Annotated in this window: 93 protein-coding genes and 2 pseudogenes (2 of these 95 cut by a window edge); 39 read left to right on the top strand and 56 right to left on the bottom strand. The window is 71.2% G+C overall.

The window, feature by feature from the left end; translation table 11 throughout:
* The 3 genes from IPJ17_10330 to IPJ17_10320 form a co-directional block, all read left to right on the top strand.
* A protein-coding gene (locus IPJ17_10330; protein ID QQR75937.1) for a CHASE domain-containing protein crosses the window boundary here: on the top strand, positions 1-362 show its 3' end. It extends 2203 nt beyond the left edge of the window; the window shows 362 of its 2565 coding nt (coding positions 2204-2565); its start codon lies beyond the left edge, outside the window; its stop codon occupies positions 360-362.
* A gap of 243 nt (positions 363-605) precedes the next feature.
* The gene (locus tag IPJ17_10325) at positions 606-2381 is read left to right on the top strand and encodes a DUF1800 domain-containing protein (protein ID QQR75936.1); all 1776 of its coding nucleotides are present in this window, start codon (positions 606-608) and stop codon (positions 2379-2381) included.
* A 13-nt stretch (positions 2382-2394) separates the two neighbouring features.
* Complete coding sequence (locus tag IPJ17_10320) at positions 2395-3759, top strand: DUF1501 domain-containing protein (GenBank protein QQR75935.1); 1365 nt, start codon at positions 2395-2397, stop codon at positions 3757-3759.
* A gap of 27 nt (positions 3760-3786) precedes the next feature.
* Here the strand turns inward: IPJ17_10320 and IPJ17_10315 are convergent, their stop codons facing one another.
* The 3 genes from IPJ17_10315 to IPJ17_10305 all read right to left on the bottom strand — a co-directional run bounded on the left by IPJ17_10315 (position 3787) and on the right by IPJ17_10305 (position 6193).
* Complete coding sequence (locus IPJ17_10315) at positions 3787-5253, bottom strand: CSLREA domain-containing protein (GenBank protein QQR75934.1); 1467 nt, start codon at positions 5251-5253, stop codon at positions 3787-3789.
* A 356-nt stretch (positions 5254-5609) separates the two neighbouring features.
* Complete coding sequence (locus IPJ17_10310; GenBank protein QQR75933.1) at positions 5610-6026, bottom strand: hypothetical protein; 417 nt, start codon at positions 6024-6026, stop codon at positions 5610-5612.
* Positions 6023-6193: a hypothetical protein gene (locus IPJ17_10305; protein ID QQR75932.1), complete on the bottom strand. Its 171-nt coding sequence runs from the start codon at positions 6191-6193 to the stop codon at positions 6023-6025. The genes IPJ17_10310 and IPJ17_10305 overlap by 4 nt, the downstream gene beginning before the upstream one ends.
* 200 nt (positions 6194-6393) lie before the next feature.
* Between IPJ17_10305 and IPJ17_10300 the strand changes: the two genes are divergently transcribed.
* Positions 6394-8757, top strand: a complete 2364-nt coding sequence (locus IPJ17_10300; GenBank protein QQR75931.1) for a hypothetical protein — start codon at positions 6394-6396, stop codon at positions 8755-8757.
* 90 nt (positions 8758-8847) lie between these two features.
* Here IPJ17_10300 and IPJ17_10295 read toward each other — a convergent pair whose 3' ends face one another.
* Genes IPJ17_10295 through IPJ17_10285 form a run of 3 tightly spaced genes read right to left on the bottom strand, consistent with a single transcriptional unit; the run spans position 8848 to position 10649 of the window.
* Positions 8848-9384 (bottom strand): hypothetical protein, encoded by a 537-nt coding sequence (locus tag IPJ17_10295; protein QQR75930.1) that lies wholly within the window; start codon positions 9382-9384, stop codon positions 8848-8850.
* Between the two features lie 25 nt (positions 9385-9409).
* A complete protein-coding gene (locus tag IPJ17_10290) occupies positions 9410-10183 on the bottom strand; it encodes a metallophosphoesterase family protein (protein QQR75929.1) in 774 nt (257 codons plus the stop codon).
* Positions 10184-10229: 46 nt separating this feature from the next.
* On the bottom strand, positions 10230-10649 hold the full coding sequence (locus IPJ17_10285) for a hemerythrin family protein (protein QQR75928.1): 420 nt from the start codon (positions 10647-10649) through the stop codon (positions 10230-10232).
* 183 nt (positions 10650-10832) lie between these two features.
* On the opposite strand from IPJ17_10285, the gene IPJ17_10280 reads away from it, so the two are divergent.
* Positions 10833-11372, top strand: a complete 540-nt coding sequence (locus IPJ17_10280) for a histidine phosphatase family protein (protein ID QQR75927.1) — start codon at positions 10833-10835, stop codon at positions 11370-11372.
* Positions 11373-11407: 35 nt separating this feature from the next.
* On the top strand, positions 11408-12277 hold the full coding sequence (locus IPJ17_10275; GenBank protein QQR75926.1) for a hypothetical protein: 870 nt from the start codon (positions 11408-11410) through the stop codon (positions 12275-12277).
* A gap of 27 nt (positions 12278-12304) precedes the next feature.
* On the opposite strand, the gene IPJ17_10270 is transcribed toward IPJ17_10275, so the two are convergent.
* Positions 12305-13609: an amino acid permease gene (locus tag IPJ17_10270; protein ID QQR75925.1), complete on the bottom strand. Its 1305-nt coding sequence runs from the start codon at positions 13607-13609 to the stop codon at positions 12305-12307.
* A 169-nt stretch (positions 13610-13778) separates the two neighbouring features.
* On the opposite strand from IPJ17_10270, the gene IPJ17_10265 reads away from it, so the two are divergent.
* Positions 13779-15533 (top strand): S8 family serine peptidase, encoded by a 1755-nt coding sequence (locus IPJ17_10265; GenBank protein QQR75924.1) that lies wholly within the window; start codon positions 13779-13781, stop codon positions 15531-15533.
* A gap of 26 nt (positions 15534-15559) precedes the next feature.
* Positions 15560-18445: a hypothetical protein gene (locus tag IPJ17_10260; GenBank protein ID QQR75923.1), complete on the top strand. Its 2886-nt coding sequence runs from the start codon at positions 15560-15562 to the stop codon at positions 18443-18445.
* Between the two features lie 102 nt (positions 18446-18547).
* Here IPJ17_10260 and IPJ17_10255 read toward each other — a convergent pair whose 3' ends face one another.
* Complete coding sequence (locus IPJ17_10255) at positions 18548-18808, bottom strand: hypothetical protein (GenBank protein ID QQR75922.1); 261 nt, start codon at positions 18806-18808, stop codon at positions 18548-18550.
* Between the two features lie 258 nt (positions 18809-19066).
* On the opposite strand from IPJ17_10255, the gene IPJ17_10250 reads away from it, so the two are divergent.
* The 3 genes from IPJ17_10250 to IPJ17_10240 all read left to right on the top strand — a co-directional run bounded on the left by IPJ17_10250 (position 19067) and on the right by IPJ17_10240 (position 23608).
* Positions 19067-19771, top strand: coding sequence for a carbohydrate binding domain-containing protein (locus IPJ17_10250; GenBank protein ID QQR75921.1), 705 nt, complete (start codon positions 19067-19069; stop codon positions 19769-19771).
* Positions 19772-19910: 139 nt separating this feature from the next.
* Complete coding sequence (locus IPJ17_10245; GenBank protein ID QQR75920.1) at positions 19911-22193, top strand: tetratricopeptide repeat protein; 2283 nt, start codon at positions 19911-19913, stop codon at positions 22191-22193.
* Positions 22190-23608: a sigma-54-dependent Fis family transcriptional regulator gene (locus tag IPJ17_10240; GenBank protein ID QQR75919.1), complete on the top strand. Its 1419-nt coding sequence runs from the start codon at positions 22190-22192 to the stop codon at positions 23606-23608. The genes IPJ17_10245 and IPJ17_10240 overlap by 4 nt, the downstream gene beginning before the upstream one ends.
* Before the next feature lie 3 nt (positions 23609-23611).
* Here the strand turns inward: IPJ17_10240 and IPJ17_10235 are convergent, their stop codons facing one another.
* A complete protein-coding gene (locus IPJ17_10235; GenBank protein QQR75918.1) occupies positions 23612-24142 on the bottom strand; it encodes a DUF2846 domain-containing protein in 531 nt (176 codons plus the stop codon).
* 28 nt (positions 24143-24170) lie between these two features.
* On the bottom strand, positions 24171-24575 hold the full coding sequence (locus tag IPJ17_10230; protein QQR75917.1) for a hypothetical protein: 405 nt from the start codon (positions 24573-24575) through the stop codon (positions 24171-24173).
* A gap of 311 nt (positions 24576-24886) precedes the next feature.
* Between IPJ17_10230 and IPJ17_10225 the strand changes: the two genes are divergently transcribed.
* Positions 24887-25057: a hypothetical protein gene (locus IPJ17_10225; protein ID QQR75916.1), complete on the top strand. Its 171-nt coding sequence runs from the start codon at positions 24887-24889 to the stop codon at positions 25055-25057.
* Between the two features lie 11 nt (positions 25058-25068).
* On the opposite strand, the gene IPJ17_10220 is transcribed toward IPJ17_10225, so the two are convergent.
* The 6 genes from IPJ17_10220 to IPJ17_10195 form a co-directional block, all read right to left on the bottom strand.
* A complete protein-coding gene (locus tag IPJ17_10220) occupies positions 25069-28083 on the bottom strand; it encodes a serine/threonine protein kinase (GenBank protein ID QQR75915.1) in 3015 nt (1004 codons plus the stop codon).
* A 229-nt stretch (positions 28084-28312) separates the two neighbouring features.
* Complete coding sequence (locus IPJ17_10215) at positions 28313-28912, bottom strand: sigma-70 family RNA polymerase sigma factor (GenBank protein ID QQR75914.1); 600 nt, start codon at positions 28910-28912, stop codon at positions 28313-28315.
* A gap of 41 nt (positions 28913-28953) precedes the next feature.
* Positions 28954-30792: an acyl-CoA dehydrogenase gene (locus tag IPJ17_10210; GenBank protein ID QQR75913.1), complete on the bottom strand. Its 1839-nt coding sequence runs from the start codon at positions 30790-30792 to the stop codon at positions 28954-28956.
* Between the two features lie 78 nt (positions 30793-30870).
* Complete coding sequence (locus tag IPJ17_10205) at positions 30871-32634, bottom strand: hypothetical protein (GenBank protein ID QQR75912.1); 1764 nt, start codon at positions 32632-32634, stop codon at positions 30871-30873.
* Between the two features lie 173 nt (positions 32635-32807).
* Positions 32808-35786, bottom strand: coding sequence for a TonB-dependent receptor (locus IPJ17_10200; protein ID QQR75911.1), 2979 nt, complete (start codon positions 35784-35786; stop codon positions 32808-32810).
* A gap of 140 nt (positions 35787-35926) precedes the next feature.
* Entirely contained in the window at positions 35927-36517 is a 591-nt protein-coding gene (locus IPJ17_10195) for a CoA pyrophosphatase (protein ID QQR75910.1), read from the bottom strand.
* 57 nt (positions 36518-36574) lie between these two features.
* Between IPJ17_10195 and IPJ17_10190 the strand changes: the two genes are divergently transcribed.
* Positions 36575-37156: a YhgN family NAAT transporter gene (locus tag IPJ17_10190; protein QQR75909.1), complete on the top strand. Its 582-nt coding sequence runs from the start codon at positions 36575-36577 to the stop codon at positions 37154-37156.
* 16 nt (positions 37157-37172) lie between these two features.
* On the opposite strand, the gene IPJ17_10185 is transcribed toward IPJ17_10190, so the two are convergent.
* The gene (locus IPJ17_10185; protein ID QQR75908.1) at positions 37173-38234 is read right to left on the bottom strand and encodes an NADH:flavin oxidoreductase/NADH oxidase; all 1062 of its coding nucleotides are present in this window, start codon (positions 38232-38234) and stop codon (positions 37173-37175) included.
* Positions 38235-38324: 90 nt separating this feature from the next.
* On the opposite strand from IPJ17_10185, the gene IPJ17_10180 reads away from it, so the two are divergent.
* A complete protein-coding gene (locus IPJ17_10180; protein ID QQR75907.1) occupies positions 38325-38867 on the top strand; it encodes a DUF2878 domain-containing protein in 543 nt (180 codons plus the stop codon).
* Here IPJ17_10180 and IPJ17_10175 read toward each other — a convergent pair.
* A complete protein-coding gene (locus IPJ17_10175) occupies positions 38858-39232 on the bottom strand; it encodes a DUF1475 family protein (protein ID QQR75906.1) in 375 nt (124 codons plus the stop codon). The two genes, IPJ17_10180 and IPJ17_10175, sit on opposite strands and share 10 nt — an antisense overlap.
* Before the next feature lie 64 nt (positions 39233-39296).
* On the bottom strand, positions 39297-40400 hold the full coding sequence (locus tag IPJ17_10170) for a DUF4388 domain-containing protein (protein QQR75905.1): 1104 nt from the start codon (positions 40398-40400) through the stop codon (positions 39297-39299).
* 83 nt (positions 40401-40483) lie between these two features.
* Here IPJ17_10170 and IPJ17_10165 point away from each other — a divergent pair, with 83 nt between their 5' ends.
* Positions 40484-41341 carry a methyltransferase domain-containing protein gene (locus IPJ17_10165; GenBank protein QQR75904.1) on the top strand — a complete coding sequence of 286 codons (858 nt, stop codon included), beginning with the start codon at positions 40484-40486 and terminating at the stop codon, positions 41339-41341.
* A gap of 4 nt (positions 41342-41345) precedes the next feature.
* Here IPJ17_10165 and IPJ17_10160 read toward each other — a convergent pair whose 3' ends face one another.
* The 6 genes from IPJ17_10160 to recQ all read right to left on the bottom strand — a co-directional run bounded on the left by IPJ17_10160 (position 41346) and on the right by recQ (position 46157).
* Positions 41346-41519, bottom strand: a complete 174-nt coding sequence (locus IPJ17_10160) for a hypothetical protein (GenBank protein ID QQR75903.1) — start codon at positions 41517-41519, stop codon at positions 41346-41348.
* A gap of 49 nt (positions 41520-41568) precedes the next feature.
* On the bottom strand, positions 41569-42162 hold the full coding sequence (locus tag IPJ17_10155) for a hypothetical protein (protein QQR75902.1): 594 nt from the start codon (positions 42160-42162) through the stop codon (positions 41569-41571).
* Positions 42163-42355: 193 nt separating this feature from the next.
* A complete protein-coding gene (locus IPJ17_10150) occupies positions 42356-42676 on the bottom strand; it encodes a PQQ-binding-like beta-propeller repeat protein (GenBank protein QQR75901.1) in 321 nt (106 codons plus the stop codon).
* 19 nt (positions 42677-42695) lie between these two features.
* Positions 42696-43634: a paraslipin gene (locus tag IPJ17_10145; GenBank protein QQR75900.1), complete on the bottom strand. Its 939-nt coding sequence runs from the start codon at positions 43632-43634 to the stop codon at positions 42696-42698.
* 24 nt (positions 43635-43658) lie between these two features.
* Positions 43659-44090 carry an NfeD family protein gene (locus tag IPJ17_10140; protein QQR75899.1) on the bottom strand — a complete coding sequence of 144 codons (432 nt, stop codon included), beginning with the start codon at positions 44088-44090 and terminating at the stop codon, positions 43659-43661.
* Between the two features lie 222 nt (positions 44091-44312).
* Positions 44313-46157, bottom strand: coding sequence for a DNA helicase RecQ (gene recQ, locus IPJ17_10135; protein QQR76143.1), 1845 nt, complete (start codon positions 46155-46157; stop codon positions 44313-44315).
* A gap of 106 nt (positions 46158-46263) precedes the next feature.
* Here recQ and IPJ17_10130 point away from each other — a divergent pair, with 106 nt between their 5' ends.
* Positions 46264-47208, top strand: a complete 945-nt coding sequence (locus IPJ17_10130; GenBank protein ID QQR75898.1) for a ParA family protein — start codon at positions 46264-46266, stop codon at positions 47206-47208.
* A 7-nt stretch (positions 47209-47215) separates the two neighbouring features.
* Here the strand turns inward: IPJ17_10130 and IPJ17_10125 are convergent.
* The 8 genes and pseudogenes from IPJ17_10125 to IPJ17_10090 all read right to left on the bottom strand — a co-directional run bounded on the left by IPJ17_10125 (position 47216) and on the right by IPJ17_10090 (position 54926).
* A pseudogene (locus IPJ17_10125) lies at positions 47216-47985 on the bottom strand (class I SAM-dependent methyltransferase).
* 28 nt (positions 47986-48013) lie between these two features.
* Positions 48014-48361, bottom strand: coding sequence for a hypothetical protein (locus IPJ17_10120; protein QQR75897.1), 348 nt, complete (start codon positions 48359-48361; stop codon positions 48014-48016).
* Between the two features lie 56 nt (positions 48362-48417).
* Positions 48418-49503, bottom strand: coding sequence for a zinc ribbon domain-containing protein (locus IPJ17_10115; GenBank protein QQR75896.1), 1086 nt, complete (start codon positions 49501-49503; stop codon positions 48418-48420).
* Between the two features lie 16 nt (positions 49504-49519).
* Positions 49520-50677 (bottom strand): SPFH domain-containing protein, encoded by a 1158-nt coding sequence (locus tag IPJ17_10110; GenBank protein QQR75895.1) that lies wholly within the window; start codon positions 50675-50677, stop codon positions 49520-49522.
* Between the two features lie 75 nt (positions 50678-50752).
* A complete protein-coding gene (locus IPJ17_10105) occupies positions 50753-51598 on the bottom strand; it encodes a GGDEF domain-containing protein (protein ID QQR75894.1) in 846 nt (281 codons plus the stop codon).
* On the bottom strand, positions 51595-51945 hold the full coding sequence (locus tag IPJ17_10100) for a stress response translation initiation inhibitor YciH (protein QQR75893.1): 351 nt from the start codon (positions 51943-51945) through the stop codon (positions 51595-51597). The genes IPJ17_10105 and IPJ17_10100 overlap by 4 nt, the downstream gene beginning before the upstream one ends.
* A 24-nt stretch (positions 51946-51969) precedes the next feature.
* Positions 51970-53667 (bottom strand): sulfatase-like hydrolase/transferase, encoded by a 1698-nt coding sequence (locus IPJ17_10095; GenBank protein ID QQR75892.1) that lies wholly within the window; start codon positions 53665-53667, stop codon positions 51970-51972.
* Entirely contained in the window at positions 53664-54926 is a 1263-nt protein-coding gene (locus IPJ17_10090) for an SPASM domain-containing protein (protein ID QQR75891.1), read from the bottom strand. The genes IPJ17_10095 and IPJ17_10090 overlap by 4 nt, the downstream gene beginning before the upstream one ends.
* Positions 54927-55110: 184 nt before the next feature.
* Between IPJ17_10090 and IPJ17_10085 the strand changes: the two genes are divergently transcribed.
* From IPJ17_10085 to IPJ17_10060, 6 genes are all read left to right on the top strand, one after another.
* A complete protein-coding gene (locus IPJ17_10085) occupies positions 55111-56187 on the top strand; it encodes a PD40 domain-containing protein (protein ID QQR75890.1) in 1077 nt (358 codons plus the stop codon).
* A complete protein-coding gene (locus IPJ17_10080; GenBank protein ID QQR75889.1) occupies positions 56184-57452 on the top strand; it encodes a hypothetical protein in 1269 nt (422 codons plus the stop codon). The genes IPJ17_10085 and IPJ17_10080 overlap by 4 nt, the downstream gene beginning before the upstream one ends.
* A 223-nt stretch (positions 57453-57675) precedes the next feature.
* Positions 57676-58917 (top strand): ATP-binding protein, encoded by a 1242-nt coding sequence (locus IPJ17_10075; protein ID QQR75888.1) that lies wholly within the window; start codon positions 57676-57678, stop codon positions 58915-58917.
* A 39-nt stretch (positions 58918-58956) separates the two neighbouring features.
* Positions 58957-60765 carry an ABC-F family ATP-binding cassette domain-containing protein gene (locus IPJ17_10070; GenBank protein QQR75887.1) on the top strand — a complete coding sequence of 603 codons (1809 nt, stop codon included), beginning with the start codon at positions 58957-58959 and terminating at the stop codon, positions 60763-60765.
* Between the two features lie 85 nt (positions 60766-60850).
* Complete coding sequence (locus IPJ17_10065; GenBank protein QQR75886.1) at positions 60851-62008, top strand: hypothetical protein; 1158 nt, start codon at positions 60851-60853, stop codon at positions 62006-62008.
* Between the two features lie 48 nt (positions 62009-62056).
* Positions 62057-62218: a hypothetical protein gene (locus tag IPJ17_10060; GenBank protein ID QQR75885.1), complete on the top strand. Its 162-nt coding sequence runs from the start codon at positions 62057-62059 to the stop codon at positions 62216-62218.
* A 366-nt stretch (positions 62219-62584) separates the two neighbouring features.
* Here the strand turns inward: IPJ17_10060 and IPJ17_10055 are convergent.
* A pseudogene (locus IPJ17_10055) lies at positions 62585-63645 on the bottom strand (IS110 family transposase).
* A gap of 474 nt (positions 63646-64119) precedes the next feature.
* Here IPJ17_10055 and IPJ17_10050 point away from each other — a divergent pair.
* The 6 genes from IPJ17_10050 (at position 64120) to IPJ17_10025 (ending at position 72489) form a co-directional block, all read left to right on the top strand.
* The gene (locus tag IPJ17_10050; protein ID QQR75884.1) at positions 64120-64761 is read left to right on the top strand and encodes a hypothetical protein; all 642 of its coding nucleotides are present in this window, start codon (positions 64120-64122) and stop codon (positions 64759-64761) included.
* Positions 64762-64852: 91 nt separating this feature from the next.
* The gene (locus IPJ17_10045) at positions 64853-65296 is read left to right on the top strand and encodes a hypothetical protein (protein QQR75883.1); all 444 of its coding nucleotides are present in this window, start codon (positions 64853-64855) and stop codon (positions 65294-65296) included.
* Complete coding sequence (locus IPJ17_10040) at positions 65289-66131, top strand: hypothetical protein (protein ID QQR75882.1); 843 nt, start codon at positions 65289-65291, stop codon at positions 66129-66131. Before IPJ17_10045 ends, IPJ17_10040 begins: the two co-directional genes overlap by 8 nt.
* Before the next feature lie 65 nt (positions 66132-66196).
* On the top strand, positions 66197-67015 hold the full coding sequence (locus tag IPJ17_10035) for a hypothetical protein (protein ID QQR75881.1): 819 nt from the start codon (positions 66197-66199) through the stop codon (positions 67013-67015).
* Between the two features lie 112 nt (positions 67016-67127).
* Positions 67128-71618 (top strand): alpha-hydroxy-acid oxidizing protein, encoded by a 4491-nt coding sequence (locus IPJ17_10030; GenBank protein QQR75880.1) that lies wholly within the window; start codon positions 67128-67130, stop codon positions 71616-71618.
* A 283-nt stretch (positions 71619-71901) separates the two neighbouring features.
* On the top strand, positions 71902-72489 hold the full coding sequence (locus IPJ17_10025; protein QQR76142.1) for a heme-binding protein: 588 nt from the start codon (positions 71902-71904) through the stop codon (positions 72487-72489).
* A 43-nt stretch (positions 72490-72532) separates the two neighbouring features.
* Here IPJ17_10025 and IPJ17_10020 read toward each other — a convergent pair whose 3' ends face one another.
* From IPJ17_10020 to IPJ17_09990, 7 genes are all read right to left on the bottom strand, one after another.
* The gene (locus tag IPJ17_10020; GenBank protein QQR75879.1) at positions 72533-73924 is read right to left on the bottom strand and encodes a hypothetical protein; all 1392 of its coding nucleotides are present in this window, start codon (positions 73922-73924) and stop codon (positions 72533-72535) included.
* 274 nt (positions 73925-74198) lie between these two features.
* On the bottom strand, positions 74199-74882 hold the full coding sequence (locus IPJ17_10015) for a hypothetical protein (protein ID QQR75878.1): 684 nt from the start codon (positions 74880-74882) through the stop codon (positions 74199-74201).
* Positions 74883-75337: 455 nt separating this feature from the next.
* Positions 75338-76213, bottom strand: coding sequence for a transposase (locus tag IPJ17_10010; GenBank protein ID QQR75877.1), 876 nt, complete (start codon positions 76211-76213; stop codon positions 75338-75340).
* A 281-nt stretch (positions 76214-76494) separates the two neighbouring features.
* A complete protein-coding gene (locus IPJ17_10005) occupies positions 76495-78795 on the bottom strand; it encodes an META domain-containing protein (protein ID QQR75876.1) in 2301 nt (766 codons plus the stop codon).
* A gap of 218 nt (positions 78796-79013) precedes the next feature.
* Positions 79014-80882, bottom strand: coding sequence for a diguanylate cyclase (locus tag IPJ17_10000; GenBank protein QQR75875.1), 1869 nt, complete (start codon positions 80880-80882; stop codon positions 79014-79016).
* Positions 80883-80952: 70 nt separating this feature from the next.
* The gene (locus IPJ17_09995) at positions 80953-84126 is read right to left on the bottom strand and encodes a glycosyl hydrolase (GenBank protein ID QQR75874.1); all 3174 of its coding nucleotides are present in this window, start codon (positions 84124-84126) and stop codon (positions 80953-80955) included.
* 93 nt (positions 84127-84219) lie between these two features.
* Positions 84220-86028 carry a VWA domain-containing protein gene (locus tag IPJ17_09990; protein ID QQR75873.1) on the bottom strand — a complete coding sequence of 603 codons (1809 nt, stop codon included), beginning with the start codon at positions 86026-86028 and terminating at the stop codon, positions 84220-84222.
* Between the two features lie 192 nt (positions 86029-86220).
* On the opposite strand from IPJ17_09990, the gene ispG reads away from it, so the two are divergent.
* Positions 86221-87459 (top strand): flavodoxin-dependent (E)-4-hydroxy-3-methylbut-2-enyl-diphosphate synthase, encoded by a 1239-nt coding sequence (gene ispG / locus IPJ17_09985; GenBank protein QQR75872.1) that lies wholly within the window; start codon positions 86221-86223, stop codon positions 87457-87459.
* A 336-nt stretch (positions 87460-87795) separates the two neighbouring features.
* On the opposite strand, the gene IPJ17_09980 is transcribed toward ispG, so the two are convergent.
* Complete coding sequence (locus tag IPJ17_09980) at positions 87796-89040, bottom strand: cysteine desulfurase-like protein (GenBank protein QQR75871.1); 1245 nt, start codon at positions 89038-89040, stop codon at positions 87796-87798.
* Positions 89041-89155: 115 nt separating this feature from the next.
* Between IPJ17_09980 and IPJ17_09975 the strand changes: the two genes are divergently transcribed.
* Positions 89156-89395, top strand: coding sequence for a CopG family transcriptional regulator (locus IPJ17_09975; GenBank protein ID QQR75870.1), 240 nt, complete (start codon positions 89156-89158; stop codon positions 89393-89395).
* Positions 89380-89718: a type II toxin-antitoxin system PemK/MazF family toxin gene (locus IPJ17_09970; GenBank protein ID QQR75869.1), complete on the top strand. Its 339-nt coding sequence runs from the start codon at positions 89380-89382 to the stop codon at positions 89716-89718. Before IPJ17_09975 ends, IPJ17_09970 begins: the two co-directional genes overlap by 16 nt.
* Positions 89719-89835: 117 nt before the next feature.
* On the opposite strand, the gene IPJ17_09965 is transcribed toward IPJ17_09970, so the two are convergent.
* From IPJ17_09965 to IPJ17_09945, 5 genes are all read right to left on the bottom strand, one after another.
* Positions 89836-90117 (bottom strand): type II toxin-antitoxin system Phd/YefM family antitoxin, encoded by a 282-nt coding sequence (locus IPJ17_09965; GenBank protein QQR75868.1) that lies wholly within the window; start codon positions 90115-90117, stop codon positions 89836-89838.
* Positions 90118-90202: 85 nt separating this feature from the next.
* Positions 90203-90784: a hypothetical protein gene (locus tag IPJ17_09960; GenBank protein ID QQR75867.1), complete on the bottom strand. Its 582-nt coding sequence runs from the start codon at positions 90782-90784 to the stop codon at positions 90203-90205.
* Positions 90785-90922: 138 nt separating this feature from the next.
* Positions 90923-91219, bottom strand: a complete 297-nt coding sequence (locus tag IPJ17_09955; protein ID QQR75866.1) for a type II toxin-antitoxin system RelE/ParE family toxin — start codon at positions 91217-91219, stop codon at positions 90923-90925.
* The gene (locus IPJ17_09950) at positions 91216-91497 is read right to left on the bottom strand and encodes a type II toxin-antitoxin system Phd/YefM family antitoxin (protein ID QQR75865.1); all 282 of its coding nucleotides are present in this window, start codon (positions 91495-91497) and stop codon (positions 91216-91218) included. The genes IPJ17_09955 and IPJ17_09950 overlap by 4 nt, the downstream gene beginning before the upstream one ends.
* Before the next feature lie 721 nt (positions 91498-92218).
* Positions 92219-92629, bottom strand: a complete 411-nt coding sequence (locus IPJ17_09945; GenBank protein ID QQR75864.1) for a hypothetical protein — start codon at positions 92627-92629, stop codon at positions 92219-92221.
* 180 nt (positions 92630-92809) lie between these two features.
* Between IPJ17_09945 and IPJ17_09940 the strand changes: the two genes are divergently transcribed.
* On the top strand, positions 92810-93898 hold the full coding sequence (locus tag IPJ17_09940) for a hypothetical protein (GenBank protein ID QQR75863.1): 1089 nt from the start codon (positions 92810-92812) through the stop codon (positions 93896-93898).
* Positions 93899-93944: 46 nt separating this feature from the next.
* Here the strand turns inward: IPJ17_09940 and IPJ17_09935 are convergent, their stop codons facing one another.
* Positions 93945-94568, bottom strand: a complete 624-nt coding sequence (locus IPJ17_09935; protein QQR75862.1) for a hypothetical protein — start codon at positions 94566-94568, stop codon at positions 93945-93947.
* Between the two features lie 410 nt (positions 94569-94978).
* On the opposite strand from IPJ17_09935, the gene IPJ17_09930 reads away from it, so the two are divergent.
* From IPJ17_09930 to IPJ17_09920, 3 genes are read left to right on the top strand one after another with little or no spacing between them, the layout of a single operon-like run.
* A complete protein-coding gene (locus IPJ17_09930; protein QQR75861.1) occupies positions 94979-96610 on the top strand; it encodes an FAD-binding oxidoreductase in 1632 nt (543 codons plus the stop codon).
* 2 nt (positions 96611-96612) lie between these two features.
* Positions 96613-98241, top strand: coding sequence for a glycerol-3-phosphate dehydrogenase/oxidase (locus IPJ17_09925; protein ID QQR75860.1), 1629 nt, complete (start codon positions 96613-96615; stop codon positions 98239-98241).
* Positions 98238-99125 (top strand): hypothetical protein, encoded by an 888-nt coding sequence (locus tag IPJ17_09920; protein QQR75859.1) that lies wholly within the window; start codon positions 98238-98240, stop codon positions 99123-99125. Before IPJ17_09925 ends, IPJ17_09920 begins: the two co-directional genes overlap by 4 nt.
* 785 nt (positions 99126-99910) lie before the next feature.
* Here IPJ17_09920 and apaG read toward each other — a convergent pair.
* The gene (apaG, locus tag IPJ17_09915) at positions 99911-100294 is read right to left on the bottom strand and encodes a Co2+/Mg2+ efflux protein ApaG (protein ID QQR75858.1); all 384 of its coding nucleotides are present in this window, start codon (positions 100292-100294) and stop codon (positions 99911-99913) included.
* 84 nt (positions 100295-100378) lie between these two features.
* On the opposite strand from apaG, the gene IPJ17_09910 reads away from it, so the two are divergent.
* Both IPJ17_09910 and IPJ17_09905 read left to right on the top strand, forming a co-directional pair.
* Positions 100379-100861 (top strand): flavin reductase family protein, encoded by a 483-nt coding sequence (locus IPJ17_09910; protein ID QQR75857.1) that lies wholly within the window; start codon positions 100379-100381, stop codon positions 100859-100861.
* A gap of 35 nt (positions 100862-100896) precedes the next feature.
* Positions 100897-102039 carry an RNA methyltransferase gene (locus tag IPJ17_09905; protein QQR75856.1) on the top strand — a complete coding sequence of 381 codons (1143 nt, stop codon included), beginning with the start codon at positions 100897-100899 and terminating at the stop codon, positions 102037-102039.
* A 322-nt stretch (positions 102040-102361) separates the two neighbouring features.
* Here IPJ17_09905 and IPJ17_09900 read toward each other — a convergent pair whose 3' ends face one another.
* The 3 genes from IPJ17_09900 to glgP form a co-directional block, all read right to left on the bottom strand.
* On the bottom strand, positions 102362-103756 hold the full coding sequence (locus IPJ17_09900) for a hypothetical protein (GenBank protein ID QQR75855.1): 1395 nt from the start codon (positions 103754-103756) through the stop codon (positions 102362-102364).
* A 62-nt stretch (positions 103757-103818) separates the two neighbouring features.
* The gene (locus IPJ17_09895) at positions 103819-104862 is read right to left on the bottom strand and encodes a peptidylprolyl isomerase (GenBank protein ID QQR75854.1); all 1044 of its coding nucleotides are present in this window, start codon (positions 104860-104862) and stop codon (positions 103819-103821) included.
* Positions 104863-104991: 129 nt separating this feature from the next.
* Positions 104992-107538 carry an alpha-glucan family phosphorylase gene (gene glgP / locus IPJ17_09890; protein QQR75853.1) on the bottom strand — a complete coding sequence of 849 codons (2547 nt, stop codon included), beginning with the start codon at positions 107536-107538 and terminating at the stop codon, positions 104992-104994.
* Positions 107539-107652: 114 nt separating this feature from the next.
* Here glgP and IPJ17_09885 point away from each other — a divergent pair, with 114 nt between their 5' ends.
* Positions 107653-107982 (top strand): hypothetical protein, encoded by a 330-nt coding sequence (locus tag IPJ17_09885; GenBank protein ID QQR75852.1) that lies wholly within the window; start codon positions 107653-107655, stop codon positions 107980-107982.
* A gap of 41 nt (positions 107983-108023) precedes the next feature.
* Here IPJ17_09885 and IPJ17_09880 read toward each other — a convergent pair whose 3' ends face one another.
* From IPJ17_09880 to IPJ17_09870, 3 genes are all read right to left on the bottom strand, one after another.
* A complete protein-coding gene (locus IPJ17_09880) occupies positions 108024-108317 on the bottom strand; it encodes a hypothetical protein (GenBank protein QQR75851.1) in 294 nt (97 codons plus the stop codon).
* 3 nt (positions 108318-108320) lie between these two features.
* Entirely contained in the window at positions 108321-108803 is a 483-nt protein-coding gene (locus IPJ17_09875; GenBank protein ID QQR75850.1) for a selenoprotein B glycine/betaine/sarcosine/D-proline reductase, read from the bottom strand.
* Between the two features lie 104 nt (positions 108804-108907).
* Entirely contained in the window at positions 108908-109522 is a 615-nt protein-coding gene (locus tag IPJ17_09870; GenBank protein ID QQR76141.1) for a PPC domain-containing protein, read from the bottom strand.
* A 2914-nt stretch (positions 109523-112436) separates the two neighbouring features.
* Between IPJ17_09870 and IPJ17_09865 the strand changes: the two genes are divergently transcribed.
* Entirely contained in the window at positions 112437-114515 is a 2079-nt protein-coding gene (locus IPJ17_09865; GenBank protein QQR75849.1) for a sulfatase-like hydrolase/transferase, read from the top strand.
* 37 nt (positions 114516-114552) lie between these two features.
* Here the strand turns inward: IPJ17_09865 and IPJ17_09860 are convergent, their stop codons facing one another.
* Positions 114553-114993 carry the 3' portion of a YfhO family protein gene (locus tag IPJ17_09860; GenBank protein QQR75848.1) on the bottom strand. Its footprint extends 1812 nt past the window's final position, so only the last 441 of its 2253 coding nucleotides appear in the window; the start codon falls outside the window, past its right edge; the stop codon is at positions 114553-114555.

The raw sequence follows: 114993 nt of genomic DNA, 5'->3' as shown, positions 1-114993 counted from the left end.
TCGCCGAGCTCCCGCCGGCGCAGGCTGACGCTCGACTGATCGAAGTCGTGTTGCGCAACCTGGTCGCCAACGCCTTCAAGTTCGCCTCGCCGCGCGAGCGTCCCGTCATCGAGATCGGCAGCCACGAGGCCGACGGCGTCGTCGAGTATTTCGTGCGCGACAACGGCGTCGGCTTCGACCCGCGCTACGCCCACAAGCTCTTCGGCGTCTTCCAGCGCCTGCACTCCGCCGAGGAGTTCGAAGGCACGGGGATCGGCCTCGCCCTCGTCGGCAAGATCGTCGGCCGCCACGGCGGCCGAGTGCGGGCCGAGGGCGAGCTCGACCGCGGCGCCACCTTCGCCTTCACCCTGCGCGAGAGCTGAAGCCGCCTGGTGGCCGAGGGGTGGGCGCCGGCCGCGAGTCGCCGGCAGCGGCGCCTCGTCGCCGCGCGCCGAGAGGGCGAGCGGCCCCGCCGGCATGGTTTCACCAGCCCGATCACCGCCGGGGGGACCCGGGCGGATCGCACGGGTCGCGCCCTCCGTGTGAACCCCTCCATTCGTGGATGCTCGCCATGCGGCTAGGTTCGCCCTCGAAATTCGAAGACCCGGGCCAGGAGGAGTTTCTGCATGGAGAGCGCCGCGACGACCCGTTCCGCTTCGACACCCAGTCGCCGGGAGCTGCTGGTGCCACCCGACCACAGCGGCGTCGTCGCACTGGAAACCCAGGCGGAGAGCCTGAACGAGCTGTCGTCGGGCCGAGAGCCGCTCACCGCTCCGACCCTCGCTGTCGTCGTGCTCAATCGGCTGGCGTTCGGACCGCGACCCGGAGAGATCGCCGCCTTCAACGCCCTCGGCGCCGACGACGACAGCCGCCTCGCCGCCTGGGTGGCGCAACAGACGACGCCGGACCCGGTGGCCGCCAACGACACCGAGTATTGGCAACGCCGCAACGGCCTCGCCGGCTTTCCCAGCGCCGGCCTGACGACGCTCGACAAGAGCCTCAACCAGCTCTGGCTGGACCACGAGGTCGGCAACGTCCAGCCGAGCCGGCCGGTCGAAGAGACGCGGCTCGACAGCCTGTCGCGCATGGTCTACAGCAAGTGGCAGCTGCGCGAGGTGCTGGTCGACTTCTGGATGAACCACTTCAACGTCTACGGTTACGAGAACATCGGGCAGGAGACCTACGTCCACTACGACCGCGAGGTCATCCGACCGCATGTGTTCGGGAACTTCCGCGAGCTGCTCGCTGCCGTGGCGCGCTCGACGTCGATGCTCTACTACCTCGACAACTACACCAACACCGCCGCCGGCCCCAACGAGAACTGGGCCCGCGAGCTCTTCGAGCTCCACACGCTGGGAGCGGAGAACTACGTGGGCGTCGGCCAGCAGGCGAGCGTGCCGACGTGGCCCGATCCGACCTTCGCAACCTGGCCGGCCGGCACGCCGTCGGCCGGCTCGCCCGTTCCCGCCGGATACGTGGACGCCGACGTCTACGAGGCGGCGCGCTGCTTCACCGGCTGGGGGGTGGCGAGCGCCAGCGGCCTGTTTTCCTACACCGCCGGCAACCACGATCGCTTCCAGAAGGCCATCCTCTCTCAGGGCTTCGTCAACCTCCCCGCCGACCAGGTCGCCGAGAAGGACGGCGAGGACGTGCTCGACCTGCTCGCCGCGCATCCGGGAACCGGCCGCTACGTGGCGCGCAAGCTCTGCCGCCGCCTGGTCGCCGACGATCCGCCGGAGTCTCTGGTGGACAGTGTCGCTTCGCTCTTCACCTCCACCTGGCAGGCCACCGACCAGCTCCGACAGGTGGTCACCGCGATCGTGCTGTCGAGCGAGTTCAAGTCGACGTGGGGCGCCAAGATCAAGCGGCCGGTCGAGTTCGCCGTCTCGGCGATGCGCGCCGCCTCCGCCAACTGGCAGTTCGGCTACACCAGCCAGAACCCGCTCACCGTCGAGCCGGACACCGCGAGCTTCCTCTCCCGTCTTTCGCGCACCGGGCAGACGCTGTTCGGGAGAGTCCCGCCGGACGGCTATCCCGACCGCGAAGAGGCGTGGGTCGGCACCAACACGCGACTCCAGTGCTGGCGCCTCGGCGCCTGGCTGATCGACCAGGACATCGACGGCTCGACAGCCACCGACGATTTCCGCCTCGACATCCTGGGTCAGGTCTACGCCGCGTTCCCCAGCCACCTGGCGAGCAGCAACCAGCTCGTCGACTTCTGGATTGACCGGATCTTCGGCCGCGCGCTCGACACTGCCGTCCGCGCCGAGCTCGTCGATTTCATGGCGCAGGGCAGCTCGCCCTCCCTGCAGTTGAACCTCGACACCTCGAGCACCGTCCGCTCGCGCGTGCGTTCGCTCGTCGCCCTGATGTTCATGACCCCCGACTTCTTCCTGAAATAGGCGCGAGGAGATCATGCGCGACACCACACGACGCGGTTTCCTGATGGGGTGCTCGACGGCGATCGCCGGGATCGCCAGCGCGCGCTTCACCAATCTCGTCTTCGCCGATCCGCTCGCCGTGCCGGAAAGCGACGTGCTGATCGTCCTCTTCCTGCGCGGCGGCATGGATGGCCTGAGCTTCGTGATGCCGACCGGCGGCAGCGACCGCACGCTCTACGAGACGGCACGCCCGGCGCTCAAGATCCCGACCAGCAGCACCGGCGCGGCACTCTCCCTCGGCAACCTCGACGGCACGCCGTTCGGGCTGCACCCGGCAGCCACCGGCTTGCACGAGCTCTATCAGGACGGGCATCTCGCCTTCGTCCATGCCGCGGGCCTCACCGTGCCGTCGCGCAGTCACTTCGACAACCAGGCGCAGATGGAGCTCGGCACGCCGGGCGTGGGCAGCACGACGAGCGGCTGGCTGACCCGCCACTTCCTGACCGCACCGGGCCTGCCAGCGGAGACTCCGATGCTGCAGCGAGTGGCGGTGTCCTCGACGCTGCAGACCTCCTGGCTCGCCGACACCAACGTCGTCGCCTTCGCCAATCGCGACGACTTCCTCTTCAATACCGGCCCGTCGGCGTGGCGCGACGCGCAGAAGACCAGCCTGCGCAACATCCTCGAGCTGCAGTCGGCGACCGATCCACGCTACGCCCAAGGGCTCGTCTCGCTCGATGCCTCGGCCTTCCTCGAGCAGAACGTGCCGCCGCTCACGAGCTACGTGCCGGCCAACGGCGCTGTCTACCCGACCGGCTCGTTCGGGGACACGATGAAGCTCACCGCGCAGTTGCTCAAGCTCGACATGGGACTGCGCGCCGCGACGATCGACCTCGGCGGCTGGGACACCCACAACGGCCAGGGGACAGCGGCGGACGGCCAGTACTTCTGGGAGAAGATCCAGGAAATGTCGGCGGCGCTCGCCGGCTTCTACCTCGACCTCGACGGCAGCGGTGCCACGGCGTTTGCAGGGCGGGTGACCGTCGTCGTCATGTCGGAGTTCGGGCGCCGGCTGCGCGAGAACAACGACGTCGGCACCGATCACGGACACGGCGGCGTCATCACCGTGCTCGGCGGGCAGGTCGCCGGCGGCCGGCTCTTCGGCACCTGGCCAGGGCTCGCCAGCGAGCAGCTCTACGACCACGCCGACCTCGCGATCACCACCGACTACCGGCGGGTGATCGCCGAGATCCTCGCCCGGCGCATGGGCAACCCGAACTGGTCCCAGATTTTCCCAGGCTACGCCGGCTATTCCCCGCTCGGATTGGTCGGCAGCACCGTTTTCGCCGATGGCTTCGAGGGCGGTCAGACCAGCGGCTGGTCGCACGGGTCTCCGTAGCGGCCGGCGCTGCGGCGGTACGCCCGCTTATCGGCTCTCGTCGGACCACAGCAGGGTGTGCCCGAGCTCGAAGCCGTCGCTGAAGAGCGCGTCGGCGGCGTCGGCGGATGCGTCGAGCTCGACCGCCCCGATGTCGCAGCCGTCGCTCCCGCTCCCATCCGGCACCGTGGCGACGTCGACGCGTCGTTGACGCAACAACGGGTCGCCGAAACCGCGCTGGTCGGTTGCCGCGCTCGAACAGCTCCCGCTGTCGATCAGCGGCGAAGGGCCCGACGGCAGGGGACGGTGCGTCGACGTCGGCCCCCCGTTGTCGCGCAGGATGCCGAGTTGCGGATCGAGCGGCGATGAGACCGTGCCGACGTAGTCCCCGCTGGCGTTGGGAGTGCCGGCAGCAAAGTAGCCGGTGGCCCCGGCCCGGCTGCCGACGAAGTCGAATCCGGTCGCCAGACTGGCGAGGATTCCGGAGGGGATCCACAGGTCGGGAAACAGGTCGGTCCCGCTGTCGAGGTTCGCTGCCACCACGCTGTTGCGCAGGTCGAGCGACAGGAGCCCTGCGGTCCCGGCGATGGCGAGCCCTCCGCCGTCTCCCGTCGTGTTCGCGTCGGCGTTGGCGAGGTTCAAGGTGATCGTCGAATCGACGATCGTCAGGCTCATCGGCGCGGGAGCGAAGTTCCCGGAGACGTAGATGCCTCCGCCGGAGTCGGCCTCGTTGGCCGAGAGCGTGCTCTGCTCGAGCGTGAGTCGACCCTGAAACTGTCGGATGGCGCCTCCGACTCCGCTGGCTGAGGTCGCCCGGTTGCCGGAGAAGGTGGTGCCATGCACGGTGACTTGCGAGTAGTACGAGTAGAGCCCGCCCCCGCCGAGGGCGCCCTCGGCCAAGTTGCCTTCGAATTCGCAATCCTCGAGCGTCACCGTCGCTCCGCCGGAACCCGAATCGCTCAGGCCGAGACCGCCCCCGCCGTTTGTCGAGCTGTTGGCGAGGAAGCGCACCCGCGAGAAGAGCGCCTTGTCCTGGGTGCCGACGAAGGCACCGCCGCCGGTGCCGTTGACCCCGCCCGGAGCGCGTCCGCGCGTCAGCGTCAGCCGCTCGACGTAGAACCACGGCAACCCGCCCGGCGAGTCGAGCACCAGGATGCGGTGCAGGTCCTGCCCGTCGAGGGCCAGTTGCGTGCGCCCCGGCCCCTGGATCTTCATCGAGGTCGTCGCCGCCGGCAGATCGGCGGCGAGCGCGATCGTCGCCGGAAAGGCGAGGTCGAAAACGATGCGGTCGGCTCCCGCTCCCGGCGGGCAGCCGTGATAGCCGGCATCGGTATTGGCCGCCACGATCGCTTCGCGCAACGAGCAGTCGACGTCGTCGAGGTCGACGTCGGTCGTGGTGGTGACGGGAATCGTCGCAGCGCGAGCCGGATCGACGACGGCCAGGCACGCCGCGTAGAGCAGCCACCCCACCCCGCGTCGCAGGCCATCCAACAACGATCGCACCGGGATCGCCATGTCCTTGCACCTCCGCCTACCGGGCCCACCATGCGATGGCCCCGAGTCGATCGAGCTCCAACGGCGAACAGGCGGCAGAGCTTACCGGAGACGCGCGCCGCAGGCGCACCGTTCGCTCCGGAAGCACGGACGAAGCGGCCGTCCGCGCGATTCGGCGACCGTTGAGGGGCGCGGAAAGCCGCGGACACGACTCGGCCTGGCCACGTCCTCGGAGTCGACCCCGGCCTCGGGTGGCCAGGGTACCGATCGCCGCCGCATCGTGGCGTCGCCCGCAGCGTGCGATCCCGGCGAATCGCCGGCGCCGGCCGTGCCGGCACGTCCGACGGCGGAGGCAGGGGGGCGGTTCCGGAATGGAACTACTCGACGCCGAACGACGTCAGCTCGACCGGCAGGGTCGTGACGACGAGCTCCCAACCGAGGTCGAACGACGGGGTTCCACCCGTGAACGTGATCCCGGATCCCGCCGAATTCGCCGTGGAGAAGAAAGAGCCGGCCGCCGCCGTCTGGAATCCGGTATTGGTGCTGGAGCCGAGATCGACCGGGCCCATCGCCAGGATCCCGAAGTTGTTGAGCTCGGTATCCGTGGCCCCGGTCGTCGTGCCGACATTGTCGAACGTCAAGCCGGCCCAGAGCGTGGTCGTCGTGCCGGTGGGCACCGCGAATCCGGTGCCGCGGTTCCCGGTGAGGATCGTGGCGCCCGGGGAGAAGGTGAAGGCGTTGATGCCACCGGTCGAGTTGCCGTTCAACACCGCGGTCAACTGATAGGTCGTCACTTTGAAAAGATCGCGAGGGGATCGACGGCGCGGATGAACGGCGTCGCGGCCAATTCCGACGGCCGGACGTGGCGCAGCACGGTGAGGGTGCCGACCTGATCTCCGGCCAAGACCGGGACGACCGTGAGGGCGAACAGGGCAACGAGACAGCGGGCGAAACGACGCATGGGGCTCCTTTCGATCGACGGGCGAGACGGTATCTCGCGATTTGTCTGATCCGATTTCCTCTGCGCCGGAGCCCTCCACCTGGCGCAAGCGATGTCCCCCCCGGCCGCCTCCACACGCATCTACCGTCACAGGCACAGAGCTTGTCGAGAGGGGCCGTTGCGGGAACGCTTCCCGCACCGCGCGCCAGAAGGGAGACACGATGCCGCGAGCCGCCTCCGCTCCACCTAGGAAACGGGACCGCCCGGTCCGCCTCGGTGCTCCGCTTCTCGTGCTCTTGACCGTGCTCGTCCCGAGCGCTGGCGCCCAACCTCGGGGAGACACCAACGAGGCACCGCTCGTCCGCCCGAATCCGGTCCTCTTCGTCACGCAGCCGCCGATCCCCGACGATGTCGCCACGGCCACCTCGTCGTTCGCCAATCACCTGGCCGACCCGGCTCACGCCGGACGCGGTGGCGACCTCTGGATCCTCTATCCCGACGGCACACTGAGGAACCTCACGCAAGAGGCTGGCTACGGGTTGCCCGACACCTCCGTCCCCGGCGCGCCTCCCGGTTTCCAGGGGGCGACCTCGATCGCCGTCCGCGACCCTTGCGTGCACTGGAGCGGCACGCGCGCACTCTTCGCCATGGTGGTCGGCGCACCGCGGTGGAACGAGCAGCACCTGCAGCAGACCTGGAACTGGCAGCTCTACGAGGTCACCGGCCTGGGCCAGGGGCAGACCGCGGCGATCAGCCGCGTGCCGCTGCAGCCGGCCGGCTACAACAACTTGAGCCCGTGCTACGGCTCGGACGGGCGGATCCTCTTCACCTCCGATCGGCCGCGCGACGGACAGGTGCATCTCTACCCGCAGTTCGACGAGTATCGCGGCGAGCAGACGGTCACCGGCCTCTGGAGCCTCGACCCGCTGAGCGGCGATCTCCGGCTGCTCGACCACTCGCCCTCGGGCGACTTCGGTCCGAAGGTCGACAGCTTCGGCCGCGTCGTCTTCGTGCGCTGGGACCACCTCCAACGCGACGGCCTCGCCAACGACGACGACCAGGGGGGCGCCTACGGCACCTTCGACTGGACCGACGAGAGCCCCGGAGCGACGGCTGTCGCGCGAGCACCGGAGATCTTCCCGGAGCCGTTTCCCAACCGCACCGATCTGCTCCGACCGTGGGAGGTCGGCTTCGAGTTCAACCACTTCTTCCCGTGGACGATCAACCAGGACGGCACGGCGATGGAGACGCTCAACCACATCGGCCGGCACGAGCTCGCCTTCGCGGTGAACCGGGCGCGCAACGACGATCCGCGGATCGTTCCCTTCCAGTCGACCAGCATGCCGCGCACCAACCCGAACTGGATCGCCAACTTCTTCCAGGTGCGGGAGCGGCCGGACCTCGCCGGCTCCTACCTCGGCGTCGACGCGCAGGAGAGCCAGACGCACGCCGCCGGACAGGTGATCGAAATCGCCCTGGCACCGAACGTTCCCGCCGACGCCGCGTCGGTCGTCTATCGCACCCATCGCCTGACCGCCTTTCCGTCGAGCTCCCCACCCGCTTGCCACTCCGGTCTCTATCGCGACCCGCTCCCGCTCTCCGACGGTTCGCTCGTCGCCGCCCACGCCGGCTATCGCGCCGACACGAGCGGCCCCGAGACCCGCGTCGACGTCAACGGCGGCACCGCCCAGAACCCCCTGTCGCGCTACCAGTTCCGCTTGCGCAACCTCGTCGCTGACTCCACGCCCGGCTGCACGGGCTCGCTGCGCGCCGGGACGACGCTCACCAACGGCATCGCCAAAACGGTCTCCTGGTGGGATCCGGATCAACTCGTGAGCTACTCGGCCTCGGTTCCGATGTGGGAGCTCGAGCCGGTCGAAGTGCGGTCACGCCCCGTGCCGCCGCAGCCGGGCTCGCCGCTGCCGTCCCCGGAAGCCCAGGTCTTCGCCGAAGAGCACGTCGACGAGCAGGCCTTCCGCCAGTCGCTCGCCGAGCTCGGCCTCGGCCTGATCGTCAGCCGCAACGTGACGACGCGCGACCGCGCCGATCGCCAGCAGCCGTTCAACCTGCACGTCGCCGGCGGCAGCGCGACGACGCTCGCCGACGACTACCTCGCCGGCGACACGATCTACGACATCGCTCAGTTGCAGATCTTCCAGGCCGACCTCGTCCGCGGCCGAGGGGGGGTCGCGACGCCGGTTCCGGGTCGCCGCGTGCTCCCCCGCCCGCTGCACGACCCGGCGGCGACCAATCCCCCCGCACCGGGGCTGCTCCCCGGGGCGGTGGCGCTCGGCGCGGACGGCTCGCTCGCCGCGCTGGTGCCGGCCCATCGGGCGATCACGTACCAGCTCAACGATGCGGCGGGCTTGCCGGTGATCCACGAGCGTTTCTGGATTACCCTCCAGCCTGGGGAGGTGCGGGTCTGCGCCTCCTGCCACGGCGTGAACTCACACGACCAGGCCGGCGCCAGCGGGGCGCCGCAGAACCCGCCCGAGGCGCTCCGCCACCTCCTTCAGGTCTTCCGACCGCTCCACCTCTTCGACGACAGCTTCGAGAACGGCCTGTCGCGCTGGACCCACCCCTGACCCCGCGAACAGGTGCCAGCCACTTTTCAAGTCACTGAAATCAAGGACTTTGTCGAAGTCCCTGGCACCTTGCGAGGGGGTGAAGGGCCGCTAGCTGCCGCTCGCGGCGAGCGGTTCGTGGCGGCACCCGCAGCTGAGGCAGTGGCGGTCGGGCACCCCCAGCAGCTGCCCGCCACATGCCGGACAGTCGCTCCCGGTGAAGGGCTGGATCCCGGCGAGTGCCTTCTGCCGGTCGGGGTCGGGCTGGTGACGCCAAGCGGCGCGTAGGGCGAGTGCCGCCGCGGCCGTCAGACCGATCCTCACCGACCAGACGAAGACAAGCGCCCCGCCGTGAACCTCTCCCGGGGCCTCCCACCACGCGGCGATGGCCAGGGCCACCAGCATCACGGCACCGGCGATCTTGAATCCGCGCCGCGTTCGGGTGTTGGCGTCCGGTGGGCGGCCGCAGCGGCTGCAATGCCAGGTGCGCCAGAAGCCCAGGGGCAGAACCGGCACCCAGTAGAGGTGCAGCACGCGGAAGGCGCGCACGCGGACCGCCAGGGTCGCCTGCCCGCAGCCGCGGCAGAAGTCGTGGCGAAACGCCACCCGCCGAACCGCCCACTGGTAGATCCCGTGCAGGATCAGCATCGTCTCCCCCTTCCCGGACGCCGCCTCAGCCGTGCGCTCTCTCCGGTCGCGGTCGCTCACCCGGCGCGACGTAACCGTGGAGCAGCGCATGCTCCCATTCCGGTCGCCCCCGCTCGGCGGCGAGGCGGGCCATGTCCCGCGAATCGTAGGGAACGGCCACGAGCTCGCACTGCCACCCCTCGCGCCGGCGCTCGAGAACCGCATACCGCGCATCGGGAGAGCCGGTCTCCATGGCATGGAGGTGCGGATAGTCGCCGACGTAGGCCTGCAGACCGACGCTCCCCGGGTTGACGAGCAGTCGGCCGTCCGCGCGACGGACACAGCGCGGGATGTGCGTGTGCCCGCAGGCGACGACTGCCGCCGAGGCGCCGCCGAGGCGCTCTTCGATCTCCTCCGGCAGGGCGAGCCGCGCATGATCGCGCTCGACTGTCTCCAGCAGGTAGACGAGATCGCTCGCCGGCGTGCCGTGGCAGAGGAACAGGTCGTCGCTCCAACAGAAGGAGGGCGGCAGGGTCGAGAGCCAGTCCAGCCACTCCGGACCGAGCTCGGCGCGAGCGTGGGCGTCCGAGGCACCGAGCGATTCCGGAGGACGGGTCAGGAGCTGCCGCTCGTGGTTGCCCGCGAGGTGGAGCCAGCCCGTCGCACGCAACCGCGCGGCCGTCTCGCGCGGGCAGAGCGGCCCGGAGACGAGGTCGCCGAGATCGACCACCGCGTCGACCGAGCGCCGCTCGAGGTCGGCGATCACCGCCTCGAGGGCGGCGAGATTGCCGTGAACGTCCGAGAGCAGGGCGATGCGCATCGTTCACCAGGGCGAACGCACGGACGGAACGTGCGCCCTCCCCTCCTCATGCCTCAGGGGTCGGGTGCCCCGCCGGCGATTGGCCGAGGAAGTCGCCGAGCGCCTGGTCCGAGGTCGCCATGTGCGCGAGAAGCCAGCGCTCGAGCCTATCGGCCTCGCCCCGGGCGTCGAGCGGCGAGGCGTCGGCAAGCGCGGTCCGCAACTCGCCGAGCTCGCCGATCAGGCGATCGTGCTCCTGCTGGTGCGCCTCGTAGCCTGGGTAGGCGTGCAGACGCATCAGGAGCTGTTCGGTGAGGAAGTGCGCATTGGTGAAATCGGCCAGCCGCTCGAGCAGCTCGGCGGCGAGCGCTCGTTCGCCGGCGAGCAGCGCCGCCTGCAGCTCCCGCACGACGCGCAATTCGAGCGCGTGCTCGCCGTCGATCTCGGCGATGCCGGTCCGCGGCATCTCGGGGTGGTCGTGGGACATCGAAGAGCTCTCCTCGCCGGTCGCACCGTACGGTCGGTTCGGCGCGCATCCTCTCACGGCCTTGCGACGCGGCCCAACGCGCCATAACGTGCGACTCGTGCTCCTCGCCGGTGCCGCCACCCTGCCCCGGAGGTCGCACGATCCACCACCGGCACCAGCCACCGCACCGCGACGGCCCGGTCGATGGCGAGCCCCCTGGCTCGCTCGCGAGAGACCGCACGGGTCCTCGCCGCCGATCTCCGGGGCGCGACGGTCGAGATCGAGCCCGATCTTGCCGAATGCTCGCCACCGGCGTGGCGCGCCGGGGCGAACACCGACCAGAAGCCGGAAGAGATGGCGGCATGCGCCGAGCGGCTCGACGCCCTCTTCGCACGCCGTTTCGTGCCGGCGACGGGAAACGAGCGACACGAGCTCTTCGTCGCCCATGGCAACGTGATCCGCTACCTGCTCACGCGGGCGATGCGGGTCGACGGCAAGGCCTGGCTCGAGATGTCGGTCGGCCACGCCAGCCTCTCGATCGTCCGCGTCGAGCCCGACGGCCGCTGCAAGGTGACCGCCGCCGGCGACGTCGGACACCTCCCGGCGAACCTCCAGACCGGGGCTGCCGGCGATCCGGAGCGCAAGCTCGAGCCACCGCCGGACGGACCGCGACGACCGGAAGCCGAGCACGGCCTCACCCGTGCGATCCTCTGTCCCCGCTCGCCGCGAAACGACGTAGGTTGATCTCAGAACCCGAAGCGAGTCGAAAGGAGCTTCCCTTGCACCGACCTGCCGTCCCCTCCCGTCTGCTCATTCCGCCTTCCCGGGTGCTCGCCCTGCTGCTCGCCGCGCTCGCGCCGTTCGCGGTCCGCGCGGAGACACCCGAGAAGCGGCAGGCACAGGGCTCGATCGAGAGCAAGACGATGAAGTTCGAGGCCCGGGGGGCCTATGCCTTCCCAGCCAAGGTCGGTCTCGACGACGAGCCGGGGATCAAGGTCGCGATCTCCAACGCCGGGTTCATCGAGGAAGCGCTCGACCACGACTACGACCGCGAGTACATGATCGACAACTACTTCCGCGACGACGAGACCCTCGTCGCCTACTTCCAGTTCTCGAAGACCGGCGCCTACAAGGGTGTCTCGTACGCCTTTGCCTCCGGCGACGGATGCGGCCTCTGTTACGACGGAAGCGCCCAGTCGACGATCAAGGTGGACGGCGGCCGCATCCACGGCAGCTTGAAGCTCGCCAAGCCCGACAGCCTCGCCTTCGACGTCAGCTTCGACGTTCCGGTGGCACCGAGCGACTACGGCGATCCCCTCCCGGCCGGCGGCGGCGAGCCGGGCAAGGCCTACACCGCGCTGCACGGCCCGATGGTGGCGTGGGACTACGCCGCTGCCAAGCCCTTCTTCACCGAAGAGACCCAGGCCGACTGGAAGGACCACTCGCAGGAGATCCTCGAGTCGTTCCGCAAGGACCACCCGACCGTGAGCTTCCGCGTCGTTCGCGGCTGGGTGCGCGGCGACCGCGCCCTGCTGCTCGTCGAAGGCGAGGCGACCTACGGCAAGGTCAAGTCCGAAGCACAGCTGGTCCGTCAGAAGGGGACCTGGCGGCTGAGCTCCGAGGTCATGCAGATGCGGATCGGCGAGTAGAGAGCCGGGCGGGCCGCGATCACCTGGTCATGCGGCCGTCGCCCCGCGACCGGCGAGCGCTCGCAACGGCAAGCCGACCAGAACCAGCAACGCGAGAATCCACGCCTGCTCGAAGGTGCGGGTGGCGAGGAGAACCAGGCAGAAGCCGACCGCCAGCGGGACGATCAGGCCGGCGAGCGGCAGGCGGAATCCCGGCGCCTCGCCGCCACGTCGCCGCAGGACGACGAGCGCGGCCGCCGTGAGGGCGTAGTAGACGAGTCGCACGATCGCCGCGAAGGTCGCGTTCGAAGCGAAGCTGCCGAACGCAGCGAAGCCGAACGCCGCGGCGGCGAAGAGCACGATGGCCACGTCGGGTGTGCGGAAGCGCGGGTGAACCCGCGCCAGCACGCCCGGCAGCTCGCCCCGCTCGGCCATGGCGAAGAGCACCCGCGGCGACTGCAGAAGGGTCCCCGTCGACCAGCCGTAGATCGACACCATCGCCGCCAGGCTGCCGAGCGTCGCACCGAACGGCCCGAGCAGGGCGCGCAAGACGGCGGCGATCGGCGCGCGCTCACCCGCCGCGTGCGGCACGACGCCGACCACGACGAGTTGCACCAGACAGTAGATCCCCGCCACCAGGGCCAGGGCGACGAACAGGGCGAAGGCCGTGTCGCGCTTCGGATCGCGGGCCTCGCCGGCCGGCAGCAGCGCGGTCTCGAAGCCACCGTAGGCGAAGACGAGCAGCAGGATCGCCTGCGTCCAGTCGGGCTGACCGACCGCTTGCGTGGCGAGCGTCGCCGTCGAGACCCTGCCGAGGCCGATCGCCACGACCAGCCCGAGCGGCAGGAGCTTGGCGACGGTGAACAGGTCCACCGCCCAGGTCGCCTGGCGCACCCCGACGACGTTGAGCGCCGCGACGGCCGACCAGAGCACCGCCATCGCCACGAGCCGCCCGGCACCCTCCCGCGCGGCCGGCAGCAGTTCCCCGAGGTAGAGCGCGAAGACGTTGAGGTTCGCCGCGGCCGACAGCACCCGCGTCCAGAAGATCAGCCAGCCGATCTCGAAGCCGACCCAGGGGCCGAACGCCTCGCGCGTGTAGAGGTAAGGGCCGCCCGCATCGCGGAAGCGACTTCCCACCTCGGCGAAGCAAAGGACGATCGCCAGGATGCCGAGCCCGGCGGCGAGCGCGGCGACCGGGCTCCAGGCTCCGGTGAGCGCGACGAGCGTCGCCGGAAGGCCGAAGATCGCGCTGCCGACGATGCCGTTGACCACCGCCGCCGTGAGATCCCAGCGACCGATAGCGCGCACCAGCGCCGGACGCCGCGGACCAGGCGCCTCCGCTCGTTCCGTCATGTCCGGCGGATCCTACAGGAGCGATCTCCGCCGATTCGGCAGCACGCCGCCCGAATCGCCGTCGCGCCGGACCGCCGCCGGCGGCACGCCGGCGCAGCGGTCCAACGCTGCTCCAACGCTCGCGGCGGAAGCTCCGGGCATGAACCGCTCGACCTGCCCGGAGGCCACCATGTCCGTCGCCCGCCTGCTCCCTGGCTCCGCCCTCGCCCTCCTGCTGTTCGCCGCCCTTCCCGCCTCCGGAGCCGAGCCGCCCGGGCCGCCTCCCGCGGCGGCACCGCGACTCTGGGTCGACACCGAACCGCACCCGCGGCTCGCGCCGGCGCTCAACCAGATTCTCGCGGCGGGCTCGGCCCACGAGGCAACGAACGCCGAGGCCCGGCAGGGGTTGGCGGCGCTGACCGCTCCCGACGGCACGGTCGAGGTCGTCGTCGAGACCCTCGGAGCCGCCGCTCCGGCGATCGCCTCACGCGCCCTCGAGCTCGGAGGCCGGATCACCGCGGTCGAGGGGAGCCTGGTCTTCGCCGCCCTCCCGGCGGCCAGCCTCCGGGCACTCGCGGACGCCCCGGGCGTGCTTCGCGTTCGGCGTCCCAACCATCGCGAGCCGGACGTGGTCAGCGAGGGGGTCACCCCGACCGGCGCGGCGACGCTCCACACCGCCGGCTACCTCGGGCAAGGGGTGAAGGTCGGCGTGCTCGACTGCGGCGGGTTCTCCGGCTATGCGAGCCTGCTCGGCAGCGAGTTGCCCGCCCAGGTGACGCTGTGGAACGGCGGCACCAGCGGCGATCCGGTCGGCAGCAGCCTGCACGGCACCGCCTGCGCCGAGATCGTCCACGACATGGCGCCCCAGGCCTCCCTCTACCTCGCCCACGACGGCAACGAGGCCGACTTCTACTCCGCCGTCGACTGGTTCACCGCCCAGGGCGTCGACGTGATCTCGTACTCGTGCGGCTCGTTCGGCGCCTATCCCTACGACGGCAGCGGGGCGCCGCACAACCTGACCAACGCCAAGGTCGAGGCGGCTCGCCAGGCGGGAATCCTCTGGGTCAACTCCGCCGGCAACTACGCCGACGGCGAGACCTACGAGGCGACCTACTCCGCCTACCCCGGCACCAACTGGCACTCGTTCGACGGCGGGTGGTCGAATCGCTGGGGCTACCTCACGACGGGGCACTCGTACTACCTCACCCTCTCCTGGAGCGACTGGCCGGCGAATCCCGCCACGCAAGGTGCCTCGCACGACTACAACCTCGAGCTCTGGCGATGGGACGGCACACAGTGGCTCTCCGTCGCCGCCTCGAGCAACTCGCAGAACGGCACCGCCGGCCAGTTGCCCTTCGAGGAGATCGACTTCACTCCTTCAGTGAGCGACTGGTACTACCTCGCGATCACCCGCGTCTCCGGACCGGGGACCGACTACCTCAACCTGCGCACCGTCGGCGCCAACTTCGAGCACTTCAACGCGGCGCGGAGCGTCAGCTCGCCGGCCGACTCGCCGCAGGCGTTCACCGTCGGCGCCCTCGCCTGGAACGGCCTCGCCCTCGAGGTCTACTCGAGCCGCGGCCCGACGCTCGGCCCCGGTGGCACCGCCGCCGGCGGCTACCTCAAGCCCGATCTCGTCACCCCCGACGGCGTCAGCACCGCCACCTACGGGGTCAGCAACGGCCAGCCGTGGCCGGGCGGCAGCGGCTTCTTCGGCACCTCGGCGTCGTGCCCGCACGTGGCCGGCGGCGCCGCACTGCTGCTCGACGAATACCCCAACCTCACTGCCGACGCCCTCGCCACCCTGCTGCGCAGCGAAGCGCTCGACGTCGGCGTCGCCGGAGCCGACAACGACACCGGCTACGGCCTGCTCTCGCTCGGCTTCAACGTCGTCTGGGCCGACGGATTCGACGCCGGCGCGCTCTGGCCGGTGCACCGTCCGTGATCGCGACCGCGAGGAGCGCGACGACCATGCGCCCTGTCCCGAACCGTCCCGTCGCCCTCGCGCTGGCGGTCTTCCTGGTGAGCACCGCCGCGCTGGCAGCCGAGGGCGGCGACGCCGCCGGCGCGCTGCGCGCGGTGCCGCACGACGAGCTCCGCTCCGTTGCTCTCTTCCGCGGCGGCGCAGGGAACCACGACTGGCACGATCCACGCAACTGGTCGACCGGTCGGGTCCCCGGGGCGCGCGACGTGGCGCGCTTCGACGCCGCCTCGCCCGACGCCGTGGTCGCCGAGGAGGCCGTCGTCGAGCTCGCCGGGCTCGAGCTGGCGAGCGACACCCCGGCGACGGTGCAGCTCGCCGGCGCGGTGACCGTCTACGGTCTCGTTCGAGTCGATGCCGGCGAGCTCGCCCAGGGTGACGCCGAGCTGCGCGCCGTCGCGCTCGAGCAGGGCGGCGGGCGCTTCGCCGGCGGCACCGCTCGCCTCCGGATCGAAGGCGAAGCGCGGGTGCGCGGCGGGCTCTTCGCCGCGCCGGCGGCCACCACCGCCCTCGGCGCGCTGCGCCTCGAGGCGCCGGCGATCTTCGAGCTCTCCGCCGGGACCGCTCTGCAACTGACCGGCGCCGGCGAGCCGCTGACCGGCAACGGCACGCTCGACACCGTCACCCATCGCCCGAACAGCATCTCTCTGACCGGCACGCGCGACTTCGATCTCGCCACCGCCGAGCCGCTGCGCGGCCGACTCGCCCCACCGGCGCTCGCGACGCGCGAGAGCGGCGCACGCCCGGATCTCTTCGCCGAGGTGGGACCGACCCTGACGCTCAAGAACGAGGAGCAGAGCAGCGGCTGCGCGGTGATCGACAGCACGCACGGCTACGCCTACTTCGGCACCGACACCTCGCCGGGGATCGTGGTGCGCATCGACCTCGCCACCTCGCGGCGCGTCGGCGTCGTGCTGCTCGAGCCCGGCGAGGAGTACCTGCGCTCGGCGGTGCTCGACGCCGCCGCCGGCTACGCCTACTTCGGCACCAACACCGGGCCGGGCAAGGTGGTGAAGATCGACGTCGATCCGGCGCGCCGCTTCGTGCGCGCCGACGCGCTGACGCTGCCCCCCTCCGAGCAGGGACTCCTCGCGGCCGGCATCGACACGACCGCCAGGCTCGCCTACTTCGCCGCCGTCGGCAACTCCGGCCCGCCGCACATCGTGCGCGTCGACGTCGACCCGGGCCACCCGCTCGCCCGGCTCTCGTCGCTCACGCTCGACGCCAGCGACGACTTCGTGCGCTCGGCGGTGATCGATGCCACGGCCGGCTTCGCCTACTTCGGCACCGTCAACCAGCCGGGGAAGGTGGTCAAGGTCGATGTCGCTCCGACGCACGCCATGACCCGCCTCGGCGCGGTCAGCGGACTCTCCGGCGAGAGCAGCTTCGTCTCGGCCGTCCTCGACGAGGCGAACGGCTACGCCTACTTCGGGACGCTGTCGATGCGCGTGGTCAAGGTCGACGTCTCGCCGACCCGCGCGTTCGCTCGCCTCGGCGCGGTGACGCTGGCGAGCGGCGAAGTCGAGCTCACCTCGGCAGCGATCGACGCGACGAACGGTTACGCCTACTTCGGCGTGAGCGGCACGGGCGCCGGCAAGATCCTCCAGCTCGACGTCGGCCCGGCGCGCCCCTTCGCCCGAGTGGCCGCGCTCACCCTCGCGGGGAACGAGACGAATCCCACGGCGGCGCTGCTGGACGCAGCGCGCGGTGTCGCCCTCTTCGGCACCTGGAACTTCACCATCCCGGGGCGGATCGCCCGGGTCGACGTCGACCCCGCCCACGCCTTCGCCCGCCTCGAGCCGATCCTCCTCGGCGCCTCCGAGACGCCCGCGGCCTCGGTGGTCGTGGACCCCGTCCACGGCTTCGGCTACGTCGGCACCGGCTCGCCGCCGGCCGCGGTGGTCCGGTTCGACCTCGCCACCATGCGTCGTTTGGCGATGCTGACCCTCGACAGCGCCGAATACAACCTGAACGCGGCCGCGTTCGATGCGGCTCACGGGCTCGCCTACTTCGGCACCTCCACGTCGCCCGGACGGCTGCTGCGGATCGATGTCGACCCCACTCATGCCTTCGCCCAGCTCGGCAGGGTCGTCTTCGAGAGCGGCGAGGACAGCGTGCGGACGATCGCTCTCGACGGTGCGCACGGCTACGCCTACGCCGCCACCGGGACCTATCCGGCGAGAATCGTCCAGGTCGATGTCGATCCGGCGCGGAGCTTCGTCCGCCTCGGCGCGCTGACCCTGCCGAGCGGCGAGAACAACCTGCTCTCCTCGCTGCTCGACAGCACGCACGGCTACGCCTACTTCTCGACCAACGGCTCGCCCGGCCGCATCGTCAAGGTGGACATCGACCCGGCGCGGAGCTTCGTGCGGGTCGCCGGCGCCGATCTCGCCGCGACCGAAGACCAGCCACGCGGCGGCCTCTTCGACGCCGCGCACGGGCTCGCCTACTTCGCGACGATCGGGACGCCGCCGGCGCTGGTGCGAGTCGACGTCGATCCGAGCCACGCCTTCGCGCGGCTCGACGCGGCGACGCTCGACGCTGCCGAGGGTCTCCCCTGGACGGCCGTTCTCGATGGCGGATCGGCCTTCGCCTATCTCGGCACGCTGGCTGACCCGGGGAGGGTGGTGCGCGTCGATGTCGATCCCGGGCGCACGTTCACACGGCTCGATGCGGTGACGCTCGCCGCGGGTGAGGGCGACCTCGTCGCCTCGGCGATCGACTCGGCAGCCGGACTGGCCTGGTTCGGCACTCAGGGCGATCCGGGAAAGATCGTCCGGCTGCACCTTGCCGCGGGTGCCGGCACGGTGCTCCCCTTCGCCGACGGGTTCGAATCGGGCGATGCCCAGCGCTGGTCGGAGCTCCTCACCGAATGACCCTCGATCCGTCTCGCCGGCGCAGCCCGAGGAGGCTGCGCCGGCTTTGCCCGGACGGATCGGCGGAGGGCGGGGCGAGGCCCGACCTGAAGGACCGGCAGGTCAGCCCGCGGCCGAGACGGCGCCGAAGAACGACAGCGCCGCACCGATCGCCCAGACGGGCAGGCACATCGCCCAGCGCATGAACGGCGTCTTGCACGCCTCCCAGTTCTGCGCCACGAAGAAGAAGATGACGAACGGGATCAGCAGGCTGGCCAGCCCCCAGCCGATGCTCTTCTTGAAGGCAAGGATGAGGATCTGGATTCCGAAGATCAGCATGCCAATTCCGCCGACGATCGACAACAGCATTCCGAGGGTGCCCATGGTGGTCTCTCTCCCTGGAGCGAACGACCGAGGTCCCGCACCACGAGGCGCCGGATCGCACGTCCGGCCCGCCTCGGGGGTTGCCGCCTCCTGCCGTTGCTCGTCCCTGCCTTCAGACTCGTCAAACCCGGCCTGCGGAGGACATCACCGCCCTGACCGTCGTCGCCTGTCCCCGTCGCGCGTCGGGCTGCGCATCACGATGAAGGACCGTCGGCGACCGCACCCGCTCGGTCGCCGCACGCTCGACAGGAGTCCGTCATGCCCACGTCCCACCGCCCGCCGCTCTTCTCGGCTCGTACCTGCCTTCTGGCCGGGTTGCTGGGGACCGTCCTCGCCGGCCCCGGAACCGCTGCGCAGCGCACCTGGTGGGTGGAACCGTCGCTGCCCGAGAGCGGCCGACTGGTCAACGGAGGCTTCGACACGGACGTCTCGGGTTGGGTCGTCACCGACCCGGTCAACGTGCCGATGAGCTGGGACGCCACCGACGCCACGGGCAGCCCGAGCTCGGGCTCGGCGCTCCTCGTCACCTCGGCCGTTCCGAGCAACAACGGTGGCGTTTTCCAGTGCATCTGGCCAGTCGTGCCCGGAGCCAACTACACCCTGCATGGACGCATCCGTATCGCCTCGGGCCAACCCGCGCTCGGCGGCGCAGCGGGGATCTTCCTCCGCGCCTGGTCGTCGTTCTCGTGCACCGGCTCGGCCGTCGGCGACCCCGCCGCCACCGCCTACATCGGCACCAACGCCGATCCGTCGAGCCTCGACGTCTGGGTGCCGGTCACCGCGACCCTCACCATGCCCGAAGGTGCGCAGTCGCTCTGGGTCTACTTGAACGTGCAGCGCTGGAGCTCGCCGACCGGGTTTGCCGCCCGCTTCGACGCGATCACCCTCGACCTCCCACTCCACGCCGACGGCTTCGAACGCGGCGACCTTCTGGCCTGGGACGGCGAACAGAGCGCCCTCTGAAGTCGCACCGAATCTGACGTTCGGGGCCCTTCCCGGCTCCCCTCCCGCAGGGTCCCATCGGAGAGACCGCGGTCGACCGCCGTCTCTTCGATTGAGAAAACCGTCCGAATGCGCTACAACTTCGACGGTCAGCGAGGACATGGTGAGGGGACGCTCGGCGGGACTCGGATTCGCGGTAGCGCTCGCACTGTCCACCGCCGTCGGGTTCGCCGAGAACCCGCCCGCCGAAACCCTCCCTCAACTCGAAAAGCGCCTGGAGAGCGCTACCGACTCCGACCGGATCGCCCTGCTCAACCGGATCGCCGGGATGGTCGTCCGTCAGGACGGCCCCCGAGCGAAGGCGCTGGCGACCGAGGCGCTGGCTCTCGCCGAGCATCTCGGCGACCGGCCGGGCGAGGCGCTGGCACAGAAGAACCTCGCCCTCTCCTTCCTCGTGCTCGAAAGCGCCGCCGAGGGTCTGCCGCACATCCAGCGCGCCCACGAGCTGTACGTCGCCCTCGGAGACCGCCAGGCCGAGGCGGCGACGCTCGGCTACACGGGGATGCTGCTTTCCGCGACCGGAAAGACCTGGTCGGCCATCTCGACGATCCGCCAGGCGCTCTCGCTCTACACCGAGCTCGGCGATACCAAGGGGATGGCGGCGGCGACGAACAACCTCGCCGCCGAGCTGACCCAGGTCGGGGAGCTCGACGAGGCCCTCCGCTTCGCGCTCGAGTCGCTGCGTCTCGAGGAATCGCTGGGCCGCAAGATCGGCATCGCCAACGACCTGAATTCGATCGGCAACATCTACTTCGAGCTCGGCGACTACCTGAAGGCACGCGACTTCTACGAACGCGCCCTCCCCCGCTTCGCCGAGCTCGGCGAGAAGCCGGGCGAGGCCCGGGTGATCAACAACCTCGGCAACATCGACGAGAAGCTGGGCCGCGACGATCGCGCCCGCCACGCCTACGAGCGCGCGCTCGCCATGGGGCTGGCGCTCGCCTCGCGCTCGATCGAGACCGACGCGCGCAACAACCTCGGCATCGTCTTCAAGAAACAGCAACGCTACGCCGACGCCATCGCCCAGTACCGCGCCGTCCTGCGACTCCGTCAGGCCAACGGCGACCTCGCCGGCCTGCCCTCGACCTACCACAACCTCGCCGAGGCCTGCCTGCTGCAGGGTCGCCCTCGCGAGGCGCTTGCTCACCTCGAGGAGGGGAAGAAGGCCGCCGCCGAGCTCAAGTCGAACGAGCCGCTCGAGAGCATCCACCGTCTCTCCGCCGAGGCCTACGCGGCGCTGGGCGACTGGAAGAACGCCTACGAGAGCGAAGTCCGCTACGGCGAAGTTCGCTCGGCGCTGCTCGACGCACAACGCAGCCGGAAGATCGCCGAGCTGCAGGAGAAGTACGACGCCGAGGGGCGGGCGAAGCAGATCGCGCTGCTCGCCAAGGACAACGAGCTGCTCAAGAAGGACGGGGAGATCCGGCGTCTCGCGCTGGCGCGCTCGCGGCTGGTCACCGGAATCCTGGTGACCTTGTCGGCTCTCGTCGTCGTCGCCACGCTGCTGCTCTTCCGGCGCTACCTCTACCTGCTCGCCTTCTGGAAGAAGCGGAGCTTCGTCGGCCAGTACCGCATCGACGCGGAGATCACCAGCGGCGGCATGGGCGTCGTCTACCGGGCAACCAGCCTGCTCGAGCCCGACCGACCGGTGGCGCTCAAGGTCATCCGCGAGGAGCTCGCCGCCGACGAGCGGCAGCGGCAGCGCTTCATCAACGAGGGCCGGATCATCGACGCGCTCGACCACCCGGGCATCGTCAAGGTCCTCGACCGCGGCGAGCATGCCGGACGCCTCTACCTGGCGATGGAGCTGCTCACCGGCAAGACGCTCGCCGCGTGGATCGCCGAGGCGGCGGCCGCCGGCCGGCCGATCGAGCTCCGGCGCGGGCTCGCCCTGCTGCGACAGCTCGTCGAGGCGGTGGCGGCGATCCACGCGCGAGGCGTCATCCACCGCGACATCTCGCCGGCGAACGTCCTGGTCGTCGAGTGCGACGGCGCGGAGCAGGCCAAGCTGCTCGACTTCGGCCTCGCCAAGGCCGACACGGGGCGAACGCTGACCGAAGCAGGCGAGCTGCTCGGGACGCTCACCGGGCTCGCTCCGGAGCGCATTCAACTGCGCGACCTCACCCCCGCGAGCGACACCTTCTCGCTCGGCGTGCTCGCCTACGAGCTGCTCACCCTGAAACGCCCGTTCTCCGCCGAGGAGCCGGCCGAGCTGCTGCGCCAGCTGCTCTCCCTCGACCCGGTGCCGCCGCAGCGCCTGCGTCCGGAGATCGGCGCCGAGCTGTCGGCGCTGGTCATGGCGATGCTCGCCAAGGAGCCGCGCGATCGCCCGGACGACGAACAGCTGCTCCACCGCTTCGCCCGGGCCGGGGAGAGCGCGTGATCGAGAGCCTCAAGTCGCGGCTGGCGGAGAAGATCGCCCAGAAGCGGATCGGCCTCATCATGCTCGTCGACCGCGCCGGACGCATTCGCTGGCGCGCCGGCCGGGAGATCGCCGGGCGGACCGTCGAGTCCGGCACCGGATTCTCCCGCAGCCACCTGCTTCAGGTGCTCGTCGGCCACGACAGCGTGAGCCTCTCGGACGTCGTGATCAGCGCCTCGGAGCCGGCGTTCCCGGCCTCGGCGCGCTGCCTGTTCGTGCGCAGCCTCTTCGTCCACCCGGTCAACGACGACCTCGTGCTCTACGTCGATTCCGGCAGCGACCGGCTCGACCCGGACGACATCGCGTTCTTCCGCGACAGCGGCGAGTCGCTGCGCGAGCTGCTCGACGAGCTGCGCAACGTGGAGGAGGAGGCGGGCGGCATCACCGGACCGAGCGCGGACGCGGCGCGCATCCGCCGGCTCGCTCTCGCTTACGCCCTGGAAGACGATCCGGTCCTGGTGCTCGGCGAGACCGGCGTCGGCAAGAGCCACGTCGCCCAGCTCATCCATCGCTTCTCGGGACGGCGCGGTCAGCTCATCGTCGTCGACACGCCGGCGATCCCCGAGAGCCTCTTCGAAAGCGAGCTCTTCGGCCACGCGCGCGGCGCCTACACCGGCGCCGATCGCGACCGACCCGGTCTGGTCGACGCGGCGGCGGGCGGCACGCTCTTCCTCGACGAGGTGGCCGAGGTGCCGCTGGCCGTGCAAGCGAAGCTCCTGCGCTTCGTCGACACGCAGCGATTCCGGCGGGTCGGCGACTCGGTCGAACGCAGCGCCAGCGTCCGGCTGATCGCCGCGACCAACCGCGACCTGACCGAGGAGATCGCGCGCCAGCGCTTCCGCGAGGACCTCTACTACCGCCTCGACGTGCTGACGATCGCCATCCCGCCGCTGCGCGAGCGGCGCGAGGATCTCCGCGCGCTGATCCTCGAACACCAGCGCTTCCTGCGCGGCCGTCGTCTCGGTGCCGGCTTCTGGCACGCCATGCTCGCGCACGACTGGCCGGGGAACGTGCGCGAGCTCGTCAACGTGCTCAAGCGGGCCGGCGTCGAGTCGGCCGCGGGCGAGCTCGGCAGCGAGGTGGCCCGACTGCTCGGACGCCGCGCCGAACGCGAATCGGCCGGCGAGCCGCTGGCGCGTGTCCGCGCCGCGCTCGAGGCCGGGCAGGGCTTCTGGGAGACGGCGTGGGAGGCGTTTCTCGAGCGCGACCTCAACCGCGTCGAGCTGCGCTCGCTGCTCGTCGAGCGCTTCGCCGATTGCGACCACAATCTCAAAGAGCTGGCCCGTCGCCTCGCCGTGCCGGACGCCGACTATGCCCGCTTCGTCTCGGCGCTGCACAAGTACCGCGTCCACCCCGCACGCGCGGACGCCGGCTGAGCGCTACCGCACGACCAGCGCCGGCACCTTGATCTCCTCGGCGGGCTTGCACTGGAAGTCGGCGAGCTCCTTCCTGCCGCTGCCCTCGTCGACCGCCGCCAGCTTGCCGTTGCCCTTCCAGAGGCCGGGGACCAGGTCCATGCGGAAGTAGTAGGACCTGCCGCTTTCGACGGCGAGCGTGATCGCGTCACGCGCTTCGTCGGCCCAGACCCGATGCGAGCCGGGGGTGAGCTTGATCTTCACGAACGTGCCCGGGTCGAGCTCCGCGACCTCGACGCCGTCGAGGTAGACGGAGGTGTTGAGCGCCATGCCGACGATGCGCTTCTGGCGGTAGACGACCATCAGCGACTCCTCGCCCGCGGCGGCCGGCGCCACGGCGGGAGGCGGCGGAACCGGCTCGCGCGGTGCCGAGGGCGACTCTGCCGGGGGAGCCGCCTTCGCCGCTGCCGGTGGCGACCCGGTCGAGCTGCAGCCGGCAAGCAGGCCGGCGATGCCGAGGGAAACAGAAAGAAGGAAGACGTCTCGTCGAATCATGGTCTCTCTCCTGTTGCGTGGATGCCGTTCACAGCAGCGGGCGGCCGACCGCGCGGAGCGCGGCGAGGCCGGTCCAGTAACAGATCGGCACGAGGCCGACCAGAGTCATGGCGACACCGAGGAAGGCCAGGAACTTCAGCGCATGTCCGTAGCTGCCGAAGCGATACTGCGAGAGGAAGCTCCAGCCGTCGAGCGTCAGCGCCGTGGCGCCGATCGCCGGCAGGCAGAGCAGGATCGCCGTGAGACCGCCGGGCTGGCGCGGGCCGAGAAGGATGACGCCACCCGCGACCGCCCAGATGGCGGCGCCGAGCCCCGTTGCCAGCAGGCGCACGAGCCAGCGGGTCCGCTGCGTTTCAGCGGCGTGCCAAGGTCGAGCGGAGGCGGCACCTCCGGGGGACGAGCGGGGGCCCTCGAGCGCTTCGGGTCGTTCCATGATCTCCCTCCTCGCCGATCCCCAGAGCAGGTCGCGTGCCATCGACGGCGAGCGAGCGAAGCGATGGATTTCAATGGATTTCCGCCGGAACGGTGCGGCGCCTCGGCGGGCAACATGGCGCGCTGGGTAGGGGCGCTACCGTCGCGGGTATCGCCCCCCGCCGGCCGCTCCCCTCGCGAGGCATGCCACGATCTCCGCTCTCCCTCGAAAGAAACCGAGCTTTTCCCGCACCTCTGGATGCGTGGCCTCCTCTGCCGGAATGTCCCCGCCCTCCGGCGTCTCGCGCTCCCCCAGGCAAGGAGAGACCTCTCATGCGCTCGCGGACGTTCCCAACCCTCGTCCTCGGCCTCGCCACGCTCGTCGCCGGCGTGTCGATGCCCTCACCCGCCGGCGAGGCGCTCGCGGCCGGCGACGTCGTCCGCGACGAACGCGCCGATCTCGCGGCCGGCAGCTTCTTCGGTGGGAGCGCCGCGCTTCCCTGACGGGGAGCGGCTCAGCGCGGCGGACCGCCGGCGCGGCGCAGGAGGCGCTCGGCCTCGCGGGTCGAGGCGTGGCGAGCCCCGCGCTTCTCCGCGAGCAGCGGCACGGCGGCGGCGAGATCGGACCGCGCGCGCGGCCGGTCGCCGTCGGCGAGGGCCATCCGGCCGCTCTCGAGCAGCGCGTCGGCACGCAGCACGTCGTGCGGCCGCACGCGCGCGAAGATGTCGAGCGCGGCGTCGAGGCAGCGACGCGCCGCGGCGCGATCGCCGGGACCGGCGCGGGCGAGCAAGGCGCGCGCCAGCAGAAGCTCCGAGCCCGCCACCTCGCGGTGATCGCGCGTGCCGAAGAGCTTCACCTCGAGGGCGCGCACCCGCTCGAGCGTCGCCACCGCCGCGGCGGCACGACCGGCGGTGGTCTGCACCTCGCCCAACTGCTTGAGAGGCAGGCGGACTTCGTAGCTCTCGCCGCCAGCGGCGCGTTCGATGGCAGCCACCGCACCCGCGAGCTCGGCAAGCCCCTCCCCGACCTTGCCCATGCGCGCATGCGCCCATCCCAGGTTGGCGAGCGCACGCTGCTGCTGCACATTGCCCGGACCGAGCGTCCGCGAGTAGATCTCCGCCGCACGCGCGTAGAGATCGGCGGCCTCGGCGTAGCGCTCCTGGCCGGCGGCCGAGAGCCCGAGATAGCGCAGGCAATGGGCCGAGTCGAAGCGGTCGGGGCCGAAGATGTCGAGCGCTTCGCGCAGCGCCGCCTCGGCCGCGGCGTGCTCCTGGCCGCCGAGCAGCAGCACACCGTAGGAGAAGAGCGTCTCGGCGAGCCGCTCGTGCCGCGGGCCGAGCCGCGCACGCTGGGTGGCGATGGCGGCGGCGAAGAGCGGGCGCGCCTCCTGCGGCCGCGACAGCCGGTCGAGCAGTCCGGCGAGATTGGCCTGCGCCTCGGCCACGCGTGGATGCCCGGCGCCGGAGATCCGCTCGAAGGCGGAGAGCGAGGCGCGGTAGGCCGTCTCGGACTCCGGGTAGCGACCCACCATCTCGTAGGCGATGCCGAGCTCCTGGCGCGCCGCGGCCACCGCCAGGGAATCGGCTCCCTGGAGAGACTCCAGCGTCGCCAGCGCCTGCTCGAGCAGGGTGACCGCGCGGATCGTGTCCTCGGGATTGGTCAGCGAGGCGCCGAGACGCCCCCGCGTCTCGGCCACCGCTTCGCTCTGCTCGCCGTACGCGGCGATCAGCCGCGGCAGCGCCGCCTCGAAGGCCTTCTGCGCCTCGAGACGGTCACCGTGCGACATCAGCGCCTCTCCCAGCACCACTTCACCGCGGGCGAGCTGGGCATCGTCGCGCACCGGCAACGCGGCACGCAGCTCGAGGGCCCGCCGCGCGTGCACCAGCGCCGGATCGAGCGCCCCGAGGCTGGTCTCGATCTTGGCGATCGCCTCGAGCAGGTCGGCGTGGGTTTCCGGATCGGCCACGAGCTCGACGTCGAGGCGCTCGGCACCGCGCGCCAGGACCTCGCGTGCGGTCGGCTCGGTGCCCGACGACCCCTGCGGATCGGATTCGCGGAAGATCGACACCAGGAACGACTTGACGCGCTCGGCGCGCGCCGAGGCGAGATCGGCGCGCTGCGCCTGGGCGCGCGCCGCGCGCGCCTGCCAGATCGCCACGCCGAGCCCGGCGAAGAGCGCCACCCCGGCGACGGCCGAGGCCACCACCGCCCAGCGATGACGGTCGACGAAGCGCCGCACGCGGTAGGCGAGCTCGTCGGGGCGCGCCGCCACCGGACGCTTCTGCAGGAAGCGGGCGAGATCGTCGGCGAGCGCCGCCGCCGAGCGGTAGCGCCGCCCCGGCTCGCGGTGCAGCGCCTTGAGCACGATCAGGTCGAGATCGCCCACCACCCGCCGCACGGCGATGGGGGGCAATGGGCGCTCCGTCGCCGCCGCGCTCTCGCCGTCGGCCCGCCGCCGGAGGGCCAGGCTGGGGCGCTCGACCGTCTCCTGGCCGAGCGCGCCGGCGAGCACGTCGAGCGAGCGCGACTCGCGACGGTGCGGCAGCGTCCCGGTGACCAGCTCGTAGAGGATCACGCCGAGGGCGTAGATGTCGCTCGCCACGGTGACCGGCTGGCCGAGGATCTGTTCCGGCGCGGCGTACGCCGGAGTGAGCGCGCGACCTTCGAGCCGCGTCAGCGTCGCGCTCTCTCCCGGCTCGTCCTCGAGCAGCTTGGCGATGCCGAAGTCGAGGAGCTTCGCGGTGCCGTCGTCGGTGACGAGGATGTTGGCCGGTTTCAGATCGCGGTGGACGACGAGCCGCCGATGAGCGCTCGCCACCGCATCGCAGACCGTGGCGAGGAGGCGAAGCCTCCCTTCGAGCGGCAGATGGCGAGCTGCGCAGTAGTCGGTGATCGGCTCGCCGTCGACCCATTCGAGGACGAAGAACGGCCGGCCGTCCTCCGCCGTGCCGCCGTCGAGCAGCCGGGCGATGTTGGGGTGGTCGAGGTTGGCGAGGATCTGCCGCTCGCGCAGGAAGCGCCGGACGATCCCGTGCGCACTCCCGCCGTGACGCACCACCTTGATCGCCACGCGCTGCGAGAAGGCACCGTCGTCACGCTCGGCGAGGTAGACCTCGCCCATGCCGCCCCGTCCGATCGGCTTGACGACGCGCCAGGGACCGAGGCGCGTCCCGGGCCCGAGCGAGAGTTGCTCGTCGATCGGTGACGCCTCTTCCCCCGGGGTCGTCGCGGACGTCGCGGTGTCGGCAGCCGTGAAGCGCGACGACGGGGCTACGGCGATCTCGCCCTCGCTCTCCTCGCGAGCCGGATCTTCGACGGCTTCGACGAGCGAATCGGAGAGCGGCTGATCGAGGAACTCGCCGGCCTGGGCCTCGGCGGCGAGCAGTCGCGCCAGCCTCGCGCCGAGCGCCGGATCGCGCGCCGCGATCTCGGCGAGGCGGGCTTGGCGCTCCGCGTCGGGGCGCTCGACGAGGTCGTCGAAGAGCTCCTCCCAGGCGGCCGAACGAGGCTCTCCGGCGGACGGGTTCATGGACGGGCGAATTCTGCCACGTCACGCCGCGGGCGAGCGCGCCGACCGCCCTCCTGCCGTGCCACCCGCCCGCGCAGGTCCCTCGCTCTCGCTCGGGACGACGAGGGCGCGGGTGCGCCGGCACATCGCCTCACCTCCCGGCGATGGGAGCGATCTGCTCGACGAGGGCGCGGGTGATCGGGCACCTCCTTCGGCCATGCCGACAGAGGGCGCAGGGGCGGGGAGCGGCTCAGTCGGCCGGCGGCGGCGTGGCGTCGCCGCGTAGCTCGGCCCAGAGAAACGCCCGCGCCCGGCGCCAGTCGCGTTTCAGCGTGCGATCGCTCACCCCGAGCAGCACGGCGATCTCCTCGAGCTTGAGCCCGGCGAAGAACCGCAGGTCGACGAGGCGGGCGAGCCGCGGGCTCTCCGCTTCGAGCCGTGCCATCGCCGTGTCGAGCGCCATCAGGTCGGCGGGTCCCAGCGCGTCTTCCGCCGCCGGGTCGAAACCCTCGGGCCACGAGACGCGCAGACCGCCTCCACGCTTCTCGGCGCCGCGCCGGCGGGCAAAGTCGATCACCACGTGCCGCATCACGCGCGCCGCGAGGTTGAGGAAGTGCGACCGGTCCTCGGCCGCGAGCTCGGCGGGCGGCACGAGACGGAGGTAGGCCTCGTGCACCAGCACGGTGGTGTCCAGGGTGTCGCCGCTGCGGCGACCGCTCCGCCCGAGCTGGGCTCGAGCGAGCCGCTTGAGATCGTCGTAGAGACGGCGGAACAGCTCGTCGGCGGCGCTGCGGTCGCCACGGCGGGCGGCCTCGAGCAGCGTGGTCAGTGCGGTCGTCGTGTCAGGCATCGTTCGCTCGACGTTCGTCTCCCGGCGCGGCAGCCGCCGCGCTAGAAGATGGCCTCCATCGCCGCCCGGTCGCCGCTCTCGACCGCAACGGCCTGAGCGACGGCGGTCGGCACGGTGCGCAGCCCGAAGTGGACCGCGGCCTGGATCTTGTTGTGCAGGAACGACGCCTGGGCGTTCTCGGCGATCGCGGTGCGGCGCGCCGCGGCGGGGGCGTCTCCGGCGACCCCGCGCGTGGCGAGCAGGTCGGCGAGCTGGGTGCGGGCGATCGCCGCCTGCTGCAACAGGAAGCCGCCGCCGCAGAGCGCGCCGAAGAGGTCGAGCAACGGCACAGCGTTGAGCGTCACGAGCAGCGCGCCGTCGGGGCGGCGCGGCACCTCGGCGACGAGCCGGCGGAAGGTGGCGAGCCCCGTCGCCACTTCGCGACCGGCCGCCGCGAGCTCCGGCATCGCGGCCACCGCCGCGGCCGCCTGCTCGAGCTCGTCGAGCAGCGCGGCGAGCGGCTTGCCGCCGTCCATGGCGAGCTTGCGGCCGACGAAGTCGAGCGCCTGGATGCCGTTCGTCCCCTCGTAGATCGAGGTGATCTTGGCGTCGCGCAGGTACTGCTCGACGGGGTAGTCGCGCGTGTAGCCGTAACCGCCGAACACCTGCACCGACCACTCGGCGACGCGGAACCCCCAGTCCGAAGCCCAGGCCTTGCACACCGGCGTCAGCAGCGCCACCGCCGACTGGTGGGCGCGCCGCTCGTCACCCTCGCTGGCATGCGAGCGATCGAGGTGCCAGGAGGTGCGCAGCAGCAGCGCGCGCATCGCTTGCACCGTCGCCGCGCTGCCGAGCAGCATCCGGCGCACGTCCGGATGCTCGACGATCGCCACCGGCTCGGCGCCGCGCGACGGGTCCCAGTGGCGCATCTGCACCCGCTCGCGCGCGTAGTCGAGCGCCGCGAGGTAGGCCGCCGCCCCCACCGCCGTCCCCTGCAGCCCGACCTCGATGCGCGCCGCGTTCATCATGTCGAACATCAGGCGGATCCCCTGCCCCTCCTCGCCGAGCAGGAAGCCGCGGCAGCGGCCTTCGCGTCCGAAGAGCATCGTGCAGGTGGGCGAAGCGTGGATCCCCATCTTGTGCTCGATGCTGCTGCACCAGACGTCGTTGCGCGCACCGAGACTTCCGTCGGCGTTCGGCAGGAACTTCGGCACCAGGAAGAGCGACAGCCCGCGTGTCCCCGCCGGGGCGCCGGGCGTGCGCGCCAGGACGGCGTGCACGATGTTCTCGGCAAGGTCGTGCTCGCCGCAGGTAATGAAGATCTTCTCCCCGGCGATCCGGTAGGTGCCGTCCTCCTGCCGTTCGGCCTTCGTTCGATTGGCGCCGACGTCGGAGCCGGCCTGCGACTCGGTCAGGCACATCGTGCCGGTCCAGCGGCCTTCGATCATCCGCGGGCAGTAGAGCTCGCGCAACTCCGGCGTGCCGTAGTCGGCCACCAGCTGCGCGGCGCTGCGGGTGAGCAGCCCGACAAGGTTGAAGGCGAGGTTGGCGCCGGCGAAGATCTCGTTGGCCGCCGAGCCGACCGCGTCGGGAAGCCCCATGCCGCCGAGCGCCGGATCGCTCGTCAGGCCGACCCAGCCGCCCTCGCAGAAGAGCTTCCACGCACGCACCGCCGACGGCGGCACGCTCACCCGGCCGTCCTCCCAGGTCACCCCCGCGCGGTCGCCCTCGACGTTGATCGGCGCGAGCTCGCGCACGGCGAGCTCGGCGGCCTCGCCGAGCACCATGCGCAGGCTGTCGCGGTCCCAGTCGGCGAAGCGCGGATGGGCCAGCAGCTCCTCGAGACGGAGCCAGTCGAAGAGCTGGAACTCGAGATCCTGGAGATCGACGCGGTAGGGCATGGCTCCTCCGGAGGTGGAACGGCCCAAATAGGATAGCCGGGATCGGGTCCCGAGCGAGAGAGTCCGAAGAGATGGAGGTCAGGGCCGCTGCGCCGGCCAGGCTTCGAGGCCCCCGGTTTCGAAGCCGTCGACTTGCAGGACACCCGGGAGGAGCAGGCGGACGGCGAAGCGGCTCCCGGCGCCGCGCAGCTCGAGACGCCAGCCGGTCGAATACTCCTGCGGGTCGACCGTGTGCCAGGAGACGACAGTCGCCGTCGCTCCCCGCGGAAGGAGCGGCACCAGGCGAAATCCCGGAACGGTGACGACCCCGCCGGCGATCGTCGGCTCGACCGGCAGGTTGAGCTGGAAGACCGCCTCCACGTCGGGGTCGACGACGAAGCGATCGTCGAGCAGCAGCCCCGTGCCGGAGAGCTCGACCGTGCGCTGCCAGAGGTTGACGCCGCGCCCGGCGCCGTACGCGGCGGTCAGGTCGGCGACGAGGCGGGTCCAGCTCGCCCCGGCCTGCACGGCGAGCGACGAGGTGGTGCCGGGCAGTTGGGTGATCGGCACGCCGGCACGGTCGAAGCGCACGAGGTTGTGCTGCTCGGTCCCCTGTTCGATGCCGCTGTGCGAGAAGACGTACTCCGAGACCGCCAGGAAGTCGCCGTGGAAGAGGTTGAACGAGCCCTGGTCCTGATGGGCGTGCGACTGGTCGTAGCGTCCGGCGACGAAGCTTATCCAGGTCGCGTCGCTGCCCCAGCCGGTGCGGGCGAAGAGATGCCCGGCGCCGACGGCGTGATGGACGAGCGCCGTCGGTGCCGTCTCGGTGACGCCGGCGGGCAGCAGGTCGTGGCGCAGGTTGAAGCCGCTGGTCATTTCGTCGATGGCGATGTGGTGAAGCCACCAGGAGGCCCGCTCGCGCACCGCCGGGGCGACCGCCATCGCCCGCGCTTCGAGCACCAGCCGGCGGTGGTAGTCGTAGAGCCAGGGGTACGACTCGCGCGCCAGGTCGCCGATCGGCGCATAGCGATCGAGCGTCGGGACCGTCGCGTGGATCCAGTAGTCGATCGTGTCGGCGAGGTGGCTCGACCTGACCCCGAGATCGACGCTCGTCGAATCCCGCCAGAGCCGGTAGAGCTCGAACAGGCGCATCAGGGCGAGCCCGTAGCCCGTCCCCTCCCGACTTCCGCCGCCGGAAAGCTGCGCCCAGTAGGCGGTGAGCGCCGGCAGCTTCTCGTCCTCGAGCAGCGCGAGCCAGGTCGGGCTGTCCGACGCCAGCCCCCAGAACATCGTCGCTTCGAGGAAGCTGAAGTGGTAGTTGTTCCCCGGGTCGTCGACCCCCCAGCCGGGCCACGGGTGCGCCACGCCGCCCCAGCTCGCCTGGCCGTGGTGCCAGAGGTTCCACACCGTCTGCTCGGCATAGGCCGCCCAGCGGCTGCGCTGCTGCGCGGTCAGCACCGGATAGCACCAGGCGTAGACCAGGGCCACGTCGTGGATCCACGGCCCGGACTCGAGGTACTGGTCGCCGGCGATCGGCGGCACCTGACCGATGGCGATGAACCCCTCGGCCTCGCTGACCTGTGCCTCGACCGTGGCGATGGCGAGCTGGGCGTACGCCGACTGCCCCGTCACCCGGTAGACCGTCACCGCGTCGGTGGCGGTGAAGCCGTAGGGCGGCGTGCCGTCGAGCGCTTGGTCGACCCAGGCGACGAAACGCTGCCAGGCGACCGACTGCGTGTCGACGTAGGAAAGGTCGAGCCCGATCGTCGCACCGAGGGTCGAGGCGGACAGGCCGCCGACGAGGAGCACGCCGACGACGACCAGGACGAAGCGAGGGCCACGAAATGACGGAGAGCGGCGCATGACAGGACCACGCGAATTCTCGCCGGGTCCCGCCACCTCGCGGTGTGGGCTTCTCCACTGAGGCGGCGCCCGCCTCCTCGGGGAGAGCGCCCGACACCCGCGACGCAATGGCCGAACGGTGCGACGAGCGGCCCGCCCTTCACGAACGAAGGGCGGGCCGCGGCGACGCGGGCTCAGAAGGTGATCTTGGCGGCGAGCTGGACGATCCGGTTGTCGGCTGCCGTCGTGTCCTGCCCGAAGTTGCTCTGCGGCGCCAGCGTGTTGGCGCTGGCGTTGTACGTGTAGTAGCCGGTCCGCTGGCCGATGATGTTGTCGCGATCGAAGAGGTTGAACGCCTCGGCGATCAGCTCGAGACCGACGCGGCCACCCAGACGGATCTCCTTCGAGATCCGCAGGTCGACGCCGTAGGTTGCCGGCAGCTCGACCGAGTCGCGGCTGCCCGGCACGATGTCGTTGCGCCGGTTCCCGTCGTTGTTGAGGTCGTTGGTCACCGCCAGGGAGTACGGCTGACCGCTCTGATACGACGCGATCCAGGAGATCGACCAGCCGCCGAGCACGGCGCGGCGCCAGCCGTCGCTTTCCCGGAAGTAGGGGAGCTGCCAGAGACCGGAGACGACGACCCGGTGCCGCTGGTCGTTCGCTCCGGGCGCGCGATCCGCCTCGAAGTCGGCCGGGTTGGAGGCGAACTTCGCGTCGTCGCTGCCGCCCGGCACCACCGCGGTGGCATCGGGGACCGTGTCTTCGACCTTGCCGTAGGTGTAGGCCACGCTCGCCTGGAACCCGTGGACGAACCGGCGGCGCAGCTCGATCGTCGCGCCGTCGTAGCGGCTCTCGGCGGTGCTCTCGAACCGCAGGATGCGGTCGAAGTTGGAGAACGGCCGCGCCGACGGGAAGCGCTGGACGGTAACGCTGCCGCCCGTGGTCACCGGAATCTCGGTCGCCACCGGCGTGCCGACGTTGAAGTCGCGGGTCCGCTGGAGGTGGTCGGCGTCGACGTGCAGGTAGCTCACCGCGAGCGCCAAGTCGGGCGTGATCGCCCAGTCGGCGCCGAGGCTCGCCTGCGCGACTTCCGGGTTCTCGAACGCCGGGTCGAAGACGAAGATCGACGGCTTGGGCGGCGTCGCACCGGTGGGGATCGACGTCAGGATCGTCGGGTAGATCGGCACCGCGCTGCCGGTCAGGGTGATCGTCTGGACGTTGATGCCGTTGTTCGAGTGCGCCGTCCCCACCATGATCGCCGGCGTCCGGCCGTAGAAGACGCCGTAGCCGCCGCGCACCACGACGTCGCTGCGCGGCGTCCAGGCGAAGCCGAGGCGCGGGGCGTAGTTGTCGTCGTCCTTCGGCACGAAGCGCGTGTCGATGCCCGCGGCCGCAAGCTGCGGATCCGGGTTGCGGACCTTCGACGGGTCGTACTTCTGCAGGTCGTAGCGCACGCCGAGCATCACCGAGAGCTGCGAGCTGATCTTCCACTCGTCCTGCACGAAGGCGGCGAGCTCGCGCGAGCTCGGCTTGGTCGTCGGACCGGTGGTGCCGGCGCCGGCGAACGCCTGGACGTAGGAGGACGGCACGCCGAGGTTCCAGGCCGCGAGCGAGTCGAAGGTGTAGCCGCCGGAGAAGTTGCCCGGGAAGTAGTTGAGGATGTCGTCGTGCAGGTAGTCGAAGCCGGCCTTGATGCCGTGCGATCCCTTGAACCAGGAGACGGTGTCGGCCACCTGCCAGCGGTCGATCGTCGTCTCGCGCGGGCTGAAGAAGTTCCGCCCGACGACGAGGATCGTGCGCCCGCCCTGGCGCACCGTCGCCTCGGGCAGGTCGCTGTTCGCCTTGCCGGGCTCCTGGTCCTTCGCCCACTGGCCCCGGAGCTCGTTGAACAGGGCGTCGGAGAAGACCGAGGAGAGCGAGGCGTTGATCGTGTCGGTGTTCACCAGGCTGTCGCCGGTGTGCTCGGCACCGTTCGTGGCACCGCCGTTCTCGAAGTTGACGCCGGTGAACTCCTGGCGGTTGTAGCGCGCCGACAGCCGGTGGGAGGACGAAGGCAGCCAGTCGAGCTTGGCGAGATAGACGTCCTGGTCCTGGCCGCGCTCCCAACTCTCGCCCTTGGCCCGCAGCTTGGCGAGCCCGGCGATCGTGTCGGGGTCGTTCGGCAGCGTCAGGCCGGCGAGGTTGTTGTCGATGCTGATGACGTTCGGGATGGTGTTGCGCTGCGCGTCGTAGGAGAGGAAGAAGAAGAGCCGGTCGTGCACCACCGGCCCGCCGAGCGAGAGGCCGAACTGGTCGTAGCGGTACTTCGACTTGGCGCGGTTGGCGATTTTGTCGGCGTACTGCTTGGCGTTCAGATCCTCGCTGCGGTAGAACTCGAACGCCGAGCCCTTGAGCTCGTTGCCTCCCGACTTGGTCACCACGTTGATCACCGCGCCGCCGGCCCGTCCGTACTCCGCCGAGTAGGCGTTGCGGTTGACCTGGAACTCCTGCACCGCGTCCTGGCTGAACTGGTATGGCGCGCGACCCGAGCCGGTCCGGCCGAGCGTCTGGCCGAAGAAGGTGTTGTTGTTGTCGGCGCCGTCGACCACCAGCGAGTTCAGCGTGCCGCGCTGGCCGGCGAAGCTGATGTCGCCGAGCCGCACGTCGCGGGTCACGCCGGGGGTGGTGAGCACGAAGTCGATGAAGTTGCGACCGTTCGTCGGCAGCGCCGCCACCGCCTCCGCTCCCACCGCCGAGGCCTGCGCGCTGCGCGTCACCTCGAGCACCGACGCCTCGCCGGTGACGGTGATCGACTCGCTGACCGCGGCAAGCTGCATCTTCAGGTCGACCGTCAGGGTCTGGCCGATGCCGACGCGCAGATCGGAGCTCTTGAGCGAGGCGAAGCCCGAGAGCGAGGCCTCCAGCTCGTAGGTGCCCACCGGCAGGAGCGGCGCCCGGAAGAGGCCGCTGCCGTCGGTCACGGTGCTTCGCGACAGGCTGGTCGCCACGTTGCGGATCGCCACCGTGACCCCGGGCAGCGGCGCGCCACTGTCGTCCTTCACGCTCCCTTCGATCGTTCCGCCGGTGCTCTGCGACTGTGCTGCAACAAGCGCCGGCACCAAGAAGCCCAGCAACATCCCTGCGGCGACGAGACCACGCAAGCCCCGGCCACGGTCCCAGAATCTCGGCCCCATACATCCCTCCTCGGTTGGTGGCGCGAACCCTAGCACGGGAGCAGCTCCGGATCCGTCGGGTGGCTCACCGCCGGCACGGCGCGACCGGTCTTCGGGGAGCGTCGTGCCCGTGCGGCGGGGCGGGTCGGGCGCGGCGGCGCTCAGCGCCCGACGAGCTCGAGCAGCTCGTCGACGATGCGCAGGGTCAGCCCCCAGATCACCCGATCCCCGAAGTGGTAGCAGGGCATCGGCACCGGGAGGCCGGCTCGCACCCAGGTCATCGCCCGCCGGTTCCGCCGATCGGCGAGGAAGGCGAGCGGAACCCAGACGAACTCCTGGACCTCGTGGTTCGGCACCAGCTCGCTCGGACGCTCGAGCGCGAAGACGAACGGGGCGACGCAATGCGGCAGTCGGCCGAGCGCGAGGTGGGTTCGCACTTCGGAGAGCCGACCGATCAGCGCTCCGTGCGTCCCGAGATCGAGCGACAGCTCCTCGCGCGTCTCCCGGACTGCCGCCGCCAACGGGTCGGCGTCGCCGGGATCGACCCGGCCGCCCGGCAGCCCCATCTGCCCGGACCAGGGATCCCGCGGGTGCTCGGCACGGCGGATGAAGAGCAGCTCGGGGCCCTCGCTCTCCTGCCGCAGCACCGCCGCCACGGCCGCCTTGTGAGCGTCGCGAACGGCGTCGTCGACGCGCGCCGGGTGCGCGGCGAGGATCGCGGCGAAGGCGCCGAGGTCGGGCAATCGAACCATCGACGGAATTCTCGCACCGCGCGCTAGACTCGGCACGCCCCCTCGCCGTTCTCCGCCATGACCCTCGCCTCCGCCGCCGTCCTGCTCTTCCTGGTGATGGACCCGCTGGGCAACGTGCCACTCTTCGTCTCGGCGCTCGCCGGCGTGCCGGTCGAGCGGCGCACGCGGGTGCTGGTGCGCGAGCTGCTGATCGCTCTTGCCGTGCTGCTGGGGTTCCTCTTCGGCGGACGCGCGACGCTCGACCTGCTGGGCATCCGCGAGGAGTCGATCTCGATCGCCGGCGGCATCGTGCTCTTCCTGATCTCGATCCGCATGCTCTTCCCGGTCCACGACGACGGGCGCGAGCAGAGCCGCTCCGAGCCGTTCATCGTGCCGATGGCGATCCCGCTGCTCGCCGGACCGTCGACCTTCGCGACGCTCATCCTGCTCGCCGGTCAGGGCGGCGCGCGGCCCGCCCTGCTCGCCGGCGCGCTGTTTGCCGCCTGGGCCGCCTCGGCGGCGATTCTCCTCGCCTCGCCGGCGCTCGACCGGCTGCTCGGCGAACGCGGCCTGATGGCGATGGAGCGCCTGATGGGGCTGCTGCTCGTCGCCCTCTCGGTGCAGATGTTCCTCGACGGCGTCGCCGTCTATCTGCGCTGAGCCGCGCGGAAAAGCCCTACTTCGCCCGCAGGTACGGCGACGGCCAGGGGACGTCGACGCCGAGCCCTCGCGCCGCGTGGAGCGGCCAATAGGGATCCCGCAGCAGCTCCCGCCCGAGCAGCACGAGATCGGCCTCGCCCTCGGCCAGGATGTGCTCGGCCTGCTCGGCGGTCGTGATCAGACCCACCGCGCCGGTGGCGATCGCCGCCTCGCGCCGGATGCTCGCGGAGAACGGCACCTGATAGCCCGGAGCGAGCGGGATCGTCGCCTGGGGCACCAGGCCGCCCGAGGAGCAGTCGATCAGATCGACACCGCGCGCCCGCAGCTCGCGCGCGAGGGCGATCGACGCGTCGAGATCCCAGCCGCCCTCGACCCAGTCGGTCGCCGAAAGACGCACGACCAGCGGAAGCTCCGCCGGCCAGACGGCACGCACCGCCTCCGCCACGGCGAGCGGCAGGCGCATCCGGTGGGCGAGCGATCCGCCGTAGTCGTCGTCGCGGCGATTGGACAGCGGCGAAAGGAACTGGTGCAGGAGGTAGCCGTGCGCCATGTGCAATTCGACGAGGCGGAACCCGGCGGCTGCGGCACGACCGGCGGCCGCGGCGAACGCCGCGACGATTTCGGCGATCGCGCGCTCGTCGAGGGCGTGCGGCTCGGGACTGCCGTCGGCGAAGCGCAGCGGGCTCGGCGCCACCGGGCACCAACCGCCGTCGCGCGGCGCGAGCGGCCGGCCGCCGCGCCAGGCGAGATCGGTCGAGGCCTTGCGCCCGGCGTGCGCAAGCTGGATTCCGGCCACCGCCCCCTGGGCCTCGAGAAAGGCGGCGATCGGCGCCAGCGCGGCGGCCTGGTCGTCACGCCAGAGGCCGAGGTCGCCCGGCGAGATCCGACCCTCGGGTCGCACCGCCGTCGCTTCGACGATCACCAGGCCCGCGCCGCCCACCGCCCTGCTGCCGAGGTGGACGAGGTGCCAGGCGGCGGCAAGGCCGTCCTCGGCCGAGTACTGGCACATCGGCGAAACGGCGATGCGGTTGCGCAGCTCGACACGGCGCAGGCGCAGAGGGGAAAAGAGGATGCTCACGGCCACCTCCAGCGGGAAGGAGTGCCCCGCCGACAGTCTGACGCATCCGCTCCCCGTCCGCGACGGGCCGGCCTGACGTAGTGTCGACAGATGATGCCGCCGGCCCGCCAACGCCTGCTCAACCTCGCGCTCTACGAGATCGGGTGGTTCGCCTGCGTTCTCGGTGCGGCGCACGGCCGGGGCGAGGCCGGCGCGCTCCTCGCGCTCGCTCTGCTCGGTGTGCACGTCGCGCTCTCGCGCGATCGTGCCGGTGAGCTCGCCATCGTCGCCGCGGCCGGTCTGGTCGGGCTGTCGGTCGACAGCCTCCTTGCCGCCAGCGGGCGGCTCGCCTTCGCCGACGCTCCGGTCGCCTTCCTCGCCCCACCGTGGGTGCTGGCGCTCTGGATGCAGCTCGGCAGCACCCTGCGCGGTGCCCTCGCCTGGCTGGGCCGGCGACCGGGGCTCGCCGCGCTCCTCGGCGCCGCCGGCGGCCCGCTGGCGTTCCTCGCCGGCGAACGAATGGGCGCTGCGGTCTGGGGCGAACCGCGCTGGGTGACGGCTCTCGCCCTCGGCCTCGCCTGGGGCCTCGCGACACCGCTGCTCTTCGTCTGCGCCGCCCGGCTCGGACGCGGTCGCCCGAGCGGCTACCGCTGAGCGCTGGCCGGCAGCGCCGTGCCGGCCGTCCGGTGCTCCGGCCGCAGGAGCGCTTGCCAGAGTGGAGCACCGGCGGGCAGTCGCGCCAGGGCGAGCAGGACGTACGCCGCCATCGCGAGATTCCCCAGGGTGAGGAACGCGGCGAGCCAGGCGGCACGCGCCCCGTGCGTGCGCTCCCGATAGGCCACCCAGACCCAGACGGTGACGAAGCCGAAGTAGGCGTCGGCGAGCGTGGCGCGAAACCAGGCGTCCGGCCAGAGCGCCGCGGCCGCCGTGAAGACGTTGCGTTCGAGGCTGGCCTCGAGGGTCACCGCGACCATGGCGACGAAGATGCCGGCGAAGAGGAGACGCAGGGCGGTTCTCATGACCGTCTCTACGCGCGCGACGCCTCGCCGGCCGAGTCCGCGCGCCGCGCCCGGCCCGAAAGGCTCAACTGGCGAGCTTCTTCCAGATTTTCCGCAGCGGCGAATCGGCGGCGAGCCGGCGTTCGATCTCCTCGAGCGACGCCGGCAGCAGCACGATCTCGCGCCGCTTGACCGCCAGCAGCAGCGCCTCGATCTGCTCGGCGCGCTGCGCCTCGCTCTGGGCGAGCAGTCGACGCAGGGGGGTGCGACCGTCGAGCGCCTCGAGCAGCGAGCGCTGCGCCGGGCTGTGGCCGGCCAGATCCTCTTCGGTCGGACGCCGCAACCAGATCGGGCAGAGGTGGCGCAGGAAGTCGAGCGGCACGACCGCCTTCTCGCCGCCGACCAGCACCTCCTCGAAGGCTGTCTGTTCGAGCAGGAGGCGCTGCAGGTTGACGTCGCCTACCGGCTGGGCGGTCGCCTCGACGACTCGCGAGATGCGGAAGACGTCGGCCCGCAAGAGCCCGACGACCTCCTTGAGGAAGAGAAACTCCACGCCGCCGGTGCGATCGCGAAGCTCGCCGACGGTCGCCTCGCGCCCCAGGCCGGAAAGTCCGCGCGCGATCTGTTCGGCCGTCGGCGAGAGCTTCTCGCCCGGGAAGGCCGACCCGCGACCGAGCACCACCTGGTCGCTCACCAGGATGCCGCGCAGACGTGCGTGCTCGTCCATCCACCGCGTCCCTTCGAGAACCAGATGGAAGAGCTCGATCGGCTCGCAGGTGAGCTGCTCGGCGGGCAGCGGCTGCTCGGTGAAGTAGAACAGCCCGTGCTTCCAGAGGAAGAGGTCGCACACCGAGGCTTCGATCGCCTCGCGCAGCGTGCGACGGATCGTCGCCTCGTCGAGCAGCCCGAGCTCGGCGAGCGAGGCACCAAGCCGCTTGCCGTGCTGCCGGCAGTGGCCGAGCGCCTCGACCAGCGCTGCCGGTTGCAGGTAGCCGTTGAGCAGCAGGTACTGTCCGTAGTGTTCGCGTGGGTCGTTCGGCAGACAGCCGACGAGCCGGCCCGCCTGAAAGAGCAGGTGCTTTTCGCGCCCCTCGCTCCGTACCACCAGGGCCCCGGTGCGCCGCTCCGTGCCGGCCCACTGCAGCAGGGCCGAGGTCGGGAAGACGTCCAACCGTCCGGTGAATTCCACTGCGGCCGATGATACGGCGACTCACCGGCAGCGGGAACCACGACGCGGCAGCCGCCGTTGCGCCGCGCGGGTAGACTCGTCGCATGCAAGACGACTCGGTGCATCCGCTTCACCCGGCGGGCCCGGCCGTCCTGCTCTGCACGGTTCGCAACTGCGGCCTGCCGCTCGCCGCCGGGCCTTCGCACTTCCGCTGCGCCAGCGGTCACACCTTCGATCGGGCACGGCGTGGCTGGGTGAACCTCCTGCAACCGCAGGATCGCCGGTCGCGCGTCCCCGGCGATTCCCGCGCCGCGGCCCTGGCACGTCGTCGCCTGGTGGCCCGCGGCATCGAGGCGCCGCTCCATCGCCACCTGCTCGCCCAGGTCACCGAGCTCGAGGTCGCCCGTCCGGCGGTGCTCGACGTCGGCTGCGGCGAAGGCTCCGCGCTCGCGTTTCTCGCCGAGCGCCGCCCCATCGACGCGCACGGTGTCGATCTTTCCGCCGAGGCGATCGACCTCGCCGCCATGCAGCTCCCGAGGGCTCTCTGGGTCGTCGCCAACGCCGACCGTGGCCTCCCCTTCGCCGCGGCGAGCTTCGATCTCGCGATGTCGCTCCTGGCGCGCCGCCCGGTGACGGAGCTCGCACGCGTCCTGCGCCCCGGAGGGAGGCTGCTCGTCGCCGTGCCGGCACCCGACGACCTCGCCGAGCTGCGCGAAGTCGTCCAAGGGGCGGCGACCGCACGCGACCGGCTCGGTCCGATCGCCGCCGAGCTCGCCGCCGATTTCGAGCTCGTGGGTCGCGAACGCTGCGCCGACCGGCTCGCGCTCGACCGCCCGGCCCTCGACGACCTGCTCGCCGCGAGCTATCGCGGCGCGCGCGCCGCCGAGCGGGCACGCTTCGCCGACGTCGAGCGCCTGGAGGTGACCAGTGCGCGCGACGTCGGCTGCTTCCGGCGCCGCTGACGGCTCAGAAGGTCGAGTTGCAGGAGCTGCAGTGGTGCGAGCCGCCGTGCCCCGCCTCGCGGTCGCAGCAGCCCTTCCAGGTGCTGATGCAGTCGCCGTGCGTCATGCCGCACTCGCCGTGCTTGGGGGCCGGCGCCTTCGGCTCGCGCTCGCTCTCCCGCCGCGTCGTTTTCTTCATCGCCTCGGTCCTCCACGATTCTCGCCGGGCGACCGGCGAGGATGGATCGTCACCATCGCTGCAGGTCGCCGGTCTCGAATCCGTCGGCGAAGACCGGCAGGACCATGAAGCGGAACCCCGGGCTCGCCGAGCCGAACGGCACGTCGAAGAACGACGACCCGATCCCCGAGTACCACCAGGGCAACGCCGTCGCTCCGCCGACCAGGACGCCCGGAATCCACCCCGTGCCGTTCGGCGAGGAGAAGGCGAGGAAGTAGGGACTGCCGGCGGTGAACGTGACCGAGGCGTCGAGAGCGAATCCGGTCCAGACGAAGGGGAGGGCGGGAACCACGCTGCCCGTCGCGAGCACGGTCCCGTTGCGCTGCGTGTACACGGTCAGCTCGATCGGCCAGGGGACGTTCGAGCCCAGCTTCGCTTCGATGCAATCGAAGCTCACGGCGGCGGGCGGGGTGAGCTCGAACCCGTGTCGATTGCCGGCACCCCAAGGGCCGGAATCGGTGTTCGCCTCGCGGTTGATCGCCATCACCTCGACGGCGCCGCCGCCGATCCCGCCGCACTGCGGTTGAGCCGCCGCTGCGGACGCCACTCCCAGCCCAAGACTCAAGCAGATCAAGGTCCTTCCGATCGCGCGGCTGGCGCGCATCGGCCAAGCTCCTCTCTCCCCCCGCGCGATGCCGCCAGCCTCGGCTGAGCAAGCGATCGCGACTGACCGGTCGTTCGCCGGACCGATCCCTCTCCGAGGATAAGCGGCGCGAACGCCTGCGCTGTGAACTGGTCCACGCGCGGAACCGGCGCCGCACCCGCCCGGCCGCCGAGCTCCGGCGCGGCGCTGCGCGTCAGCCCGAAGACGCCGCGACAGCCGCGGCGGCCTGCGCCGCAGCGATCGCCGCGAGCAGCACCGCCGGTGAGCCGGCGAAGCCCACGACGTTCAGCCCGAGGCCCTTGAGCGGATTGTGCCAGCGAATCGCCCCGGTCGCCGGGTCGAGGCACCAGAGCTCGCCGCCCGCACCCGCGAAGATGGCGTCGCCCTGCGTCGTCACGGTGACGAACGGGCTCGACTTGAGCTTGGTCCGCCAGAGCTCGCTCCCGGTGCCCGGGTCGAGCGCCACGACGTGCCCGCCGATTCCGATGAACAAGGGCTTCCTCTCGCCGTCCATGTCGATCTCCCCGCGTTCCCTACTTGCCCAGCGCCGGCCGGTCGACCGCCTTGACCGCCGAGAGCGCGGTGGCGATCATCCCCGCCACATCCCCGACGTTGGCGGGCACGACGATCGTGTTGCCGGCCTTGGCGATCTGTCCGAACTGCGCCACCCACTGTTCGGCGACGCGCAGTTGCAGCGCCTCGATTCCGCCCGGCGACTGGGTCGCCGCGGCGACCAGACGCAGGCCCTCGGCCGTGGCGTTGGCGATCGTCAGGATCGCCTGACCCTGGCCCTCGGCCTCGTTGATCCGCTGCTGCTTGTTCGCCTCCGAGGCCTTGATGACCTGCTGCTTCTCGCCCTCGGCGGTGTTGATCGCCGCGTCGCGCTCGCCTTCGGAGGTGAGGATCACCGCCCGCTTCTCCCGCTCGGCGCGCATCTGCTTCTCCATCGCCGCGAGCACGTCCTTGGGCGGAGTGATGTTCTTGATCTCGTAGCGCAGCACCTTGACGCCCCACGGCTCGGTCGCCTTGTCGATCTCCGAGACCACCGCGGCGTTGATGTTCGTGCGCTCCTCGAAGGTGCGGTCGAGGTCGATCTTGCCGACCTCGCTGCGCAGCGTCGTCTGGGCGAGCTGGGTGATGGCGAAGTAGAAGTCGTGGATGCCGTAGGAGGCACGCTCGGCGTTGAGCACCTTGAGGAAGATCACCCCGTCGACCGACACCTGGACGTTGTCGCGCGTGATGCATACCTGCTCGGGGATGTCGAGCGCCATCTCCTTGAGCGACTGCCGGTAGCGGATCACGTCGACGAACGGCACCAGGATGTGGAAGCCGGCGTCGAGCGTCCCGGCGTAGCGGCCCAGCCGCTCGACGATGTAGGCGCTCTGTTGCGGCACGACGATCGCCGACTTGGCGACGATGACGAGAACCAGGAAGGCGAGAACGGCCACCGCCGCGATGATGCCCATGTCCATCGTTCCTCCAGGAAGGCGGCGCGCCTACTCGGCGCGACCGACGAATACGGTGAGACCCTCGACGCGCTCGACGCGCACGCGCACCCCCTTGGCGAGCGCCCGGCCGTTCGTGGCGCGGGCGTTCCACGGCGTGCCGCGCAGCTCGACCTTGCCGAGCCGCCCGGCGCCGATCTCCTCGAGCGTCACCGCCTCCTCGCCGACCAGCGGATCGACCTTGCGTGCCGGCGGTGGGGAGAAGCGGCCGAGCAGCGGCTTGCGGAAGAGCAGCAGCGCGAGGACCGACACGGCCGAGAAGGCCACGCCCTGCAACCAGAGGGGCATGACCACCCCGGCGAGACCGAGCAGGCCGACGACCAGCGCGCCGACGCCGAAGAAGACGATGAAGAACCCGCCCGGGGTGAGCAGCTCGCCGGCGAGCAGGACGAGACCGAGAATCAGCCAGAGCCAGAAGGGCATGTCAGGTGCTCCGTGAGGGTCGAAAAAGGAGTTCCGAGGAGGATGCTACACCCGGCGCCGACCGAGCTCGCTCTACGCAATTCCGGCCGCTCACCCCAGGTCGTCGTCCCGAGCGAGAGCGAGGGACCGGGGTGGGCGGGCGCCATGGCAGCTCCTCGCGGGCCTCGCGTCAGGCCCCCCACCCGGATCCCTCGGTTCGATCGAGAGGACGAGGGGGGGCGCTCACCCCTTCGTTTCGGCGGCGGAGGCGAGGATCGCCAGGACCGCGGCGCCGTAGCGCTCGAGCTTGCGGGCGCCGATGCCCGCCACCTCCTCGAGCTCGGCAAGGCTCGCCGGGGCACGGGCGGCGAGCTCACGCAGCGTCGCGTCGTGAAAGACGACGTAGGGCGGCACGCCGTGGGCCTGCGCCGTCTCCTTGCGCCAGGCGCGCAACGCCTCGAAGCGAAGCTCGTCGACGAAGATCGCCGGCTCGCCCGACGCCGCCCCACGCCGCCGCTTGCCGCGCTTCGTCACCTTGCGCTCTTCCCGCAGCAGGAGTCGCTCCTGGCCGCGCAGCACCGGCCAGGCTCGCGGGGTGAGCGAAAGCGTGTTGTGCCCGTCGAGGTCGACCTTGAGCAGCCCCCGCGCCACGAGTTGGCGGAAGACGTTGCGCCAGCCCTTGGCGTCGAGCTCCTGGCCGACGCCGAACGTGGGCAGGCAATCGTGTCCGAAACGCGTCATCTTCTCGGTGGTCTCGCCGCGCAGCAGGTCGACCAGATGCTGCGCGCCGAAGCGCTCACCGGTGCGGTAGACGGCCGAGAGCGCCTTCTGCGCCGCGACCGTCGCGTCGAAGGTGGCGACCGGCTCGAGGCAGGTGTCGCAGTTGCCGCAGGGGCCCGGCAGCTCCTCGCCGAAGTAGCGCAGCAGCACCTGCCGGCGACAGTCGGTGACCTCGCAATAGGCAAGCAGGGCGTCGAGCTTGCGGCGCTCGACCTGCTTGCGCGCCGGCTCGCTCTCCGACGAATCGATGAGGAAGAGCAGATTGAAGACGTCCTGCAGACCGTAGGCCATCCAGGCGTCGGCCGGCTCGCCGTCGCGCCCCGCCCGGCCGGTCTCCTGGTGGTACGCCTCGAGACTCTTCGGCAGGTCGAGGTGGGCGACGAAGCGGACGTCCGGACGGTCGATTCCCATGCCGAAGGCGACCGTCGCCACCACCACCACGCCCTCGCCGGAGCGGAACCGGTCGAGCGTGGCACGGCGGCTCTCGGCGCTCATCCCGGCGTGGTAGGGCAACGCCTCGACCCCGTGCTCGGCGAGCCAGGCGGCCGTCGCTTCGACCTTGGCGCGCGAGAAGCGGTAGACGATGCCGGCGTGACCGGAGTGCTCCTCCTCGAGGAAGGCGAGGAGCTGGCGGCGTGGATCCTCGCCCTTGTCGACGACACGGTAGCGCAGGTTCGGCCGGTCGAAGCTGGCGACGAAGACACGCGCCTGCTCGAGCTTGAGCCGGCTGAGGATCTCGCGCCGTGTCGGCGGGTCGGCGGTGGCGGTGAGTGCCAGCCGCGGCACGCCGGGAAAGCGCTCGGGCAGCAAATCCAGACCGAGGTACTCGGGTCGGAAGTCGTGCCCCCACTGCGAGACGCAGTGCGCCTCGTCGATGGCGAAGAGGGCGAGCGGCGTCCGCGCGAGCAGATCGAGGCAGCGCGGCGTGAGCAGCCGCTCGGGCGCGACGTAGAGCAGATCGAGCTCGCCGGCGAGGAGCCGGCGTTCGATCTCCGCCGCCTCCCGCCCGTCGAGGTTCGAGTGCAGCGCCGCCGCGGCGACACCCGCTTCGAGAAGCGCCGCCACCTGGTCCTGCATCAAGGCAATGAGCGGCGAGACGACGACCCCGGTGCCGGGCCGGAGGATCGCCGGCAACTGGTAGCAGAGCGACTTGCCGCCGCCGGTCGGCCAGAGCACCAGAGCGTCCTCGCCGGCAAGCAATGCCTGCACGACGTCGGCCTGGGCACCGCGAAAGTCCGGGAAACCGAAGACGCGCCGCAGAGTGGCGCGCGCTTCGGCGAGCGGGTCGTCGGTCGCGAGCAGGGTCATCTCGGGGTCGAGCATGGCGCAGTCACCTCTTCTGACGCTACTGACGAAATCGGCGTGCGGCATCTCGCAGCGGCCGATGCATTACACTTCCCGACGGGAAACGCCATTGATCGTCTCGTTCGTCAGCAAGAAGGGCGGCGTCGGGAAGACCACCAGCTCGGTCAGCGTCGCGGCCGCGCTGGCCTTCCTCGGCCATCGCACGCTCCTCGTCGACCTCGACAGCCAGGCCTCCGCCTCGCTCTCGTTCGGCGTGAGCCGCGAGGACCTCGCGCCCTCGGCCTACGACCTGCTGTTCGGCAAGCTGCCGGCGGCGGCCGTCGTCCGGCAGACGCCGCACCCACGGCTCGACCTGATCACCGCCTCGGTCGACCTGGTCTCGGCCGACGTCGAGCTCGCGCCGCTGCGCGACCGCGAGCTCGCCCTGCGCCGGCGCATGGAGCCGCTGCGCGACGCCTACGACTGGATCCTCTTCGACTGCCCGCCGACGCTCTCGGTCGTGCCGCTCGGCGCGCTCGCCGCCTCCGACGGCTTCGTCGTCCCGGTGCCACCGCAGCCGCTGGCCACCGACGGCATCGAGCTCCTGCTCGAGGCCGCCGAGCGGTTGCGCGTGCGCTTCGGTTTCGGGCCGCGGCTCTTCGGCCTGCTGCCGACGATGGTCGACTATCGCACCCGCCTGGCACGCTCCACCGTCGCCTGGATGCGCGAGCGCTACGGCGACCGCGTCTTCGCCGCCGAGGTGAACGTCAACGTCCGCCTCGCCGAGCTGCCGGGAGCCGGGCGCGACATCTTCGACCTCGACCCGGCGGCGCGCGGTGCCCGCGCCTATCTCGCGGTCGCCACCGAGCTGGTGCAGCGGGCGCGCGGCGAGAGTCCGCTGCCACCGAGCCCCGCCTCGGCGGCCCCCGACGAGAGCGCGCGGCCGACGGTCGCTCCGCCCGCCGCGGCGCCGCCCGCCGCCGCCGAGCAGATCGCGCTGCTCTCCGCCGACGAAACGAGCGGCCGCTCGCTCGTCGAGCCGCCGACCGCCGAACCCGCAGCCGGCGAGAGCTGAGGGCCTCTCAGGCCGCCCCCCGGAAGAGGCGCAGCGCCAGCTCCCAACGCACCCGGCGCCGCCCGAGGCCTCGCCCCAGAGCGGCTCCAGGTCGCCGATCAGCTCGTCGACCGGATCGGCGCCCGTAGCCCTCTGGCACGCGGCCGTCGCCGACCAGCTTCGCAGGTAGCCGGCGAGCTCGGAGAGCGTCCAGTCGGCGGCCATGACGAAGCGCGGCGCCGGGATCTCCGGCAGCGGCAGCACCAAGGAGCGATAGCCCTCTTCCACCAGCCGCCGTTCGGGCGGCCAGAAGGCACCGACGGTCTCGCGATAGAAGCGCTGGACCGCCGCGTCGATCGCCGCTCCCGCGACGGCCAGGGTGGCGTAGCACCAGACCGCGAGCAAGCCGCCCGGCACGAGCACGCGGCGGGCCTCGGCGGCGAAGCGGTCGACGTCGAACCAGTGGAGCGCCTGAGCGACCGTGATCAGGTCGACCGAGCCGGCGGCAAGACCGCTCGCCTCGGCCGGAGCGACGCGCCGTTCGATCCGCGGGTGCGGCGGGAGCTCGGCGAGCTGCGCGGCACTGGCGTCGGTGGCGACGACCCGGTCGAAGCGCTCGACCAGGGCGAGCGTCGCCTGGCCGCTCCCCGCCGCACAATCCCAGGCGAGAGTGCGCCGCGGTGCGAGCGCGGCGAGCTCGTCGAAGAGGGCGTCGGGATAGCGCGGTCGAAAGGTCGCGTAGGTCGCGGCGACCTCGCCGAAGCGATCGACGAAGGCACCGCCCCCGGTCGTCGTCATCGCCACGACCCACGGACCCGGACCGCGATCACTGCGGGACCGGAATTTCGCAGGTCGTCCGCACCGCCGGCACCAGCGCCGAGTCCTCCATCACCTCGACTCGCGCCTGACCGCCCGCCACCGTGACCCGGACGCGCGTCACGTACTCGTTGTCGAGCGCCCGACCACGCCAGGTGATCAGGCCGGTGAAGGTGTCGTTGCCTTCCGCCTTCACCCCGCCCGCGCTGCGAAAGTCGCCCGCCGGGTGGAGACAGGCGAGCGCCGGCCGCGCCACGCTGTCGGCGAAGAGCTTCTCGAAGCGCTGCTGGGCGCAACCGGCGACGACCAGCAGGGAGAAGAGCGACAGGGCGAACATCAGCGGTCGGATCGATCTCATCGGTTGCGTCCTCCGAAGCGGCGGCAGCCGCGGTGGTCCGTCAGGGTTCGCACGGCTCACCCGAGCCGCGAAAGCAGCAGGATCAGCAGCACCGCGGCAGCGACGGCTGCCGCGATCTTCGCCCACGACCAGGGCGCGTCGCCGTCGACCTGGCCGGTCACGCCGTTGACCAGGAAGCGGTAGGTCTTCCCGCCGTACTGGTAGGCCGCGATCCAGATCGGCAACAAGGCCCCCTTGTAGGCGAGCTCCGACCAGGAGGTCTCGACCTGGAGGTTGCGATAGGTGTCTCCGGGCACGGCGGCGCCGCAGGCGGCGCGGATCTCCTCGGTCATCCGCTCGCGCGCGGCGCGCTCGGCCTCGGGCAGGTCGACACCGTACTCCTCGGCGAGGAAGCCCGAAAGGTAGCGCGGGTCGTAGGGGACCAGCCGATCGGTCGGAAACGGCTCGATGCCACGCGTCGCCGTCGGGTCGAGACCGCGCGAGGCCGGCACCGGGAGATCGTCGAAGCGCTTGTCGAGCGTGCCGGAGCGGTGCTCCCAGCGCGTGCGCGTCTGCGTCTCGGTCACCGAACGGCCGCCGCGCGTCACCTGGACCTGGACCTGGTCGTTGAAGCCCGCGTCGGCGCTCCAATGCGAACGGGTGTCGGCGTCGAACGTCCAGAACGGCACGTAGACGCCGCGCAGCGTCGCCACCGACGACTTCTCCTTGAGGTCGCCGGGCCGGAACCAGAGCCGGCCGATCCAGTCGCGGAAGCGCGCCACCGCGGCGTGGAAGTCGATGGCGAACGGCAGCAGCCCTTCGGGTCGCACCAGGTCCGGGTTCGCCGGCGCCTCGACGACCGTCGGCGTGCCGCAGAAGGCGCACGAGGTCGCGGCCACCGCCGGGTCGAGCGTCTCGGTGGCGCCGCAGCGAGTGCAGCGCACCGACTTGCGCTCGATTCCCCATCCGGTGTCGCGCGGCCGTGCCAGGCCCTCGGCGAGCGAGCGTTCGCGCACCGGCTCGCCGGCCGGCTCCACCTCCTGCCGCGTCCCGCAGTAAGGGCAGACGAGGGCGGCCGCCCCCGGCTTCCAGACCACGTCGGCGCCGCAGGCAGTGCAGGGAAACTTGCGGATCGCTGCGGAGATCGCGCCCGGGTCGCTCATCGTCGGGCCCACGACCTCAGCGCTGCGGAGGCGGAGGGGGTGGCGGCGGCGCCGACGGCTCGCCGAAGCCCGAGAAGCTCGCCAGCGGCGCCCAGCCCGCCGCACCCGGGTGCCAGGCGAGCGTCGCCGGCAGCACCTGCCCTGCGGCGACCATGGCACGCAGCGCTTCGTCCGTGTACGGCCCGTAGGTCTTGCCGTCGATGGCGAGCGACCAGCGCGGCACGCTCGCCGCCACCGGCGGCGGCGGGGCGGCGCCCGGCAACGGCGGTGGAGCCGGGGCCGCGGCCGGAGGCGCGGCCAGGCCGGACTGCATCGCCTGTCCCATCATCTGTCCCATGCCGACACCGGCACCGAGGCCCACCCCGGCCCCGGCGAGACCGCCGGGGTTCGCCGCGGCCACCTTGATCGCCTCGGCCGCCTGCATCTGCGTGTACTGCGCCATCTTGTCGCCCAGCACACCGAGCTTGGTGCGCTGGTCGATCGCCGCCTCGACCTCCTCGGGCAGCGAGATGTTCTCGACGAAGAAGCGCGCCAGGTCGAGGCCGAAGGTGGCGAACTCCGCGCCGATCACCTGCTTGCCGACGGCGGAGAGCTCGTCGTACTTGGCCGCCAGGTCGAGCGCCGCGATCTTCGCCTCGGCGATCGCGTCCGAGAGCTTCGAGAGCACGATCGAGCGCAGCTGGCCGGTGATCTCGTCGGTCGTGGTCAGCCCCTGGGTGCCGACGATCGTCTCGAAGAAGACCTTCGGGTCGCCGATCTTCATCGCCCAGGTGCCGAAGGCGCGCAGGCGGATCATCCCGAACTCGGCGTCACGCATCATCACCGGGTTCGCCGTGCCCCACTTCAGGTCGGTAAAGAGCCGCGTGTTGAAGAAGTAGACCTCGGCCTTGAAGGGCGACTGGAAGCCGTACTTCCAGCCGCGCAGCGTGGTGAGGATCGGGATGTTCTGGGTCGAGAGCTCGTAGCGGCCCGGGCCGAAGAGGTCGGCGGCCTTCCCTTCGTTGACGAAGAGCGCGACCTGGTTCTCGCGAACCGTCAGCTGCGCTCCCATCTTGATCTCCTGGTTGTACACCGGGAAGCGGTAGACCAGCGTGTCGTTGGTCTCGTCGAGCCACTGGATGATCTCGATGAACTGCGAGCCGATCTGCTGGCGGATGTTGTCGAGCAGGCCCATGGTCGTCTCCTTGATGGCGGCGGTGCCGGCACCGCCGCGCCTGATCCTATGCGTGACCCGGTCCCTTCGGGGAGGTCAGACGAGAGAACGGGCGGCGTCGCAGTCGCCGCCCGCGCCCTTCGCCTCGTAGAGCGAACCGTCCGCCGCGGCGAGCAGCTCCTCGATCGATTCCGTGGCGGAGTGACTGGTCACCGAGCCGACACTCACCGTCACCAGGGCCGGACCGCTGGCGAGCGCCTCGCGCAGGCGTGCCCGCAGGCGGACGGTGACCGCCTGCGCCGCCTCGGCGTCGGCGTCGGGAAGCAGCGCGGCAAACTCGTCGCCGCCCAGGCGTCCCGTCAGGTCGTTGCCCCGCGTCGCGCGCCGCAGGGCGCTGGCCACCGCGCAGAGGACCTCGTCTCCGGACGCGTGGCCCAGCCGGTCGTTGACCCCCTTGAAGTCGTCGAGATCGACGAACAGCAACGAGACCGTCCGCCCCCCGCGCCGCACGCGGACGAGCTCGGCCTCGGCGGCGGCGAAGAACGCCCGCCGGTTCGCCAGGCCGGTCAGCTCGTCGGTTCGCGCCAGGGTGCGCTCGCCTTCGAGCTGCGTGCGCAGCTCGGCGAGCAGCTCGGCGAGGACGATGTAGATGCCGGCCCGCGACAGCGCGTTCCAGGCGGTGACCCACTCGGCCGACCGCTCGCCCGACAGGGCGTTGGCCAGCATCGACGCGACGGTCGAGGCGGTGGCCGCGACGAACCCGCCGCGCCGCCCGAGCCGCCAGGCGGCGAGCGCCACCGGGGCGAGATAGAAGAGGGAGAACGAGACCTCGAAGCCGGTGACGAAATCGAGCAGGCCGAGCGCAGCGATGGCGACTCCGGTCGCAAACCAGGTGACGAGCAACGGCTGACGCTCGAGCCAACGCAGGAGCCGCCGGATCATCCCTTCACCGTCCAGCCCTTCTTCTGCAGCAGGAGGCGGAGCGCGTCGCGATGGTCGCCCTGGATCTCGAGCGCGCCCTCGCCCGCCGTGCCGCCGGCGCCGCAAGCGCGCTTGAGCTCGCCGAGCGTCTGCTTGAGGAATGCGTCGTTGCGCGGCAGGGAGTCGACGACGGTCACCGTCTTGCCGCCGCGGCCGGCCTTCTCCACCCGCAGTCGCGCGACGATCTTGGCCGGCACCGCCTCGTCGAATCGGGACGAGCAGCGGCAGTCCTTCTCCGGCCAGCCGCACTTCGGGCAGGTGCGTCCCTTGTCGGTGGCGTAGACGAGGCGGCCGGAGGGGGTCGGCATGACGGAGACTCTACCGGGCTTCGCTCACGGCCTCACCCCGCCGTTCCAGGCGGTGGTCGCTCCCCCCTCGAAGCCGTCGCGGTGGATCACCCCGAGCGGGTCGACTTCGACGGCAGCGAGAAGCGCGGCGAGACGGTCGCGGTGGGTCTGGTAGGCGACGTAGTTGGGGCTCGCGGGGTTGCCCAGATTGTCGAGCTCGTCCGGGTCGACGGGCGCTCCCGCCGAGTCGACGAGGTGGTACATCTCGATCTGGTCGGCGGCCACGCCCGCGGGGTCGAAGTAGCGCCCGTACTTCCACTGCCCGAAGTCGTCGTCGACGCGGATGGCGCGGATGTGGTTCGGCTGGGTGACCGTCGTCTGGCCGTTGGCGGTCCCCGCCTGGTCGTCGTCGAAGGTGAAGATCACCACGTTCTGGATGGTCGCCGCCGGATCGGTGAAGAGCGGGGTCAGGTCGACGCCGGAGTGGAACGGCACGTTCGCCGGGGCGACGTGGGCGATCGCGGCCACGGTCGGCAGCAGGTCGACGAGGGCGGCGAGGGCATCGGTCGACACGGGGTCGGGGAAGAGCTGCGGATTGGAGACCACCATGCGGATCCGCATCGTCTCCTCGTAGCAGTTGAACATCTTCTGCCGCAGCCCGCCGTGGGCGAGCCCCATCTCCCCGTGATCCGACGTGCGGAGGATCACCGTGTTCGCGCTCAGCGACCCGAGAGCGTCGAGCAGCTGACCGATCTGGCCGTCGACCAGGTGGTGCAGGTAGCCGAGGAAATTGACGTAGTCGTGGCGCCGTTGCGGCGTCGTGAGGACGCCGAGCCCGGCGGCGTAGAGGTCGAGCGACTGCGCCTGCGCCGTCGGCTTCAGCGAGAGATCGTCGCTGTCGTAGCTCGGCGGCACGCTGATGCCGAGGTTGAACTGCGCGGTCTGCGCATAGTTGTCGCAGCCGGTGTCGGGGTCGACGCTGTCCCAGGTGCGCGGATAGCTCAGCACGTCGTGCGGGTTGGCGAGCGAGACGACGAGGCAGAACGGCGTCGTGCGGCCGGGGACCTTCTGGGTCTCGAGGAACTGGATCGCCTGGGTGATCGTGTCGCTGTCGTTGTCGGCGCAGCCGCCGCCGAAGTCGGAGAGCTCGAGCCCCTCGCCGGCGGTCGTCGGCACCCACTCCTGGAAACCGAAGGCGGCGACGTCGGTGGCGTCGGGCGGATTGCCGTCGGCGTGCTTGCTCAGGTGCCACTTGCCCTTGAGCACGACGTGGTAGCCGGTGGCGGCGAGCATCTTGGCCAGGTTCGGGAGCGAGGCCGAGAGCGGTACCTCCTCGCCCGAGCGCGACCCGCCGTAAGTGAGCGTGCGCTGGACGCCGTGCTGGGTCGGATAGAGCCCGGTGAAGAGCGTCGCGCGGCTCGGCGAGCACATCGCCGCATTGGCGAAGCAGCGGCGGAAGGTCAGCCCCTTGGCCACCAGGCGCAGCTCGTTCGGCAGGTAGGTCTCCACCCAGTTGTCGGGCCAGTGCATGAACTCGCGCGTCTGGTCGGTGACGAGGATCAGCAGGTCGGGATGCTGCGGCAGGGCGGCGGGTGGCGCGCCCGGGCCGCCGTGGTCGGCCCTCGCCACGCCGGTCGACCCGCTGCCGACGACGAATCGGGCAGCTGCCGCGGCGGCACCGAGCCGCACGAATTCGCTGCGGGTCAGCATGAGAGCTGGCTGGCGATCGGGGGTGTCACTCATCGTGGGCTCCGGAGCTCGATCGCGGAGAGGTGAACGTCGGCGCCGGCCGGGAGCGGCCCGGCCGCGAGGCGGGTCAGCGTCGGGATCGCCTCGGTGAGGAAGCGTCGATAGCCGGCACAGAGGATGCTCGGCCGGTCGATCGCCTCGCCGGTGCGCGGCGGACGGTCCTTCGGGCATCCGCCGCCGCAGAGCGCGAGCAGGGAGCAGGCGCGGCAGTCCGACGGCAACCCGTGGCGTTTGGCTAGCCCGAACTCGCGCTGCCGCGCCCCGAGCACCAGCTCGAGAAGCGGCGTCTCGAGCAGATTGCCGAGGCGGTGAGGCCGGTCGACGAAGTGGTCGCAGGCGAAAACGTCGCCGTTGCGCTCGACGACGGGGTTGAGGCCGCAGGTGCGCGCCGCCGTGCAGAGACCGCCGTCCTCTCCTCCCAGGAGCGCCGCCACCGCCTCGATCGGCTGGATGAAGACGCGTCCCACGTCGCGGGCCTCCCAGGCGCGCAGCAGGCCCGTCAGGAAAGCGCCGAAGCGTTCCGGGTCGACCGCGAACGCGTCATCGACGTCCGGGCGACCTGCCACCGGCACGATCTGCAGATGCCGGATCCCGAGCTCGTCGACCACGTGGCCATAGACGGCCTCCGGATGGTCCTGGTTCCGTGCGTGCACCGCGATCAACGCGTTGGTGTCGACACCGGCGCGCACCAGCCGTCGAGCGGCTCGCACCACGGCCGCATGGCTCCCGTGACCCCGCAGCGTCGTGCGGTACGCATCGTGGAGATCGGCCGGCCCGTCGATGCTCAAGCCGACCAGACAGCGGTGCGCCGCGAAGAGCTCGCAGAGCTCTTCGTCGAGCAACTGCCCGTTCGTCTGGATCGTGTGGACCAGCGTGACGCCGCGCGGGCAGAGCCGGCGTTGCAGCTCGAAGACGCGGCGGAAGAAGGGTGCGCCCATCAGCAGCGGCTCGCCCCCCTGCCAGGCGAGCTCGACCGTCGCCGCGCCGCCGGGCCGGAGCGCCTGGGCAAGGAGCGCGGCGAGGACCGACTCCGGCATGCGCGGCGGCACCTCGCCCCCCGCGGGACCGGCGCCCCGGTAGAAGCAGTAGCTGCAAGCGAGGTTGCAGGCGTCTCCGACGGGCTTGACGAGGAGAGAGAGGCGCCCTCCGACACCCACACGTTCGAGCGCCGGGGAGGGTCGCGAAGGAGTCGCGGTCGTGCGGGGGGTCGATACGCTCGAGGCGCCAGAGACGATCGACGAGATCGGAGACATCAGGACTCCTACGCTCCTGGAATTCTCGCATCCTCGAGCCCGCCTCGTCTCCCCCCAGAGCGTCGAGATCTCTGCCGAGCTGGCGCACCGACCCGGGGCAGGTTCCGCCCCGTGCGAGTGCAGCGGTCCATGGAGACCGCCCGGAATCGTCGCTAGCCTGTCGCCGCTTCCGAGGAGACGACCGATGCGCAGCCGATCCTTCCGATTCCGGCTCGGGCTTTCCGCATGCGTGTGCATCGCCCTGGCGCTCGGCCTCCCCTCGGGTGCCCCGGCCCAGGGGTCGCTCTTCCGCGACGACTTCGAGAGCGCCTCGCTCTGCGGCTGGGTCGCCCATCCGACGCTCTGCACGCCGGCGCTCGTCTTCGTCTCGCGGCAAATCCCCGACGAGGGCACCGTCTACTGGTCGGTTCCTCGGGCCCAGCCGGGGGTCGGCGCCCACAGCCGCTTTCGCGTCGCCGCGCCCGGCCGCCTGCGGATTCGACGCCCGGACGGCACGCTCGCCACCCTGGTCGACGGCAGCAACCCGACCGCCCCGTACTTCCTCGTCGACGTCAACGCCCCCGACGTCTCGTGGGACGGTCACGAGATCGTCTTCGCCGGACTTCCCCAGGGCAGCTACGACCTCGGCCCGGTCAACGACCCCGGAGCCTGGCGGATCTACGCCATCCGCAGCGACGGGACGAATCTGCGACCGATCACCCGCTCCGACGAGGACGACCTCGACCTCTCGCAGTTCGGCGCGGCGGCCGGCGGCTTCGGTGCCTACGACGACACCGATCCGGCCTGGTTGCCGGACGGCAGGATCGTCTTCTCGTCGACGCGCTGGCGAGCCCGGGGCCACTACTCCGGGGTGCGCGCGAGCAACCTCCACGTCGTCGACGCCGACGGCTCGAACCTCCACCGCATCACCTCCGAGCGCAACGGCGCCGATCGACCGTTGATCGAGCCGGCGACGGGGCAGATCTTCTTTTCGCGCTGGTGGCGCAACCACCGCTTCGCCACGAACGACCTCTCGACGGTCGCCGACCCGAACGGCGGCTGGCAGATCAAGGACGGTCTCACCACCGACCGCAGCAATCACGTCGGCGGCCCCGACGCGCTCTTCCGCAACGCCTGGCAGGCGGCGACGATCCGCCCCGACGGCACCGGCCTCGCGATGTGGACCGGACGCTTCCGCGACGAGGCGAGCAATCACGTCTACGGCGGCGCGTTCGCTCCCGACGGCTCGTTCGTCGCCAATTTTTCCCGATGTTCAACATGACGGAGGCGGCCGGCTTCGGCGGTCTGCGCCGCTACCGGCGCGGCGCGCTGCCCTACCAGGCGATCGCCGGCGTCACCTCGATGACCCTCGACTACGTGCACTGCCCGAGCCCCGACGACTGTTCCTACGGGGTCTTCAACGGCGAGTACGCGAGCGAGCCGGCGGTCCTGCCGGACGGTCGCATCGCCTTTTCCCGCGCCGCCGACGTGAACCAGGACTACGGCCTCTACCTGATGAACGCCGACGGCAGCAATCGCGTGGCGCTGCACGACGCGACCGGCACGACGGAGCTGCGCGCCCGTCTCCTCGCGCCCCGCGGCGTGCCGCCGGTGCTCCAGGACCAGCTCGCCCCGGCGCAGAACCCGTCGCTCCTGCCGCCGGGCGAGAGCCCGCCCTACGACACCGGCGGCTCGTTCGTCTTCGACGCGCTGAACGTCTACGCCAATGGCGCGGTGGATCAGGAGATCGTCTCGGCGCCGGCGGTCGGCTCGGCGACGACGATCCGCTTCTTCCTCGACCACCAGCGCACCAGCCCGGGCTCGTTCCCCAACCTCGACTGGCCGGTCCTGCTCGCCGAGGCACCGGTGGCCGCCGACGGGTCGGTGGCCCACCTCGCCCCTGCGCACGTGCCGCTCTTCGAGCAGTTGCGCGGCCCCGCCGGCGTGCCGCCCACCCGCGGCGGCGGTGCGGCGCACGTCGCCGGCATGAACTACGGGCGCCCCGGGATCACCGCCTCGTGCGTCGGCTGTCACGCCGGACACACCGAGATCCCGCCGCCACCGAATGCCGAAGCCGCGAAGTGGTCGAACCTCGCCCCCGGCGCGGCGGTGACGGTCTCTTCGACGCGCGACGCGAATCAGAACCTCGGCGTGACCGACCGCCGCGTGCAGAAGGGCGAGATCTGGCGCTACTGGGGCTCGGCCAACGGCCAGTCGCAAGACGGCCAGTGGGTGTGCCTCACCTTCCCGGTAACGATCGCGGTGCGCACCGTGCGGCTCTACAACCCGCGCTTCGGCGACGCGGCGAGCTCGACCATCCAGGTCGAGAGCACGACGGTTCGCCTCTACGGCGACGCCGCCGCCACCCAGCTCGCCGCCACCTCCGGCAGCGCCGCCCTCGCCGTCGCCGGCACCGACGTCGCCTTCACCGACGTCCCCGCCCGCGCCGTCGAGGTCCGCCTCGACAACGTCTCCGGCACCTTCTACGGCATGGCGATCGCCGTCCTCGCCGAGATCGAGGTCATCGGGAAGGGGCTGGCACCCTAGGGTGGCGGGAGATCGGCGAGAATCGCCGGCGTGTTCCGGCGCGGCGACCACCACGCGGGGCACCCCGCCATCCTCGTTCGCCTCCCCGCGGTGATGCGCGAGGCCTCTCGGACCTCCTCGAGCGGGCCTGGTCAGGCGTGGCGCCGAAGGCGCTCCGGCAGGAGCGGCGCTGAGCCCAGGGTTGCCAGGCCACGCCGCGCTCGCCTTGTCATTCACGAGATGAATGAATATCATTCAAGACGTGAATGATCTCGCACTTCCCCGGCTGGCGGCCGTGAGCCTGGGAGAGCGGTTGGCGACGATGCCGGCGGTGGTGCTCACGGGAGCGCGGCAGACCGGCAAGAGCACCCTCGCCCAGGACCGCGCGCTCGCGCCGCGACGCTACTCGACCTTCGATGATCTCGAGGTCTCCCGCACCGCACGGCGCGACCCCGACGCTTTGGTCGGCGGCGACGCCCCGGTCACGCTCGACGAGGTCCAGCGCGAACCGGAGATCCTGCGGGCGGTCAAGCGCGCCATCGACCGGCGTCGCCGCTCCGGGCAGTTCCTGCTCACCGGCTCCGCCAACCTACTGCTGATGAGCCAGGTTTCCGAGTCGCTCGCCGGCCGGGCCGCCTACCTGACGCTTTGGCCGATGACCCGACGCGAGCAGCACGGTCTCGGAAGCGCCGGGCTATGGGACCGATTGCTGTCCTCTCGCGAGGAGGAGTGGCTCGACCTCCTCGCTGCCGAACCCGATCTGCCCGAGGACTGGAAGACCCTCGCGCTGCGCGGCGGCTTCCCGACGCCGGCGCTCCACCTGCGCACTGCGCGCGAGCGCACGATCTGGTTCGACGGCTACGTCCGGACCTATCTCGAGCGCGACCTGCGCAGCCTCTCGACGCTCTCAGGCCTGCCGGACTTTCGTCGCCTGATGCAGGCCTCCTGTCTGCGGCTCGGCCAGCTTCTGAACCAGACCGAGCTCGGCCGCGACGTGGCCCTGCCCCAACCGACCGCACACCGCTATCTGAACCTCCTCGAGACCTCGTACATGCTGATTCGGCTCCCCGCCTACGCGGTGAACCGAACCAAGCGGCTCGTCAAATCCCCCAAGCTCTACTGGAGCGACACCGGGCTCGCCCTCCACCTCGCCGGCGAGGAGACGCCGCGCGGGGCCCACCTCGAGAACCTCGTCCTGCACGACCTCTGCGTCTGGCGCGACGCTCGCCTCGAGGCCGCCGAGCTCTTCACCTGGCGCACCACGCTCGGCGAGGAGGTCGACCTCGTGGTGGAAGCGGGCGGCCGTCTGCTGCCGATCGAGGTCAAGAGCTCCGGGCGACCCAGCCTGGGAGACGCAAGGCACCTGCGCACCTTCCGCCGCGAATACGGCGAACGCTCTCGCGCCGGGCTGCTCCTTCACACCGGCCGCCGCCTGGAGTGGATCGCCCCCGACGTTCTCGCCGCGCCCTGGTGGAAGGTCCTGTAGGAACCGGCTCGCCCGGCGATCTGCGAGAATCACCCGCCCATGGCCCGTCCTGTCCTGCTCGGTTGCGAAGGCGTCTCGAAGGGGTTCGGCGCGCGCCCGCTGTTCGAAGGGGTGACCTTCACCCTGGCGGAGGGTGACCATGTCGGCATGGTCGGCCCGAACGGCGCCGGCAAGTCGACGCTGCTGAAGATCCTCGCCGGGCTCGAGACGCCGGACGACGGCGCGGTGGCGCTGCGCAAGGGCGTGCGCGTCGGCTACGTGCCGCAGGACCCGGTCTTCGCCCCCGGGCTGACGGTCGAGGAGGTGGTCGCCGCCGCGGTGGCCGGCGAGGTCCGCCTCGAGGAGCACGAGAAGCACCAGCGGGTGGCGCTCGCGCTCGGCAAGTCGGGCTTCGCCGATCGTGAGCAGCGCACGGAGACGCTCTCCGGCGGCTGGCGCAAGCGCCTGGCGATCGCCCGCGAGATCGCCCGGGAGCCCGACGTCCTGCTGCTCGACGAGCCGACGAACCACCTCGACGTCGAGGCGATCCTCTGGCTCGAGGAGCTGCTGGCGAGCGAGCCGAAGGCGTTCCTCGCGGTGAGCCACGACCGCTACTTCCTGCAGAACGTGGCGCGCCGCTCGCTCGAGCTCAACCGCGCCTTCGCCGGCGGCCTGCTCGAAGTCGACGGCTCGTACGCCGACCTGCTCGAAACGCGCGACGCCCAGCTCGCCAATCAGGCCTCCTACCAGGAGACGCTGGCCAACCTGGTGCGCCGCGAAGTCGAGTGGCTGCGACGCGGCCCGAAGGCGCGCACCACCAAGGCCAAGGCGCGCATCCAGAACGCCGAGCGGCTGATCGGCGAGCTCGCCGAGAGCCGCGACCGCTCGCGCTCCGGCGAGGCCAGCGTCGGCCTCGAGCTCGCCGGCTCGCAGCGCAAGACCAAGCGACTCTGGGAGTGCCGAGGGCTCGCCAAGTCGCTCGGCGGACGGCGCCTGATCTCCGGCCTCGATCTCTTCCTCGGCCCGGGCACGCGGCTCGGCGTGCTCGGCCCGAACGGCTCGGGCAAGACGACGCTCCTGCGCCTGCTCATCGGCGAGCTCGCCCCGGACGCCGGCGAGATCCTCCAGGCCGACCAGTTGCGCGTCGCCTACTTCGAGCAGAACCGCGAGAGCCTCGACCCGAACGTCTCGCTGCAGCGTGCCCTCGCTCCGGAGGGCGACAGCGTCATCTACCGCGACCGCTCGCTGCACGTCGCCTCGTGGGCGAAGCGCTTCCTCTTCCGGCCGGAGCAGCTCGTCACGCCGGTCGGTCAGCTCTCCGGCGGCGAGAAGGCGCGCATCGTCCTCGCTCGTCTGATGCTGCGCCCCGCCGATCTGCTGGTGCTCGACGAGCCGACGAACGACCTCGACATCCCGACGCTCGAGGTGCTCGAGGAGGCGCTCGGCGAGTTCCCCGGAGCGCTGGTGCTGGTGACCCACGATCGCTACCTGATCGATCGCGTCTCGACCGCCATCCTCGCCCTCGACGGCAGCGGCGGCACCGGCCTCTTCGCCGACTACGCGCAGTGGGAGGCCGAGCGCACGCGCCCCGAACCGGCGAAGCGCAGCGAGCCGAAGGCCGCCCCGCCCGCCGAGCGGCCGAAGGCGAGGCGGCTCTCCTATCTCGAGCAACGCGAGTGGGAGGGGATGGAAGCGGCCGTGGTCGCCGCCGAGGAGGCCTTCGAGACGGCGCGCCGCCTCGCCGAGGACCCCGCCATCGCCACCGACGCCCCCCTCCTCCACCAGCGCTTCGCCGCCCTCGCCGAGGCCCAGCACGAGGTCGAACGCCTCTTCGCGCGCTGGGCGGAGCTCGAAGGCAAGACTCGGTAGGAATCGACCCGGACGCGGAGATCGCGTCTCCCCCCTGTTCGCTTCCGGCCCCGGCCGGCGTTTGCAGAGGAAAAGGGAGATTTCGATGTCCGTTCCGGTTCCGTTCCGCCCCCTCTCGGCCTCCGCGCCGCGCCGCTCCGCCGGCAAGAACCTTCACCTGACGGCCCTGACTCTCGCGCTCCTTGCCCTCTCCTCGCCGCTCGCCGCCACGACCTTCTGCGTCAACACCTCGGCCGAGCTCCAGACCGCCCTTTCCACCGCGGCGAGCAACGGGGTGGACGACACCATCCACCTGCTCAAGGGCACCTTCATCGCACCCTCCGGTGGCTTCAACTACACCTCGAGCGAGGCCAAGAACCTGACGCTGGTGGGCGGGTACTTCTTCTTTCTGGGAAACTGCGCGCGCCTCGAGACCTCGCCGTTCGGCACCGTGCTCGACGGCGGCGATCTGGAGCGGGTGCTGAAGATCCAGATCGATCGCGGAGCGGGCGGAACCGGCAGCCCCCTCGTCCACATCGAAGGGATCAAGATCGCCCACGGCAGCGGCATCGTCGGCCAAGCCGGCGTCGGCCTCCGGATCGCCACCCTGCCAGACAGTGTCTCACCGACGGTCGAAGTTCACGGCAACGCCTTCGTCGGCAACGACACCGTCGGCCCCGACGGCGGCGTCGACATCGAGGTCGGCCACGCCGCCACGGTGCGCGTGACAGGCAACCTTTTCGTCGCCAACCACGCAAACGCCTCGGCCAGCGCGCTCTACCTGTCCGGCGGCAACCTGCTCGACGCCGCGATCAACAACAACACCTTCGCCAACAATCTCGGGGCGACCACCGTCCTGGGTCTCAACACCAGCAGTCCGACTGCCACCGTCTGGCTCTCCAACAACATCTTCTGGGGCAACGGCGGCGACTACGACATCAACTGGTCCGGCATCGGCACCACCGCCTTCGTCGCCAACGACTACCCCCGTCCCCTCTCGTTCTTCCCGACGATGGAGGAGGTCCGTTTCCAGATCGACCCGAAGTTCGTCGATCCGGCCACCAACTGGGACTTGAAGCCCGACTCGCCGCTCGCCGGGATGGGCGCGAGTCCGCCCCAGGGCGGATTCGGGACGACGGACATCCTCGGACGCCCGCGGGTAGCCGGCGCGTACGCCGACCTCGGCGCCTACGAGATCCAGCTGCTCACCTCGGACAGCTTCGAGAGCGGCAACCTCGCGGTCTGGTCGGCCAAGCGGCCGTAAGGACTGCTTGGAGCGGGATCCCTGCACTCGTGCGAGAATCCCGCCGCCATGTGCCACCAAGTCCAATGCAAGCGCTGCGGCAAGCCGACCTGGGCGGGCTGCGGCCAACATGTCGAGCAGGCGCTCGCCAACGTGCCGAAGGACCAGCGCTGCACCTGCCCGCCGGCCGAGTCGTTCCTGCACAAGCTGTTCAACCATCCGAAGAAGTAGCACCGTGGCCTTTCGTGCCTCCCCCCGTTTTCCCGAGCCTGAGCACGGGAACCGGGGGGTTGAGCCCGCGCGGACCCGCCGCCGCCCGACCCCCAGATCCCTTCCATGAGAAGGCCATGTGGTGTCAATCGGCCGACTTGTCGGCCGCGCTCGAGGTCTTGGGCGAGGGTCCGGTGCCACGCTTCCATCCGCACTCTCGAGGAGCCCGCGTGGGGCTCGGTGCCTTTTGGTGTCCGATCGGAGCCGGGTGCTGCCATCTCACTCGCGGCCTGCGAGGCCTAGGGACCTGTCGCAGTCACCCGGACCCGGGTCGGACCCTGGCCCAAAGTCGTCGACTCCTCTCCTACCCGAGATGTCGTTGCCGTTTCATGCAGTCCCGGCGGCGGTGCGCAGAGCCTCGTAGGGTTCGCCGCTCACCCAGAGCCGATGCAGGAGGACGGCGAGCTTGCGGGCGATGGCGACGATCGCCCGTTTCTTCGCCGCTTTGCCGCCGCGTTTCGACAGCGCTTCGCCAAATCGCCGCAGATCGCTGTCGGGTGCGAGGGGACCCAGGATGTACTGGGCCGCTTGGACGAGCAGCTTGCGCAGGAAGGGGTCACCTTGCTTGGTGATCCGCAGCTGGGGCTGGCTCTCGCCCGAGTCCCGGACGCCGGGGACCAGTCCCAGGTAGGCCCCGACCTCTCGACTGCGGCGGAAGCGCTCGGGGGTTTCGATCGTCAGCACGTAGCTGACCGCCGTGACGACGCCCACGCCCGGGACCTGACGCAAGCGCTCGGTCTCGGGATGACGACGGCCGAGCTCCTCGACCTCACGGTCGAAGCCCTTGATCCGCTCCGTCAGCTCCATCACCGTTTCGAGAATCCTCAGCAGCGAGGGCCGCAGGCTCTCCGGCAAGGCCGACACGGCACGTGTAGGGAAGGCCTCCGTCGAACACTTGGGCAGACGTCCTCCAATCGCCTTGACCGCGCCGCGCACGTGATTGACCGCCATCGTGCGCATCCGCACCAGGACATCCCGCGCCCGCATCACCTCGAGCCTCGCTGAGCGGCTTCGCTTCGATGCCGCACCGGATGCAGCAGCTTCGGCTCGACACGCGCCAAGCGCGCCAGTGTCTCGGCGTCCAGCACGTCCGTCTTCTTCCGGCTCTTGCCGATCAGCGGCAGCTGACGCGAATCCGCCACGATCACCTCGTGTCCCAGACTCGACAGCAGCCGGCTCATCCACGGCGACTGCGCTCCCGTCTCCAGCACCACCTGCATCGGGCCCCAGCGCGCCGACCAGGCTCGCAACGCGGCCTCCGAGCCCCCGATCCGCTCCTGCCCTGCCTGCTCCCCACTCACCCGGTCGAGCACCACCACCTGCGTCCAGCGGTCGCCCACGTCCAGGCCCGCCGTCCACCCTCCCTCGCGCTTGCTATTCTTCTTCACGGCCAACCTCCTTTCTGGGCCCCAGCCCGTCAACCTGCAGACCGCAAAGGTACTGCGACAGGGGGGTTGGCCTTCTCATTCCAATCTCGCTCTCGCTCGGGATGACGAGGGGAGGAGCGGACGAGGAGCTGAGCAAGTCAGCTCGGTGGTGGAGCGCAGCTCGGTGCGAGACCTTCTCGCCGGCTCCCTCGACGGTGCCCCACCTCGGTCTCGCTGAGCGAGTGCGAGGAGTTGAGCGACTCCCTTCGAAGACCGAGCGCAGCTCGGCGCGAGTCCTCCTCTCCGGCTCCTTCGACCGTGCCCCGCCCCTGTCATCCCGAGCGAGAGCGAGGGACCCGGGGGAAGGGTGGCACCGAGCACCGGTGGACCCGCACGCAGGTCGAGAACGCCACCGCACCGCTCCGCCGCCTGCCCGGCCAGGAGCCGTCCCGCATCCGGGGCCGCTCACGCTTCTAGAGACAGAAGGGAGTGCCCATGCTCCGCACCGCTGTCGCGATCACCGCCCTCCTCGTCGTCCCCGCCACGCTCCCGGCGGCGAGCCCGGCGACGGCCAAGAGCTCGGCGAACGAGCGGACCGCCGTCCGGGCACAGCAGGCCGAGGCCGACGACCGGTTCACCTTCCGCGCCGAGCCGATCTCGCCGCGCGTCGTCGAGGATCTGCTCTCCTGGCTCTCGGACGGCCCGTCCGGGCCGGTCGCCGCCGTCGAGCTCGACCTCGCCTTCCACTCGAACCGTTACTCCGGCGAGCTCGTCGCCGACCCGGAGGGCTGGTTCCGCGTCGACACTCCCGATCCCGCCTCGGGCGTCACCGACTGGATCGCCTACAAGCACCTCGGGAGGCTGGCCAACGGCGTACACGTCCTCTCGACCAAGCAGGGCGGTGGCGGCACCGGGGTCTTCATGAGCCTGCTGCTGGTGACGTTCGACATCGGCGACGCTTACGGGGAGGACGGGGCGAAGCACCCGCGTCTGGTGATGACCCGTCACGTCGAGATCCCCGTCGGCGACCGCTTCGACGGACCGATCGCGGTGACCGCGCACGAGATCCGCATCGGCCCCGGCCGCATCGCCGGCGATCGCGAGGACGAGCCGGTGCGCGTGCTGCACTTCGACTGAACCGCGCTGCGCGCCTCGTTCTGCCGGACGGAGGGGAGAGCCTTCTCGGCATTCCGAATCTAGAATCTCCCGGAAAGCTCCGGAGGTGCTCATGCGTCGCACGCGTTGCGCCAGCCTGCTCGGTCTCGCCGCCCTCGGCCTTTTCCACGCCCTCCCGACCGGCGCCGCGGCCCCCCCGCGAACGATCGAGTTGGTGCTCGACGCCTCCGGCAGCATGATCGCCAAGCTCCCGGCGGGCGGCACGCGGCTCGAGGCAGCGAAGGCGGCGGTCGCCGACGTCGTCGCCAAGCTCCCTGCCGACACGCGCCTGGCGTTCCGCGCCTACGGACACCAGTCGCCGCGCGAGAAGCACGACTGCGCCGACACGCAGATCCTCGTGCCGTTCGCCGAGGCCGCCAAGGCCGGCCCGGCAACGGTCGCTGCGGCGCAGAAGCTCACCGCTCGCGGCTACACGCCGATCACCCGCGTGCTCGAGCCTCGCGGCGCAGGACCTGCCAGCCGACGCGACGGCGCCGGCGATCGTCCTGGTGAGTGACGGCAAGGAGACCTGCGACGGCGATCCTTGCGCCACCGCGCGGGCGCTCGCCGCCAAGCGCGCCGGGCTCGTCATCCACGCCATCGGCTTCGACGTCGACCTCGCCGCGCGACTCCAGCTCCAGTGCATCGCCGCGGCGACCGGCGGCACCTATCGCGATGCCGGCAGCGCCGCCGAGCTCGGCACGGCGCTCGGGCTCGCGGTCGCTGCACCGGTCGGCAAGGTCGCCGTGGAGGGCAAGGAACCCGGCAACCTCACCGTCGAAGGCGCCAACCTCGCCGGCCACGACGTGGTCGACGTCACCACCGGCAAGGTCGTCGGCAACGTCAGCTCGATGGGGCGCACGATCCACGTCCCTCCCAGCCTCTACGAAGTCAGCTTCGGCGACGTCAAGTGGAAGAGCGTGCGCGTCGAGGCCGGCAAGGAGACGGTGCTGCGTCCCGGCCGGCTGCGCGTCGAAGGCGCCTCGCTCGTCGGCCATCGGCTGCTCGACAGCGAGACCGGCGTCGAGGTCGCCCACGTCAGCTCGATCGGCGACCAGGTCGCGGTCATTCCAGGGACGTACGACGTGACCTTCGGCGACATCGTCTGGCCGCTGGTCAAGGTGGACGGCGGCGTGGTGACGACGTTGCGGCCGGGCAAGCTCAAGGTCGAGGGCGCCTCGATCCAGGGACACGAGGTCCGCACGGCCGCCGGACAGCGCGTCGGCGAAGTGTCGAGCGTCGGCAACGTCCTCGTCCTGCCACCGGGTGCCTACACGGTCGAGATCGGCGGTCGCCGAATCGCCTTCTCGGTCGGCGTGGGTGAGACGAACGTAGTCTCGGCCAAGCCGTGAGCACACGAGACGCGAGCGACGCTGCTTCCACGCGCGGCGTCGCACCGCATCTCCGCCGGAATCTCATGACTCGGCTCGCCTCGATCCTCCTCGGCACGCTTCTGGTCGCAGTCGGCCCCGCGGGCGCGAGCCACGACGCAGCTCCGACGCCCGCGCCGATCCCACGGGCTCTGGCCGGCGGCGTCTACTGCCGCGACGGGGCCGGCGGCGCCCCCCTGCTCCTCGCCTTCGCCGGCTGGACCGTCGAGCCGGCCTGGGCCTGGAACTGGGCCATCCAACTCACACCCCTTCCAACCCTGCACGCCGACCCCGAGGCGACCACCGCCGGCGTCTGCGTGCTGCGCGGTCCTGCCGACGCGAGCTATCGCACGAAGGATCTCGCCACCGCCGAGCTCGCCGAGTGGCTTCTCGCCCGCACACGTGGCGGCGCGGCGGGGCCGATCGTCGCCATCGCCCACAGCAGCGGCTCGTTCGTCGCGCATCACCTTTTCCGGCAGCTCCGCTCGCGACCCGGCGGTCGCGAGCTGCTCGCGCACATCCGCTACTTCAACCTCGACGGCGCCATCGGCACGGGCGATCTCGAGCTCGACGCCGACCTCGTGGCAGCGCTCGGCGAAGTCCACGCGGTCTACGCGGTCGACCCGCGAACCGGGAGCGAGTCGGCCAACGCCGACGACATGCGGGCGCTCCACGCCCGCGCTCCCGCCAAGGTCCGCCTTCACGCGCTGGATGCCGCGGACTCGGGATGCGCTCCCGGCGCCAAGTGGTGCCTGCACGACGTGCTCGTCACCCGCCGGCCGCACGACCCGACGCGCTTCGACCTCGCCCGCGACTACGGCAACCTCGACAGCGAGCACCCGGTGCAGGACGGCTACCTGCACTGAGCGTCTCCGCTCGCCCGCTCCGTCACGGTTCGCGACCGGCTCCCCGGCCCGCAGATTCTCCCCGCCGCACCGCGGCATCTCGTCCTATACTCGGCCGAGGAGGCACCCTCGAGTGAGCGACGTCCCGCGCCGCTGGTCCCCGCCGACCTTCGACTCGTCCCGCGCCGCGTGCGGGATCGGCTTCCTCGCTTCGCGCAAGGGGGTCGCCGAGCGCGCGCTCGTCGACATGGCGCTCGAGCTCTGTCGCCAGTTCGACCATCGCGGGGCGCCCGGACACGGCGCGGGGATGCTGCTCGACATCCCCTGGGCGCTGCTGCTCGACCGCTTCCCCGAGCAGGCGCGGGCGATCGTCCAGCGCGACGTGGCGCTCGGCACCTTCTTCCTGCCGTTCGACGGAGCACGCCGGCGGCGTTGCGTCGAGGCGGTCGAGGATCTCGCCGCGCTCGGCGGCGCCGACGTGCTCGGCTGGGCGGACGTGCCGCTGAACGTCGAGGCGCTGCCACCCGGCTCGCCGGCGCGGCGCACCGCCCCGGTGGTCCGGCAGGCGCTCTTCCGCCGGCCGGCGGGGTCGAGCGAGGAGGGCTGGTTCCTCTGCCGCTACCTCCTGCGCCTGGCGCTCGACGAGCAGCTCTACGAACCGTCACGCGGCGAGTTCGCCGTCTCGAGCCTGTCGAACCGCACCGTGGTCTACCGCGGGCTCGCCCAGCTCTCGCGGATGTCCGAGCTCTACCCCGACCTGCGCGACGAGCAGCTCGCCTCGCGCTTCGTGCTCTTCCATTCGCGCTACTCGACCAACACCACGAGCTCGTGGCGCCGCGCCCAGCCGTTCTGGGGCCTGGCGCACAACGGCGAGATCGCCACCATCCGCGGCAACGTCGCCTGGGTGCACGCCATCGGTCGCGATCTGGTGACGCGCATCGTCGAGCGCCACCCGCGCCTGCGCCAGCTCGCCGCGCGCGTCACCTCGATCATCTGCTCGAGCGGCTCGGACAGCGCCAACCTCGACGACATGATGATCGCCCTGATCGCCGGCGGCCTGGCGATGCCGCAAGCACTGCTCGCCCTGCTCCCCGAGGCGCCGTCGATGGCGCGCGGCGAGCGTCACCTCGAAGCGTTCCACGAGGCGATGGCGGTGCTGCTCGGCGCCTGCGACGGACCGGCGGCGATCGTCGCCTGCGACGGCGACGAAGCGGTGGCACACCTCGACCGCAACGGGCTGCGCCCGCTCTGGATCGCCGCCTCCCGCGACTATGCCGTGGCCGCCTCGGAGCTCTCCGGCACGCTCGACCTCGGACCGCTCGAGATGCAGCGCCTGCTCGGACCCGGCGACACGGCGATGGTCCGTCTGGCGAGCGGCGACGTGCTGCTCACCGAACAGGTCCATCGCCTCCTCGCTCTGCAGCGCTTTCCGGCCCCGCGCCGCGGCCAGGCCGGCGGGCGACTCGAGGCTCCGCCGGCGACCCTGCCGGACGACGAGCTCGCCCGTCTGCAAACCGCCTTCGGCATGACCCGCGACGACCTCGAGGTCACACTCGCGCCGCTGGTCGCCGAGGGCAAGCTCGCCATCGGCTCGATGGGGGACGACACGCCGCCCGCCGCGCTGCTCGACCGGCTGCCGCGTCGCCTCGACGACTACTTCAAGCTGCGTTTCGCCCAGGAAACGAGCCCGCCGATCGACCCGATCCGCGACGCCTGGGTCTTCGAGACGTCGGTCGCGCTCGGTCGCCGGAGCGGCCTGTGGAGCGAAAGCGAGGGGCCGCTCTTCCTCTACCCGCACCGCGTCCTCGAACGGGCCGAGCGCGACTGGCTGCTGGCGCACGAGGCGGTCCGTCGCGTCGACGCGACCTTCGCCGTCGGCGATGACGGCGGCACCGTCGAGTCGCTCGAGAGCGCGCTGGCCGGCGTGGTCGGCGCCGCCCTCGCCGTGGCGCGCGACACGGCGGTGCTGGTGCTTTCCGACCGCACCGTCTCCGCCGCGCGCGTCGCGCTGCCGATGCCGCGCCTGCTCTCGCAACTCCACCAGGCGATCGTCGCCGCCGGCTTCCGTCATCAGGTCGGACTGGTCGCCGACACCGGGGCCTGGGACGTCCATCACCTCGCGCTGCTCGTCGCGCTCGGCGCCGACGCCGTCTGCCCCTGGCTGGGCTGCGAGACCGCCGGCGAACGCGAGGCGACCTACCTTGCCGGCGTGCGCAACGGCTTCGTCGAGGCGATGTCGATGATCGGCGTCACGCCGGCTTCGGCCTACTGCGGCGCCCAGCTCGTCGAGGCGATCGGCCTCGACGCGTCGCTGCTCGCCCGCGAGTTCCCCGGCGTCGCCGGCCATCTCGGCGGCATCGGCGTCGACACGCTCGACCGGGAGTGGCTCGGCTTCCATCGCGCCGCCTTCGCCGGCGACGGCGCACCGCCGCCGGCCGGCGAGCACAAGTTCCGCAAAGACGGACGACCCCATCTCTACTCCCCTGACGCGGTGCGCGCCATGCAGGCAGCGGCGGGATTCGGCGAGAACGCACGGCGCAGCCCGGCCGCGGTGGCCGATGCGGCGACACGGCTGCACGACCTCGATGCCGAACGGCGCCGGCGCGCCCCGACCAGCCTGCTCGACCTCGTCGCGCTGCGCGAGGGGACTCCGCTGCCGCTCGACGCCGTCGAACCGGAGGAGGCGATCCTCTGGCGCTTCTTCGTCCCCGGGATGAGCGAAGGGGCGCTCTCCGAACCGGCCCACCGGGCGGTCGCGCGCGGCATGAACCTCGCCTGGCGCTGGTGCCGCCGCCGCTTCCACCGCTCGGCGACGCCGCTGCCCGCCGGGCTCGGTCCGTTCGCCAACAGCGGCGAGGGCGGATTCGACAAGTCGCGGCTGGGCCACGCCGACGGCAACCGCAGCATCCAGTACGCCGGCGGGCGCTTCACTGTGACCCCCGAGGTGGCGGCGCGCGCCGCCGAGGCCGAGGTCAAGTTCGCCCAGGGCGCCAAGCCCGGCAAGGGCGGGCAGCTCCCCGGGCGCAAGGTCGACGCGAGGATCGCCGCGCAGCGCGGTTGCGAGCCCGGCTACGAGCTGATTTCGCCGCCGGTCAACCACAACCTCTACTCGATCGAGGACGTCAAGCTGATGCTCGAGAGCTGGCGCCTCTTGAACCCGGAGGTCTCCTGCGCGCTCAAGCTCACCGCCACCCACGGCGTCGAGATGGCGGCGCTCGGCGGCGTCAACGCCGGCGCGAACCGGATCCACCTTTCCGACGGCGGTGGCGGCACCGGGGCGGCCAAGCGCGTCGATCAGAAGCACGCCGGCGTACCGGCAGCAGCCGTGTTGCCGGCGGTGCACGACGCGCTGGTCGAGGAGGGGGTGCGCGAGCTCGTCGAGCTGTCGGTCGACGGCGGCGTGCAGACCGGCGATCAGGCGCTCAAGCTCCTCCTGCTCGGGGCCGACCGCGTCGGCTTCGGCACCAGCGCGCTCGTCGCGCTCGGCTGTTCGATGCTGCGCCAGTGCCATCTCGCCGGACCGGCGCCGCACGACCCGACGGGGGCGCGCCGCCAGGGCTGCTCGTTCGGCGTCGCCACGCAGGACCCGGCGCTCGTCGCCCGCTTCGCCGGGCGCCCGCGCCAACTCGTCGAATACCTGCTCGCCGTGGCGCACGACGTTCGCCTCGCCCTGGCGCGACTCGGCGTGGCGAGCGTGGCCGACCTCGTCGGCCGGCGCGACCTGCTCGTGCGACGCGACGATCTCGAGGGCAAGGCCGCGGCGCTCGACCTCTCGCACCTGGTCAACGCGCCGCACGGTCGCGCCACGACGCGCCACCTGCAGCGGCAGAGTCAGCTTCACGCCCCGCCGCCGCGCGTGCGCGAGGAGGAGGCCGCCGAGCGTGCGCTCGCCGGCGAATCGGTCGAGGTGGCGCGCCGCCTGACGAACCTCGATCGCGGCGTCGGCGTGACCGCCGCCGGCCTCGTGGCGCGGCGATTCGGCGACGCCGGCCTGCCACGCGGCGCGGTGCGCTTTCGCCACCACGGCGCCGCCGGACACTTCTACGCCGCCTACGCGGTCGAAGGGATGGAGTTCCGCCTCGCCGGCGTCGCCGCCGACTCCTGCTTCACCGCCGCCTACGGCGGCAAGCTGGCGATCGTGCCCGCCGAGGGGTTCCGCAGTGAGGGGACGCCGACGCTCGTCGGCAACACCTTCGCCTACGGTGCTCGGCGCGGACGCGCCTACCTCGCCGGCGGCGGCGGCAACCGCTTCGCCGTCTGCCTGCGCAAGAGCCACGAAGGCGACGCGCCGCGCATCGTCGTCGAAGGGGTGCTCGCCAACGCCTTCCAGTACATGACCGGCGGCACCGCCCTGGTCCTCGGTCCGGTGGGCTTCAACCTCGGCTCGGGGATGACCGGCGGCCGCGTCTACCTGCTCGACGCGGCGCTCGAGATGCTCAACGCCCGCTACGTGCGCGCCGTGCCGCTCGACGAGAGCGACGTCCAGACCGTGCAGGCGCTGCTCGACGAGCACCTGCGCGAGACCGCCAGTCCGATCGCCGAGCGCCTCCTGCGCTCCTTCGACCCCGACCGCTTCTGCCGCATCGAGACGCGGCTCGTTCCCGAGGCACAGCAGTCGACGTGACGGATCGCCTGCCCTGGCGGCGAGGGCTTCCGTGCCTCGGGAGGAGCCGAGCGAGCGCTCCCCGTCTCGGTCTCGTCGCGTGCGGGTCCACGCCCGGCGACGGGGTGAACGGAGCGCACTCCCCCGGCGTCGTCCGCCCGTCGCGAGGAGGAAAATCGACCGCCGGACGGCCGAACGCTGCGATCTTGCGTAGCAAGAGTCGATGAGACGTCACCGCACCGCGCTCCCTGCCGTCGTCACCGCCCTCACCATCCTCGCCGCCCTTCTCTCCCCCCTCCCCGCCATGGCCGTCGAAGAGCCCGCGTTCAAGCTGCTGCGCACCCTCGGCGCGGTCGAGCTGCGCGAATACCCCTCCTACGTCGTCGCCGAGACGGTGGTCGACGGCCGCGACTTCGACCGTGCCGGCAACGAAGGGTTCCGTCGACTCGCCGGCTACATCTTCGGCGGCAATCGGGCTGCCGGCGCCGCTGGCGGATCGCAGAAGATCGCGATGACCGCGCCGGTCGCCCAGCGCCCGCGCGGCGGCAGCGAGCGCATCGCCATGACCGCACCGGTGGCTCAGCGCGGAGGTGCGCAGGGCTGGGTCGTCGCCTTCACCATGCCGGCGGCCTCGACGCTCGCCACGCTCCCCGCGCCGAACGATTCCCGCGTCACGCTGCGCGAGGTCCCGGTCCGCACCGTCGCGGCGTTGCGCTTCTCGGGTTTCTGGTCGGAAGGGCGATTCGCAGCCCGCACCGCGGAGCTGCTCGCCGCAGTGCGGACGGCCGGGTGGACGGTGATCGGCGAGCCGGAGACGGCGCGTTACGACCCACCGTTCATGCCTTGGTTCCTGCGTCGCAACGAGGTGATGGTCGAAGTCGCCGCGCCCTGAGCCCGAGAGCATCGAGCTCGGTGCGTCACCACCGGCGCGGCCGTCACCAGCGCGCCGGACCGAGCCGGCGTGCGTGTCCCGTCGACGGAAACTCGATCTCCGAGGCCTCGGAGAATGCGATGCCGAAACGACGGCGTGTCGCCTCGTCGGACTCGGACGCACTCCGCACCGGCACGCAGGTCGCGTCGAACCGGCGAACCGAGGCGGGCCGGCACGTGCCCACTCGCGCGTCGCGCATCTCGCAGGAGCCGGCATCGCGGAGAGTGTCGCCGTCGAAGACGAGCTGCTCGCCGACCGGCAGCTCGCTCCGGCGCCGGCAGCTCGCCGTGTCGTAGAGACGCACCCACTCGTTCGACCCGCTGAACTCGACCACCACCAGGGTGTGCTCGTCAGCGCTCAGGCGCAGCTCCGCCGTGTAGTTGTCGCTGTCGATCTCGCAATGGCGACCGTCGGCGTGGATCACCCGGATCGGCCCGTCGGTGAAGCGGTCGGGGTCCTGCACTTCGTTGAAGCTCCAGTGTTCGAGCCGCAGCGTCCTGCCCGGCGAAACGTACCAGGCGCGAGAACCGGGATCGCGCGGCTCGATCGGCAGGCGTCGGAGCCCGCAGACGCCCACCTCGGCAGCACTCGCACGGGACGGAGCCGGCATCGGAGCCGTCGCCGCGGCGTTCGTCGGCGTCAGCAGCGCGAACGGCTTGCCCACACAGGAGATCGGCACCTCCTGGTCGTAGACGATGCGGAAGAGCTCGAGTCGCCCGTCGTGCCAGGCGAAACCGGTGCGCCATTGCCCGCCGGTCTCCTGCGGATCGGGGCTCTGCAGGTAATCGCAACCGGCCTCGGAGGGATCGACCGAGACCTCGTAGTCGAAGGCCCGCTCCGGCCAGCGCGCCTTGCCGTCGATACCGAAGCTCCAGATCCGGCCCTGCGCATCGCGGTACTGGCCGGCGATCAGCGACCGATTGACCCAGGCCGCGAGCGGCCCGTCGAGGCGGCGGAAGCTCGCGGCCTCGTCCTCGCTCCACAGCGCAGCGCGCAATCCCTGCGGCGGACCTCCCGCGGGAGCGAGCGTCGCCGCGACGCGCTTGCGTCCGCTCAGGTCGGGCTGATCGTCCTCCGCGGGATCGAGCACCAGCGTCACCTCCCCCGCGCGCGCACCGGCCTGTGCCGCGACGAACGCCCAGTGCGACGCCTCGTGAAAGCTGGTGACGGTCAGGCGCCAGCCAAACGGGGCGCGCTCCACTTCGAACGCCAGCGGCGGGCTGGCATCAGCCGCACGCAGCGGTGAACGCGACGAAACGAGCGCTTCGGCCCAGGGCTCGGAGACCCACGCGCCGGCGAACGCCGACGGATCGAGCGGTGGGGTGGCGGCAGCGGACGCCGCGGCCGCGAGACCGAGCGCAACGGCGACGAGGGCCGGCTTGAGAAGGTCGATCATGAGTCCTCGCGTTCCGGGGAGGTGCACCCCTTCTCCGGAGCGCAAGCTCTCGTCCGGGCGGGACACCCGGCCACCGGAGAGCCGAATCGGCGGATCGAAAAGCGAGAGGGGCGATCGCAGGATCGGGTCGACGGCCCGACCCGGAACAAGGTGCCAACGATCTTCCCGAATCCGCGGGCCGGAACGAGAAGCGCCATCGGGGGGGTCGGGTCGACGACCCGAATCGGCGGACCGGAGCGACGCCGCTCCGGCCGCCGGTCGAGAGGGTCCGGCGCTACTTCGCGGCGGGCGCGACGTAGCTCAAGTCTGACCGCAGCTTCAAGACCTCGGTGTAGACCGAGCGGGTCGACGAGCGCACGATGTCGAACAGCTCTGCTGCCCGGCGCGGTCCGGCCACCCCGGCCACCGCCTCGATCAGCGACTTGTCGAGCGGCGCGAACGCCGCGAAGTTGTCACGTCGGGTGGAAACGACGTAGTGCGGACCCTCTCCGCCGCTCGACAGCCGGTACCACGCCGAGTAGACCGGCCACTCGGCCTTGTCGAGGTCCGCCTTGATCTCCTTGAGGGCGTCCTCGAAGCGCGGCGTGTCGGCGGGGTTCACCATGTAGTGCGTCAGCTGTGCGTAGGCCGCCGGACCGGTCGTGCCGGGCTGAGCACGGCTCGCCTCGGTCATGTAGGTCCAGTAGCCCGTGGTGGTGACCTCCGAATTCGCCCCGAGGTTCTTCTCGACGTCGGCATTGTCGAGCTTGTCGAAGGCGTCGCGGCCGTCGAAGTCCTTCCAGAAATGGTTGAACGAGCCCGTGAGGTACTCCCCGGCGCGGTCGCCGTTGACCACTTCCCAGGTGAACCAGCTCCAGCTGTCCTTCTGCGCGGCATGGAACGCCATGTGACGCGCCCTTCCCGCCTCGAACGCCGCGGTGGCCCCCGGCTTGACCTTCCAGACCGAGATCTGAGCCACTTCGGGGCTCTTCTGTGCGCCTGCGGACGCAGCGACGGACAGAGCGACAGCGATTGCGATGCCTGCAGCGATACGCATTCCGGAAACCCTCCTGGGTTGAGAGAAGGGCTGACCGTATGCCGCGCGGGTGCACACCACAAGCCGCAGCGTGCCTATTGAGAGCGGGAGAGTCTCGGATCAGCCCGCGACCTCCAGCATCAGTGCCAGCGTTCTTTCCTTGAAAGCGCTCGCGGACTCCCCTCGTTCGCCGGACGGCTCATCGTCTCGGCGTTTCCAACAGGAGCTCGAGGCGAGCCCTGCCTGATCATCTGTGCCTCCCGTCCGGTCGGCAGTGCCCTTTTTCGCCGTGGAACGCTCGCCGAGGCAGTCCGTCGCCGTTCGTGAACGGTCTCCGCACGAATCCTGCTCGCAAACAGAGCGCAGGAGGGCTCGACGATGTGGCAAGCGATACGTCCCTACCCTGGGGCGGGGAGAGGCGGCGGGAAGGCACGATCAGGAAAGAGCACCAAGCGGTCACTGCTCCTCAGACGTTCTGCGGCAGCGCGAAATGCGATCGAAAAGATGCGGTAGGAGTCGACGAGCGCCAGACGCACCGCCTTGCACGCAGCATGAACCAAAGGCGCGGGCGAGCACTTGGATCTCTGCGGTCGTTGGTGAGGATGCTGGCGCTGCACTCGAGCGGGCCCCAGAGGTTCTCCCTGTTCGCGAGAGAGCTTCCGGCCTTCGACCTCGACGTCGGCGACCAGTTCGGCGATGCGCCTACGGTAGGAATCCGGGGGCAATCCCGCCCAGCACGGCAGCGGAGAGAGGTCGACAGACTCCGTCGACCGGCAGGCGCGGGGGTCAACCTCTCCGTTGCGACGCCGAAGCTTGTGCTCGAGCGTCCGGTCGATCCACGTTCCCTGGAGCGGCGAATCCTCGAGCAGAGCCGTCACACCGTGGGGGCCCGGCCAATCCTGAGGGCGGGCGACGAAGTGCTCCTTGACTCCATGACGCAGCAGATAGTGGAGGCGAGCGACCTGAGCCTCCTCTTCGTCGGAGACGATGATCATCTGGTAGCGGCGTCCCCAGAACGGGCCTCTCCAATCGTGAATCCGCCCAACCTCTTTGGCGAGGTTCGCCTCGAGGAAGGCCATGAAGAGAGCCAGCTGCTGCGGCGTCTCGGGCGAGAGCAGGAGGTGCAGGTGGTTCGACAGGATCACGAAGCCGTGGACGGCCATCCCGTAGCGAGCCTGCGCTCGCCCGAGAACCCCCAAGGCGATGTCGTTGAGCTGTGGCGACGGTCGCAGCAGCAGCCGTCCCTGCACCGTTCGGCAGGTGACCTCGACCATCGACCCTTCCGGAACAAAACGTAGGCGGCGTGGCATCGAAGGAAAAGGACGGAATCGAGGCCACCGAACTTGCAGCAGCTGCTCTCGGCGACTCCGGGTGGGCGCCCACCTCCCCGAGAGTGCCAGGGGTTTTTCAGAAGATCGACCGCCCTCCCCGAGAGTGCCAGGGGTTTTTCAGAAGATCGACCGCCCCCGCGAAGGCGATCCGTGAGGCTCCGCGAAGGTGCCAGGGACCTTTCGAGACCATTCGGGGGTCCTCCACGCTCCGCTGCTAGGCGACCTCAAGGGACTCCGACTCGAACGAACAGAAGCTCGGTCGCGGCGACGCCCTCGCCGCTCGCGAGCAGCAGTTCCTCGGGGGTCAGGCTGACGACGCTCGCCGCGCGGAGCAGCCGACGTAGGCGCCGTTCCTCGGCCGCGAGCGGCTCGGGGCAGGCGAGCGGCCCGGCGTCGAGGTCCCCGACTTCGAGCTTCGCGTCGGTTCCGATCGCGTACGTCGCCGACGCCCGACCGCAGCCGCTCGCCAGGTGGATCGCCGCGGCCTCGAGCTGAAGCGTCAGCGCCAGCGACGCAGCCGACGCGCTCGGCGGAACCGTTTCCTGCAATCGCCAGTGGGTCCCCGCGAGCTCGCTCGCGCTCGTCGGCGCCGCGACCTCCGTGCCATCGGTCACCGGAACCGTCGCTGCGTCGACCTCCGGCATCGCGCCGAGGTTCTGCCGGGCATACCAGTCGCGCGTCTTGACCAGCTTGAGCTGGCGGCTCTCGCCGTCGAATCGCGCGCCGAGTGCGAGCTTCCACCACTCGATCATCATCACCCCGGCCTTCCTCTCCTTGCCGAAGCGGGCCTTGGCGCGGATCGTCGACTTCCGGAAGCGCGTCGAGAAGTCCTCCAGCGCGAAGCCATCCGGCGACCAGCCGAGCCGCCCCTCCGCACCCACGTCGCGAACGGAGAGGACGCGCTCGACCCATCGCGGCAGGTCGCGCCGCGTGGCGAAGAGACCGACGAGCGGCACCGAGTCGCGCATCTCGACGCGGAAACGCCCGCTCGCCGCCGACACCGGAGGCAGCGCGAGCCGCCCTTCGGGCAACTCGAGGCGCGTCCACCAGCCAGCCTCGCTCTTCGGACCGACCACCTCGGCCTGCGGGATGCGGAAGTTGGTCAACTCGAGGCGCGTCCCGGAGAGGTCGAACGTGCGTGTGGCCAGATCGGCGGTCGACAGGGCGATACCGACCGCCACCGTTCCGTGCAGATCGAGCCCCCCGTAGCGGACGGCCGCTTCGTCGATGTGCGCAGTGAACGAGCCGCGGGCCGACCTTGCCGGAAGCACCGCGTCGAACCCACCCTGCACCTTGCCGCTCCCGCTGACGATGTCGAGCGGCAGGCTCTGCGGGACGAGTCGATCGTAGACCGCAAGGTTCGCCAGGCGCGCCTCACCCAGGTCGACGTGAGCCGTCGCCGTGAAGGGCGGGCCGTGCACGGCGAGATCGCGCGTCTGGCCGACGACGGTCAGCCCGGTGCCGACGATCTCCGCCCGCGGGTCGGCCGCCTGGCGCACCTCGAAGTCGGCAAACCGTACGGTCACCTCGCCGCGCGGGCCGTGGTCGTCCTGCGACACCTCGAGGTGAGCGCTCGCCTTGCCGGTCACGCCGAAGTCGTAGATGCCGAGACTGCAGGCGGTGCGTTCGAGGTCGGCGACGCTCCCGGGCTGCAGAATCCCCGAGCGCACTTCAAAGCGGGCCGAGAACGGCCCCGGGGCGTGGTCGAAGCGAAGCCACTCCGGCAGGAGCTCGCCCTGGACGAAGGGGCCGAAGGTGGCAGCACCCTCGATCGCCGCCTGGGCCGAGGCATAGGGCAGGACTTCCATCCCCCGCTTCTGCTTGAACGGCCAGCGCACCACTTCCAGGTCGACGTGCCCCCGCAGCCCGGTGGCGATCGCGTACCTCCCGATCCGCAGCTCGCCGTCGACGAGGTCCACTCCGCTCGGCAGAAGCTCGGCCTCGACCCCGTGGTGGAGCGCCCAGCCACCGCTCGCCGCCAATTCGCCGGTCAGATGCAACCGATCGGCCCAGACTTCGCGCACCCGCTCGGCGCCGACGCGCGGAAGCTCGAACGACCATTTCGGGCGCACCGGCCGCGGCGTCGCCGGTGGCGGGGCGAGCGGCGCGATCGCCGGCAAGAGTGCCTCGGTCGCCGGATCGAGCGTCTCGCCTGGTCGCTCGAAGCGCATCTGGAACGCGATGCCGGCCGCGTGCACCGAGGCGAAGCGGAGCCGCCGCTCGACGAGCGGCCAGGGCGCGAGCCAGCCACGACCGGTGTCCGCCGTCAGGTGCCAGCGAATTTTCGGCGTCTGGCCGCGGATGTCGAGCCCGACGACGCTCGCCCAGAACGGGAACCACGAATGGGCGCTGGCGAAGGCGATGGCGACCTTCTCGGGCCGACGATTGATCCATCGCTCGAGCGAACCCGACCGCACCGCGACCTCGAACGCCCCGACGTAGAGCAACTCGACCGCCAAGAGCGCCGTCACCAGCCGCCGCGGCCAACCCTTCCAGAACCCGCCCTTGCCCGACTCCGCGCTCATCCCGTCGCTCCAGCCCCTGGTGGCCCTCACCGCGACACGAATCCGGCCGGCGAGGCGTCGCGGCGTCACCGGAACGGACCGTCACCGCGCGGCGCTCATTCTCCCTCGCCCCGCCTCCCGCCAGGCGGGCGTCGGCGCCCGACGCCTCGCCCCCGGGCCGCGCATCCGGACGTTGGCGCCGGCGATCCCCCGTTCGCGGCGGCCCGTGCCGCCTGCGATCAACGGTCGCCCGACTCGAGCAGCGCCAGGCGCACCTCGGACGTGTCGAGCGGCGCCCGCACCGCCCGGCCGCTCGCCCAGTCGCAGCGATGGGCGACGAGCCAGCTGAGGTCGCGCGCGCTCTCCACCCCCGCCGCCTCGACACGCGCCCCGAGCCGATGCGCCAGGGTGAGCAGACCCTCGAGCAGGTCGCCGCGCTCCGCCGTGCGCGTCGCTGCCCGCACGGCGCTCGTCGCCAGGCGCCAGCGCGGCGTCGGACGCTCCACCAGGAGATCGAGCGGGAGAGGCCCCGAACCGATCTCGCCGAGCGCCCCCCGCACGCCGATCGCCGCCAGGCTGGCGAGCAGCTCGCGCGCGCCGTCGAGATCGCGCGGCGTCGGTAGCTCCGGCAGAACGACCTCGAACCGCGAGGCCAGCGCGCGATGCGCCGAGAAGAGGTCGTTGAGCGTCGCCGTCAGGCCGCCGTCCGCCGTCTGCGGCCCGACGACGGCGAGTGACAGCACGAGATGCCCCGGCGCCTTGCCGATCCACCCGGCGGCCTGCTCGATCGCCGCGCTCGCCCACCAGCGGTTGGCCGCCGCGAGCGCTCCGCCGCGCGCGGCCAGGCGCCACAGATCGGCCCCCGAGATCCGTTCGTTGCCGGGTCGCGGAAGGGTGGCGATCGGCGACAGCGCGACGAGGCGCCGCGTCGCCAGCTCGAGCACCGGCTCCCAGAGCAGCTCGAGATCGGCGACCCGGAAGGTCTCCTCGGGCTCGGCGACCGGGGCCGGTGGCGCCACGGCAGCGGCGAGGGCACGCGGCGGCTCGGCGAGCGCTGGCGAGTAGAAGCTCGCGCGATCCCCCCCGCGCAGTTGGCCGGCGCGCAAGGCGAGCTCGGCGTGCGCGACGAGCGCCGCGGGATCGAGGCCGTCCCACGGATAGAGGGCGATCCCCAGGCTGGCGGTGACCCCGACCGACTCCTTGCCGAACTCGAACCCCTGCCGCACGGTGGCGACGAGCCGCTCGGCGAGTCCCTGCGCCTCGTCGGCCTTGCCCTCGAGGCGGACCAGCAGGGCGAAGCAGTCGCCCTCGAGTCGCGCCGCGAGATCGCCTTCGCGCAAGGCGTGGCGGAGCCGATGCCCGAAGCTGCGCAGCAGCAGGTCGCCGGTGCTCGGACCGAGCGCGCGGTTGAGCGCCGCGAACCGATCGAGGTCGACCAGCACCAGGGCGAAGCGCGTGTGGTCCGGGCTCGCCAGCTCGACGAGGTCGGCGAGCAGGCGGTCGAAGAGCGGACGGCTGGGAAGGCGGGTCAGCGGATCGAGCGAGGCCTCCCGCTCGCGGTCACGGGTCAGGCGATCGCGCTCGAGCGCCATGCCGGCGAGTCGCGCCAGCATCTCGAGCACGCGCAAGCCGCGCGACGAGGGACGCCGCTCCCCCGGCAGGAGAAAGAGCAGCAGCCCTTCGGCCGGCTCCTCCTGCTTCCGGCCGGGCGTGCGGATCCCCGACGACCAGGCGGCGTCGAGTCCGGCGTTGCGCGCAGCGGCGGAGAGCGCCGCCCAGCGCGGTTCGCGAGCGATCGACTCGACGACCTGCGGGCCGCCGCCGGCGAGCGCCGGGAAGACGTCGCTCGCCCGGGCCGGATCGAGGGCGGTGAGCGCTTCGGCCATCGCCTCCGGCACGCCGGAGGCCGCCACCAGCGAGAGCCGCGCACGCTCCGTGTCGGCGATCAGGATCGCGCAGTTCACCCCGCCGAAGCGTCGCGCCGCGACCTGGCAGATCTCGGCAAAGACCTCTGTCGCCGCGACACCGAGGGCGATGAGCTCGACGATTCGATCCTGTCCGAGGAGGATCGAATGGGACAGCTCGTCGCCTCCGGTGTCGCGCTCCATGACGTCAGCTTTCCCTCCGGGAGGGCGATTCTAGCCTCGGCTGGGCGACCGCGGATGCCGCCCACACCCCCTAGCGGTCCCGGGGCGGCAACGCGACGATCGGGATGCGGCGCGCTGCCGCCTCGGCGAGCAGCGCCGCGAGCGGACCCGATTCGAGCTCGGCGATCTCGCGCTCGAGCGCCGCGAGCCGTTCGTGAAGCTCGCTCGCCACCTCGCGCATCCCCTGGGTCGGCGCCGTGTCGGCGTCGGCGACCCACTCGGCGAGCGGCGCGAGCTGCGAGTAGAGCTGCGCTCCGCCGCGCTGCGCCAGGATGTCGTAGACCACCTGGGCCTGCGGGTTGTGGAGCCGCCCTTCGATCTCGCGACAGCGCCCGCGGAGCGCCTCGACCCGCGGCAGGAGCTCGCGGGCGCCTTCGAGCGGCAGCCAGCGCGCGGCCAGGGGAGCGAGCTGATCGTCGATCGCCCGCACCCGCGCCACGGCGTCGGCGGCGCGCGCGAGATCGTCGCGCAGGGCGCGGGCAAAGGCGTAGCGTTCGGCGATCGCGGGGTCGCCGTCGCGCGAGCGCGGATCGCGCTCGACGACCAGATCCGCCTCGGCGCTCGCGCCGCCGGCGACGAGCCGCAGGCGATAGCGCCCCGGCGGCACGCGCGGACCCGTCTCCGGGTCGCCGGCATCGAGCTTGGCGCGCGGAATCTCGGGCGTGCCCTCGGCACGCAGGTCCCACACCGCGCGGTGCAGCCCGGCGGCGACGTCGAGGGCCGGTTCGGGCGGTGCGGTCGGCTGGTCGGGGTCGTCCGGCGGGTGCGCCGCCGGCGAGACGTCGCTGCGGAGCGTGCGGACGAGGCCGCCCGCGTCGAGGATCTCCAACCGGGCCTCCTTCACCGGGGCGGTGAGGCGGTACCAGATCGACGCGCCGTTCGGCGGGTTCTCTCCCGCGCCCGAAGCCCCGACCTGGGCCCACGAGAGACCGCTCCGCCAGCGCACCGCCGGGGTGGGCTGAAAGAGCGTCACCGGCGCTCGGCCGGCCTCGCTGCCGGCGAGTCTCACTGGGGTCAGGTCGTCGAGCACCCACACCGAGCGACCGTGCGTCCCGAGGACGAGCGCGTCGCCGGCGACCTCCAGATCCGCCACCGCCACGGTCGGCAGATTGGCGCGCAGCGGGCGCCAACTGGCGCCGCCGTCGCGCGACAACGCCAGGCCGCGCTCGGTCCCGAGGTAGAGCAGGCCGGGCTGGCGCGGATCTTCGCGCAGGCAATGGAGGAAGAGGTCCGACGGCAGCGTCGCCGTGAGGCTCGTCCAGGTGCGGCCGAAGTCGGTGGTACGCCAGAGGTAGGGGCGATCGTCGTCCAGGCGGTAGGCCGAGGCCACCACCCACGCGGTGCCCGGGGCATGCGGCGAAGCCTCGATCGCTCGCACCGTCCCCCACTCGGGGAACCCGGGGAGGCGCGGCGTGAGGTCCTCCCAGCTCGCTCCGTCGTCGCGCGACAGGTGCACCCGCCCGTCGTCGCTTCCCGCCCAGAGCAGGCCGCGGACGAGCGGCGACTCGGCGAGGGCGAAGAGGGTGCCGTAGACCTCGACGCCGGTGTTGTCTCCGGTGATCGGACCGCCCGACCACTGCTGCTTGCCCGGGTCGTTGCGGGTCAGGTCGGGGGAGATCGCCGTCCAGGTCGCACCGCCGTCGCGGGTGCGGAAGAGCCGCTCGGCGCCGTGGTAGACCGTCCGCGGATCGTGCGGCGAGAGCAGGATCGGCGCCGTCCACTGGAAGCGATGGCGCAGCTCGACCGCCCCGTGGCCGGAGGAGTTGAACGGGTAGACGGAAACGTTCTGCAGCTCTCCGCTGGCGAGATCGGCGCGCGAGAGGTAGCCACCGTACTCGCCGGCCCACACCACGTTCGGATCGTTCGCGTCGATCTGGATGTCACCCGCCTCGCCACCGCCGCCGTACGTCCACTCGGCGATCGGGATCCCCTCGCCGGTCAGACTGCGGCTCGGCCCCACCGCCGAGCCGATGTCCTGCATCGTCACCGCGATGCGGAAGGGCCGCGAGCGGTCCACCGCCAGGCGGTAGACCTGTGAGATCGGCAGCGGCGTGGAACGCCAGCTCGCTCCCCCGTCGAGCGACAGGTCGACGCCGCCGTCGTTGCCGTCGATCATCCGCCGCGGGTCGCGCGGGTCGATCCACACGTCGTGGTGGTCGCCGTGGTGCGGTCCCTTGACCGGCTGCACGGTGCGACCGCCGTCGATCGAGCGCAGCAGCCGCACCTGCGGGAACCAGGCGACGTCCGGGTTCGTCGGGTCGACGGTGAGCGTCGTGTAGTACCAGGCGCGCTGGCGCAGCACGTGGTGGGCGTTGGCGAGCGACCAGGTGGCGCCGCCGTCGTCGGAGCGGAAGAGGCCGCCCTGCTCGGCCTCGATCAGCGCGTAGACGCGGCGTCCGTCGGAGGGCGCGACCGCCACGCCGACCTTCCCCCAGATCCCCTCCGGCAACCCCTTGCCGGCGAGGCGCGTCCAGCTCTCGCCGCCGTCGCTCGAGCGGTAGAGACCGCTTCCGGGCCCGCCGCTCGTCAGGCTCCACGGCGTCCGCCGCGCCTGCCAGAGCCCGGCGAAGAGGATGCGCGGATTCGTCGCGTCGATCGCCACGTCCGAGGCGCCGGTCGCCTCGTCGACGAAGAGCACGCGCTTCCAGCTCTGCCCGCCGTCGGTCGTGCGATAGACGCCGCGCTCCGCGTTCGGACCGAAGGCGTGGCCGAGCACCGCGGCCAGGGCGACATCGGCGTTGCGCGGGTCGACGGCGAGGGCGCCGATCTGCCCCTTCTGCGTCCACACCTGCTTCCACGTCGTTCCGCCGTCGGTCGAGCGGTAGATGCCGTTGCCCGGCTCGACGTTGCCGCGGATGTTGGCTTCTCCGGAACCGGCGTAGACGACGTTGCGGTCCGACGGCGCCACCGCGATCGCGCCGATCGTCGCCGTCGGTTGCCCGTCGAATACCGGCGAGAAGTGCTCACCGCCGTCGACCGAGCGCCAGAGCCCGCCTCCGGCGGTGGCCACGAAGCTGGTCAGCGGGTCGCCCGGCACGCCGGCGACGCGCGTCACCCGCCCGCCGAGGGCCGGACCGACCGAACGGAACTTGAGCCCCTCGAGCTCCGGCGGGTCGCTCCAACTCGCCGGCGGCGCGGCCTGCAAGGCACCCCCGCCGAGGAATGCGGAGAGCACCAGTCCGACGATCTGCTCGGTCGCGCGCATCGCTCCTCCTCGCGGCATCCAGGCGCCGCAGCACGAGACTAATTCACGCCGGGCGAGGGCGCACGAGCGACGAGGGGACGCCGGCCGGAGCGGCTAGGGCTTCGGGATGTCGATCGTGGCGATCGCCGTGGCGAAGCTCCCGGAGAGCTCGTCGGCGATCACCACCGCGACGCGATTGGCTCCCGGAGCCAGGCGCAGCTCGGCACGGTAGGGCCAGACGTGGGTGGCGACGCGCGCCGCCGCAGCCGCCGGCACCGCGATGTCGAGCGGATTCGCGCCACCGAACCGCACCTCGCCGTCGGCCCCCTGGATCGCCACGCGCGCCGAGAGCCTGCCGCGCAGCCCCGCCGGCTCCGGCGCCAGGGCGAGGGACTGCAGAGGGATGCGCACCAGCATCGGCACGATGCTGCCGTGGCCCTTCTTGCCGTCGGGCTTGGCGACGCCGAGCTCGAAGGCGATGCCGAGCGGATTGGTCACCGCGCGCAGCGAGATCGCGGCGGCGAGCGCCTCCTCGGCACGGTCGACGAGCGAACGACGCCGGAACGACTCGCGATGCCGCGCCGTGAGCCCCTCGCGCTTGACCCGCACCTCGATCCGGTGCGCCTTGCCGCCCGCCGCCTCGCCGGTGGTGAAGCCGAGCGAGTAGGCAGCGGCATCGTCGTCCACCGCCCGCACCAGCTTGTCGGAGAGATCGTGGTCGACGTAGAGGCTGTCGCCGCCCGTGGCCTCGGAGAGCCGCACGACGCTCGACGAGGCTTCGACGATCGCCAGATCGCGCGGTGCGGCCTGGGCGGTCTCGCTGCCCAGACCGCCGAACTCGGGCGAGGTCTGCACCACCGGCGGCGTGCGCGGCGAGATGGTGTAGAAGGCCACGCGGGCGTTCTCCGCGGCGCTCACCGTCTTCTCGAAGAGGTCCGCGAGCCGTGTGCCCTCGAGGCCGAGTGAATCGGCATCGGACGGCTCGGAGTTGATCGGCATCGGAAAGAGAGGGACCCCCTCGGCGAGACCAGCTCGCATCGAGCGTTGCCCCTTGTCGAGCAGCGATTTGAGGTAGCTCGCCGGGTCGCCGGTGAATCCCGTCGTGGCGAGCAGCAGCGACTTGCGTCCCTCGATCGAGGCGAGGGCGCTCACCCACTGGCGCAGAGCGGCGAGCGACCGCGCCTGGCGTCTCACCGAGGCCTCGGCGAACTGTCGCAGCTCGGTCTCGAAACGTGTCCGCTCGGAGTCCTGGTAAGCGCGACGACGGAGAAGCTCGACCGGGACGCTGGTCGAGGCGCGGATCTCGAGCTCGAGGCGGTTGCGCTCGGCGACCAGTCCGGTGCCGCGCCCGCGCAGCCGCTTCGCTTCGGAGAGCGCCCGGTCGACCTCGACCACCTCGGTCGAGACCGGCCCGAGGATGCGCAACGAATCGACGTAGGCGGCGACGACGACGGCGAGCGTGCCGTCGAGCTGCGGGATGACGAACTCGCGGATCTCGTCGATCAGCGTCGCCGCGGTGCGCGCTTCGAGCGCGCTCTGGTCGATGAAGACGACGAGGTAGCGCAGCGGTGCGGCGGCGGGAGCGCCGGCGATCCGTTCGGAGACCGGTGCCGCCGCCGGAGCGCTCGCCACCGGCGACGCAGGCGGATGTCCGGCGCCGCGACGAGCGGCCAAGGCGCCACCGCGCGGCGCCGCGAAGTACTCGACGGCGACCGGCTGGCCGTCGATGCGCAGCTCGAAATCGTCGCGCCCGAGGTCGGTGATCCGCTGCCCCGCCCGGTCGGTCACGACGACGTCGACGCTCACCACCTCGACATCGACCCGCTCGCCGAAGCTGGCGACCTGGGGCGGGTTCTCGGCGGGCGAAAGCGACGCTGCGAGCAAGACGAGCGGAGCGGCGAGAGAGAGCATGCGCGGCACCATGAAGCGGTCCTCCGGGCCGATCGGGAGCCTCGGCGACGAGGCCATCGGGCGTCCGAAGTGTACAGGAGGCTCACCCTCCGAAAGCGGCGCTCCACACGGCATCTCGCGCTGCCGCGGCGCCCGCTCCGCGGCAAATCGGACGGTCCGCCGTCGACCCGCTGCTAAGATCGCCCCGACGAACGCGGAGCCCTGATGAGCCTCTCCCCACGACAACCCAGCGTCGGCGTCCGGGTCGGCAAGATCCAGGTCGGCGGAGGCGCGCCGGTGGTCGTCCAGTCGATGACCTCGACCGACACGGCCAACGTCCGCGCCACGGCACAGCAGTGCTTCGAGCTGGCCAACGCCGGCTCGGAGCTGGTGCGGGTGACGGTCAACCTGCCGGAGGCGGCCGCCGCCGTGCCGGAGATCCGCCGTCGCCTCGACGAGCTCGGCTGCGACGTACCGCTGATCGGCGACTTCCACTACAACGGCCACGTGCTGCTCACCGATTTCCCCGACTGCGCCCGGGTGCTCGACAAGTACCGCATCAACCCCGGCAACGTCGGCTACGGCAAGCGGCGCGACGATCAGTTCGCCACCATCTGCCGGATCGCCGTCGAGCACGGCAAGCCGGTACGGATCGGCGTCAACGCCGGCTCGCTCGACCAGGAGCTGGTGATGGCGAAGATGCAGGAGAACACCGACCGCGAGCTCGGGCTCTCGGCCGAGGAGATCTACGCCGACTGCATGATCGTCTCGGCGCTCTCGTCGACCGAGCAGGCGCTCGCCTGCGGCTTGCGCGAGGACCAGGTGATCATCTCCTGCAAGGTCTCGAGGCCGCTCGAGCTCGTCGCGGTCTATCGCGAGCTCGCCCGACGCACGCGGCAGCCGCTGCACCTCGGTCTCACCGAGGCGGGGATGGGGATCAAGGGAATCGCCTGGTCGGCCTCGGCGATGGCGGTGCTGCTCGCCGAAGGGATCGGCGACACCATCCGCGTCTCGCTCACCCCACGGCCGGGCGGCGACCGGCGCGAAGAGGTCTACGCGGCGTGCGAGATCCTGCAGTCGCTCGGCCTGCGCTCGTTCGCCCCGTCGATCACCGCCTGCCCGGGGTGCGGGCGCACCACCTCGACGACCTTCCAACAGCTCGCCGAAAGCGTGCAGGAGTACGCGCGCGCCAAGATGCCGGAGTGGAAGGTGCGCTACGAAGGCGTCGAGGACCTGAAGATCGCGGTGATGGGCTGCGTCGTCAACGGCCCGGGCGAGTCGAAGGCCGCCAACATCGGCATCTCACTGCCCGGCACCGGCGAAGCGCCGACCTGCCCGGTCTTCGTCGACGGCCAGAAGTTCGCCACCCTCCACGGCACCTACGACGAGCTCGCCGCGCAGTTCATCCGCATCCTCGACGACTACGTCGCGATCAAGTACGCCAGGCGCGAGAACGCGACGTAGCGCACCTCGCCCACCGCCGCGGGTCCTGTCCGGCCGGCTTCCCGTCTCCGGGCTCGCACGGAATCACCTGCGAAGAGTCGGCCGCGATCGTCAATCCATGCTCCGCGTGGGGACGGGAGCCCTCCCTCCGGCCACCCGCGGCCCTCCAGACTGGAAGTGATCTGTCTTCCAAACAGGCGGGGGCAGGTCCGGCGAGGGATCCTCCGGAGCGGGTGGCGCGTCTCCGGAGGGGCCCATCGACAACCGGGGGTTGGGCGGGAAGCCCGTCGATGGGACGGCCGGAAAAGCGACGGGACCCGCGGAGGAGGAGCCCTCGACGGACCGGGCGGGGTGCGCTCAGCCGAGCACGACCGCGAGCGCCGCGATCAGCCGCTCGATCTCCTCGCGCGTGTTGTAGTGCACCATCGACACCCGCACCACGCCGTTCTGCGGCGCGAGACCGAGGCCGTCGATGAGCCGCTTGGCGTAGAAGTGACCGAAGCGGATGCCGATCCGATGCTCGTCGACGCGCCCGACGATCTCGGCCGAGTCGCGCCCGGCGACGACGAAGCTCACCGTCGGTGCCCTTTGCGAGCGCTCGGGCGACGGATCGCCGACGATCCGCACGTCGGAGCGCGAGCGCAGGAACTCGAGCAGCGGCGCCGCGAGCGACTCCTCGTGCGCCGCGAGCGCCGCGAACGCCTGCGCCAGCGCCGCGCGCGGCGGTGCGTCGCCGGGCGCACCCGCCCGTCGTCCGACCTCGACGAGGTAGTCGAGCGTCGCCGGCAGCGCCGCCGCGAGCTCGTAACAGGGGCCGCCCGGCTGCAGCTTGTACGGCACGTCGTCGTCGCCAACGAATTCGTGGTTCAGCTTGCCGAGGGCGAGGAAGTGATCGCGCCGCCCCCAGAGCGCGGCGAGGTGCGGCCCGTAGACCTTGTAGAGGCTGAAGGCGTAGAAGTCGACGCCGAGCGCCACGACGTCGACGAGCCGGTGCGGCGCGAAGGCGACGCCGTCGACGACGACGCGCGCACCCACCTGGTGCGCCAGCGCGGCGAGCGCGGCGACGTCGTGGATGCTCCCGACGACGTTCGAGCAGTGGGTGAAGGCGACGAGCCGCGTGCGCGGCGACAGGAGCTGCGCGAGATCCTCGGCGCGCAACCGCAGGCTCTCGCGGTCGAGCCGCCACTCGCGCACCACGACACCGTGCGCGGCAAGCCGCCGCCATGGTCCCGCATTGGCCTCGTGGTCGCAGTCGGTGACGATCACCTCGTCGCCCGGCGCGAGCCAGCCGCCGGCCACCATCGCCCGCGCGAGGTTCTGCATCAGCACCGTCGTCGACGAGCCGAGGAGGATCTCCGCCGGATCCTCCGTCCCGGCGAGCGTCGCCACCGCCCGCTGCCCCGCTTCGACCGCCGCCATCGCGCGCCGCGACGGCTCGTAGCTCGCCCCGTGCTGGACGTTCGCGGTGAGCAGGTACTCCCGCACCGCCTCCGCCACCGTCGCCGGCACCTGCGACCCACCGGCGTTGTCGAGATAGACCCACTCCCCGGCGAGCGCGGGGAAGGAGGAACGGACGAAGGAGAGGTCGAGGGGTGCGGTCATGGAGCGACTCTACGCCGACTGCCGATGGGAGAGCTGACCGGGGGCGTCAAGGTGCCGGCCGGAACCTCGCGAGGCAAGCCGCCCGCGGTACGACCAGCAGTGATACCATTCCTTCATGCCCACCGCCAAGATCGCCATCTCGATCGACCCCGGGGACTTGCAGGAAGTCGACGCCCTGGTGAGCAAGGGCCTCTCGCCGAGCCGCAGCAGGCTGATCCAGGATGCGGTCCACGAAAAGCTCGCGCGCCTGAGACGCACGCGGCTGGCGACGGAGTGCGCCAAGCTCGACCGCGCCGCCGAACGAGCGGAAGCCGACAGCCACCTGATCGGGGAGTCGGCGTGGCCCGAGTACTGAGGGGCGAGATTCTCTGGGCGGACCTCGATCCGCTTCGCGGCCACGAACAAGCGGGCCAGCGGCCGGTGCTGGTCCTGAGTCACGAGGTCTTCAACGAGAGATCCGGCACGGTGATCGCGCTCGCGGTCACGAGTCAGGAACCGCGCGCCGGCTTCCCGCTGGCGGTCGAGCTCACCTCGGCACGTCTCCCCAAGCGGTCGTGGGCCAAGGTCTCGCAGATTCGCACGCTCTCCACCGAGCGGCTCGGCAAGCGCCTGGGGCGCGTGTCGCCCGAAGAGCTCTCGCGCCTCGTCGAGGGGCTCGACGAGATCGTCGGCGACTGACCTGCGGCGAGGCGCCGTCCGCTCCTCTCCCAACGGGGTGACAGCACTCCCCCACACTTCACTCCGACCCGCACGCCGGAGGCTTGAGGAAGAGCGCCACCGGAGACCAGACGACGATCACTCCCAGAGCCTCGCCAGGACCCGAGCCTTCGCTGCGCGCGGGAACAGCTCTTCGCCGCGCTCGAGCTCCCGCGACGCGGCGTCGATGTCGCGCAGCAGATCGAGCTCGTTGACGAGCCACCGATACTCCGCCAAGTCGAGGACGACGGCGGACGTCTGCCCGCGCTGCGTGAGCACCACGGCACTGTGGGTACGTCGAACCTGCGCCCACAGGTCCCCCGCGTCGGCACGGAACTCCGAGAACGGGCGGATGCCCTCTTCGGCGTTGAGCGCTCTCATGGTAAGTCCAACGCTACCCATGGCCGTCAGATCAGGCTTTCGACGGGACACGAAGGCCACCCAGCGTGAAGGCTCGCAGACCCTCCTAGAAGAGATCGCGCTGTTCGGGTGGAACCTCGCGCCGGGGCTTCTTGGGCGACGGTGCCGGCGCGGGCCCGCGGCGCACTTCGGCTGCGGACGCCGGCCTTCTGCTCCTGCGGCTCTCGCCAACCATCGAGTCCGCGATGCGCTGGACTGCCTTCCTCGCTCGCTCGGCAACTCGCGGGCCGGCACCGTCCGCCAGCAGGAGCTCCTCAACTCGGTACGCCAAGCGAAGAACACTCGCGAAGCGGGCGAGCGAGTGTGCGTTGGACGTTGCGAACCGCTTCGCCAGAGCCAGAGCGAAAGAGGCCATTCCGGTATGCCTGCTGGGCGCCTCTTTTCCAGGCTCGCCGACCACCGGCAGAACCCCCCGCGAGACCAGCAGGCGGATGGAGCGCGACCGTCCCGGAAGCCGAGCCAACAGACCCTTCGTCTCGAGGGTGACGACCATCTGGTGCGCCGACGGCCCACTCACGCCGAAGTACTCCGCGATGTCGCCCTCCGACGGAGCAACCCCTGCAACCTCGAGGTACTGCGCGATGAAAGCCAAGTACTGGAGCTGTCGTGGAGTGACATCGACGATCATGGGGATGTCTCGCAGCACCACCAAGCAGAGCCATCGACCTCGCGCTGCGTCTCTCTGTCAACCATACAGCAGACTCGGTGCGAGCCCTTGCTGTCTCCATCCGAAAGCGACGCGGGCCACTCCTCGGGTGACGAGGGGCTATCCGCCGACTTCGGACGAATCGAAGAGACGACGCCCGTGGCGCACCGTGAGGATGGAGACTTGGCGCTTCTCTAATCGGTAGATGACGCGGTAGCCGCGGATGTCGAGCTCGCGGAGATCGGCGCGTCCGAGCTCGGGAACCTGCCGCCCGAGCTGCGGGAGCTTCGAGAGATTGGCAACCGACGTGAACAGGTCGCCGAGGCAGCGGTGCGCAGCCTCGGGTTTGTCTTCTGCGATGAACTTCGCCTGCTCCACCGCGCGCTCGATCGCCAGCGGAGCCCAGACGACTCTCACCCCTCGAGCCTCGCCAGGGCGCGAGCTTTCGCCGCCCGATGGGACACTCCTTCGCCGCTCTCGAGCTCGCGCGAAGCAGCATGGATGTCGCGCAGCAGATCGAGCTCGTCGACGAGGCGCTGGTACTCCGCCGGGTCGAGGACGACGGCCGAGGTATGGCCACGCTGGGTGAGCACCAAGGCGCGCTTGGTTCGCCGCACCCGCGCCAACAAGCCCGCCGCGTCGGCACGAAACTCCGAAAGCGGGCGGATGTCCTCTTCGACGTTGAACGCTCTCATGGTACGTCCAACGATACCACCGACGGTCGGCTTCTCCGCTCGCCACGATCCAGCTGCGGCGGCAACCCGGGCTCGAAGAGCTGCCTGCCGCTTCCCGGCCCGACGCGGCCACACGCCAGCCGGGGTGCCGCTCGAAGCGGTGCCACTGGCCTCGCACTAGGAACCAGAGGGCTACTCTGGAGCTGTGGTCGGTCGACCGAGCTCACCTCGTGCTTCGTCCGCTGCCCTTGCTACTGAACACGTCGTTCCCGTCAACCGGCCGACGCGCCGGGGCGCATCGTCTCCAATCCGGCGAGCAGTCCACGAGGCGGGCTTCGATCGCTCGGCTCGCCACGGTCACCGACTCGCGGTCGAGCCGCGCCTCGACGGCGTGCACGAATTGCACCTCGAGCACTCCGGCGTCACGCCACACCGCGCGAAACGCGACGCGATCGACGGAAGACGAGAACAGGACGGTCGCCACCAGCTCACCGCTGCGAGCATTCTCTCCCCGAGCGACAACGAACACTCTCGCCTGAAGCGAGCTCGCCTTGCCGAGCGCACGAAGCTGTTCTTGAAGGGCAACCGCCTCGGTTCATCCGTCCGAGCTCGCGACCCGCAGGCTCTCGACGGAGGAGAACCAGCAGCCCGCGAGCTCTGCGGCGAGCAGGGCCAACCAGAGGACTACCCTCGGCCTCTTCAAGTCTCTTCCCATCATCCCGAGTCCTGGGCGCCAAGCCCCTCAGTGCAACGAGGTGAAGTTCAGAGTCATGGAATACATCACGGCGACCGGCTTGCCGTCGAGCACTGCCGGCGTGAACACGAGACGGCGAAGAACCGGCAGAAGCTCGGCATCCGCGGCGTCACCCAGGGAATGGGTGACGCTCTCCCCGACCACGAGTCCTTCCTCTGAAATGATCAACTCAGCGCGGAAGATCCCGCGAACGCCGGCTGAACCAACCCGAGCGAGGCGGTCCAACGGCATCTTGGTCACCAGGACAGGTGGAGTGAAAGACGCTCCCTTCGGGACCGGCGAGCCGTCAGCCAGGCGACCCAGAGGAGCAGAGATCGAGGCGCAACCGGTCGACACGGCCAGGAGCACAGCGAGAAGGATGCTGCGCAGGAAGGTCCCGGGCGAGGCGGTCACGACCAAGACACCACTTCGTTCGACTCCGCCTCGGGGATCGGGTGTCGGAACGTCTTGAGCTCGCACATACACTCCGATATCGTCGCCCGCATTCGGGAGCGGTCCCAACTTCCGGCCCATCGAATGAGCGCCGATCTTGGTTCGGCTTGATGAGGCCACAAGGCAAGCCTCCATGGGGGGAGAACGATGAAGCCGCGCACCTTTCTCACTGTTGTCACTCTTGCCCTGTCGTGCGGGGCATGGCCAAGCTTCTCCCAGTCCCAGAGCTCCGGCGGCCAGATGCAATCCTCGAGCAGCGCTTCTGCCAACCCGTTCTTCGCGATGGCGCAATTCACAGACGGCTCAGGAAACAACCCACGGGACTTCGCACAGCCCATTGGCCAAGCTCCCGGCAGTAATGCGCCGGCCGACGGGTACATCCTCGACCCGACCAACAACCTGGTGAACCTGAAGTTCACTATCGACAATGGCGACTCTTCTCTCGGGTACAAGCCCGGGAACGTGAAGATCGTCTGGAGCGCGATCCCATCCGGCTATTCGAGCCCTTCCGCGTTCATGAACAGCGTGAAGGTGACGGGGACCAAGGGCAGTGGCCAGATCAACAACGGTCGCTATGTCTGGAAGTCGAAGGATGCCGTCAAGCCCGGGCAATCGGCCACGATCCTGTTCCAGTTTCCGCTGCGTGCCTCCGACGGCACCAGAATCAACACGACCGGAGCCCCCGAGCTGGTTCGACTGTTCTCTCAATCGTGGGGGTTCACGCTCAGCGTCCTGAATCAGCCGGCAAGCCTTACCAACACCAGTGTGTACCTATCCGGCACCGTCAATCTCGAAAGAGCGATCGTCACTTTCCAGTCGTCGGGCTGCATCATTCCCAATCCGTATCCGCCGACCGCACCGCTTTCGGTCGGGACGCTGATTTTCGCGACCTATGCCAACACGAAGAGCGTGTCCGATGCGTTCTTCGCGCTCAGTTGGCCGCACGAAAATCCGCAAGTCCCCCTGTGTCCCGCCCCCTACACCATCGGAATTGTCAATGCCAAGTATACGTTCAGTGCGTATTACCAATGCCGCGCTTGTTCGTGCCCAAACTGCGGGGTGGCCTGCTCGGATCAGCCACCCGTGAGTTGCTGGCCGACCCCGGCGGTGTACAAGAATCAACAATGCCGGTTTCAAACCTATAGCGATGCCTTGCCGACCACCTTCACGTTCAGCGGCCCATCGACCACTGGAAACATGATCGCGGACACGTACTGCTGCCCGAGCCTGCCCTAAAGCGCCGCTGCGCTTCGCGGCGCGCAGCTACAACCTGCTTGCTGAGTCAGCCCTCATTGACGACGAGACTGCCCATTTCCGGCCTGAGTTCGACAATCCGAGAAGCCAAGGCCTCCTTGAGTTCCCAGAAGCCCGCGAACCAACCGACGCCACGGTCGAACGAATAGCGAAAGTCGACGAATGCACTGGAGCTATTGCCAAGCAACACGTCCAGGTCCCATTCGAACTCCTTCAGCGATGTCTCACTCCGGATATGGTGTCGTATGAAGATGTAGTCCGGATTCTCGGCGACCAAGAGGTCGAAGCGAGTTCTGATGGCGGCCTTTGATCGCTTGGAAAGCCCAGCGAACAGTCCCAGGAGTCCATGCCCGCCGCTCCAGCGGCCTTGCTCGACGAAAAGCAGGACCTTGAGATACAGATCCAATGAGAATGCCGCGTTGGTAACGTATGGGTTGACCATGTCCATGTCTATGCCGCCCCCAGGGTTGCCGAAGAAGCAATAGAGGCGACCGCGGTCCTTCATGAGGACTGGCAGGAGAGAGCTTGGGCGGGCAGAGTCGCCCAGTGCGAACAGTCCTCGTGCAGATTCGACGATAACGACTGCCGCCTTCGAGAACCTACCGGCGAGGCGATAGGCGTGGTGAACATCTAGCTCGCTGACGGCGCGCACAGCCCACTATCCTCGCCGGTCTGCCTCTGCCTAAGGTCCTAATCGACCCAACCCACTCCCCTAAAGCGAACTGGCAGGCGCGGAACTTCCTGCCAAATCGCCCAAGCGGGAGCGGGGCGACGAGAGGTCGACGAGTTGCATGATCCGGTGACTTGCGCGAAGCCTACGCACTGGCGAAACGAGTGTCAATCGTGAAGTGCAGAAGTGACACCACCGGGGCGGCGAGTACGAGGTGACGTGAGCACTCGCTAACCACCCGGCCTCGGACGGCGGCGAGCCGAGCTCAAGTAGTTGAAGCCTTGCCCGGCGCTGCGGGAGCCGCGGCTGCACGGCGCAGACGTCACCAGTCCACTCGGCCGCCCCTGAGTCGGGAACTCAGCCCGGACGCATTTCCCGCATAGACTCCCCCCATGACCACCACCCCACGCCCCCGCCGGCTCGGCGGGTGGGGGTTCGAGGGCGAGCGGCTGGAGCCGTCGGGGGCGATGCTTGCCTGGCTGGCGGAGCGGTTCGTGGCGGGGCCGGCGGTGCCGGCGTTCGACGCGGCATCGGCGGGGGCGTTCGCGACCGGGCGCGCGCTGCCGGAGGTCGCGGGGCTCGCGGGGATCTCGACCGACCCGCTCGATCGGCTCGCGCATGCGCGCGGGCAGGGGCTCACCGACCTCGTGCGGCTGCGCAGCGGCAGCGTGCCGGCGGTGCCCGACGGCGTGCTGCGACCGTGCCATGCCGCGGCGGTCGCGGCGGCGATCGTGGCGTGCGACCGCGAAGGCCTGCACCTCACGCCGTGGGGCGGCGGCACCTCCGTCACCGGCGGCGTCAACACGCAGCCGTCGCGGCGCGCCGACGATCCCCCCGGCGTCGTCCTCGATCTCTCGCAGCTCTCCGGTCTCCTCACCCTCGACGACGACTCCGGACTCGCCACCTTCGGCGCCGGCACCACCGGGCCCGACGTCGAGGCGGCGCTCGCGCCGCACGGCCTGACGCTCGGCCACTTCCCGCAGTCGTGGGAGCTCTCCACCGTCGGCGGCTGGATCGCCACGCGCGCCTCCGGCCAGGAGTCGATGGGCTTCGGACGGATCGAGGATCTCGTCGCCGGCGTCGAGGCGAGCGCGCCGGCCGGCGCGCTGCGTGTCCGGCCGCGCCCGGCCGCCGCCGTCGGACCCGATCCGCTCGCCCTCCTGCTCGGCAGCGAAGGACGGCTGGGCGTGATCACCGCCGCGACGCTGCGCGTGCGCCCCGCTCCGGCGGCGCGCGAAGTCCGCGCCTACCTGCTGCCGGACTGGAGAGCGGCGCTCGACGCCGTGCGCGAGCTCGCGCTCTCCGGCCTGCCGCTCGCCATGCTCCGGCTCTCCAATCCGCCGGAGACCGAGGTCGCGATGGCCACCGGGCTCGCCGGACACCGGCTCGCCGGCACCGCCCTGCGCGGCTGGCTGCGCCTCCACGGCCGGCGCGGCTTCGGCTGCCTCCTGCTGCTCGGCGCCGCCGGCAGCCCGGGCACGTTGTGGAGCGCGCACGGCGGCGCGGCGGAGATCCTGACGCGCTTCCGGGCGCTCGGACTGGGGAGCGGCCCGGGCCGCAAGTGGCTCGGCGATCGCTTCCGCCATCCCTACCTGCGCGACGCACTGCTCGATCGCGGCATCGCCACCGACACCTTCGAGACCGCCGGGCCGTGGTCGTCGCTCGCCACGATCGCCGAGGCGGTGCGCGCGGCGCTGCCAGTGCCCGTCCTGGCGCACGTCTCCCACCCCTATCGCGACGGCGCCTCGCTCTACTTCACCTTCTTCTTCCCCTGCTCGAGCGAAGCCGACGCCACCGTCGCCGGCTGGGCGGAGCTCAAGCGCACGGCGACGCGCGCGCTGCTCGATGCCGGCGGCACGCTCTCGCACCACCACGGGATCGGCAACTGGCACGCACCGTGGTACCGCGAGGCGGTGGGACCGCCGCTTGCCGACGCGCTCGCCGCCGCCGCCCGGGCGCTCGATCCGCACGGGACCCTCAACCCGTCGGCCCTCTTCGCGCCGCACGACCGCCTGGACATCTGAACGTGTTCGACCGCCGCCACCGCGACCAGACGCTCGCCGCGCTCGGCGAGCCGTTCGACCTCGTCGTCGTCGGCGGCGGCATCAACGGCTGCGGCATCCTCTACGCCGCGTCGCTGCGCGGCCTGCGCGCGCTGCTCGTCGAGCGCGACGACCTCGCCGCCGGCACCTCGTCGCGATCCTCGAAGCTGGTGCACGGCGGCCTGCGCTATCTGCGCCAGTTGCAACTGCGAACGACGCGCCTCTCTTGTCGCGAGCGCGACCGCCACCTGCGACTCGACCCCGATCTCGTCGAGTCGCTGCCGTTCCTCTACCCGGCGCGCAAGAGCGACCGCGTCAAGGGCTGGCAGGTCGGCCTCGGCCTGACGCTCTACGACGCGATGACCGCCGGCGCGCGACATCGTCGCCTCGCTCCGGAGGAGATCGCGGCGCTCGCTCCGGACCTCGACCTCGGCGGCCTCGACCGCGCCCTCGCCTACCACGACGCCCGCGTCGACGACGCCCGGCTGACCTTCGCCGTCGCGGCGAGCGCCGCCGCGGCGGGCGGACGCCTGCTCACGCGCGCCGAGGTCGTCGAAGGGCTGGGCGGCAGCGACGGCACGCTGCGTCGCCTGCGCGTCCGCGATCTCGAAAGCGGTGCCGTACACGAGGTCGCCGGCGCGGTCCTGGTCAACGCGGCCGGGGTCGCGGTCGACGAGATCCGGCACCGCTGCGGCCTCGCCGGGCGGCGACTGCGCCCGTCGCGCGGCTCGCACCTGCTGCTCGCCGCCGGTCGCCTGCCGCTCGCGAGCGCCGTGAGCTTCCCGGCGGCGGACGGCCGGCCGGTCTTCCTCGTGCCGCACCCGGAGGGGGTGCTCGTCGGCACGACCGACGTCTTCCACGACGGTGCGCTCGACGACCCGCGGCCGTCGCACGACGAGCTCGACTACCTCTTCACCGCCGTCGTGACGCGCTTCCCCGCCGCCCGGCTCACTTGGGCCGACGTCACCGGCACCTTCGCCGGGTTGCGGCCGATTCTCGACCACGGCGCGCGCACGCCCTCCGAAGCGAGCCGCGACGAAGGGATCTGGGAGGAGAACGGACTGCTCTCGGTCGCCGGGGGCAAGCTGACGACCTGGCGCGTCACCGCCGAGGAGGCGGTGGCGGCGGCCGTCGCCCGCCTGCCGGCGGAGCGTGCCGCCGTCGCGGGTCCGCCGGCCAGCGAGGGGGCCCCGCTCGTCGGCCGCGCGCCGTGCGATCTCGCCACGCGCCTGCTCGCCAGCGCCGGGAGCTCGCTCCGCCTGTCGCGCGAGGTCGCCACGGCGATGGCCCGCCGCCTGCGCGCCCTCGCGCCGCTCGCCCTCGATCTCGCCCGGAACGCGAGCGAGCTCGCCCCGCTCGACGACGGCAGCGACCTCTGTGCCGCCGAGGCGCGCGTCCACTTGCGCCACGGCCTCGTCGTGCGGCTCGAGGATCTGCTACTGCGGCGCACGCGGATCGGCACCTGGACGCCGCGACAGGCGACGGCGCTCGCCCCGCGTCTGGCGGCGGTAGCGTGCGACGAGATGGGATGGACTGCGGCCGACTTCGATCGCGAGCTCGAACGCTGCGAGCGCGCATTGGCCGGCTGGCGCCCGGAGGGGGCCCTGGGATGAACGACGTCGTGGTGTTTCTCAATCCGTACGCCGGCGGCGGCCGGGCGCCAACGGTCTGGGCGCGACTCTGCCGCGACGTCCCCGCGCTTGGCGCGGCGCTCGTCACTACCGACGACGACGCGCTCGCCCGCGCCCTGGTGAACGGAGCGAGCACCGCGCGGCGCCGGCTGCTCGTCGTCGGTGGCGACGGCACGCTGCACCGCGTGGTCAACCGCCTCGACGCGCTCGGTGCGCTCGAGCGGGTCGCGGTCGGCATCCTGCCCGCGGGCACCGGCTGCGACTTCGCGCGCACCCTCTGTCTACCGCGCCATCCGCAGCGTGCCGCCCGCCGGCTGCTCGCCGCGACGCCGCGCCCGGTCGACTTGCTCGAGCTGCGCTGCCAAGGCGAGCGTCGCCTCGTCGTCAACGTCGCCTCGGCGGGCATCTCCGGGGTGGTCGACGAGATGGTCAACGCGCGGCCCGAGCGCGGCGAGCTCGCCTACCTCGCGTGCACGCTGCGCGGCCTCGCCCGCTATCGCCCGGTCTCCTGCCGCGTGCGGGTGGACGGCGAGCCCTGGTACGAGGGACCGGTCTTTCTGCTCGCGGTGGCGAACGGGCGGAGCTTCGGCAAAGGGATGCAGGTGGCTCCGCGCGCCGCGATCGACGACGGCCTCGCCGAGGTGGTGCTGGTCGGCGACGTGCCGCGCTGGCAGCTCCCGCTGCAACTGCCGCGGATCTACCTCGGCACCCATCTGGCGAGCCGCTTCGTCACCTACCGGCGCGCCCGCGAGGTCGAGCTCGAGCCGCTCGCCCCGCTGCCGCTGCTCGACCTCGACGGCGAGACGGCGCCGTCCGGCCCGCTCACCCTGCGCGTCCTGCCCGGCGCCCTCGCCATGCTGGCCTGAAGGCCGGGCGGGGTCTCCTCGCGACGAGGGACACGCCTGTCGATGCCGGTCGTGGCACCCCCGCCGCGGGTCCTGTCCGGCCGGCATCCCGTCTCCGTGCTCGCACGGAATCACCGGCTCAGAGTCGGTCGCGATCGTCGATCCGTGCTCCGCGCGGGGACGGGAGCCCTCCGTCCGGCCACCCGCGGCCCCCCCCACCGCGAGTGATCCTTGTTCCAAGCGGGCGGGGGCAGGGCCGGCGAGGGATCCTCCGGAGCGGGTGGCGCGTCTCCGGAGGGGCCCATCGACCACCGGGGGTTGGGCGGGGAGCCCGTCGATGGGACGGCCGGAAAAGCGACGGGACCCGTGGAGGAGGAGCCCTCGACGGACCGGGCGGGGGCGACTCGCCTCCGCCGCGGGTCCTGTCCGGCCGGCTTCCCGCCTCCGTACTCGCACGGAATCACCGGCACAGCGCCGATCGCGATTCTCGATCCGTGCTGCGCGCGGGGGCGGGAGCCCTCCGTCCGGCCACCCGCGGCCCCCCACCCTTGCACGGGGCTGTCGAATGGGAACAGGCACGGGCTTGCCGGACTCGTGGCCGCGGTGCCTGTCCCCAACTCCTCGCGGGGGCAGGGCCGGCGAGGGATCCTCCGGAGCGGGTGGCGCGTCTCCGGAGGGGCCCATCGACAACCGGGGGTAGGTCGGAGAGCCTGTCGATGGGACGGCCGGAAAAGCGACGGGCCCCGCGGAGGAGGAGCCCTCGACGGACCGGGCGGGGGCGCGGCCCTACACCCAGGGAGCGCCCGCTAGTTCACCGCACCCGGCGCGGTGAGGAAGAACGGCGCGATCCGCGCCTCGAAGCTCTCGCCGGTGTCGGTAACCATCTGGTAGGCGCCCTCCATCGTGCCGACCGGCGTCGGCAGCGGACAGAAGCTCGAGTACTCGAACGCCTCGCCCGGCGCCAGGCGCGGCTGCTCGCCGACGACGCCCGGCCCTTCGACGGTCTGCGCGCGGCCGTCGCCGTCCGTGATGCGCCAGCGCCGCGCCACGAGCGTCGCCGGCGTCCCCCCGACGTTCTCCAGCCGCACGCGATAGCTGAAGACGTACTGGCGCTCGGCCGCCGAGCTGCGCTCCGGCAGGAAGCTGCTCTCGACCCGCACTCGGATCCCTCGCGTCGTCTCGTCGCTCATCGCTCCCCTCGCCGACCGGTGGTCTTGCGTCTCCGTGGCAGAATAGCCGCCCGCTGTCGTGCCGCCAAGCCGGAGGCTTTTCCCATGCCGATCTCCCCCGACCAGTTCCGCGACGCGCTGCGGCTTTTCGCCTCCGGCGTCACCATCGTCACCATCCGGGCGGGCGACGTCCGCCACGGCCTCACCGTGGCCGCGTTCGCCTCGGTGTCGCCCGATCCGCCGCTCATCGCCGTTCTGATCGACCAACGCCATCGCGGCCATCAACTGCTCGAGCAGCCCGACGCCGTCTTCGCGGTCAACGTGCTCGCCGAGGAGCACCGCGAGCTCTCCGATCGCTTCGCCTACCTCAAGGACGTCGAGCGCTTCGCCGCCGGCCGCTGGACGACCGCGGCGACCGGCGCGCCGGTGCTCGAGGATGCTCTCGCCTGGCTCGACTGCCGGCAGCACGCCCGCGTCGACGCCGGCTCGCACACCATCTTCGTCGGCGAAGTGCAGGAGAGCGCCACGCGTCCCGAGGCGCGTCCGCTCCTCTACTGGAACCGCGGCTACCGCGGCATCCACGGCTGAGCGCGCGACCGCTGCCGCATCGTCTCGAGTCGTTCATGCTCTCCGCGGTCGCCACCTGTTCGCTCGGTCTCGAGGAGCTGCTCGCCACCGAGCTGCGTGCCATCGGACTCGAGCCGACGCGAAGCGAGCCGGGCGGCGTCGCCTTCCGCGGCAACTGGCCGTCGGTCTGGCGAGCCAACTGGCGACTGCGCACCGCCAACCGCGTGCTCGTCGAGATCGCTCGCTGGAGCGCCGGCGACGGCGACGCGCTGGCTTCCGGCGCGCAGGCACTGGTGCAAGGCAAGCTCCGACCGCTCTCTGCCCTCGATCCCGGCGCCTGGTTCCACCCCGACCGGCGCTTCTCGCTCGCCGCGACGGCGAGCGGCTCGACGGTGCGCGACACGCGCTGGGCGGTGCTGCGCGTCAAGGACGGGCTCGTCGACGGCCAGCGCCAGCGCTTCGGCCGGCGCTCCGACGTCGACCGCACGGACCCCCACCTGCCGCTGCGCCTGCGGCTCCATCGCGACGTGGCGACGCTGCTGCTCGACACCTCGGGCGAGCCGCTCGACCGGCGCGGCTACCGCGTCACCTCCGGCTCGGCGCCGGTACGCGAGCAGCTCGCCGCCGCCTGCATCCTCGCTTCGGGCTGGGACGGACGCGGCCCGGTCGTCGATCCGATGTGCGGCACCGGCACCCTGCTCGCCGAGGCCGGAGCGATCGCCCTCGGCCTCGCTCCCGGTCGGCTGCGCGAGGGCTGGGCGTTCGAGCGCTTCCCCGGCTTCGACGCCGCGGCGTTCGCCACCCTGCGTGCCGAGCCCCTGCCGGCGCCCGGCGCCGAGGTGGCGCTCCACGGCAACGACCGCTCCGAATTCGAGATCGCCGCCGCACGCACCAATCTCGAGCGCGCCGGCCTGCTCGAACGGTGCGCGCTGACGACCGAGGACGCCTTCGACCTCACGCCCCCTGCCGGACCCGGCCTGCTCGCGGTCAACCCGCCGTACGGCGAGCGGCTCGACGAAGAGCCGGCACAGTGGAAACGCCTCGGGGACCTGATGAAACAGCGCTACAAAGGATGGAAAGTCGTCGTCCTCGCCGGCGGCGCTACCCTCGGCAAACACCTCGGCCTCCGCCCCACCCGCCGCCTGCCTGTCCGCAATGGACCGCTCGAGGCGCGGATTCTCGTGCTCGACCTGTACTAAGAGGCGCTAAGCGGTCGTCGCGCGCCGAGTTCCGGTCGACCGGTAATTCGGGGCTTCGCCGGACCCACGACCGGGGGCCAGTTGAATCGACGCACCGCGCCTCGCCTGCCGCCAGTCATCCCGCGCGGCGCTTCGGAAGCTCGTGGTTCTCGCTGCGGCCGAGTCGCGTCGGGACGCGCGGTCGCCTCCCGGCAACCGTCTGGAGAAGCTCTGGGGCGCGCGAGCTGGACTGCATTCGCTTCGGGCCGACGACCGGCGGCGGAGCGTGCTCGTTGGGCGCGGATGGGACGTCGAAATGACGAACCACCGCATCGCGCGCGGCCTAGCGCAGCCGCCCGCCGATCGGGCGGCCGGGGGTGCCCGGTGCGGGGCTCGTCGAGTGGCCGTCGCTCTTCCTGCCCTCTTCCGGCAGCACGTCGGGCCACCATTCGCCGGGAACGTCGAGCGGCCACGGACAGGTCTGCTGGATGCCGAGGTCGGTGAACATCGGTGAATTCGAGCGCAGCGGGAAGTGCTCGTCGCGGCGGCCGCCGCAACGGAAGGTCGGGCTGCCGAAGGCCATCGCGAGGCCGATCAGCAACGAGAAGAGTGCCGTCGCCGCGACCCCGCGGCGCACCCACGCCGCACGCGGGCCGTCGAGCTGCCGCGCGAGCCAGAGCACCGGCGGGATCGTCGCCGCGTGAAAGAGCGGGACGCCCTGCCAGAACATGATCGTCGTCGGCGCCAGGCAGTAGACGACGAAGGCGGCACCGAGCGAGATCGCGGCATATCCCGCGATCCACTCGCGCCCGCTCGCACCCGGGCCGCGGGTCGTGAGCCAGGCGCGTCCGCGGCTGCGCAGGAGCTCCCAATTCGCCGCGAGCGACACGAGGAGCGTGAGCCCGCCGGCGATCTGGGCGAGGGCCAGCAGCGGTGTCGCGAGCCAGCGATCGGCCGCGGCGCCCAACGCCGTGGTGAAATCGAAGCGCAGCAACTGATCGCTCAACGACAGCGAGCCGTAGCGCAGCCAGTAGAGCAATCCGCGCAGGAGCGGGAAGAGCATCACCAGTCCGCGCCCCGGGAAGCCGGCGTGGGCGGAGAGAATCGACGGGTGGCCGAGCGCCTCGGCAATCCACGGGGCGAGCGAGGCCGCGGCAAGCGCGGCGCCGGCGACGACTCCGCCCCAGTGCAGCTTCTGCCAGCCACGCCACCAGAGGAGAGCCGAGGCGGCGGCGAGCAGCACGAACGCGGCGTGGATCTGGAAGGCGAGGCCGATCGCCAGCGCCTGGAGCAGGCTCGCCCAGAAACGCGGTCGCTCGGCCTGGCGCCAGGCCGTCCACAGGTGGAGCGCACCGAGAACGAAGAGGTAGTTCGGGTTCCAGAGAAAGCCCGAAAAATGAAGGCGCCAGGGATTCAGCCAGTAGACAACGGCGAAGAGCACCCGCTCGCGCCAGCCGAGCGTTTCGCGCACCACGCGGTCGAGCAGCAGCCACGCCGCGAGATGGAAGAGCCAGATCACCACCGTCGGCGCGCGGTGGTCGCGCCAGAGCTCGAGCGGCAGGCCGACGAGCAGACTGGTCAGCGCGCCGGGCTCGTTGCCGCCGGTCGACAGCGGATTGCCGTACGGCACCAGCTCGCCGCGCGCCGCCAGCAGCCAGCCGCGGGAGAGCAGGTTCAACTGATCGCCGAAGACCTGGCTTCGCGCGACCAGCGTCGCCGAGAGCACGAGGCCCAGCACGACGAGGGCCGGGAGCAGCAGATGCCCCCGGCCCGGACGCCGCGTCGCTGGGTCGCTCGCGATCAGATGAAGACCTGGACTCCGCCCTTGGCGCGCAGCTCCTTGACGTGCTTGTCGAGCTCGGCCTTCAGGCCCTGCTGCTTGAGGTACTCCTCGATCTTCGGCTTGGCCTCGTCGAAGGGCACCTGCCGCGCGTCCTTGCGGTCGACGAGCTTGATGATGTGGAAGCCGAACGGCGACTCGACGACACCCGAGACCTCACCCGGCTTGAGCGCCAGCGCGGCCTGCTCGAAGGGCGGGACCGTCTGGCCACGGCCGAGCCACGGCAGCGCCCCACCGGCGTCCTTCGAGCCCGGATCGTCCGAGTTCTCCTTGGCGAGCTTGGCGAAGTCGCCACCGCTCTTGATCTGCGTCTGCAGTCCCTCGGCCTTCTTGCGCGCCGCCGCCTTCACCTCGGCCGTGTCGCTGGCCTTGGCCTGGATGAGGATGTGGCTGGCAAGGAACTTCTCGGGCTCCTGCATGCGGGCCTTGTTCTCGTCGTAGAAGGCGTGCATCGCCGCGTCGTCGACGGCGACCTTCGGCGCGAGCTTTTCGGCCATCAGCTTCTTGATCGCCAGGTCTTCCTTGATCTCGCTGCGCAGCGTCGCCTCGGTCATCCCCTGCTGCTCGAGCGCCTGCTTGAAGGCGGCGTCGCCCTCGAAGCCCTGCTTGATCGCGGCGATCTCCTTGTCGACATCGGCCTCCGACGGGGTGTAGCCGAGGGTGGCGCTCTCCGCCGCCAGGAGCTGGGCGGCGAGCAACGTGTCGAGCACCTGCGTGTAGAAGAGCTTGGAGTCGGCCGGAACCTGGACGCCCATCCGCTCGAGACCCTGACGGCGCGTCTGGACGGCATCGAGCAGCTGCTCCTTGGTGACCTGGCCGCCGGCCAATTTGGCGACGACCGCGGGCAGCTTGGCCGGATCGACCTTTTCGAGCGCCGGCTGCGCCGGAGCCGGAGTCGCCGCGGGAGCGGCCGGAGCCGCCGGCTTGGCGGGCTGGGCGACCAGCGGAGCGGCCGCGAGCCCGAGGGCGATCAACGCGGCAGCCGGATTGCGGAAGAGCTTCATGCGGGGGTGTCCTTTCAGGGCGGGGTGCGGCCCGCGCCGAGCGGCCGGTGGCGCGGGAACTGGACCAGGGGCCGCGGAAGTACGGCCCGACAGCCGATCCTAGCAGGAGCCGTGCCAGCCGCTGACCGGCTACCTCCAGCGCACCAGGCCGGTGGCGAGCAGACCGCTGGCCTCGGGGTGGGCCGGGACGATGCGCACCGTCACCCCCTGCAGGCCCGAGCGCCGGCAGGGCGCCTCGCCGTCGTAGGCGAACCGGCCCGGCCCCGCGTCGCCGGCGAGGCGCATCGGCACGACGTCACCCGCCACGATGCTGCGCTGCGCGTCGAGGCCACCGAAGTAGAGCTCGACACGGACGTCGTCCGGCGTCAGCGCGCCGAGGCGGACTCGCGCCGAAAAGGCATAGCTCTCGCCGACACGACGTGTCCCGTCGGCCACCGGGTGCGCCTCCTCGACCGCCACCTCGCTCCAGGCGCGGAAGACCCGCCGCTTCCACTCCGCCAGCCGCCGCGCCCCGGCAAAGGCGTCCGCCGACAGTCGCCCGGCGTACTCGGCGGCCGGCAGGTAGTAGCGTTCGCCGTATTCCCAGAGCATCCGGTTCGAGCTGAAGCGCCAGGTGAGGCGTTTCATCGACTGCTTCATCCGCGCGATCCACGGACGCGGCAATCCGTCGGTCGTCCGCGCGTAGAAGAGCGGCACGACCTCCTGCTCGAGCAGCTCGTAAAGCGAGCTCGCCTCGACCTGGTCCTGCTCGGCCGGGTCGGCATAGGCCTCGCCGTGGCCGATCGTCCAGCCGACGTCCTGCTCGTAGCCTTCGCGCCACCAGCCGTCCGGAGTCGAGAGGTTGAGCCCGCCGTTCGGCAGCACCTTCATGCCGCTCGTGCCGCTCGCTTCGAGGCCGAGCCGCGGCGTGTTGAGCCAGACGTCGCAGCCCTGAACGAGGTAGCGGGCGACCACCAGGTCGTAGTCCTCGAGGAAGACGACGTGGCGGCGGACGTCGGGTTGCTGACAGAAGGCGACGATCGCCTTGAGCAGCTCCTTGCCCTCGGCGTCGCGCGGGTGAGCCTTGCCAGCGAAGAGCAGCTGCACCGGGCGCTGCGGGTCGAGGAGGATGCGCTTCAGCCGTTCGCGGTCGGCGAGGATGAGATTGGCGCGCTTGTAGCCGGCGAAGCGGCGGGCGAAGCCGATCGTCAGCGCGCGCGTGTCGAGCACGCCGCGTGCGTGTTCGACGTCGCGCGCGCTCGCCCCGCGCGCCTCGAGCTGCTTGCGCAGGCGGCGACGGGAGAAGGCCACCAGACGCTCGCGCCGCCGCTCGTGCGTCGACCAGAGCTCCTCGTCGGGGATCGCGTCGATCCCTTCCCAGGTCTCCGCGCGGCCGGGCCGACGCCACCACTCGGCGCCGAGGTAGCGGTCGAAGAGTTGCGCCATCTCGGGCGAGAGACAGCTGCGCGTGTGGGCCCCGTTGGTGACGTGCCCCACCGGCAGCTCCTCGGCCGGGATCTCCGGCACGTACTGCGCGAGCAGGCGGCGCGACACCTCACCGTGCAGCTCCGAGACGCCGTTGGCGAACGCCGAAGCGCGCAGCGCCAGCGCCGCCATGTTGAACGATCCCGGCGAGTCGCCGGCCTTCCCGCTGCCCAGGGCGAGGAGCTCGCTCCGCCCGATCCCGGTGCGCTCGGCGTAGCCGCCCAGGTACTTCTCGAGGAGTGGCAGCGCGAAGACGTCGAAGCCCGCCGGCACCGGCGTGTGGGTGGTGAAGATCGAGCCGGCGCGCGCCACTTCGTAGGCTTCGGCGAAGCTCAGCCCGTCGCGGCGCATGCGCGTGGCGATCCGCTCGAGCGCCAGGAACGCCGAGTGACCCTCGTTCATGTGGCAGACGTCGGGCTCGAGACCGAGCGCGTGCAGCGCCCGCAGACCGCCGATGCCGAGCACGATCTCCTGCCGGATGCGCGTCTCCTGGTCACCGCCGTAGAGCTGATCGGTGATGTCCTGCAACGGCTGCGGGTTCTCCGGCAGGTTGGTGTCGAGCAGATAGAGGGGGATGCGCCCCACGTCGACGCGCCAGACGGCGACTGCGCATCGCTCGCCGGCCATCTCGAGCTCGACGCGCAGCGGCTCGCCGTCGGGACGAGCCACCGCCTGGATCGGCAGGTTGAAGAAGTCGTTCGTCGGATAGGACTCCTGCTGCCAGCCGTCGCGTGCCAGGTACTGGCGGAAGTAGCCCTGCTGGTAGAGCAGCCCGACGCCGACCAGCGGCACGCCGAGGTCGCTCGCACTCTTGAGGTGGTGCGCCGCGAGCACCCCGAGTCCCCCCGAGTAGATCGGCAGGCATTCGGCGAGACCGTATTCGGCCGAGAAGTAGGCGATCAGCGGACGTTGCGGGGTGTGCCGCTGCCACCAGGTCGCCTCGGCGAGGTAGGAGTCGAGGCGCGCCAGGGCCCGGTCGTAGAGCGAAAGGAATCCGTCGTCGCGGGTGAGCTCTTCGAGCCGCTCCTGAGGGAGCGAGCCGAGCATCGCCACCGGGTTCTGGTAGGTCGCCTCCCAGAGCTCGCGATCGAGGCGCGGGAAGATCGCCCGCACCTCCTGATCCCAGGACCAGAGGAGGTTGTACGCGAGATCGCGCAACCGAGCGAGCCGCTCGGGAAGAGCGGGGACGACGCGAAAGGTGTCGAGGCGCATGGAGACCTCCTCGCGGGCGGACCGCGAACAGGTTAGCACCCCGACACGGCAGGCGCTGCTAGACTCCCGGCCCCCGGTGGAATCCGCCGCGGATGCTCGAAAGGAGTCGAAGCCATGAAGACCAAGCTCGTCGCCAGTCTCGCCGCTCTGCTGCTGCTCGCCGGAGTCACCGCCGCGCTCGCCGCCGACCCGGTCACCCTGACCGGCAAGATCGCCTGCGCCCACTGCACGCTCAAGCTCGAGGGCGTGACCGCCTGCCAGGACGTCCTGGTGGTCGAGAAGGACGGCGCCAAGCCGGCCTACTACTACCTCGCCAAGAGCGAGGCGCTCAAGTCGTTCGGTCACACCTGCATGGGAGAGAAGAAGGCCACCGTCACCGGCACGCTGTCGGAGAAGGACGGCAAGACCTGGCTCGAAGCGACGAAGATCGCCCCGGTCAGCTGATCGCCGCAGGACCCGGGGCCGGTCCGCCGGCCCCGCTCGCCTCACTCACCTTTCACCGCCTCTTCCCGCCAGATCTCCGCGCTCTCCCGGTACTCGACGAGAACCGGCGGAGGTGGCGCCGCCTGCTCGAGCAGCGACAACGCCGCCTCGACCACGGCACGCTGGCGCGCCGGCCGATTCGGCTCCCCCAGCGGGTAGCCGTGCGGGAACGGCACCAGCAGGGCCCGCGGCGGCTGCACCGCCACCGCCGCTTCGCGCAGCAGTTGAATCGCCACCGTGGCGATCCCCCGTCGTTCGCACTCCGCGCCGACCAGGCTCACGGCCTGGTTGCACATCGGTCAAACGGGAACCAGCAGCGCCACCTCGACGCCGTCGGCGGCGAGCGCCGTGGCGATCGCCGGCGCGGTCTCCCGCATGAAGCGACCGACCGCGGTCAGCGACCCCATCACCGAGAAGTGCCGGTCGTTGAGTGCGCCCAGCCGGCCTGCGGCAGCGAGCTCGCGCAGGCGATCGAGCGGGAAGACGAGGTTGCGGTCCGCGGCGACGCCGCGGTGATCGAACGCCTCGCTGCGGTGGCACTCGACGAGCGTTTCGACCGCGATGTCCCCGGGGATCTCGCGCCACGACCCGTCGCCACCCCGCACGCTTTCGTCGAACGGCGCGGCACCTAGCGGCACCAGACCGGCGCTGGTGATCAGCGCCAGGCGCGACTGGGCAAGGGGACGGCGCAGCTCGCACCACGGCACCGGATCGATCCGCCGCCAGGGATAGGCGCGCAGAAAGAGCCGCAGCGCTAGCGTGAACTCCGAGAGATCTCCCATCGCGCCTCCTCCTCGGCCCGCAGTCTACGCGGAGGCCCGATGGCTAGAAAAAGGCCCTCGGGGTCTCCCCCGAGGGCCTTGGACTTCAACAGCGAGGCGTCAGGTCAGGGGTAGCTGACCTTGAGCGCGTAGGTCGCCTTGGTCGAGGAGTAGCGGTAGACGCGAGCGTAGATCGTCACCGCCGTCGTGCCGGTGTTGGTCCAGGAGATCGACTCGGCCGTCGTGCCGCCGTTCGTGCCGCTGGCGACCGCGGTCGTCGACCCGGCCTTGTAGAGGTAGAGGTCGTAGTCGACCGACAGCCCGTTGAGCACCGCGGTGACCGCCTTGCCGGCCGGCAGGCTCATCGAGAAGTAGTCGTTGGTCGTCGTCTCGCCGACGAAGGTGCCGGCCACCGTGCTGCACGGGGCGACCAGCGGATCGGCCGTCGAGGTTCCGTCGTTGGCTTCGCTCTCGGCCACCGCCGTGCAGGTCGGCGTGCCGGTCGAGTAGCTGCCGGTCAGCGACACGCCCGAGTAGGCCGCGTAGCCGTTGAGCATCACGTAGTAGGTGCCGGTCGAGGGCGCCGCGAAGGAGCAGGTCTCCGCGTTGCCGGAGGCGTACGGCCGGCAGTCGTAGGTGGAGGTGGTCGGCGCCGAACCGAACTTGACGTACATGTCGACGTCGCCGGTGCCGCCCGCGGTCACGAAGCTCAGGTTGGAGGCGCCAGCCGGCACCGCCATCGTCCAGGTCTGCTGGCTGCCGGTGGCGCCCGAAAGGCCGGTCACCGCGACGCCGTTGGTCAGCACGTTGCCGGTGCAGGCGCTGGTGGTGCCGGAGGCCTGCGTCGAGTTGCCGGACTCGCAGCTCGCGTAGGAACGAACCACGTAGTAGTACGCCGTGTTGCAGGTCAGGCCGGAATCCGAATAGCTCGTGCCGGTCGCGGTGCCGACCTGCGTGTACGGACCGCCGCTCGTCGTCGCGCGGTAGATCCGATACTCGGTCGCCCCGCTGGCCGCCGTCCAGGAGAGGTTGATCTGCGTCGCGCTCGCCACTGTCGCGGTTACGCCCGTGGGCGCAGCCGGCGGAGTGCAGGGGGCACCGGCCGGGGTCACCGACTGGCAGCTCGAGGGCGCCGAGGCGCAGGCTTCGTTGCCCGAGGGCTGGGCGACGAGCTGGTAGTAGTAGGTGGTGCCGTTGGCGACACCCGTGTCGCTGTAGGTGGTGCCGGTCAGGTCGTTGCCGACCTTGACGAAGCCGGCGTTGCAGCCGGTCTCGTTCCGGTAGAGGTCGTAGACGCCCGTCGAGCCGCTCCAGCTGGCGTTGACGGCGTAGTCGGCCGCGGCGAGCGAGAGCGCCGGCGTCGCCGGAGCGGTGCAACCGGCGAACGTCGTGCTGGCGCCCGCGTCGGTGGTGCAGGCGAGGCCGTGACGGTTGAACGCCGCGTAGAGCGCCGCACCGTGCGGCGTGCCGTTGGTCAGGTTGCCGTCATCGTCGTCGATGGCGCGGAAGACGCGCCACATGCTGCCCGTCGAGCAGCCGTTGGAGGTCCAAGGCGACGTCGTCTTGACGCAGGCGAAGGCGCTGGTGGCCGTCGAGCGCGAGAGGTACCAGAGCCGGTCGACGATCGACCAGGCCGCGCCGGTGCCGGCGTTCGGCAGGTCGCGCATCGCCAGATCCCACACCACCTCGGAGGAGACCAGCGACTCGCAGTGCCCTTCCTTGCCGCAGGGTCCGACGTAGTTCGGATTCGACGGCGACGGGTTCGGGCACTTCGTCTGGGTGAAGTTGCCGACCGTCGAGGCGACGTTGCCGCTGTGCTTGGCCCAGTCGATGTCGCGCACACCCGTGCAGGCGGTGCAGGCGTTGCCGTAGCCCGAACAGTTCGACGACAGGAAGCCGTTGCCGATGCAGGACTGGTGCGTGGCAAGTGCCGCCGTCAGGTCGCCGTAGGTCTCGCCGGTGCCGTTGTCGGGAGCCGAGCCGTTGCCGTCGTTGCTGTCCATGCCGTGGCCGTACTCGTGCAGCGAGACGCCCGGCAGCTCACCGGTGTTGGCACAGCCGCCGCCCGACTTGAAGAAGTTGAGCGACGAGCCGTTCCAGTAGGCGTTGCAGGTCTGGTTCAGGTTGACGTTGGCGGTAAGCTGGGCGTTCACCCAGGTGTTCGAGGGCAGCCAGCCGCGCGCCACTTCCTTGGCGCGATTGACGGCGTAGAACTGCGTGCGCGCCGCGTGCGTGTTGCCGGCGCCGCCGGAGCCCGGCGTCGTGCAGTCGGTGCCGGTGCCCGAGCCGAGGGGAATGTTCCCCGACGCATCGGAGCTCTTCGAGATGGCGCCGCAGCTGTCGGTGATCTTCACGTACTTGCCGGCGAGCGTCGTGGTGACCGCCGTGCCGGTGAAGTCGTAGACGCCGGCCGAGTTGGTGTAGACGCCGGTGCCGACGTTGGCGTACGGCATCGCCACCACACGCTCGGCGGCCGGACGATCCTGCGAATAGGCGCCGCCGGTCACCGCCGCCTTGGCGTAGTCGTTGACGTCGTAGAAGTCGAGCAGCTCGCCGCTCGTCGCGTCGACCCGGGCGCGCCAGGTGCCGGTCACGCCGGGGCGATTGAAGACGAACTGCCAGACCGCGGCCAGACCGCGCCCGCGGCCGGCCTCGTAGCCCTCGGCGAACTTGCTGTTCGCCACCGCCACCGGCAGGAGATGCGCCGACCCGGCGTCGCGGAAGGTGTCCTGCGGCCAGAAGCCGCCGATGTAGGCCTCGACGACCTGGAGCGCCTGCTTGGCGTTGAGCGCGAAGGCGGGGGTCGCGGTGTTGGGCGACGGCAGGTTCTCCGTGCCGAACTGGATCAGGTTGCCGTTGTTGACGCGGAAGACGACCCGCGCGCCGTCGATCGGCAGACCGCCGCGCATCACGTCGAAATCGACGAACCAGACGTGGTCGCCCGGCTGGCCCGACCGCGCGGCGTTCAGCGAGAGCGTCTCGCCGTCGACGCCGAGCAGGGCGGAGACCCGGGGCAGGAAGGCCCGCGCCGCCGCTTCGAGCGACGCCATCGAGGGGGCGGCACCGCGCAGCGTGTTGCCGCGACCCGGAACCATCGCGAAGCCGGCGCCCTCGGCGAACTCCACCTTGCCCGAGCGGCGGTCGATCTCGGCGCGCCAGCTCCCCGGCAGACCGGCGGCGGCGGCGTCCCACGCACGCAGCAGCGCGCCCGAGGCGGCCGCTTCGCTCGACTCGAGGCCGGCGATGTCGCGCGTCGGCGTCAGGCGTTCGTTGGTGAACGACAGCAGGTTCAGGGTGTCCCGGCCTTCCGGCGCGAGCTGCGCCATTGCCGGAGCCACGGCCAGAGCGGCGACCAAAGCGCCGACTGCCAGGGTGCTAGCACGCCAACCGTTCCGCATTGCCTCTCCTCCTGGAGAAAGGGAAGTTCGATGCTGCTTCGGCAGGACTCAGAGCAAGGGGGAGGCCAGCTCCCCGACCATTCGTCGAAACCACTGAAAATGCAGCACATGGTCACACCGACGCGGGCCAATTCACGCTCTTCGGCTCAACGACGGACCCACAACAGGGGGTCAGACAGGAGTCCGCATGGATCGAAAATTGACCCCTTCTGGCGGATACCCTCGGCCAGCGGGTCCGGCTAGAGTCCACCCTCGCATGCGCGCCCTCTGCTTCGCCCTCGCTCTCCCGCTGCTGCTCGCCGCCACGTCGGCTCAGGCGGCATCCCCCGTCGCTGCCGATACGCGACCCGACCTGGTGCTGGTCACCCTCGACACCACCCGCGCCGACCACCTCGGAGCCTGGGGCTGGCCTCACGCACGGACGCCTCATCTCGACGCGCTCGCCCGGAACGGCACGCGCTTCGTGCGCTGCGACACGGCCGCACCGGTGACGCTGCCGAGTCACGCGTCGATCCTCACCGGTCTCCTGCCACCAGGGCACGGCGTGCGCGACAACGGGACGTTCGTCCTGTCGGCTGGGGTCGAAACGCTCGCCGAACGGCTGAGAACGGCCGGCTACGACACGGCGGCGTTCGTCTCTGCCGTGGTGCTCGCCCGCCGGCACGGCCTCGACCAGGGGTTCCGGATCTACGACGACGACCTGGGGGCCGGCTACGCCGCGGCCACCGAGGTCGGCGAACGCGACGCCGAAGCGGTGACCAGCCGCGCTCTCGCCGCGCTGCCTGGGCTCAAGCACCCGTTCTTCCTCTGGGTCCACTACTTCGACCCACACGAGGAGTATCGGCCGCCGACCCGTTTCACCGACCTTCCGGGTCCGACCCGCCTCTACGACGGCGAGATCGCCTTCGTCGACGAACAGCTCGGCCGCCTGATCGCCGCGCTCCCGCCGACGGCGACCGTCGCCGTCTCGGGCGATCACGGCGAGATGCTCGGCGAGCACGGCGAGGCCACCCACGGCCTGCTGCCGTTCGCCGGCGCGCGTCGCGTCCCCTTGATCCTCAGCGGCCCAGGGATCCCGGCGGCGGTCGACGACTGCCTCGTGCGCACCGTCGACATCGCACCGACACTGCTCGCCCGCGCGGGCGTCGCCGTTCCCGCCAAGCTCGATGGCCTGTCGCTCCTGCCGCTTCCCTCGCGCGGCGGCTCCTGTCGGCGCGAAAGCTACACCGAGAGCTTTCTCCCGTTCTTCTCCTACAAGTGGTACCCGCTGCGCGCGCTCTCGGACGGCGACTGGCTCTTCCTCCAGGCGCCGCAACCGTCGCTCTTCCGGCTCGACACGCCGCAGGGCGAGGCGATCGACCTCGCGGCGCGCCAAAGCGCGGCGGTGGCGGAATGGTCGAAGCGCCTGGTGGCGACGCTCGCCGCTCACGGCGAGACGCTCGACGCCACCTTGCACGCCGAGAACGTGCTGACCGCCGAGCAGCGCGCCCAGTTGCAGAGCCTCGGCTACCTCGCGGGCGGCGGCGGCCGCGTCAGCGCCGACCTGCCCGACCCGCGGACGATGACCGACGTCGCGCAACGCCTGCACGAGATCCACGGCGAGGTTCAACAAGGTCGCTGCCGCGACGTCCTGCGCGAGCTGCAGGCGATCGTCAAGCGCGACCCGCACGACTTCCCGGCGCTCAACCTCGCCGGCTTCTGTCTCAAGGAGATCGGACGTACCGCCGACGCGATCCCGCTCTTCGAGCGCGCGAGCCGCGAGAACGAGCTGTCGGCGGTGCCGGTCGCCAACCTCGCCGGGGCGATGCTCGAGCTCGGCCGTCGCGACGAAGCGGTCCGCGAGTATCGCCGGGCCCTCACGCTCGACCCGACGCAGGCCGAGTCGGCGAGCAACCTCGCCCGCCTGCTGCGCGAGAAGGGCGAGACCCGCCAGGCGCTCGCCGTGCTCGAGACGGCGCGCGCCGCCGGGAGCCTCGCGCCGGTAGTCACGCTCGAACGCGGCATGGCGAAAGCCGAGCTCGGCGATCTCGCCGGCGCCCTCGCCGACTTCCGCGAGGCCGCGCGTCGCGACCCCGCCAACCCGGTGCCGCTCGAGAACGCCGCCCGCGCCGCCTTCCAGCTCGGACAGGCCCGCGCCGCCGCCCAGCTCTACGAGCAACTGCTCCGCCTGACTCCGTCGCGCGGCGATCTCTGGAAGACGCTCGGCGCGATCCGACTCGAAACCCTGGAGGACAAGCCGGCAGCGCTCGCCGCCTTCCGCCAGGCGTTGGCGCTCGAGACCGAGGCGGGAGAACGGACCAAGCTCCAGGCGCTGATCGACGAGCTCGCCCGCTGAGGCGGCCGTCGCGCGATCGGCGGCGAGCGGCCGCCGGTCAGCCCGTCGGCACGCCAGCCTCGACGGCGCGGTCGGCCGGCGTTCGACGCCTCCGCGCTCCGCCGAGCAGCACGACGAGGGCCGCGCCCGCCAGCGCCAAGCCCGGCAAGAGACCTTGCGGGACATAGCGCAGGTCGACGCGACGCTCCCCCGCGGGCACGTCGATGGCGATCAGCAGGTCGTCGACGCGGCCGACCGGAACCGGGCGGTCGTCGATCGTCGCCCGCCAGCCGGGATCCCAGGTCTCGGCGATCACCAGTCTCCGGCCGACCGGCGTCGAGGTGGAGAGCGTCCACCGTCCGGGAAGCCGTTGCTGCACCTGGATCCCGGCCTCCTGCGGCACGCCGCGCGCCGGCTCGCGGTCGCTCTCACCCCAACGCACCAGCGGCCAGGCCGTCGGACGTTCGAAGACCGCGGCATCGCTCCCCGCGAAGACCAC

It is taken from the genome of Holophagales bacterium (assembly GCA_016699405.1).
GTDB lineage: Bacteria > Acidobacteriota > Thermoanaerobaculia > Multivoradales > JAGPDF01 > JAAYLR01.
Note: the sequence above shows the minus strand (reverse complement) of the source record. Positions and strands in the feature narration are given on the sequence as shown.

Bases quoted from the DNA above. Each gene is read 5' to 3' on its own strand.
- IPJ17_10150 (QQR75901.1), bottom strand. From the start codon at position 42,676: ATGGACGGCGAGAGGAAGCCCTTGTTCATCGGAATCGGCGGGCACGTC.
- IPJ17_10095 (QQR75892.1), bottom strand. From the start codon at position 53,667: ATGAGTGACACCCCCGATCGCCAGCCAGCTCTCATGCTGACCCGCAGC.
- IPJ17_09950 (QQR75865.1), bottom strand. From the start codon at position 91,497: ATGAGAGCGTTCAACGTCGAAGAGGACATCCGCCCGCTTTCGGAGTTT.
- IPJ17_10245 (QQR75920.1), top strand. From the start codon at position 19,911: ATGGTGAGGGGACGCTCGGCGGGACTCGGATTCGCGGTAGCGCTCGCA.
- IPJ17_10065 (QQR75886.1), top strand. From the start codon at position 60,851: ATGTCCGTTCCGGTTCCGTTCCGCCCCCTCTCGGCCTCCGCGCCGCGC.
- IPJ17_10165 (QQR75904.1), top strand. From the start codon at position 40,484: ATGCAAGACGACTCGGTGCATCCGCTTCACCCGGCGGGCCCGGCCGTC.
- IPJ17_10325 (QQR75936.1), top strand. From the start codon at position 606: ATGGAGAGCGCCGCGACGACCCGTTCCGCTTCGACACCCAGTCGCCGG.
- IPJ17_10255 (QQR75922.1), bottom strand. From the start codon at position 18,808: ATGGGCACCCTCGGAATGCTGTTGTCGATCGTCGGCGGAATTGGCATG.
- IPJ17_10025 (QQR76142.1), top strand. From the start codon at position 71,902: ATGGCCGTCGAAGAGCCCGCGTTCAAGCTGCTGCGCACCCTCGGCGCG.
- IPJ17_10115 (QQR75896.1), bottom strand. From the start codon at position 49,503: ATGAGCGACCCGGGCGCGATCTCCGCAGCGATCCGCAAGTTTCCCTGC.
- IPJ17_09990 (QQR75873.1), bottom strand. From the start codon at position 86,028: ATGGTGCCGCGCATGCTCTCTCTCGCCGCTCCGCTCGTCTTGCTCGCA.
- IPJ17_10215 (QQR75914.1), bottom strand. From the start codon at position 28,912: ATGCCTGACACGACGACCGCACTGACCACGCTGCTCGAGGCCGCCCGC.
- IPJ17_10210 (QQR75913.1), bottom strand. From the start codon at position 30,792: ATGCCCTACCGCGTCGATCTCCAGGATCTCGAGTTCCAGCTCTTCGAC.
- IPJ17_10120 (QQR75897.1), bottom strand. From the start codon at position 48,361: ATGAGATCGATCCGACCGCTGATGTTCGCCCTGTCGCTCTTCTCCCTG.
- IPJ17_10290 (QQR75929.1), bottom strand. From the start codon at position 10,183: ATGCGCATCGCCCTGCTCTCGGACGTTCACGGCAATCTCGCCGCCCTC.
- IPJ17_10020 (QQR75879.1), bottom strand. From the start codon at position 73,924: ATGATCGACCTTCTCAAGCCGGCCCTCGTCGCCGTTGCGCTCGGTCTC.
- apaG (QQR75858.1), bottom strand. From the start codon at position 100,294: ATGAGCGACGAGACGACGCGAGGGATCCGAGTGCGGGTCGAGAGCAGC.
- IPJ17_10085 (QQR75890.1), top strand. From the start codon at position 55,111: ATGCGCAGCCGATCCTTCCGATTCCGGCTCGGGCTTTCCGCATGCGTG.
- IPJ17_10180 (QQR75907.1), top strand. From the start codon at position 38,325: ATGATGCCGCCGGCCCGCCAACGCCTGCTCAACCTCGCGCTCTACGAG.
- IPJ17_10250 (QQR75921.1), top strand. From the start codon at position 19,067: ATGCCCACGTCCCACCGCCCGCCGCTCTTCTCGGCTCGTACCTGCCTT.
- IPJ17_09995 (QQR75874.1), bottom strand. From the start codon at position 84,126: ATGCGCGCGACCGAGCAGATCGTCGGACTGGTGCTCTCCGCATTCCTC.
- IPJ17_10220 (QQR75915.1), bottom strand. From the start codon at position 28,083: ATGAACCCGTCCGCCGGAGAGCCTCGTTCGGCCGCCTGGGAGGAGCTC.
- IPJ17_10035 (QQR75881.1), top strand. From the start codon at position 66,197: ATGACTCGGCTCGCCTCGATCCTCCTCGGCACGCTTCTGGTCGCAGTC.
- IPJ17_10200 (QQR75911.1), bottom strand. From the start codon at position 35,786: ATGGGGCCGAGATTCTGGGACCGTGGCCGGGGCTTGCGTGGTCTCGTC.
- IPJ17_09930 (QQR75861.1), top strand. From the start codon at position 94,979: ATGACCACCACCCCACGCCCCCGCCGGCTCGGCGGGTGGGGGTTCGAG.
- IPJ17_09880 (QQR75851.1), bottom strand. From the start codon at position 108,317: ATGTGCAACCAGGCCGTGAGCCTGGTCGGCGCGGAGTGCGAACGACGG.
- IPJ17_10000 (QQR75875.1), bottom strand. From the start codon at position 80,882: ATGGAGCGCGACACCGGAGGCGACGAGCTGTCCCATTCGATCCTCCTC.
- IPJ17_09875 (QQR75850.1), bottom strand. From the start codon at position 108,803: ATGGGAGATCTCTCGGAGTTCACGCTAGCGCTGCGGCTCTTTCTGCGC.
- IPJ17_10225 (QQR75916.1), top strand. From the start codon at position 24,887: ATGCGCTCGCGGACGTTCCCAACCCTCGTCCTCGGCCTCGCCACGCTC.
- IPJ17_10145 (QQR75900.1), bottom strand. From the start codon at position 43,634: ATGGACATGGGCATCATCGCGGCGGTGGCCGTTCTCGCCTTCCTGGTT.
- recQ (QQR76143.1), bottom strand. From the start codon at position 46,157: ATGACCCTGCTCGCGACCGACGACCCGCTCGCCGAAGCGCGCGCCACT.
- IPJ17_09870 (QQR76141.1), bottom strand. From the start codon at position 109,522: ATGGCGGTGCCGGCTGGCGCCTCCAACCTGAGCTTCGTGACCGCGGGC.
- IPJ17_10100 (QQR75893.1), bottom strand. From the start codon at position 51,945: ATGCCGACCCCCTCCGGCCGCCTCGTCTACGCCACCGACAAGGGACGC.
- IPJ17_10010 (QQR75877.1), bottom strand. From the start codon at position 76,213: ATGGTCGAGGTCACCTGCCGAACGGTGCAGGGACGGCTGCTGCTGCGA.
- IPJ17_10295 (QQR75930.1), bottom strand. From the start codon at position 9,384: ATGCTGATCCTGCACGGGATCTACCAGTGGGCGGTTCGGCGGGTGGCG.
- IPJ17_10080 (QQR75889.1), top strand. From the start codon at position 56,184: ATGACGGAGGCGGCCGGCTTCGGCGGTCTGCGCCGCTACCGGCGCGGC.
- IPJ17_10265 (QQR75924.1), top strand. From the start codon at position 13,779: ATGTCCGTCGCCCGCCTGCTCCCTGGCTCCGCCCTCGCCCTCCTGCTG.
- IPJ17_09885 (QQR75852.1), top strand. From the start codon at position 107,653: ATGAAGACCAAGCTCGTCGCCAGTCTCGCCGCTCTGCTGCTGCTCGCC.
- IPJ17_10305 (QQR75932.1), bottom strand. From the start codon at position 6,193: ATGCGTCGTTTCGCCCGCTGTCTCGTTGCCCTGTTCGCCCTCACGGTC.
- glgP (QQR75853.1), bottom strand. From the start codon at position 107,538: ATGCGCCTCGACACCTTTCGCGTCGTCCCCGCTCTTCCCGAGCGGCTC.
- IPJ17_09920 (QQR75859.1), top strand. From the start codon at position 98,238: ATGAACGACGTCGTGGTGTTTCTCAATCCGTACGCCGGCGGCGGCCGG.
- IPJ17_10270 (QQR75925.1), bottom strand. From the start codon at position 13,609: ATGACGGAACGAGCGGAGGCGCCTGGTCCGCGGCGTCCGGCGCTGGTG.
- IPJ17_10235 (QQR75918.1), bottom strand. From the start codon at position 24,142: ATGATTCGACGAGACGTCTTCCTTCTTTCTGTTTCCCTCGGCATCGCC.
- ispG (QQR75872.1), top strand. From the start codon at position 86,221: ATGAGCCTCTCCCCACGACAACCCAGCGTCGGCGTCCGGGTCGGCAAG.
- IPJ17_10315 (QQR75934.1), bottom strand. From the start codon at position 5,253: ATGGCGATCCCGGTGCGATCGTTGTTGGATGGCCTGCGACGCGGGGTG.
- IPJ17_09940 (QQR75863.1), top strand. From the start codon at position 92,810: ATGAAGCCGCGCACCTTTCTCACTGTTGTCACTCTTGCCCTGTCGTGC.
- IPJ17_10190 (QQR75909.1), top strand. From the start codon at position 36,575: ATGACCCTCGCCTCCGCCGCCGTCCTGCTCTTCCTGGTGATGGACCCG.
- IPJ17_09865 (QQR75849.1), top strand. From the start codon at position 112,437: ATGCGCGCCCTCTGCTTCGCCCTCGCTCTCCCGCTGCTGCTCGCCGCC.
- IPJ17_10230 (QQR75917.1), bottom strand. From the start codon at position 24,575: ATGGAACGACCCGAAGCGCTCGAGGGCCCCCGCTCGTCCCCCGGAGGT.
- IPJ17_10260 (QQR75923.1), top strand. From the start codon at position 15,560: ATGCGCCCTGTCCCGAACCGTCCCGTCGCCCTCGCGCTGGCGGTCTTC.
- IPJ17_09960 (QQR75867.1), bottom strand. From the start codon at position 90,784: ATGATCGTCGATGTCACTCCACGACAGCTCCAGTACTTGGCTTTCATC.
- IPJ17_09980 (QQR75871.1), bottom strand. From the start codon at position 89,040: ATGACCGCACCCCTCGACCTCTCCTTCGTCCGTTCCTCCTTCCCCGCG.
- IPJ17_09905 (QQR75856.1), top strand. From the start codon at position 100,897: ATGCTCTCCGCGGTCGCCACCTGTTCGCTCGGTCTCGAGGAGCTGCTC.
- IPJ17_09975 (QQR75870.1), top strand. From the start codon at position 89,156: ATGCCCACCGCCAAGATCGCCATCTCGATCGACCCCGGGGACTTGCAG.
- IPJ17_10195 (QQR75910.1), bottom strand. From the start codon at position 36,517: ATGGTTCGATTGCCCGACCTCGGCGCCTTCGCCGCGATCCTCGCCGCG.
- IPJ17_10300 (QQR75931.1), top strand. From the start codon at position 6,394: ATGCCGCGAGCCGCCTCCGCTCCACCTAGGAAACGGGACCGCCCGGTC.
- IPJ17_10090 (QQR75891.1), bottom strand. From the start codon at position 54,926: ATGTCTCCGATCTCGTCGATCGTCTCTGGCGCCTCGAGCGTATCGACC.
- IPJ17_10060 (QQR75885.1), top strand. From the start codon at position 62,057: ATGTGCCACCAAGTCCAATGCAAGCGCTGCGGCAAGCCGACCTGGGCG.
- IPJ17_10005 (QQR75876.1), bottom strand. From the start codon at position 78,795: ATGAGCGCGGAGTCGGGCAAGGGCGGGTTCTGGAAGGGTTGGCCGCGG.
- IPJ17_10105 (QQR75894.1), bottom strand. From the start codon at position 51,598: ATGATCCGGCGGCTCCTGCGTTGGCTCGAGCGTCAGCCGTTGCTCGTC.
- IPJ17_10175 (QQR75906.1), bottom strand. From the start codon at position 39,232: ATGAGAACCGCCCTGCGTCTCCTCTTCGCCGGCATCTTCGTCGCCATG.
- IPJ17_10075 (QQR75888.1), top strand. From the start codon at position 57,676: ATGAATATCATTCAAGACGTGAATGATCTCGCACTTCCCCGGCTGGCG.
- IPJ17_10280 (QQR75927.1), top strand. From the start codon at position 10,833: ATGGCGAGCCCCCTGGCTCGCTCGCGAGAGACCGCACGGGTCCTCGCC.
- IPJ17_10050 (QQR75884.1), top strand. From the start codon at position 64,120: ATGCTCCGCACCGCTGTCGCGATCACCGCCCTCCTCGTCGTCCCCGCC.
- IPJ17_10155 (QQR75902.1), bottom strand. From the start codon at position 42,162: ATGCGCGCCAGCCGCGCGATCGGAAGGACCTTGATCTGCTTGAGTCTT.
- IPJ17_10070 (QQR75887.1), top strand. From the start codon at position 58,957: ATGGCCCGTCCTGTCCTGCTCGGTTGCGAAGGCGTCTCGAAGGGGTTC.
- IPJ17_10320 (QQR75935.1), top strand. From the start codon at position 2,395: ATGCGCGACACCACACGACGCGGTTTCCTGATGGGGTGCTCGACGGCG.
- IPJ17_09895 (QQR75854.1), bottom strand. From the start codon at position 104,862: ATGAAGCTCTTCCGCAATCCGGCTGCCGCGTTGATCGCCCTCGGGCTC.
- IPJ17_10110 (QQR75895.1), bottom strand. From the start codon at position 50,677: ATGGGCCTGCTCGACAACATCCGCCAGCAGATCGGCTCGCAGTTCATC.
- IPJ17_10045 (QQR75883.1), top strand. From the start codon at position 64,853: ATGCGTCGCACGCGTTGCGCCAGCCTGCTCGGTCTCGCCGCCCTCGGC.
- IPJ17_10205 (QQR75912.1), bottom strand. From the start codon at position 32,634: ATGCGCCGCTCTCCGTCATTTCGTGGCCCTCGCTTCGTCCTGGTCGTC.
- IPJ17_10285 (QQR75928.1), bottom strand. From the start codon at position 10,649: ATGTCCCACGACCACCCCGAGATGCCGCGGACCGGCATCGCCGAGATC.
- IPJ17_10140 (QQR75899.1), bottom strand. From the start codon at position 44,090: ATGCCCTTCTGGCTCTGGCTGATTCTCGGTCTCGTCCTGCTCGCCGGC.
- IPJ17_09910 (QQR75857.1), top strand. From the start codon at position 100,379: ATGCCGATCTCCCCCGACCAGTTCCGCGACGCGCTGCGGCTTTTCGCC.
- IPJ17_10160 (QQR75903.1), bottom strand. From the start codon at position 41,519: ATGAAGAAAACGACGCGGCGGGAGAGCGAGCGCGAGCCGAAGGCGCCG.
- IPJ17_09965 (QQR75868.1), bottom strand. From the start codon at position 90,117: ATGAGAGCGCTCAACGCCGAAGAGGGCATCCGCCCGTTCTCGGAGTTC.